Origin of the sequence: Burkholderia sp. AU45388, assembly GCF_030481585.1 — a bacterium.
Classification (GTDB): domain Bacteria; phylum Pseudomonadota; class Gammaproteobacteria; order Burkholderiales; family Burkholderiaceae; genus Burkholderia; species Burkholderia sola.
Genome location: NZ_JAUJPV010000001.1, coordinates 345,046 through 458,113, shown reverse-complemented (window position 1 = coordinate 458,113; position 113,068 = coordinate 345,046). Strand labels below are relative to the sequence as shown.

Here is a 113,068-nt window from a genome sequence, read left to right as displayed (position 1 = left end):
GAACCTGTTGCCCGCCGCCCAGGCGCTGGACGCCGTCGCGAAAGGCGGCGACGTGTACCTGTTCCTGACGGGCATGATGCTGCTGTCCGAGGCGGCCCGTCGCGAGGGGCTGTTCGACTGGGTCGCGACGCACGTCGTCAATCTCGCGCAGGGCTCGCCGCGGCGGTTGTTCGCGCTGATCTACGGGGTCGGCGTCGTCACCACGGTGTTCCTGTCGAACGATGCGACCGCCGTCGTGCTGACGCCCGCGGTCCTTGCCGCCGCGCGCCGCGCGAAGGCCGACCCGATGCCGCTGCTGTACAGCTGCGCGCTCGTCGCCAATGCCGCGAGTTTCGTGCTGCCGATTTCGAATCCGGCGAACCTGGTGCTGTACGGTGCGCACATGCCGGCGCTCGGCGTCTGGCTTGCGCATTTCGCGGCGCCGTCCGTCGCGTCGATCGCGTGCACGTTCGTCGTGCTGAGGATCGTGCAGCGACGTGCGCTGTCCGGCCATTGCGAATCCGGGCTGCCGGTGCAGCCGCTGACGGGCGGCGGACGCATCGCGTTGGCAGGCATCGCCGCAACGGCCGTCGCGCTGATGGCGGTGTCGGTCGCCGATCGTCCGCTCGGATTGCCGACCGCGCTGGCGGGCATCGTCACGGTCGCGTGCGTGGTGATGCGGGATCGCGCGGCGGGCGTGCCGATCGTTCGCGCGATTTCATGGAGCGTGCTGCCGCTCGTCGCGGGGCTGTTCGTCGTCGTCGAGACGCTCGACCGGACCGGCGCGGTGCGCGCGCTGGCCGGCCTGCTGCGCATGCTGATGCAAAGCGGCGAGCACGTCGCCGCGGGCGTGGCCGGCGTCGCGGTCGCGCTGGTGTCGAACGGGGTCAACAACCTGCCCGCCGGGCTGATCGCGAGTTCGACGATCCACGCCGCGCATAGCCCGCAAACGGTAGTCGATGCGATCCTGATCGGCGTCGATCTCGGTCCGAACCTGTCGATCACCGGATCGCTCGCGACGATTCTGTGGCTGACGGCGATCCGGCGCGAAGGGTTGCAGGTCGGTTTCCGCGAATTTCTCGCGGTCGGCGCGTGCGTGATGCCGCCTGCGTTGCTGCTCGCGCTGGGCGCGCGGTTCGTGGTGGGCGGCTGATGCGCGATGCGCGTCGCGTCAGCCGTCCCGGCCGGCCTAGAACGAGTACGCGAGCGATGCGAACAGGCTGCGCGGCGCGCCCGGCGCGACCCACAGGCTGTTGTACGAACTCACGTAGGTGGTGCGGTTGAACAGGTTGTTCAGCACGACCGATGCACGCAGGTGCTTGTTGACCTGAACGTAGCCGTTGAGCTGGACGGTCGCGTAAGCCGGCAGCTCGAAGCCGTCCTGCGTGTTGGCCGTGTTGCCGGCGCGACGCCCGACGTAGATGACGCCGGCGCCGGCACCGGCCTTGTCCGCGAACGGCAGTGTGGTCTCGTACATCAGCAGCGCGCTGCCGCTCAGCCGCGGGACGTCGACGAGGCGTGAGCCGGGCGCCAGCACGGTATCGCGCGTGACCTCGGCGTCGACGTACGCGAAGTTGGCGATGCCGCGCAGGCCGTGGCCGAGATCGCCGCTCCATTCGAATTCGACGCCGCGGCTGCGCACTTCGCCGGCCGCGCGCGAGAAGCCGGCATTCGCCGGATCGGCGGTCAGCACGTTGCGCTTGGTCACGTAGAACGCCGAGACGGTCGCGAGCGAGCGCGCGCCCGCCCATTTCGCGCCGGCTTCGTAGCCGTGGCCCTTTTCGGGATCGAACGCGTTGCCGCCGACGTCCGCGCCGTTGTTCGGCCGGAACGAATACGCGGTGTTCGCATAGAACGACCACGCGGGGCTCATTTCATACACGATGCCGATACGCGGGCTCACCGCGGTCTGCAACTGGCTCGTCGTCACGCCCTTCAGGCGGTTGTCGATCGACTGGTGGAAGCGATCCCAGCGCAGCCCGGCCAGGATCTTCCAGTGCGGCCCGAACGCGAGCGTGTCCTGCGCGTAGACGCCTTGTCCGTTATCGCGTTCGAGCAGGTTGGTCGCGGTGCGCGGCGTCGGCGCGGGCTGGCCGTAGACCGGATCGAAGATGTCGATCGCATACGGCGCCGCGGCGCTCGGCGTGGAGCGCGTGACGAACTGGTCGTAGTTGAAGCGATACGCGTCGACGCCCATCACGAGCGTATGGCCGATGCCGCCCGTGCGGAACGAGCCGGTGGTTTCGACGCGACCTTGCAGGTCGTTCGAGTGAAACGCGACTTGCCGGTAGCGGCGCCACAGCGTGCGGCCGTCCGGCTGCAATGCGAATGCCTCGGACGAGCGCCCCGACAGGTCGGTGTTGCGCTGCGCGACGCCGGCATTGATCGACCAGCTGGAATCGATGCGATGCTCGAGCGTGAACTGGTGGCCCGTGTTGCGCACGTCGTAGTCGCCGTCGCGCGGCTCGCCGAGAAAGCGCGACGCGGGGATCACGCCGAGCTGGCCGTTGACCGCCAGCACGCCGCGGTCGAGCGGCGCGCGCTGACGCGCGCTCTCGAATTCGTAGTGGAGCGTCGTGTCCGCGCCGATGTCCCACGTGAACGACGGCGAGAACAGGTAGCGTTTGCTCGACACCGTATCGCGGAAGCTGCCGTTGTTCTCGTTCATCGCGACGAAGCGGTACGCGAGCGATTTCGTGACGGGGCCGGTCGAATCGAGGGTCTGGCGCAGCGCACCGTAGCTGCCGGCCGACACGCCGACGGTGTTCGCGCGTGCGAACTGCGGCTGCTTCGTCGTATAGCTGATGATCCCGCCCGGATCGCCGCGGCCATACAGCGCGGACGCCGGCCCCTTGAGCACTTCCATGCGCTCGAGATTGACGGTGTCGCGCGGCACGCTCATCCCGCGATTCCACGAAAAGCCGTTGACCAGATAGTCGGTGCCCGACGTGTTGCCGTCGCCGGCGAAGCCGCGCACCGCGTAGTTGTCCCACAGGCCGCCGAAGTTGTTCTGGCGCGAGACGCCCGCGACCCAGTCGTAAAGATCGTCGCCGCGCGTGGCGGCCACGGTCTGGATCAGCTTCGTGTCGACGCTGCTGACCGCGAACGGAATCTCCATCACGTCGGCCTCGCTGCGCGTCGCGCTCGTCGATTCGCGCGTGCGAAACGGCGCCGTCGCGCGTTGCGCGGAGATTTCGATGGTCGGCAGCGACGTTTCCTGCGCGTCGGCGGCGCCCATGCCGGCCGTGCCGACGACGATGGCCATCGGTGCGGCCGCCCAGTTCCTCCTGCTCATACATCTCCTTTTCGTGTCGTTCGCGTTCGGGCACGGCGGGCGGCCTTGCGCCGACATCTGTGTTCCAAACAGTACATTTGCGCGGCAATTTAATGCAAATGAGAGGCATTTGCAATCGTAATTTTGAGATCGGATGGGGGAGGGGAAACGGTGCACGGCACGAAGGCGGTCGATCGGGCGTGAGGGTTTCGAAAAATTCCGAATTATGGGAAATGAATCGTTTCGCGGGGGCGATCGGATAGCGCCTTGATCTCGTTCGAACGGTGTAGATATAAGAAATGTCGGGTAAACGTGCCCCTTCGTGGCTCGAAAAAGTGAAATGGGTTGTTTGACAAATCCCGCAATTCGGGATTAAAGTAAAAACACTTCAGCCAAACCCGTCGAGCAGCCGCATGAACATCCCACAGTTGGACAGCGATACCGCAGCAAGAAGCGGGGCGAGCGTCGTGCTCACCACCGCGCGAGACGCCGGCGTCGACGTCTGTTTCGCCAATCCCGGCACGACCGAAATGCCGTTCGTCGGTGCGCTCGATACCGTGGCCGGCGTACGGTCGATCCTCGGGCTGTTCGAGGGCGTGTGCACGGGCGCGGCCGACGGCTATGGCCGCATGACCGGCAAGCCCGCGATGACGCTGCTGCACCTCGGGCCCGGCCATGCGAACGGCATTGCGAACCTGCACAATGCGCGCCGCGCCCGCACGCCGATCCTGAACATCGTCGGCGATCACACGCGCGAGCATCTGAAGTACGACGCGCCACTCACGTCGGACATCGAATCGCTCGCCCGTCCGGTGTCGGTGTGGTATCGCAGCGTGGCGCGCGACACCGATCTCGCGACGGATACGGCCGACGCGATTTCGGCCGCGATGGGCGCGCGGCGCGGCGTCGCGACCCTCGTGCTGCCCGTCGATCTTCAGTCGGCCAGCGTGCGCGGTGCGGCGTGGCCCGCCGTCGTGCGCCCGGCCGCGGTGTCGTTCGATGCCGCTCGGGTCGAACAGGTGGCCGATCTGCTGCTCAGCGGCCATCGCGCCGTCCTGCTGATGGGCGCCCGCGCGCTGTCGGCGCGCGGGCAGCGCGCGGCGGCGCGCATCGCGGCGGCCACCGGCGCGACCTGCTTCAGCGAGACTTTTCCTGCGCGGGCGGAGCGCGGCGGCGGCCTGCCGGACATCGACCGCCTGCCTTATTTCCCCGAGCCGGCGCTCGCGGCGCTGGCCGGCCGGCGCGTGGTGCTGGCCGGCGCGCTCGCGCCCGTCACCTACTTCGGCTACGAAGGTATTCCGGGCGAACTCGCGCGGCCCGAGGACATCGTGACGCTGGCAACACCGGGCGACGCGGCGGACGACGCGCTGGAGGCGCTGGCCGATCGCATCGGTGCGTCGACGAACGACGAGGGTGTGCATGTCGAGCGCTGGCGCGTGGAGGACGGCCCGCTCACGCCGCAGGCCGTCGGCCGCGTGCTCGCGAATGCGTTGCCCGACGACGCGATCGTGTCGATCGAGGGCGGCACGTGCGGCTATCCGTTCGTGACTGCATCGGCGCGTGCGCGGCGTCACACCATTTTGACGAACACGGGCGGCGCGATCGGCCAGGGCCTGCCGGTGGCGCTCGGCGCCGCCGTCGCGTGCCCGGACCGCCGCGTGTTCGCGCTGCAGTCCGACGGCAGCGCGCAGTACACGATCCAGTCGCTGTGGACGATGGCGCGCGAGCGTTTGCCGATCGTGATGCTGATCGCATCGAACCGGCGCTACGGGATCCTGCAGACCGAACTCGCGCGCAGCGGCTTGCCGGCCGACACGCCGCACGCGAGCCGCCTGACGCAACTGGACGATCCGCCGATCGACTGGCTCGCGCTGTCGCGCGGCTACGGCGTGCCGGCCCAACGCGTGAGCGACGCGCATGCGCTGGTGCAAGCGCTCGACGACGCGCTCGCGCACACCGACGGGCCGACGCTCATCGAAATGCAGTTGTCCTGATCGCGCAACCGGCTCCTTTCTTCAATCCGGACTCTCACCTTTCATCGACATGGATCTGCAACTGCACGGAAAAGCCGCATTCATCACCGGCGGCAGCATGGGCATCGGCAAGGCGGTCGCCCTCGAACTGGCGCGCGAAGGCGTCAACGTCGCGATCGCCGCGCGTCGCCTGGAACACCTGGAAACAGCGGCCGCCGAAATTCGCGCGGCGCTCGCGCCGTTCGGCGACGCGGCCGGCGCGATCCTGCCCGTCACGGTGGACACGACCGACATGGCGTCGATCGACGCGGCGATGGCCGCGAGCGTCGAGCGCTTCGGCCGGCTCGACATCCTGCTGAACGGCGCCGCGCATCCGGGCGGGCTCGTGCGCGCGGAGCTGGAGCACGCCGATCCGCAGGGGCTGCTGCAGGACATCGACATCAAGGTGGTCGGCTATCTGCGCTGCGCGAAGGCGGCCGCACCGTATATGCGGGCCAACGGCTTCGGCCGGATCGTCAACATCGGCGGCCTGACGGGGCGCGGCAGCAAGCAGCTGTCCGGCATGCGCAACGTGGCGATCGTGCACCTGACCAAGACGCTGTCCGACCAGCTCGGCCCGTTCGGCATCACGGTCAACACGATTCATCCGGGCGTCGTCGAGACGCCGCACATCCACGAGCTCTACGAGAAGGAAGCGCAGAAGCAGGGGCTCACCGCCGCGGAAGTCGAGGCCAACTACGTGAAGGTCACGCCGATCCGCCGCGTGCTGCAGCCGGAAGAGATGGGATGGATCGTCGCGTTTCTCGCGTCGCCGAAGTCCGGCTCGATCACCGGCGAATCGATCGGCTGCGACGGCGGGCTCACGCGCGGCATTTTTCTCTGACACAAGGAGCACTTCATGACCGCAACCGTACTGGTCGCCACCGCCGGGCAAGGCATCCTGCGCTCGAACGACGACGGCAAGACCTGGCATCGCCTCGGGCTCGCCGAACCGATCGAGTTCGACGGCATCGTGCGCGCGCTCGCGGTGTGCCCCGCGACGCCGTCGCGCGTCTATGCAGGCGCCGATTCGGGGCTGTGCATCAGCGACGATGGCGGCGCGCACTGGTTCCGGCCCGACAACCTGTTGAACGGGCAGACGGTCTGGTCGATCGCGATCGATCCGGCGAACCCGGCGGTGCTCTATGCGGGCACCGGCGCGCCGTCGCGGGCCGCGCTTTACAAGTCGAGCGACGCGGGCGTGACCTGGGCGAGAACGGCGCCCGAGTTTCCGGAGTTTTGCTCGGGCGTCAATCGTCCGCGGCTGCTGACGATCTGCGTGGACCCGGACGACAGCCGCAACGTCTGGTACGGCGTGGAGGAGGGCGGCGCGTGGCGCAGCCGCGATGCCGGTGCGAGCTGGACGCGCGTGGACGGCCCCGGCACCGCGATCCGCAACAGCGACATTCATGCGATTGCGATCCTGCCCGCCGCGCAAGGCCGGCCGAAGACCACGGTGCTGCTGACGGTCAACGCGGTGTACGTGAGCGAGGACGACGGCCTGACGTGGGACGGCAAGCTGTCGCGCGACCGCTTCGACGGGCTGTACTACACGCGCACCGTCGTGCAACTGCCGGCGCCGGAAGGCGACCTGCTGATGGCGATCGGCGACGGCACGCCGGGCAGCCGCAGCCGCATCTACCGCTCGACCGATCGCGGCCATGCGTGGCACGAGACGGATCTGCACACGCCGCCGAACTCCACGTTCTGGGCGTTCGGCGTGCATGCGGCCCAACCGGCGCTCGTGTATGCGGGCACCAAGTACGGGCACCTGTTCCGCTCGCGCGACGGCGGCCGGAACTGGACCAAGGAGTGGCGCGATTTCAGCGAGATCACGGCGGTGGCATGGACCCCGTTCGAGGCGCCGCTGGCCGCCCACGCGCAGTCGACCCACTGAGCGGAGCGAACGATGACACCGTCCGATATTCGGCAACACGCCGAGCGTGCGAACGCGAGCGGCCTGCCGCTGCCGACGCCGCGCGTGCAGCGCACCCACCTGTCGCTGTTCGTACGCGACCCCGTTCGCTCGAGCCTCTGGTACGCCGACGTGCTCGGCATGACGGAAACCGCGCGCGACGAGCAGTGGGTGTTCATGTCGTTCGGCCAGAAGCACCACGACATCGCGCTGATTCGCGCGGCGTCCGATGCGGAACTCGGCACGATCGGCCTGCAGCATTACGGCCTCGAAATCGCCGGCGGGCTGACCGAATTGCGCCGCCTGTACGGGATGCTGATTCGCCGCGACGTGCCGATCGTCAAGATCACCGATCACAAGGTCGGGATCGGCGTGTATTTCACGGACCCCGACGGCAACCGGCTCGAATTCTTCTGCGAAATGGTCACGGACGACGAAGAAGGCAAGCGCGTGCTGCATCGATACAACGCGCCGAGCGACCCCGTCCAGCTCGAACCGCTGTTCGACTGAGCGACTGAGTCGCCGCCTTTCCCTCCGCATCATCGACGTTTTATACAGGAATGCAAATGAGCAAGACCGCCAATTTCGAAGGCTTTCACATCCGCAAGTGGTACACGCAGATCGAGGATTCGCTCGCGAACGAAACCGGGCAGCTCGCGGACGGCGAGCCGTTGCGCAAGATCGTGATCGCCGCGGCCGTTCACAACCCGTACGCGGGGCGATTCAGCGAAAACCTCGACGATCTCGTGCGTCCGTCACCCGCGCTCGGCAAGGAGTTTGCGCGACGCATCGCGTCGCTCGCCGACGGCCGCGCGATCGAGAGCTACGGCAAGGCGTGCCTGGTCGGTTCGGCCGGCGAATACGAACACGGCAACGCGTTCCTCACGTCGATCTTCGCGGAGCCGATCCGCGCGGCGCTGGGCGGCGGCAAATCGTGGGTACCGTCGAGCGGCAAGCGCGGCCCGATCAATACGGTCATCGACGTGCCGCTCGCGCACAAGGACGCGCTCTACGTGCGTTCGCACTACGACACGGTGACGTGCCTGTTTCCCGATGCACCGAACGACGACGAAGTGCTGGTGATCTTCGCGTTCGCGACGCGCGGGCGGCTGCATGCACGGCTCGGCGGCCTCAAGGCGAGCGAGATCGTCGGTCGCGACGGTCTGGTCTGAGCGCATGCCGGCCGGGGAGCACATGATGAACACGGCGTCCGTCAACGATGGATGGATCGACAACGAGGGATTGCGGCTGCACTACCTGAGCTGGGGGCGCGACGATGCGCCGACCGTGGTGATGCTGCACGGCTTGCGCAGTTACGCGCATACCTGGGCGCCCGTCGCCGCTGCGCTGGCCGACCGCTACCGGGTCGTCGCGCTCGATCAGCGCGGACGCGGGCTGAGCGATTGGGATCCGCAACGCAATTACTACGCGGCGGCCTACGTGCGCGATCTCGACGCATTGGTGCGTGCGCTCGACCTGCGACGATTCGTGCTGGTCGGGCACTCGATGGGCGGCGCCAATGCGTTCGTCTACGCGGCGGCGCAGCCGGAACGGCATGCCGAACGGCTCGCGGGCCTCGTGATCGAGGACATGGGCCCCGGCGCGTCGGCCGGCTCGGCGGGTTCCGAGCGCATCAAGCGCGAGCTGCGGGAAACGCCGGACGCGTTCTCGTCGTGGGACGACGCACGCGCGTTCTGGCGACGCCAGCGGCCGAACATCGCGGAATCCGCGCTCGATTCGCGCCTCGCGCACTCGCTGAAAGAAGGCGAGCAGGGGCGGATCGTCTGGCGGCACGACGCGCAAGGGATTGCGGCCGCACGGCTGGCCGCGACGCCGGAGCAGCTCGTCCATCTGTGGCCGCTGATCCTCAACCTGCACGTACCCACGTTGCTGTTGCGCGGCGGCGACTCGGATTTCCTGTCCGCGGACGTGGCGGCCGAGATGGCGGCCGCCAATGCGGAAATCGAGCGGATCGACATTCCCGGCGCGACGCATTACGTGCACGACGATCAACCCGATGCGTTCAATCGCGCATTGCGATCTTGGCTCGATCGTCTCGACGATCCTGCATGGCGCAGCGGAGGCGCGGGCGAATGAAAGCGAACAACCGGAACCGGACGTCGGTCGCGATCGTCGGCGCGGGCCCGAACGGCGTCGCGATGGCGAATCTGCTCGGCCTTTATGGGGTCGCGACGGTGATCATCGAGAAGGCGGCGGACGTCGTCGATTTTCCGCGCGCGGTCGGCATCGACGACGAAGCATTGCGGATGTTCCAGACCGCGGGGCTCGCCGACGAATTGAGCCGCGACATCATTCAGAACGTGCCGTTGCGCATGTTCAAGGCGAACGGCGAATGCTTTGCCGACATCCGCCCGTCGATGCGCGAATTCGGCTGGTGGCGGCGCAACATCTTCATGCAGCAACTGGCGGAACACACGCTGCGCGCCGGGCTGGCGCGCTATCCGCACGTATCGTTGCGGACTGGCGAGGAAGTGGTCGGCGTCGAACAGGACGACCGCTGCGTCACGTTGCAGGTGCGCGACGCCGACGGCCGGCAGTATGCGCTCGACGCCGATTACGTGGTGGCGGCCGACGGCGGGCGCAGCCCGATGCGCGACTGGCTCGGCATCAAGCTGGCCGGCACGACGCACCCGATCAAATGGGTCGTGGTCGACGTGAAGAACGCCGGGCTCGAGCAGCCGTGCACGGCGCTGAATTGCGACCCGCGCCGCCCGAACGTGTGCATCTATCTGCCGTTCAATTTCCGGCGCTGGGAGTTTCTCGTATTCCCGCACGAGGACGCGGAGGCGATCGCCCGGCCGGAATCGATCCGCGCGCTGATCGCGCCGTACGTCGACGACGTCGATCGTATCGAGATCGTGCGCGCACGGACCTATACGCACCATTCTCGCGTGGCCGAGCGCTTCGTGGCGGGCCGCGTGGCGCTCGTCGGCGACGCCGCCCACCTGAGCCCGCCGTGGATCGGCCAGGGCCTGAACGCGGGCTTGCGCGACGTCGGCAATCTCGCGTGGAAACTGGCGGGCGTCGTGAACGGCACGCTGGATCCCGGCGTGATCCCGACCTACGAATCGGAGCGACGCGACCACGCGAAGGCGATGATCGATCTCGCGGACACGTTCGGCGCGATGCTGATGCCGACCAACCGGATCGTCGCGTTTCTGCGCGACCGGTTCCTCGGGCTCGCGCGGTATGCGCCGGGCCTGAAGGACTACGTGCTGCAGATGCGCTTCAAGCCGATGCCGAGCTATACGCGCGGCGTCGTGCTGCCGGGCGCGCCGGGCGACGCGGCGGGCAGGATGATCGCGCAGCCCGACGTCGAAACGGCCGACGGCGTGCGGCGCAAGCTCGACGACGTGCTCGGCCCATGGTTTTCGATCGTCGGCTGGCAATGCGATCCGCAGGCGTGCCTGAGCGACGACGATCGCGCGTACTGGACGGCGCTGGGCGCGACCTTCGTTCAGGTCAATCGCTCGCGTAGCGGGACGGGCCGCGCACGGCGCGTGACGAGCGCCCACGACAGCGTGTGCGTCGAGGATGTCGACAACGCGCTGGCGACGTGGTTCGATCGGCATCGCGGCCCGCTCGTGGTCGTGCGCCCCGATCGCTACGTGGCGGCGCAGACGGACGCCGCCGGCATCGCAGGCGTGACCGCGGCGTTCCAGGCGTTCGCACCGCGACGACGGGAGACCGCGGATGTTGGTTGAGCAACGCACCTATACGCTGGTGCCGGGCGGCGTCGCGGAGTACCTGCGGCTCTATGCGGAGTGCGGCCGCGCTGCGCAAGAGCACGCGCTCGGCACGATGGTCGGCTGTTTCGCGACGGAAATCGGACCGTTGAACCAGCTCGTCTATCTGTGGGCGTTCGATTCGCTGGACGATCGGGCGCGACGTCGTGCCGTGCTGATGGCCGATCCCGAGTTCAGGACGTTTCGCGGCAAGGTCCGGCATCTGCTCGTCCGGCAGGAAAACCAGATCCTCCGACAGGAAATCGGCGGCCTGCTGCGTGCACCGCCGCCGGCCGCGTGACGCGTTCGCCGTGCCGGCCCATCGTGCAATCTCTACCGAGGTATCCGTCTTGATCCCGTTTACGCCGCTGACTTCCCGCATGACGCCTGATGCGCAACGCGATTACGCGTCGCTCCATCTGTATATCGACGGCCGGTTCCTTCAGGCCGACGGCCGGCGCACGCAGCCCGTTCTCGATCCGGGAACCGGCAGCGTGCTCGGCGACTTGCCGCATGCGACGCCGGACGATATCGACGCCGCGGTGCGCGCCGCGCATCGTGCGTTCGCGACGTGGCGCCGCGAGTCGCCGCTCGCGCGCTCGGATATCCTGCGCCGCGCGGCTGCGCTGGTGCGCGAGCGTGCGCCGGCGATCGGCCGCCACATCACGATGGATCAGGGCAAGCCGCTTCGCGAGGCGATCGCCGAGGTCGTGTCGTCGGCCGAGCAGCTCGAATGGCATGCGGAGGAGGGGCGCCGCACGTATGGCCGTGTCGTGCCGTCGCGCTCGCCGGACGTCGCGCAGATGGTGTTGCGCGAGCCGATCGGCGTGTGCGCGGCGTTCTCGCCGTGGAATTTTCCGTTCAGCCAGGCGATGCACAAGATCGCGGCCGCGCTTGCGTCGGGCTGCACGCTGGTGCTGAAAGGGCCGGAGGAATCGCCGAGCGCGATCGTCGCGCTCGCGCGCATCTTTCACGATGCCGGCTTGCCCGCGGGTTGCCTGAACATCGTCTGGGGCGTGCCGGCCGACGTGTCCAGGCAACTGATCGAGTCGCCGCTCGTGCGCAAGATCTCGTTCACGGGCTCGGTGCCCGTCGGCAAGCAACTGGCGGCGCTCGCCGCGTCGCACATGAAGCGTATGACCATGGAGCTGGGCGGGCATGCGCCCGTGCTGGTCTGCGCGGACGCGGAAATCGAACGCGCGGCGGCGATGCTGGCCGCGTACAAGTTTCGCAATGCCGGACAGGTTTGCGTGTCGCCGACGCGTTTCTTCGTGCAGCGCCCGGTGTTCGACCGGTTCGTCGGCGCGTATCTCGAGGCGGTCGACAAGATTCGCGTCGGCTACGGGCTGGAAGAGGGGACCACGATGGGGCCGCTTGCGCACGCACGGCGCGTGTCCGAGATCGACGCGTTCGTCGCCGACGCGAAGGCGAAAGGGGCGGAAATTGCCGCGGGTGGGACGCGCTTGCCGGGGGCGGGGCCAGGGCACTACTTCGCGCCGACGGTCGTGCTGGGCCCGGCGCGCGACACGCGGCTGATGAACGAGGAGCCGTTCGGCCCGATCGTCGGGATCGTGCCGTTCGACGCGCTTGACGATGCGCTCGATGAAGCGAACCGCTTGCCGTTCGGCCTTGCATCGTACGCGTTCACGACGTCGGCGCGCGATGCGCACCGGATCGGCCGGGCGCTCGAGGCCGGCATGGTCAACATCAATCACTTCGGGATGGGGCCGGCGGAGATCCCGTTCGGCGGCGTGAAGGACAGCGGCTTTGGCAGCGAGGGCGGCACGGAGACGTTCGACGGTTACCTGGTCACCAAGTTCATCACGCAGATGAACTGACCGTGCGCACGTGGGCGACCGGGCACGGCATCGTGCGCGATGCCGCGCGCATGCTCAGGTCGCGTCGCCGATCTCGGCGGTGGCGTCGATCAGGAGCTTGCCGAGCACGTGTTCGTCGAACAACGCGAAGTGTTCGGCGCGAAAGACCAGCGACAGGCTGCTGTTAACCTCGCCGCTGCTGGCGGTGCGAATCGGCGCGGCGATGCCGACGAACCCGGCGTCGAGCTCGCCGCGCGAGATCCAGTATCCGGCCTCGACGATCTGCTGGCAGGCGCGCCAGAACTGCGTCCAGTCGGCCGCGAACTCGCCCAGCTCGGCGTTGTGCCGTTCGTGCAGGCGCTTCAGCCGCGCGCGCGACATCGCGGCGACGATCACTTTCGACGAAGCACCCTGGAACAACGGCATGATGCGGCCGCGGCCGAAGCCCAGTTGCAGATTCTCGGCGCCGGTTTCGTGCATCACGTTGATGATCTGCTCGTCGAACAGTGTCGACACGAGCGCATCGCCGCCGGTGACGTGAACCAGCTTCTGGATCACGGGCTTCGCCGCGGTGAGCGTCGGGTCCGACTGCCGCATGTTGTAGTCGAGATGAATGATGCGCGGGCCCAGCGTATAGCGGCCGTTGGTCCCGACGAGCAGGCCGACCGATGCCAGTTCCTTCACGTAGCGATAGCACGTGGTGCGCGAAAAGCCCATATGTTCGGCGATTTCCTCGGCGGTCATCGACGTCGCGGACGAAGAAAAGACGTCGAGGATGGACAGCATTTTGGTGAGGCTCGACATGACGTAATCCGGGCTCAGACGGCTTGCGGCTATGGAACGTAAACGACGAAGGCGGTTTCGGGGTTGCCGCGCTGCGGCACGGCATGCAGCGCCGCGGGCGACAGGCCGTAGTCTAACTTAAGTCGTGCGGGCGGCAACGGGAACCGCAACCGCATCGATGCATATGCGGTCAGCATGCCGGCCGTGGCCAGATGGTTCGTTTCGACGCCGATTGATAGGGATTCCTACTTTTAACGAGGAAATCGCACTGGATCGATGTTGCTGGCGCGCCGGTCGGTTCACGCGCGCATCGGCCGGGAAAATTCGATGAGGAGAAGCAGATGAAAGGGTGGCTCAGGATGGTGGCATGGTGCGGCTGCGGTGCCGTCGTACCGGCGTTCGCGCAATCGAGCGTGACGCTCTACGGTTCGCTGGACACGGGCGTGACCTATACGAGCGACGTGGCGTCCGCGCCGCGTGGCGGGCGTCAGCTCGCGTTGCAGGCCGGCGTGTCGCGCAACGACGTGTGGGGCCTGACGGGCAGGGAGGATCTTGGCGGCGCGAACTATGCGGTCTTTCGGCTCGAAAGCCAGTTTCAGACCTCCGACGGCGCGCTGACCGTGCCGGGCGCCGCGTTCGGTTCGCAAGCGTACGTCGGGCTCGGCGGCGACTGGGGGACCGTGACGCTCGGGCGCCAGTTCGATTTCGTCGGCGATCTCCTGCCGGCGTTCGCGATCGGCGCGAACACGCCGGCCGGTTTGCTCGCGTGGGGCTTGCCGGCGAACGCGTCGGCGGGCGGCGCGCTCGACAACCGCGTGTGGGGCATTCAGGTGAACAATGCGGTGAAGTACGTGAGCCCGACGTTCGGCGGTGTGGCGTTCGGCGGCCTGTGGGGATTCGGCAACGTGCCCGGCACGGTCGCGCGCAGCAGCGTGCAAAGCGCGATGCTGTCCTATACGCAAGGCGCGTTCAGCGCCGCGCTGGCTTATTTCGGCCAGCATGACGTAACTGCCGGCGGCAATCTGCGCAATTTCTCGGGCGGTGCCGGCTACAACGTCGGGCCGTTTCGCGTCTTCGGCATGGTGTCGGACGTGCGGATCAGCGCGGCCGCGCCGCTGCGGGCCACCACCTATGACGCCGGGCTGACCTATGCCGTCACGTCGTCGTTGCAGCTGGGCGGCGGCTTCCAGTACCAGCAGCGCGGCGGCGATGTCGGCTCGGCCAACCAGGTCACGTTGAGCGCCGACTATTCGCTGTCGAAACGCACCGGCCTTTACGCGGTATTCGCACGCGGGCACGACAGTGCGTATGGCGCGCAGGTCGAGGCGGCGCTCGGCGGGGCGGCGTCCGGCTCGACGCAGACCGCCGTTCGGCTCGGGCTGCGGCATCAGTTCTGACGGCACGGGAAAGGACGGGCTGCCGCATCCATCGCGCGCGAGCCCGTGTTTTTCCGCCGGATTCAGAAGCGATGCATCATCCCGACGCGCAGCGCCAGCTGGTTGCGCCCCGACGACTGCCCGGCCGTGCCGAGCACGTGCGCGTAGTCGAAGTCGGTGCCGGTATGGCCGGTCGCGTGCTGGTACGCGCCCTGGATGTACGTCGAGGTCCGCTTGCTCAGATCGTAGTCGAGCATCATCGACACCTGGTGCCAGTTCGGCGACGCATCGCCCGCCGCCGTCGCGACATGGGCATGCGTGTAGGTATAGGCGGCGCCGAGCCAGACGTCCGGCCGGAAGAAATACTGGCCGTTGACCTCGAAGTTGTCGAATTTCCACGCGTTCTGCGAGCCTGCGGCCGGCTGGTTCGCGAAGTAGAGATTCGATTCGGGGTCGGTCACGTCGACGTGCGAATACGCGGCGGACAGCGTCAGCTTGTCGCTGAACTTGTACGAGGCACCCGCATCGACGTTCTGCTGCGAGCGGCCGCTGAAGACGGTGTCGTCGCTCGACAATGCCCCGCCCGCGGTCGCGCCGCCATGGTTGGCGTTCAGGTACGCGACGGCGGCGGAGAACGCGCCCGCCTGGTACTGCACGGCGGCGCTATAGACGCGGTTCCGCGCGAAGCCGCCCGCCTGGTTCGCGAGCCCGTAGAGCACTTCGCCCTTGAAGCCGGCGTAGGAAGGCGACACGTACTTGACGCTGTTCTGGATGCGGTAGTCCCAATCGGCGTTGTCGTTGTCGTACGGGTGCGCGCCGAAATCGCCGAGCCAGTTGCCGGTGGCCGTGAACGGGCTCCACATGTCGAGCGTGGGATCGTACTGGCGGCCGAACGTGAGCGTGCCGAACCGGTCGGAATCGAGGCCGACGTAGGCCTGCCTGCCGAACATCCGCGACGTCACGCCGAGCGCACCGTTGCTCGCGTTGAAGCCGTTCTCGAGCTGGAACAGTGCTCTCAGCCCGCCGCCGAGATCCTCGGTGCCTTTCAGCCCCCAGTTGCTGCCGACGGTATCGCCGCTGACCATCTGGTAAGCCTTGCTGCCGCCCGCGTTGCTCGTGAAATTGACGCCTTCGTCGATCAGGCCGTACAGCGTCACGGTGCTTTGCGCGTGGGCCGTCAGGCCGCATCCCATCGCGCTCGCGGCCGATATGGCCGCCATCATCTTCTTCATCGTCGATCTCCAGGTGTGGCGGCCCACGCGGCGTGGTGCGATTTCAGACGGCATACGCCAGCACCGGACGCATGCAGTGGGTCCGCTTCTTGTTAGTAAAACGAAATATAAAATTTGAAGAAAAGAGGTCCGCGCGACTGGGCGGACCGAATGACGAACCGCGCAGGGTGCGCGGTTCCGCGTGGCGTCGGCGCTACAGCATCCGCCGCAGCACGTCGTTTTCCGGGTTGCGGTCGAAGAACCGGTGTTTCAGCGCGCCAAGGACATGCAGCACGATGAGCGCGAGCAACGTATAGGCGAGCGTCTTGTGCAACCACTGAAACGCCTCGAACCAATGGTCGTTCTTCGGCAGCAGCTCGGGTACGCGGAAAAAGAAGAACGGCACGCCGTCGCTCTGCGTATACGTGCTGGACATCGAATAGCCCATCAGCGGCACGATGATCGCGAGCGCATACAGCAGGTAGTGGCCGATCTTGGCGAGCTTGCGGTCGAGCGTCGGCAGCGTGGAAGGCAGCGGCGGCAACGGCTTCATCGAACGAATCGCCAGTTGCGTGACGACCACCAGCAGCGTGAGCACGCCGAACTCCTTGTGCGTCGGGTAGTACCAGTCGAACTTGGCCGGCAGGTTGTCGTCGAGCCGGACCATCGTCCAGCCGGTCCACAGTTGCGCGCCGATCAGGATCGCCCTGACCCAGTGCAGCAGCCGAAGCGCGAGCGGGTATTTCTCCGCGGGGAATGCAATGGCCTGGTTGTCCATTTGACTTGTCTTCCTTTGAAACGACACTGCGACGGGCGGGATGCCGATCGTCGATTTCGACGTCCCGCGGCGATCTTCGTCGAACCGAGGCCGGATGGCGATACGCACGGACCTTCGACGAAAGGCCCGTGCGCCAGGCTGTTTCGCGAGGTCAGGCGATCGCGTGCGAATCCGCGCAGCACTCCTGCAATGCCTCGCGCAGCGTCACGGCCATGAAGTCGGCTTCGCCTTGCTGCAGCGTCAGCGGCGGCGACATCACCACCTTGTTCGCGATCGCGCGCACCAGCACGCCGCGCCGGCGCGCGGCATCGGCCACGCGGGCGGCGAACCCCTTGCCCGGATCGAGCGGCGTGCGGCTGGCCTTGTCGGTCACCAGGTCGAGCGCCAGCATCAGTCCCTTGCCGCGGACGTCGCCGACGGTCTCGAAGTCGGCCTTCAGCGGCAGCAATTGCTCGAGCAGGCGCTGCCCGACCCGTGCCGCATTGCCCGGCAGATCCTCGGCCTCGACGATGTCGAGCACCGCGAGCGACGCGGCGCACGCGAGCGGATGCCCGCTGTACGTATAGCCGTGCATGACCACGTGCGAGAAGCCCGCGCCGTGTTCGATCGCGTCGGCGATGCGCCCGTTGTACAGCGTCGCGCCGAGCGGCACGTAGCCGGCGGAAATGCCCTTGGCGACGCACAGGATGTCGGCGGCGACGCCCCAGCCGCGGCTGCCGAGCAGGCTGCCGGTGCGGCCGAAGCCGGTGACCACCTCGTCGGCGATCAGCAGGATGCCGTTGCGGTCGCACACGGCCCGCACGCGCGCCCAGTAATCGGCCGGCGGGACGATCAGGCCGCCCGCCCCTTGCACCGGCTCGGCGACGAACGCGGCAATGGTCTGCGGGCCGTGGAACGCGATCGTTTCCTCGAGCTGCCGGATGCAGTGCTCGACGAGCTGGTGCGGATCGTCGCAATTCCACGGATTGCGATAGAGCCACGGCGTGTCGAGCAGCACGCAGCCGGGCAGCAGCGGGCCATGATTGTAATGGTAGACGCCGTTGCCGCCGATCGACGTGCCGCCCATGTGCACGCCGTGATAGCCGTTGCGCAGCGACAGGAATTTCGTGCGCGACGGCTCGCCCGCGGCGACCCAGTACTGGCGCGCCATCTTGAGCGCGGTCTCGATCGCATCGGAGCCGCCGCTGCCGAACATCACCCGCTGCATGTCTTCCTGCGCGAACATCGCGCACAGGCGGTCGGCCAGATCGTAGACGCGCGGATGGGCGACGCCGTCGAAGGTCTGGTAGTACGAGAGTTCATCCATCTGCCGCGCGATCGCGCTTTTCACTTCCGGCCGGTTGTGGCCGACGTTGACGTTCCACAGTCCGCCGACGCCGTCGAGCATGCGGTGGCCGTCGACGTCGTACACGTAGTTGCCGTCGCCGCGCTCGATGATCACGGTGGGCGTCGTATGCCCGGCGGCCGCCGAGCTCATCGGGTGCCAGAATCGTTTTTGACGCTTTTGATAGTCCATGGTGTCTCTCGTCTCTCTTACGAAGTGCTTGAACAGGGGGCGGCGCGGTGTGCGCCGCCGGATCACAGGGCTGCGGTGACGATCTTTTCCTCGAGGTACGAATCGAGCGCGGCCTTCGACAGGTCGCGCCCGATCCCGCTTTGCTTGGTGCCGCCCCACGGCAGGCGCGCGTCGATCGGGCTCCACGCATTGATCGCGACCGCGCCGACGTCGAGCCGCTCGGCTACACGGTGCGCGGTGCCGACGTCCTGCGTCCACACCGACGCGGACAGGCCGAACGGCGTGTCGTTGGCGATGCGAACGGCGTCGTCCTCGGTCTCGAACGGCATCACCATGCCGACCGGGCCGAACACCTCGTCGCGGGCGATTCGCATGCCCGGATGGACACCGCCCAGAATCGTCGGGCGCATGAAGCAGCCGCGCGGCGGCACCTGTTCGTCGCCGGCGAGCATCACCGCCCCTTCGGCGAGCGCGCCGTCGACGAGCGCCCGGACGCGCGCGAGGTGGCGCGGGTTGATCAGTGCGCCCATCTGCACGCCCGGCTCCGAGGGCGGACCGACGCGCATCGCGCGGGCCGCGTCGGCAAGCCGTTCTTCGAGTGCCTGCGCGATCGAGCGGTGCGCGAGCACGCGCGAGCCGGCCGCGCACGTCTGCCCCTGGTTCGCGAACATGCCGGCCATTAGCGACGGAATCGCACGGTCGAGATCGGCATCCGCGAACACGATTTGCGCGGCCTTGCCGCCGAGTTCGAGCGTGACGCGCTTGAAGGTCTTCGCCGCTACGCCCGCGATCGCGCGGCCGACTTCGGTGCTGCCGGTGAAGCTGATCTTGTTGACGAGCGGGTGCGCGACCAGCGCGGCGCCGACTTCCGCGCCCACGCCGTGGACGATGTTGACGACCCCGGCGGGAAGGCCGGCTTCGCAGACGAGTTCGCCGAGCCGGGCGACGGCCAGCGGCGCGTCCTCCGACGGCTTGACGACCACCGGGCAGCCGGCCGCGAGCGCCGGCGCGAGCTTCCACACCGCGATCATCAACGGCGCGTTCCACGGGATGATCTGACCGGCGACGCCCACCGGTGCACGCCGCGTGTAGCTGAGCGTCGGGCGGCCCATGAAGCCGTCGGTCGGAATCGTGCGGCCCTCGAGCTTGTCGGCCCAGCCGGCGAAATAGCGCAGCGTGTCGATGCACATCGGGAGGTCCATCATCCGCATCTCGGCAAGCGGGCGCCCTTGTTCGACGGCCAGGCATTCCGCCAGCGCGTCACGGTCGCGCTCGACCAGATCGGCCAGCCGAAGCAGCCAGCGGGCCCGGGCCGGGCCGCCCGCGCGTGCCCACGCGTCGCCGTGCAGCGCGGTGTGCGCGGCACGCACCGCGCGATCGACGTCTTCGGCGGTCGATGCGGGCACGGCGGCGACGTAGTCGCCGGTCGCAGGCGCCAGCTTTTCGAAGGTACGGCCGGCCGCTGCGTCGCAATGCCTGCCGTCGATCAGATTCTGAATTTTCATCATGGTGTTCCGTGTTTCCCAGGGGCGAATCGTCGGGCCGAACGGGTGAGGGCGATGGCAACTGCCCGCGGCGCGGCTTCGACGTCGCATTCACTGTATGTCGATGAAAACGCCCGCCTTGTCCGCTATCGGCAATCGTTGCGGCGCGAGCGGGATAGGGAATACCCGCGCCGGCGCGACGCATGGCGGGTCGCGTCGGCAGCGGGAAATGCTCGGGGAGGGCGCAACGAGACGACGGTGCGGCGCGGCACCGTCCGGACGGCGGTTACTGGGCGGCGCGCCCGAGTTCGCGATACAGGTCGGGGTCGCTGCGCTTCAACCGCAGCGCGGCGCGGATGCCGAGCGCGCCGACGGCGACGAGGAAATACGGAAACATCGCGACGAAGGTCGAATCCGATCCGCTCAGCACGGACAGGTTGCGCACGACCAGCACGAGGCACGCGCCCAGTGCGATCACGCTGACGAGCGGCGCGATCAGCCGATGCACGACGCCGGCGTCGCGGTGATCGCGCGCGAAGAACGCGATCACCGACGCCGCCACCAGGATCTGCACCGCGATGATGCCGATCGTGGCCAGCGCGCTCATCCACGAGAACACGACCGCGAACGGATCGAGGCGGAACGCGGCCGCCCCGACGATGGCCGCGAGCGCGATCGACGTCTGCACCTTGCCGGCGACGTCCGGGCAACGATGCACGGGGCACGTATGGCCGAGCTTGCGCCACAGCACGCGTTCGCGGCCCATCGCGTAGAAATAGCGCGTGATCGTGTTGTGGAACGACAGGATGGCCGCGAACAGGCTCGTGACGAGCAGCACGTTCATCGCGTCCGTCGCGATGCCGCCGAGCAGTCGGCCGCTGACGGCAAACCAGAGATTGGCCGGATCGCGCGCGGCCTGCGCGGCGATCGCGCGCTCGCCCCACGCCTCGACGATCGCCCACGACGACAGCGCGTAGAACGCCATGATGAGGATCACGGCGAGGTACGTGGCGCGCGGAATCGTGCGCTTTGGGTCGCGCGCCTCCTCGGAGAAGATCGCCGTCGCCTCGAAGCCCATGTACGAGCCGAGCACGAACACGAGCGCGGTGCCGAGCCCGGGCGCGAACACCATCGCGGGGCTGAACGGTTTCGCGCTGAAGCCGCCGGCGCTCGCGCCGTGCACGACGATCGCGAGATCGAGCAGCATCACGATCGCGATTTCGCCGATCATCAGCATGCCGAGCAGCCGGCCGCTGAACTCGATGCGACGCGCGCCGCAGAAGTGGACCGCGACGACGCACGCGAGCGCGAACGCCCACCACGGCACGTCGACGCCGTAGTGCCGCTGGATGCTGTCGTTCAGGAAGAAGCCGAACATGCAGTAGATCGCGATCTGCACCGCGTTGTACGCGACGATCGCGACGAACGCGCCGCCCACGCCGGCGGGGCGTCCGAGTCCGTTGGCGATGTACGCATAGAAGGCGCCTGAATTGGAGATGTGCCGGCTCATCGCGGCATAGCCGATGCTGAAGATGAGGTACATGATGCCCGCCAGCACGAATACGCCGGGCACGCCGGGGCCGTTGCCGAGCGAGAATGCCGCGGGCGTCGCGCCGACCATCGCGGTGAGCGGCGCGGCCGCGGCGACGACGAAGAAGACGATGTGGGAGAGTCCGACGGCGTTCCTGCTGAGCCCCGCTTCGGACCGGGGTGACGATTCGTTCATGAGTAGTCCCGCTGGCCGGATCGTCCGTCAGGAGTCGACACCGGCATGCCTGATCGATAGCCCCGTGCCGCGCGTCGATCCTGACGCGCCGGCAAGCGATGCCGACGTTCGCCGACGACACGGGTGTGCGCTTGGACGGCCGCTCGATGCTGTGCAGCGTGCATGCGAGCAGGGCCGACGACAAAAATTTACGGTGCCGAAAAAACGGGCGTTGTCCGTAATCGGCAATCCGCATGCGCGGCGGCGGCAGGGGATTACCCGCATGCGGCGCCGCCATGCGCCCGTTGCGGGCTCAGCTCAGGCGCGGCGTATGCGACGGCAGCTCGTGGAAATGCTGCTGGTAGTAGGCGGAGAAGCGTCCGAAGTGGCAAAAGCCGAATTGCGCTGCCGCGTCGCCTATCCGTATCGTGTCGGGCGTCGTCATCAGGAAGCGGCGCACGGCGTTCAGCCGGATCGAGCGGAGGTAGGCGGTCGGCGTGGTGCCGACCACGTTCTGGAAGCTGTATTGCAGCGTGCGGCGGCTGATCCGCAGATGGTGACAGAGATCGATCACCGTCGGCACGTCGTCGGATTCCAGCGCGATTTCCTGGCTGCGGCGCACGATGTAGCTTTGCGTCGAGGCCGACGGCAGCGCACCGGCATCCGGGTCGTCGGGTTGCACGAGGTCGAGCAGGATGCCGACCAGACTGTGCGCGAGCACGCGTTCGTCGAACGCATCGCGGGCGGTGAGCGAACCGCTGTCGAGCGCCTGGCCCAGCACGCGTTCGAGGCCGTCCAGTGCGTTGCGGTAGCGCGCGGGCGAGATCGGCAGCACCGGCTGCTTCAGGAAACGCGCGGGCAGGTTCGCGAGTTCATCCACCTCGCGATCGGCCGCGAGCGTGCGGTCGATCGTGAAGGCGAGCACCTCGGTGTCGCACGGCAGATGGGCGACGAACTCCTCGCCGCCGCGCAGCGTCAGCAGGCTCGGGCGCTCGACGGTGCGCCCCTGGACCACGGGCGCGACCGCACTGGCGATCGGCAGCGCGAAGCAGAGCCGGTCGCGCGGCGCGAGGCCGTGCTGCATCACGCGCTGGTTGATGTGTTCGCGAAAGACGTGAAAACGCTGGCCGGCGACCTGGCGCAGCGTGGTCGTCGCGGTGCCCGGACTGATCTGGTCGTAGTGCTGCGACCAGTTCACGATCGCCTGGGAATGGAGGAACACATCCGAGAAGCACAGTGTTTCAGCGCGCAGGTTCATGGCGTGGCGAATGCATCCCGTTTCAAATTCGATGCCGGCCGAAGCCGGCTCATGCTGCCGGCGCGGGCAGCGCGATCGTGCCATGCGCGCGCGGCCCGGATGGCTTCCGAACGCGCGGTGCAATGCGGTCAGTCCTGCCGACGATCATATCCAGAAAAAAACACCGCGTGACGCGATCGAAAAGCCTGCGGGCGCTGGTCGAGCGAGCACGCCCGCGGAAGGTGATGGAGCGTAACTAAATCGAAAGAAATGCGGGGGTGCCGGGCGATATCGGCCAGCGAATGTCGCTGACAACCATATTTTTTACTAATCTCATTATAAGGGATTGAGTTTATTTATGAGGTGGGGTTTACATAGGGTGTCCCGCGCGACCTGGTAACGCAGGCTTCACGGTCAAGGCGACCGAGAAGGGTCAAGAATTTATTACAAAACTGACGAATGAAGGCCGACAACCTGGCACAGGCGGCATGCAACGGCTCGCCTCGTGTTAACTACCAATAAATCCCGGAATACGGGATTTGTATAATTGTCCCGCCACGCCTCGCCTGTTCGTGACGCATGTCCACATACCGGGAGCGGTCCATGTCCGAGTCACCCCCTGCCATGCTGTATCGTCGGATCGCGCTGCGCGTGATTCCGTTTCTGTTCGTCTGCTACGTGATCAACTTCGTCGATCGCGTCAACATCGGTTTCGCCAAGCTGCAGTTCCTGCAGGACCTCGGCTTGAGCGAAGCCGTATTCGGCTCCGCGACGGCCATCTTCTTCATCAGTTACGCCGCCTTCGAGGTGCCGAGCAACCTGGTGCTGGCGCGCATCGGCGCGAGCCGCACGCTGATGCGAATCATGGTGCTGTGGGGCCTGTGTACCGTGGCGCAGATGTTCGTGACCGGCAGCGTGTCGCTGTACGTGGTGCGCTTTCTGCTCGGCGCCGCCGAGGCCGGCTTCTTTCCGGGCCTGATCCTGTACCTGTCGTACTGGTTTCCCGATGCGGTGCGCGCCCGTGTCAACAGCGTGCTGCTGCTTGCCGTGCCGGTCGCGGGGATGATCGGCGGACCGCTGTCCGGCTGGATCATGGCGCACCTGCAGGACACGATGGGGTTGCGCGGATGGCAGTGGCTGTTCCTGATCGAGGGATTGCCGGCCATCGCGCTCGGGCTGGTCGCGCCGCTGATGCTGAGCGACCGGCCGGAGCGGGCGGCATGGCTGTCGCCTGCGGATCGGCAGGCGCTCTTGCGCGATCTGGACGCGGAGCGCGCGTCGGCCGTGGTCGGCCATGACCGGGCGGGCGTGCTCGACATCGTTCGCAACGCGCGCGTGCTGGGGCTTGCGGCGATCTATTTCTGCGTCTACGTCGGGATGGGGACGGTGACGTTCTGGTCGCCGACGGTGCTGAAGGCGGCCGGGGTGGCGAGCGTCACCGGAATCGGTTGGTTGTCCGGACTGATTTCCGTGTTCACGATGATCGGCAACGTGGCGATCGCATGGAGTTCCGACCGATACGGCGAGCGCCGCTGGCATACGGTGGCCTGCATGCTCGTCACCGCGTGCAGCCTGCTGCTGCTGCGCTTCTCGGTCGGCCATGTAGGGATCACCGTGGCCTTGCTCGCGATCGCGCAGCTGTGCGCGTTCACCGTGCCGATCGTGTTCTGGACGATTCCGGCTGCCCAGCTGACCGGTCGGGCGGCGGCAGCCGGCATCGCGGTGATCAGCATGCTGGGTTCGCTCGGCGGCGCGTTCAGTTCGTGGCTGGTCGGTGTCCTGTTTGCACGTACGGGCGCGCCGTATGCAGGGTTCGCGGTGGTCGCGGGGCTGCTGGTGGTCGGCTCGGTGCTGGTGACGAGCCTGGTGCCGCGCACGCTGCCGTCGCGCCGCACGGCGAGCGAACGGGCCGCGTGGCAGGGCGTTGAATAGCGCGTAGCCGAGGCTGCGTGATCGCCGACGCGTGTCCGCGCCAGCGCACGCTCAATCCGGATCGGCTTTCAGCCCACCCTCGATCCACCGCGCTTCGGATGCGCGAAGGTGCGCGCGAATGGCCGTCTGGGCCGCGATCGGATCGCCGGCCTGCAACGCAAGCAGAACGTCCTCGTGCTCGCGCACGGCGGCGGTCCACGTTTGCGGATTTTCCGCGTGGCCGCGCATCGCGGTCGCGATCGGGTCGTGACGGCTGTCGAACAGCTCGCCGACGAAGCGGGTGAGCACCGAATTGCCGGCGGCTTCCGCGATCAGCATGTGGAACTGCCGGTCGGCTTCGACCGGCGATTTGCCGGCTTCCGCGAGCCGCTTCATGCGCTGCACCGTGCGGCGCAGGCGCTCGAGCATCGCCGCCGTCATCCGCGCGGCGGCCAGCGCGGCGACGCTGCCCTCGACGGCCGCGCGCGCCTGCATCAATTCCGACGGACTGTCGCCGAGCGTGACCATCGTGCCGACAGCGTCGGCCGCCGTGTCGCGCACATAGACGCCGGAGCCCATCCGGATTTCGATCTGGCCGCCGATTTCCAGCGCGATCAGCGCCTCGCGAAGCGACGGGCGCGATACGCCGAGCGTCAGCGCCAGCTCGCGCTCCGGCGGCAGCCGCTCGCCGATTGCGAATTCGCCCTGACGAATCAACGCGACGATCTGGGCCGCGACCGATTGGTAAAGCCGCTTGGGTTCTGTCGATTTCATCCGATTGATAGGGATCGATGCGCTTTGGGCGAAAGCGCGTGTCGCGGAGTCTATCACGCTTGCCGCATCGCCCCGTGTGGCGGCGCGTTCCTCCGGATGTCCGGGTTTTCACTATTGGTAAGATCGGATGTGAATAGTTAAATTGGCTTGACCAAAAGTGGTTTGATTGCTGTAATTCATCCAAATTGGACTGACCGGATAGTGCCGAGGTCGATCCACCCCAAGGAGACGCAATGGCAATGCCTCGCAATCTGCCCGGTCAGGCCGCGCACGACGAAGCGGACCGGGAGATCCTGCGCCTGGACGGGATTCGCAAGCGCTTCCCCGGCGTGCTCGCGCTCGACGGGATTCGCCTTGACCTGCGCCGCGGCGAGGTGCATGCGGTGTGCGGCGAGAACGGCGCGGGCAAATCGACGCTGATGAAGATCATCAGCGGCCAGTACCTGCCCGACGACGGCGTCGTTCACTATCGCGGCGCGCCGGTGCGGTTTCGTTCGGCTTCCGAAGCACAGGCGGCCGGCATCTCGATCATTCACCAGGAACTCAATCTCGTTCCGCACCTGAGCGTGGCGGAGAACCTGTTCCTCGCGCGCGAGCCGCGGCGCGGGCCGTTCGTCGATACGAAACGCATGAACGCGGATGCGGCGCGCTGCATCGCGCGCATCGGCCTGAACGTGGCCCCGACGACGAAGGTCGGGGTGCTGTCGATCGCGCAGCAGCAGATGGTCGAGATCGCGAAGGCGCTGTCGCACGACGCGCGCGTGCTGATCATGGACGAGCCCACGTCGTCGCTGACGGAAGCGGAGACGGTGCAGCTCTTTCGCATCATCGAGGAACTGCGTGCGGACGGCGTCGCGATTCTGTATATCTCGCACCGGCTCGACGAAATGGCGCAGATCGTCGATCGCGTGACGGTGCTGCGCGACGGGCGCCACATCTCGACGGACGATTTCGCCGACGTGAGCATCGACGACATCGTCGCGCGCATGGTCGGACGCACGCTCGACGACGCCTATCCGTCGCGGCAATCGGTGCCGACCGACGAGGTGCTGCTCGACGTGCGGGACCTGCGCCGCGACGGCGTGTTCGGGCCGGTGTCGTTCGCGCTGCGCCGCGGCGAGATCCTCGGTTTCGCGGGATTGATGGGCGCGGGGCGCACCGAGATCGCCCGTGCGATCTTCGGCGCGGATCGCATCGACGGCGGCACGATCGCGCTGCACGGCCGGCCCGTGACGATCCGTTCGCCGCGCGAGGCGATCCGGCACGGCATCGCGTATCTGTCGGAGGACCGCAAGAAGGAGGGGCTCGCGCTGCCGATGCCCGTCGCGGCGAACCTCACGCTCGCGAACGTGCGCGGCATCACGTCACGTTTCGGGTTCCTGCGCTTCGACGACGAACTCGACGTCGCGCGCCGCTACGTGCAGGACCTCGCGATTCGCACGCCGTCCGTGCACCAGCGCGTGCGCAACCTGTCCGGCGGCAACCAGCAGAAAGTCGTCATCGGCAAATGGCTCTACCGCGGCTCGAAGATCCTGTTCTTCGACGAGCCGACACGCGGCATCGACGTCGGCGCGAAATTCGCAATCTACGGGCTGATGGACCGGCTCGCGGCCGACGGCGTCGGCGTGGTGCTGATCAGTTCGGAACTGCCCGAACTGCTCGGCATGACCGACCGGATCGCCGTTTTTCACGAAGGTCGATTGACCGCATTTCTCGATACGAAACACACCAGTCAGGAGGAGATCATGCACTACGCGTCGGGGCGTTCCCATGCTTGAAATGACATCCGATCGAAGCCAGGCCGACGAGCGGGCGGCGCGACAGCGGCGGCGCGACCTGATCCAGAAGTTCGCGGCGCTGGGCAGCCTCGTCGTGCTCGTGTTCGCGTTCTCGATATCGAGCGCGGCGTTCTTCTCCGTCGACAACCTGATGACCGTCGGCCTGCAGGTCACCTCCATCGCCTATCTGGGCGTGGCCGCCACCTGCGTGATCATCACCGGCGGCATCGACCTGTCGGTCGGCTCGGTGCTCGCGCTGGCCGGCGTCTGTGCCGCGCTGCTGGTCAAGCTCGGCGTGCCGGTGCCCGCGGCGATGGCGGCCGGCATCCTGGTCGGCGCGCTGTGCGGGCTCGTCAACGGCATCTGCGTGACGCAGATGGGCCTGCCGCCGTTCATCGCGACGCTCGGCATGATGCTCGTCGCGCGCGGCATCGCGCTGCAGATCACGGGCGCGCGGCCGGTATCGGATCTCGGCGACGCGTTCGGCGCGCTCGGCAACGGCGCGCTGCTGCGGATCTCGCACATCGGCGCGGATGGGTTCCCCGACACGACCTTTCCCGGCATTCCGTATCCGGTCGTGATCATGATCGTGCTGTTCGTCGTGGTGTCCGTGCTGCTGTCGAGAACGTCGCTCGGCCGTCACATCTACGCGGTCGGGTCGAACGCGGAAGCCGCGCGGCTGTCGGGCGTGAACGTGCAGGGCGTGAAGCTGTTCACCTACGTGCTGTCCGGCGCGCTCGCGGGCGTGACCGGCTGCGTGCTGATGTCGCGGCTCGTTACCGGGCAGCCGAACGAAGGCGTGATGTACGAGCTCGACGCGATCGCCAGTTCGGTCATCGGGGGCACGTCGCTGATGGGCGGCGTCGGCACGATCTCCGGCACGGCGATCGGCGCGTTCGTGATCGGCGTGCTGCGCAACGGCCTGAACATGAACGGCGTATCGAGCTTCATCCAGCAGATCATCATCGGCGTCGTGATCCTCGGCACGGTGTGGATCGACCAGTTGCGCAACCGCCGGCCCTGACCGGCAGCAAGCAGTCCCTACCAACGAGAAGCGGAGCGAGACATGAACAAATCCATCCTGCTGGCGGCATCGGCGTGCGTGTTCGCGGTGTGCAGCAGCGGCGTGTATGCGGCGGGCGGCGAGATCGCGGTGATCGTCAAGACGGTCAATTCGAACTACTGGCAGAACGTGCAGAAAGGCGCGAAGGCGGCGCTCGACGGCGCCAAGGGCTACACGATGACGTTCCAGGGCCCGGCGGCCGAATCCGACATCAGCGGGCAGGTCAACATGGTCGACAACGCGGTCACGCGGCATGTGGCGGCCATCGTGCTCGCGCCGTCCGATCCCGATGCGCTCGTGCCCGCGATCAAGAAGGCGTGGGAAGCGCACATCCCGGTCGTGCTGATCGACTCGGCGATCGCGGACGCCGGCAAGCCGTACTACCAGGCGTTCCTGTCGACCGACAACGAGAAGGCGGGCGCGCTGTGCGCGAAGGCGCTGATCGACCGCGTCGGGCAGTCGGGCAAGATCGCGATCATGTCGTACGTGCCGGGCGCGGGCTCCGAGGTCAGCCGCGTCGGCGGGTTCCGCAAATACATCGAGAGTCATTCGAAGCTGCAGATCGTCGGCCCGTACTACTCGCAATCGCAGATGGCGACCGCGCTGAACCAGACGACCGACGTGCTGTCGGCGAACCCGGACCTGAAGGGCATCTTCGGCGCGAACGAGCCGACCGCGGTCGGGATGGGCCGTGCGCTGAAGCAGTCGGGCAAGGCGGGCAAGGTGGTGGCGATCGGATTCGACGGCAACGAGGATCTGCAGGGCTTCGTGCGCGATGGCACCGTGCAGGCGATCGCCGTGCAGGGCTCGTGGCAGATGGGGAACCAGGGCGTGCGCACCGCGCTCGACGTGATCGAGCACAAGCCCACGCCGAAGCTGATCGATACCGGCGTCGTGATGGTCGACAAGCAGAACCTCGATTCGCAGGCGGCGAAGAACGTCCTGTACTGATCCCTTTTCCCCGTATCCAGTCACGCCTCATGAACGCACACGATACGCGCACCTTGCCGCGCAGCGGGCTGACGGTGTCGGCGCTCGGCCTCGGCTGCTCGCAGCTCGGCGGCCTTTATCGGCCGATGGCGGCCGCCGACGCCTCCGCGCTCGTCGACGCCGCGTGGGCGGCCGGCCTGCGCTATTTCGACACCGCGCCGTACTACGGCTACACGCTGTCCGAGCGGCGCGTGGGGGCGGGGCTCGCCGCGCGCGAGCGCCGCACGTTCACGCTCAGCACGAAGGTCGGGCGGCTGATGCGCGCCGACGCGAGCGTGCGCCCCGGCGACGACGGCTGGGCCGAGCCGCTGCCGTTCCGGCCGGTCTACGACTACAGCTACGACGGGATCATGCGCTCGCACGACGACAGCCGGCAACGGCTCGGGCTCGCACGCGTCGACATGCTGTACGTGCACGACATCGGCGCGATGACGCACGGCGATCGTCACGCGCACTACTGGGAGCAGTTGACGCGCGGCGGCGGGTTTCGCGCGCTCGACGCGCTGCGCTCGGGCGGCGAGATCGGCGCATTCGGCCTCGGCGTGAACGAATGGGAAGTGGCGGCCGACGCGCTGAACGAAGCGGCGCTCGATGCGGTGCTGCTGGCCGGCCGCTACACGCTGCTCGAACAGACGGCGCTCGAACCGCTGCTCGACGCGTGCGCCCGTGACGGGACGGCAATCGTGATCGGCGGCGTGTTCAATTCCGGCCTGCTCGCCGGCAACGGCAAGTTCAACTATGCGGACGCGAGCGCCGACGTGATCGACAAGGCGACGCGGCTCGGCGCGCTGTGCGAGCGCTTCGACGTGCCGCTTCCCGCCGCCGCGCTGCAGTTTCCGTTCGGCCATCCGGCCGTCGTGTCGTGCGTGGTCGGCGCGCGCAGCGTGGCGCAGTTGCAGCAGAACATCGACTGGTTCGAGCGCCCCGCGCCGGCCGAACTGTGGGACGCGCTGCGCGACGAAGGGCTGATCGACGCGCACGCGCCGGTGCCGGGAGCACGCGCATGACCGCACGGATCGACGCCCATCAGCACTACTGGCGCATCGGCGCGCGGGCCGGCTGCTGGCCGCCGGCCGAACTCGATGCGATTCACCGGGATTTCGGCCCCGCCGATCTGGCGCCGCTGCTCGACGCCGCGCGCATCGATACCACCGTCCTCGTGCAATCGTTGCCGAGCGAAGCCGACACGCGCTTTCTGCTCGATCTCGCGGCTGACACGCCGACCGTCGGCGCGGTGGTCGGCTGGGTCGACCTGAAGGCCGACGACGCACCGGCGCGGATCGCGGCGTTTGCATCCGCACCGAAGGCGCGCGGCCTGCGACCGATGCTGCAGGATCTGCCCGACGACGCGTGGATCGACGATCCGCGGCTGGATCGCGCGGTCGCCGCGATGCTCGAGCATGCGCTGAGTTTCGATGCGCTGGTGATGCCGCGCCATCTCGATGCGCTGCATGCGTTCGCGCGACGCCATCCGGAGCTGCCGATCGTGATCGATCACGGCGCGAAGCCGTTCATCGAGCGCGGCGAATTGCAGCCGTGGCTGTTCGCGATGAGCCGGCTCGCGCGCCTGCCGAATCTTCATTGCAAGCTGTCCGGCCTGTGGACCGAAGCGGGGCCGTCGGCCGGCGCCGATGCCGTCCGCACGCGCACGCGGCCGTACGTCCACGCGCTGGCCGAGCTGTTCGGGCCGACGCGCTTGATGTGGGGCAGCGACTGGCCGGTGCTGCGGCTGGCGTCGGCGTGCGGCGGCTACGGCGAATGGCTGGCCGCGTGCGAGGACGATTGCGCGCGGTTGCTCGGCGCCGCGGCGCTGGATGGCCTCTTCGGCGGCAACGCGCGCCGCTTCTACCGGATCGACACCGCACGCCACGACGAATGAAACAGAACGAAAGGAACCCGACATGCTCAGCGTGATTTGCGAATCCCCCGGCGTGCTGCGCGTGCAGCATCGCGAACCGCCCGTGCGCGGCAGCGGCGAAGTATTGTTGCGCGTGCAACGGGTCGGCATCTGCGGCACCGACCTGCACATCTTCACCGGCAACCAGCCGTACCTCGACTATCCGCGCGTGATGGGCCATGAGCTGTCGGCGGTGGTCGTCGAGGCGGAAGCCGAGTCGGGGCTCGCCGCCGGCGACGCGGTGTACGTGATGCCGTATCTGTCGTGCGGGCATTGCGTCGCCTGCCGTCACGGCAACACGAACTGCTGCGTGAACATCAAGGTGCTCGGCGTGCATCGCGACGGCGCGTTGACCGAATACCTGAGCGTGCCCGCGCAGTTCGTTCACAAGGCCGACGGCATTTCGCTCGACCAGGCGGCGATGCTGGAATTTCTCGCGATCGGCGCGCATGCGGTGCGGCGCGCGGACGTCCGCGCCGGGCAGCGCACGCTGGTCGTTGGCGCCGGGCCGATCGGCATGGCCGCGATGATCTTCGCGAAGCTGCGCGGCGCCGACGTCACGTGCCTCGACACGCGGGCCGACCGTCTCGCGTTTTGCCGGCAGCATCTGGCGGTCGATGCGGCGGTGGAGGTGGGGGAAGGCGATACGGAGCGTCTCGCGTCGTTGACGAACGGCGAGTATTTCGATGCGGTGTTCGACGCGACGGGCAACCTCGATGCAATGAATCGCGGTTTCGAATTCGTCGCGCACGGCGGCAAATATACGTTGATCTCGATCGTGCGCGGGCACGTCGCGTTTTCGGATCCCGAATTCCACAAGCGGGAGACCACGCTGCTCGCGAGCCGCAATGCGACGGCCGAGGATTTCGCGACGGTGCTCGACGCGATGCGCGCGGGGCGCATTCCGGACCGCGCGCTGAACACGCACCGGATGCGGCTCGACGAGGTGCCGGACGCGCTGCCGCGTTTGCTGGATGCGGGGCAGACCGTCGTGAAGGCGCTCGTCGAATGCTGAGCGATCGAATCCGTCGTGCGGAGCGCATGCGATGACGCCGCCGATCCTGCAGTTCGGCACGAGCCGCTTCCTGCTCGCGCACGTCGACCTGTTCGTCTCGCAGGCGCTGGACGACGGCAACGCGATGGGCGGCATCGGCATCGTGCAGACGACCGGCAATCCGGCCAGCCGCGCCCGCATCGACGCGCTGCGCGCCACCGGTCGCTATCCGGTGCGGATTCGCGGGCGCGAGCGCGGCGGCGTGGTCGACGAAGTCGTCGAGTGCCATGCCGTACATCGTGCATGGGACGCCGAGCGCGACTGGGCGGAGATACGCGACGCCGCGATCGAGACGGTGCGCGTGATCGTGTCGAACACCGGCGACGCAGGCTATCGCGCCGATCCGCGCGACACCGCGGACCTGCTGGCCCGGCCCGAGCACCCACCGCACGGTTTTCCGGCGAAGCTGCTCGCGCTGCTGCATGCGCGCTGGCAGGCCCGGCCCGATGACGACGTTTCCATCCTGCCGTGCGAACTGGTGACGAACAATGGCGACACGCTGCGCGACATCGTGCTGGGCCTCGCGCGCCAGTGTCGGCTGCCCGACGCGTTCGCCGACTATCTGTGCAACCGGTGCGTATGGATCAACTCGCTCGTCGACCGCATCGTGTCCGAGCCGCTTCATCCGGTCGGCGCGATCGCGGAGCCTTATGCGCTATGGGCGATCGAACGGCGTGCGGGCATGGCGCTACCGTGCACGCATGCTCGGATCGTCGTCACCGACGATTTGCGCAGCCACGAGCGGCTGAAGCTGTTCTTCCTCAATCTCGGGCACAGCTGGCTCGCGGAGCAATGGCTCTCGGCAGGGCGCGATGCATCGGAAACGGTGCTGGACGCGATGAACGATGCGCGGCTGCGCGATGGTCTCGAAGCCGTGTGGCGCGATGAAGTCGCGCCGGTGTTCGTCGCGCTGGGGTTGCGGGAAGCCGCGGAACGCTACGTCGACAGCGTGCGCGAGCGTTTTCTCAATCCGTTTCTCGCGCATCGCATCGCCGATATCGCGGTCAACCATCGCGAGAAGGTGGCACGGCGGATCGAGCCGCTGCTCGCACTCGCGGATTCGCTGGCGCTGCCGGCCGAACAATCGCGGTTGCGGCAACTCGTCGCCCGCCATGAGCTGGCGGCCGGCGCTGCGGCGGCCGGCATCGCAACGACAGGAAGAGGTACATCGTGACACAACCGGCAATCGTGATCCTTCACGGCAACGACAACGTCGCCGTCGCACTCGACGCGCTGGCGCCCGACGTGCCGATCGACGTGCGCGGCGCACCGCTGCGGCCGGCGGCCGCGGTGCCGGCCGGCCACAAGGTCGCCACCGCGCCGATCGCGCGCGGCGCCGCGATCGTCAAATGCGGGCAGCCGATCGGCGTCGCGCTGCGCGACATCGCCGCGGGCGAGCACGTGCACGTGCACAACGTCGGGATGCCTGATCGGCATGCGCGCGAGGATGGGCCTGCGGGCGACACGCACGACGTTGCGGCGGATCGCCGCGACACCTTCGACGGATTCGTGCGGCCCGACGGCAGCGTGGGGACCCGCAACTACGTCGGCGTGATCGCGAGCGTCAACTGTTCGGCGAGCGTCTGTCATGCGATCGCCGATGCATACCGGCACGGCGCGCTCGATGCGTTCGGTCACGTCGACGGCGTCGTCGCGATCACGCATCAGAGCGGCTGCGGGATGTCCGCGAGCGGGGACGGCATCGAACTGCTGCGGCGCACGCTCGTCGGCTATGCACGGAACCCGAATTTCGCCGGCGTGCTGCTCGTCGGCCTCGGCTGCGAGGTGAACCAGGTCGGCGCGCTCGCGGAACGGCTCGACGCGGCGGCGCCCGGCACCGTGCGCACGCTGGTGATCCAGGACGAGGGCGGCGTGCGCGACACCGTGGCCAAAGGCGTGTCGATCGTGCGCGAGTTGGTGGAGGCGGCCGACGGCGCGCGTCGCAGCGCCGTGCCGGCCTCGCGGCTGACGGTCGGCCTGCAGTGCGGCGGGTCCGACGGCTACTCGGGCATTACCGCGAATCCGGCGCTCGGCGCGGCCGTCGACCTGCTGGTCCGCAACGGCGGCACCGCGATTCTGTCCGAGACACCCGAGATCTACGGCGCCGAGCATCTGCTGATCGCGCGGGCGGCCTCGCGCGACGTGGCCGAGCGCCTGCTCGGCCGGTTGCAGTGGTGGGAGCGCTACGTCGCCGACAACGGCGGCGAAATGAACAACAACCCGTCGCCCGGCAACCTCGCCGGCGGCATCACGACGATTCTCGAGAAATCGCTCGGCGCGGTGTCCAAGGGCGGCCGCTCGCCGCTGCGCGCGGTCTACGACTATGCGGAGCCGGTGCGGCAAGCCGGGCTCGTGTTCATGGACACGCCCGGCTACGACCCGGTGTCGGCCACCGGGCAGATCGCCGGCGGCGCGAATCTCGTGTGCTTCACGACGGGCCGCGGTTCGGTATTCGGCTCGAAGCCGGTGCCGACGATCAAGATCGCGACGACGAGCGGCCTGTTCGAGCGGATGCAATCGGACATGGATTTCGACAGCGGCGGGATCGTCGCCGGTTCACTCTCGGTCGACGAAGCGGGCGAGCGGCTGTTCCGGCTGATGCTCGACGTCGCCTCCGGGCGGCGATCGCGCAGCGAGGACAACGGCATCGGCGAACGCGAATTCGTGCCGTGGCTGCGCGGCGCGGTCATGTGACGCGCGAGGCGACGTGCTGCCGCGCGCGCAATCGGACAGCGAAGGAGAAGCCGCGATGGAAACCAGCATGAGCGAGCCGGCGATCGGCGAAGCCGGTCACGACGGCTCGCTGTCGGAACTGGAGAAGGGGTTGCTCGGCGAAGCGCTGCGCTTGCTCGCCGAGACGCGGGCCCGTGCGCTGGAGCTCTGCGTGGAGGTCAGCCGGCGGCAGGGCGCCGCCGCGCCGGACGTTCACGATTTCAACCTGCCGACGATCATCGAACTGCAACGGCGCTTCGGTACGCGATCCGGCCCGGACGGCGCCGGCATGGCAGCCTCCGGCCGCCTCGCGTAACCGAAGCCGGAGCCGCCCGTGGGCAGCGCCGTTGCAGGAACGATCTTCGCTGCCGGTTACGCCGCCGATAGCTTGATCGACACGCCCGTCGCCGTGTAGACCGGCGTGGCCTTGAACCCGTCGACCGTCACCGTCGCGAACTTCGCGGCACCCGCCGCACCGTCGATCAGCGCGATGGTGTCGCCTGCCTTCGGTGCGTAGCCGTTCACGAATTTCACGTGCAGCGTGCCGCCCGTGACGGTGAGCGGGCCGCCCACGCGCAGACGCCCACCGCCGTTGCCGTCGATGTCGAGTTCGAGCGTCGTGTTGTCGAGCTGCGTGTAGCGGGTGGCGACCGTCACCGGCGCGGCGGCCGCGATCCGCACGCTGCCGCCCGAGCCGACGTACACGTCGCCCGTGCCGAACGCCGTCGGCGACGCGGCCGCCAGCGTGCCGCCGCTCACCTGCGTGCCGCCGGTGTACGCGTTGTTGCCCGCCAGCGTCAGCGTGCCGCTGCCTTGCAGCGTCAGCTTGCCGGCGCCCGCGACGTCGTTGCGCCACAGGTCGGCGGCATTGAGCCCGCCCTGTGACGCATCCATCGACACGATCACGTTGCCGTTGAACGCGCCGTAGCCGTCGGCGGCCGCGAACAGGTTCAGGCGGCCCCAGCCTTCCGCATCGTCCATCACCGGATAGCCGGACGACAGTTCGGTCGTCTTCAGCACGACGCGTCGCTGATCGGCGCTCAGATACGGGAAGCGCGTCTGCAGCAGGATCTCCGCGCCCTTCGGCACGACCGGCGGTGCGTTCGTCGATTCGATCGCGCCGAAGCCGAACGTCATGCGGCGCAGGAACGCGGCTTTGTTCGCCGTGTAGTCGGCGAACCGGTCGGTGGCCGTCGTGCCGGAGCGCGCGAATGCGGAGAACGTCGTGGCGCTCGTCCCCGTCAGTTGTTGCAGCGTCTGATGGGCTTGCGTGTAGGCGGCTTGCGCGTCGCTCGCATACGCGGTCAGGTTCGCCGCGCTGACGGCCATCGCGAGCATGCGCCCGCCGATCACGTCGAGCGGCGAATGCATGCCGGCGAGAATCCGGTTCTCGCCGAGTTCGAGGCCGCGGCTGACCATTTCCTGGAAGCGTTCCGGCACGAGCCACGCCATCGTCGTCGCATCGCGCATCGCTTCGGCCGTGTGGCCGCTGATGAAACCGCCGTCGGTCGCGGGCGTCGTGCTTTCGGCCGGCACGAGCGTCGGCGCGACGACCACGCTGGAGCTCCAGCGGTACGGGCGCGCATATTTGAAGAAGCGCTTCGACGGTTCGGTCGATGCGTTGTTGCCCATTTCGTTGAGCAGGTCGACGACCTTCCCGAAGCTGGCGTTGCCGCTGCTGCTGCCGACGCCGACGTTGTTGCCGGAGTCGTTGTACAGCACGGTCGTCGCATCGGCGGGCACGCTGGTGATGCTGGTCGTCTGCTGGGCCGCGGTGCGCCATGCGGCGGTGAGCGGGCCCATGCCGTCGGTCACGCTGTAGCCCTTGCCGCGCCGGTCGTCGTAGTACGCGGCATCGGCCTGCTGCGGCGTGCGGGCGGTCGTCGCGTTGACCACGTACTGCACGTTGGCCGACAGCACCGCATTGTTCAGGATCGTGCCGCACGGCACGCCGCTGTTCGGCAGCCCGGAGCAGGTCGACGGCGAGATGGCCGGGAACGCGCCGTTCGCCGGCGCGCTCACGCCCGCGTCGACCAGCATCGTCGCCGGCTGCCAGAGATCGAGGAAACGGCTCAACACGCGCACCGCGGCGTTGGTCGAGAGCGTCGCATAGCGCGCATCGCCGCGCTGGTTGGTCGCGATGTTGTCGACGAAAGCGGGCGCGCTCGGGATCGGCGCGCTGTCGACGAAGCCGGGGTCGGCGGGCGGCGCCGGAACGGCCGCGGCGATCGTGGCGGTCGGCGCGACGTCGTCGCCGCCGCCGCAGGCAGCCAATACGAGCGCACTCGACAATGCCGCGACGTGCAGCGGGAAACGGCTTGGTGACGCAAACATGCAAAACTCCATCCTGAGGGTAGAAGACGGAGGATTGTGGTGAGCGATCGTTACACGGTCGTTACGGAATTGTTTCGCGTCGTACGCAGCGGGCGAAAATTCCCACTATCTGGTTAATTTCCGGTACTGAACATGACGGACGCCGGAATCGATGCGTCGTCCGTCACCGATACAGGGTGGCGGGAGCTGGCTTACGCGCTTGCCGTGCGCGTGTCCAGCCGGAACAGCGAGACGGCCTCGGCAAGCCGGTTTCCCTGTTCCTCGAGCGATTTCGAGGCGGCCGCTGCCTGCTCGACGAGCGCCGCATTCTGCTGGGTGACCTCGTCCATTTGCGTAATGGCGAGATTGACCTGCTCGATGCCGCGGCTCTGTTCGCTCGACGCCGCGGCGATCTCGCCCATGATGTCGGTCACGCGCGAGATCGCGTGCGTGACCTCGCTCATCGTGTCCCCCGCGGTGTTCGCGATATGCGAGCCGTCCTGGATTTTCCGCACCGATTGCGAGATCAGCTCGCGAATTTCCTTCGCGGCGCTCGACGAACGCTGCGCGAGACTTCTGACTTCGCTCGCCACCACCGCGAAGCCGCGGCCCTGTTCGCCGGCGCGGGCGGCCTCCACGGCCGCGTTGAGCGCGAGGATGTTGGTCTGGAACGCGATCCCTTCGATGATCCCGGTGATCTCGGCGATCTTGGCGGAACTCGAGCTGATGTCGGTCATCGTGTCGACCATCAGGCCGACCGCCGAGCTGCCGCGCTGCGCGACCTCCGATGCGTTGTTGGCCAGGCCGCTTGCCTGTTGCGCATTGTCGGCGTTCAGGCGCACGGTGGACGTCAGTTGCTCCATGCTCGACGCGGTTTCCTGCAACGACGCGGCCTGCTGTTCGGTGCGGGAGGACAGGTCCTGGTTGCCGGACGCGATTTCGCCGGCGCCGGTCGCGACGTTGCCCGATGCGGTACGGACTTCCGAGATCAGGCGGATCAGGTTCGCCTGCATGTCGCGCATCGATGCCAGCACGCTGCCGGCCGGCGCGGCGCCGGTCGCGGATTCGGCGCCGAGATCGCCGGCGGCGATATGGCCGGCGATATCGCTGAGCACGGCGGGCTCGGTGCCCAGCGCGCGCAGCAGGCCGCGGGTGATGAAGAGGCCCGAGAGCGCGGCCGCGGCGGCGGCGGCGATGCAGATGGCGATCAGCATCAGTCGGCGCGAGGTATAACGGTCGTCCGATTCCTTCACCAGTTGGTCGGCCCGCGAGCGCGAGTACTTCGCATACGTGTCGGTGGCCGCCACAAGCTGCGCCAGCAGCGGTCGACACTGTTCGTTGATCATCGTGATCGCCTGGTCGCGCCGGTTGTTCGCCGCCGCGTCGACGATGGCGCGCGCCACGGGGCCGTACTGCGTCTCGATCGCCCCGATTTGCCGAACCAGTTCGCGAGATTTGTCGGACGCGCCGCTTCCGTCGCGGACCGCATTCGTCAGTTCGCTCATCAGCATGCCGACTTCGCGGTCGGCCTGCAGCGCCGCTTCCTTCTCGAGGTCCGCATCGCGCGGGCTGGCCGCGAGGACCTGGTTGCGGGCGGCGATCGCGCGCCGGTCGACGGCGAAGCGAATCTTGTCCGCCAGGTTCGCGCGGGCGTTGGTGCCGTTGACGTAATTCTCGAAGGCATCGTTTGCGTTGCCGAGCGAGATGATGCCGAGGAGCGAGACGAGCACGACCAGGCATGTAAGAAGTCCGAAAGCCATGGTCAGCTTCATGCGAACCGTCAATCGTCGATCATTCATAGGAGGAATCCAGTTGGGAGTATCAAATAGATTTCCTGATTAACGGAATGGAGAACGAACAGTTTAGGACGGGCTCTCCGGGCAATCGTTTGCGTGTTGCCTGACGTCAAAAAAAATTCGACCGCGGTCCGCGTTCGTCACGCCGAGCGCGCGAACGGCTCCGGATCCGCACGCTACAACCGGTATCCATGTTCGCGCTTCGCGCGATAGCGCGTCTTGCGGCCTCCTGCGTGCCGCCGTCCTGCCGGCATCGCTCAACTTCCCGCCTCCGGTGCCGTTAAACGGATCAGGGTCGCCCTGTTCAGCGATCCAGTTCAATCACGCGGTAACGGAGACCGAAGTCATCATGCTGTCATCAATTCGCGCACGGATACTGGCGACGTGTGTCGCCATCGTAGTGACGGCGCTGGCCGTCACCGGTGGGCTCGTCTATTACGTCGTCAAGACCCACAACGACGAGGCCATCGACCAGAATCACAAGTCGATCCTCGCCGGCCACGCGCTGGCGATCGACGAATGGGTGGCCAGCCGGTCGCGCGAAACCCAGGCGCTCGCGGATACGATCACGATCGGCGAGGGCGACCCGGTGCCGGCGTTGAAGCTGCTCGGCAAGTCGGGCGGCTTCGAGGTGCTGACGCTCGGCCTGCCGGACAAGACGGCGTTCTCGAACGTGCCGCTCGCGCCCGGCTACGATCCGACCGGGCGGCCCTGGTACAAGCAGGCCGTCGGCGCGGGCCACCTAGTCGTGACGGCGCTCTACCGCGATGCGACGAGCGGCAAGCCGGCCGTCGCGTTCGCGGTGCCGGTGGTGCGCGACGGCGCGGTGAAGGGCGTGCTGGCAGCCAGCCTGTTCATGGAGAGCGTGAGCTCGATCGTGACTTCCGTTCACCCGACGCCGGCGAGCTTCGCGTTCCTGGTGGACAAGGGCGGCCGCGTGATCGCGTCGGCCAAGACCGACCTGATCATGAAGCCGGCCACCGGTCTGTCGCCGGAACTCGATGCCGATCGCCTCGGCGCGCTGCAGACGGCGTCCGCGCCCGTCGCGGTCGATATCGACGGCGCCGCCAAGCTGATGCGCGCACAACCGATCGCCGGCACCGACTGGTCGCTGGTGCTCGCGCTCGACAAGGGCGACGTGACGGCCGGCATGCGCGCGGTCGCGACGACGACGCTGTTGGCGATCGTGATCGTGGCCGGCATCGCCGCCGCGCTCGTCGGCGCGATGACGAACGCGGCCTTCAAACGCATCCTGATGGTGCGCGACGCGCTCACGGACGTTTCGAGCGGCAGCGGCGACCTGACGAAGCGCTTGCCCGCCGACGGCGCGGACGAAGCCGCGCAGATCGCGCGAGCGTTCAACGCGTTCGCCGAGAAGATCAGTGCGATCCTGTTGCAGATCCGCGAGTTCAGCACGTCCGTCAACCTCGCGAGCGCCGAGATCGCCCAAGGCAACCAGGATCTGTCGGCCCGCACCGAACACGCGGCGTCGAGCCTGCAGGAAACGGCCGCGGCGCTCGAGGAGATCGCGGGCACGGCCCGCAATTCGGCCGATGCGGCGAGCCAGGTGAACCGTCTGGCGGAATCGGCGTCGGATGTCGCGCTGCGGGGCGGCACGGTCGTGCGCGACGTCGTCTCGACGATGAACGACATCACGCAGGCGTCGGCAGAGATCGCCAACATCGTCGGCGTGATCGACGGCATCGCGTTCCAGACCAACATTCTCGCGTTGAACGCCGCCGTCGAGGCGGCCCGCGCGAACGAGCACGGCCGCGGCTTCGCGGTCGTCGCCGGCGAGGTGCGTGCGCTCGCGCAGCGCAGCGCGCAGGCCGCGCGCGAAATCAAGCAGCTGATCCACTCGTCGGTCGAGAAGATCGAGGGTGGCTCCGGGCTCGTGCAGACGGCCGGTGCGACGATGGACGAAATCGTCGATGGCGTGCGCAACATCACGAGCGTGATCGCCGAAATCAGCGTGGCCGCGAAGGAGCAGAGCACGGGGCTCGAGCAGGTGAATCAGGCGGTGTCGCAGCTCGACGATACGACGCAGCAGAACGCGGCGCTGGTCGAGCAATCGGCGGCTGCCGCGACGTCGCTGCGCGAGCAGGCGGCCCGGCTCGCGCAGACGGTCGGCGAGTTCAAGCTGGCGGAGCGCGCGGTGCCGGCGTGATGGCCGGATGAACCGGGCCGGCGAGCGCCGGCTTCGTCCGCCGCACCGTGGGAGCAGGGTCGCGCCGCGCGGCCGGTCCGGCCGGCATGCCCGCCGGCAACGGGCAGGATCGCGCTCGTTGCCGGCGCCGATCCGCGGAGGCGTCGCTCACGCCGTGGCTGACCGCGATCGATCGCGGGCGGGCAGGCCGGTATCGCTGTCGTGTCGTTCAGACAAGCAGCCCGCGTGCCGCCAGATTCGCGTACAGCGCGCGCACGCCGAAGGTCCACGGCGCGATCTCCGTGCAAAGACGCACGGTGTTGACGAGTGCGCCGAGCGCGGGCGTGGAGATCGTGACGCGGTCGCCGAGGTGATGCGTGAATCCGCCGCCGGGCGCGTCGCGATCCTGGATCGGCGAGAACATCGTGCCGAGGAACAGCATGAAGCCGTCCGGATACTGATGATGCGCGCCGCAGGTCTGCGCGACGAGGTCGGCCGGGTCGCGGCTGATCTCGCGCATGTGGCTGATGCCGTCGAGCACGAAGCCGTCGTCCGCGCCGTCGACGCGCAGTGACACGCTGCATTGCCGCACGCTGTCGAGCGTGAAGCCGTCGTCGAACAGCCGCACGAACGGGCCGATCGCGCACGAGCCGTTGTTGTCCTTGCATTTTCCGAGCAGCAGCGCCGAGCGGCCTTCGACGTCGCGTAGGTTCACGTCGTTGCCGAGCGTCGCGCCCACCGGCCGGCCGTCGCTGGCGACCGCCAGCACGATCTCGGGCTCCGGGTTGTTCCACACCGATATGGGCAGCAGCCCCACGTCCGCGCCGAAGCCGACCGCCGACATCGGCTGCGCCTTGGAGAACACCTCGGCATCCGGGCCGATGCCGACTTCCATGTATTGCGACCACGCGCCGCGGCGCTCGAGTTCCGCCTTCAGGCGCAGCGCGGCCTCCGAGCCCGGCACGATCTTCGACAGGTCGGTGCCGATGGTCGTGGCGATGGTGTCGCGCACCTCCCGTGCTTTGGCCGGATCGCCGCCGGCCTGTTCCTCGATCACACGCTCGATCAGGCTTACGGCAAAGGTGACACCGCATGCCTTGATCGCCTGCACGTCGCACGGCGCAAGCAGGTGCGTCACGCCCGGCGTGCCGTCCAGCGCCGCCTGCACCAGCGGCTCGACGCGGCCGAGCGATTCGCCGGCAGCGGTGCGCGCGATGGCGAGCGCATCGGCGCGGTCGAACAGGTCGGCGGTGGTCGGCACGGTGCGCGTGATGTCGAACACTTCGCCGCCGCGCACGGCGACGACGCTCGGGCCCGCGTGGGCGCCGTCGTGCCGCCAGACGCGGCCGATCAGCAGCGCGTGGTCGAGGTCGTGCGGCAGGCAGTCGGAAACGGAAGGAGTACGCATGGTCAGCTCGGCAAGAGTCGGGGGCGGTGGGGTCAGTGCGAATGGCGCGGGTTGCCGCGCTGCTCGATCACCTTCAGGTACAGCGTGGCCGGTTCGAGGCAGCCGCCGGTGGACAGCTGGCCGACGAACCGGCGATAGAGTTCCTGCCACGGCGTTTGCGCCTGCGGCACGGTGAAGCTGGCGGTTTCGCGGCGGCGCGCGAGTTCGTCCTCGTCGACGAGCACGTCGACGCTGCGGCGATTCAGGTCGACGCGCACGCGATCGTTCGTGCGCAGCAGCGCGAGGCCGCCGCCGACCGCGGCTTCCGGCGACACGTTGAGGATCGACGGGCTGGCCGACGTACCGCTCTGGCGTCCGTCGCCCAGGCACGGCAGCGACGTCACGCCGCGCTTCACCAGTTCGGCCGGCGGCGCCATGTTCACGACTTCCGAACTGCCCGGATAGCCGACCGTGCCGCAGCCGCGGATCACGAGGATGCAGCGCTCGTCGATGTTCAGCGCGGGATCGTTGATGCGCGCGTGATAGTCCTCGGGGCCGTCGAACACGATCGCGCGCGCTTCGAACGTATTCTCCGCGCCCGGCTCGGAAAGATAGGTCCGGCGGAACGCGTCGCCCACCACCGACATCTTCATGATCGCGCTGTCGAAGAAGTTGCCCGACAGCACCATGAAGCCGGCGCCATGCTTGAGCGGCGCGTCGGGCGTGCGGATCACGTCGCGGTCGGCGTCCTGCGCGGTGTCGGCGATCTCGCCGATCGCGCGGCCCGATACGGTCAGGCAGTCGCGCCGCAGCAGGCCGGCCGCGTCGAGCTGGCGCAGCACGGCCGGCACGCCGCCGGCGCGGTGGAAGCTCTCGCCGAGGTATTCGCCGGCCGGCATGCAGTTCACGAGCAGCGGCACCGATTCACCCAGGCGCTGCCAGTCGTCCAGGCTCAGTTCGACGCCCATGTGGCGCGCAATCGCGATCAGGTGCGGCGGGCAGTTGGTCGATGCGCCCAGCGCGGAGGCCACGACGATCGCATTTTCGAATGCCGCGCGCGTCATGATCGTCGACGGGCGAAGGTCTTCGCGGACGAGTTCGACCGCGCGCTTGCCGGTCGCGTAAGCCATCTGGCCGCGCTCGCGATAGGCGGCGGGAATGCTCGCGCAGCCGGGCAGCGACATGCCCAGCGCCTCGGCGAGGCTGTTCATCGACAGCGCGGTGCCCATCGTGTTGCAATGGCCGATCGACGGCGACGAAGCCGTGGTCAGCTGCATGAAGCCTTCGTAGTCGATCTCGCCTGCCGCGAGCAGGTTGCGCGCATGCCAGATCACCGTGCCCGAGCCGACCCGCTTGCCCTCGTGCCAGCCGTCGAGCATCGGGCCCCCCGACAGCACGATCGCGGGCATGTCGACGGTGGCCGCGGCCATCAGGCACGCGGGCGTGGTCTTGTCGCAGCCGGTCGTCAGCACCACGCCGTCCAGCGGAAAGCCGTGCAACACCTCGACCAGCCCCAGGTAGGCGAGGTTGCGGTCGAGCGCGGCGGTGGGCCGGCGGCTCTGCTCGGCCAGCGGATGCACGGGGAACTCCATCGGAATGCCGCCCGCGTCGCGGATGCCGGCCTTGGTGCGCTCGGCGAGCTCGATGTGGTGGCGGTTGCACGGCGCGAGGTCGCTGCCCGTCTGCGCGATGCCGATGATCGGGCGGCCCGACTGCAGTTCCTCGCGCGTCAACCCGTAGTTCATGAAGCGCTCGACATAGAGCGCGGTCATGTCTGCGTGCGCGGGGTCGTCGAACCATTCCTGGCTGCGCAGGCGGCGAGCGGTGTGTGACATGGCAGGCTGTCTCCTGAGGACCTTTTTCATTTTGCGTGCCGGATGATACCGGTAACATCGCTTGGATGTTAGCACGGGTTTTTTGCGTCACGGAAGGGATTTCGTGCGCGCGTGGCGAAGGCGTGGGGTAGAGGCGGTACGAGGCCGCACGCGTCGCGTCCTGGAATGCGCGCGGCCGTCGGCCCGTCAGGCGCTTTCCCGCGCGATGATCGTGTAGTCGATGCGAATGCTTTTCGATTCGGTGCGCTCGCCGCCGTCGCGCGCTTGCAGCGCCGCCAGCAATGCTTCGCCGGTGCGCAGCCCGATGCCGTACGCGTCGACCGACACGGTCGTGATGGTCGGGTGGCAGCACGTCGCGACTTCGAAGTTCCCGAAGCCGGCCACGGCGATGTCGGCAGGCACGGCGAGCCCGCGCCGGTGGCACTCCATGATCGCGCCGAATGCGGACATGTCGCTCACGCACATCACCGCGTCGGTATCCGGCCATTGCTCCAGCAGCGCGGCCATCGCGGGCCCGCCGTGGCTCATCGTGATCGGCGATTCGCCCAGCCGCACGACGCGCGGTTCGCCCAGGCCCAGCGCCTTGATCTCCGCCTGGTAGCCCTTGAGCCGGTCCAGGCCGCGGCGATCCAGCTCGCTCGCGCCGACCAGAAAGCCGATGCGCCGATAACCGCGCTCGGCCAGGTGGCGCACCATCGCACGGGCGGCGCGCACGTTCGAAAAGCCGACGGCGGTGTCGATCGGGCGCGTGGGCAGGTCCCACATCTCGACCACGGGAATCGCCGAGCGCTCCAGTACCTTGCGCGTCGCGTCGGTGTGCTGCGACCCCGTCAGCGCGATGCAGCGCGGCTGGTGTCGCAGCATCGATCGCACGAGCCGTTCTTCCCGTTCCAGGTCGTAGTCGGTATCGCCGAGCAGCAGTTGCAGACCGTGCGGCTCGAGCGCGTCGGTGAGGCCGCGCACGGTGTCCGAGAAGTTGGAGCTCGACAGCGACGGCACCAGCACCGCGACGAATTCCGAGCGCCCCGACGACAGCGCGCCGGCGGCGGCATCCGCCACGTAGCCGAGCTGGTCGATGGCCTCGCAGACCCGTGCGCGCGTCTCGGCGGCCACGCTGTGGCCGGCGAGCACGCGCGACACCGTCATCTTCGATACGCCGGCGAGGCGCGCTACGTCGGACATGCGGGGCGGCCCGGCGGGCCGGACGGCGGTGGGACTGGGCATCGGAATCGCGATCGGGGGAAGGCCGGAAAGGCTACATCATACCGGTGCGGCATACCGCGCAGGCACGGTCGCGGCGTGCCCGTCGCGATGAGGGCCGTACTAGGGAAACCACGCGTTCGGCGGCACTTGTACGCGCGTATCGCAGCATGCTACCTTCAGTTTTGTTACCGGTATCAGCATGCAGATCGCTCCCGTCGCATCGTCGGCTTTTTTTTGCCACCGGATGTTATCGGTAACATCGATGCGCGAAGCGCACGCGACGGTACGAAGAAGATCGACACAATCAGGAGACAGACCGATGCCATCCCTTACGCAGGCCGCTGCCGCACCGGCCGCGGCCGACTCGTCCGAAGACGCCCTTTACCGCAAGGTCATGCGGCGCATCCTGCCGTTGCTGCTGCTCTGTTACGTCGTGGCTTACCTGGACCGCGTCAACGTGGGCTTCGCGAAGCTGCAGATGCTCGACGACCTGAACCTGAGCGACGGCGTTTATGCGCTCGGCGCCAGCATCTTCTTCTGGGGCTATTTCCTGTTCGAGATGCCCAGCAACCTGTTGCTGCACCGCTATGGCGCGCGCTTCTGGATCGCGCGGATCATGATCACGTGGGGCATCGTGTCGTCGTCGATGGCGTTCATCGTGCCGCTCGCGCAGTTTTTCCACGTGCAGACGACCACGATGTTCTACACGTTGCGCTTCCTGCTGGGGCTGTGCGAAGCGGGGTTTTTCCCGGGCGTCATCCTGTACATGAACTACTGGTTTCCGGCGCGGCGCCAGAGTGTGGCGATGTCGGGCTTTTTGGTCGCGATCCCGCTGAGCCTGACGCTCGGCAGCGTGCTGTCCGGCTGGCTGATGGAGCAGACGCACGGCCTGTCGGGCATGAGCGGCTGGCAATGGATGCTGCTGCTCGAAGGGCTGCCGTCGATCGTGGTCGCGTTCATCGTGCTGGCCTGCCTCGGCGACGGGCCGCAGACGGCGAAGTGGCTGTCCGCCGACGAAAAAGCGGTGCTGTCGCGCAACCTCGAATCCGAGGCCGCGCACAAGTCGCACAGCATCGGCGCCGCGCTGCGCAGCCCGCGCGTCTGGCTGCTCACCTTCATCCTGCTGACGTTCAATACCGGCTTCTACGGGCTGGCTTTCTGGCTGCCGTCGATCATCCGCGCGTCGGGCGTGCAGAGCCCGCTGCACATCGGTGTGCTGACGGCCATTCCGTACCTGACGGCGATCTTCGCGATGGTGTGGAACGCGTCGCACTCGCGCAAGACCGGCGAACGCCGTCTGCATGCGGCCATTCCCGCGCTGATCGGCGGCGTGTTCCTGATCCTGAGCGCGGCGTTCGCGCAGAACGTGGCGCTGTCGATCGTATTCCTGACCATCGCCACGTGCGGCATCCTCGCGCTGATGCCGATCTACTGGACCTTCCCGGGGCAGATCCTGTCCGGCACGGCCGCGGCCGCCGGCATCGCGCTGATCAACTCGGTGGGGAACCTGTCCGGCTTCACGGGCTCGATGATCACCGGCGTCGCCAAGCAGATGACCGGCAACATCAACAACGGGACTTATGCGCTGGGCGCCTGCCTGCTGATCAGCTGCGTGCTGATCGCGTCGATTCCGCGCGACATTCTGCGGCCGCCGGCGGGGCGGTAGGGCGTTCGCGCGACGTGACGTCCGGCCGGGGCTGGGGCATCGCGTCGCCCCGGCACCGGATGCATCGCGTCACGCGGATTGATCTCGTGTGAGTTCGCTCGACCATCACACACGGAATTCCGGATACCTCCAGCCGGCGATGCCCTGCGCGCGACGCCGCTTTCTCGTGAGCGGCCGTCATGCGTCTTCCAGTGCGAAGCGCACTTTGCCCCAGAGCGTACGCAACCGTTCGACCGGTTCGTTCGAGAACACGAAACGGACGTACTGCTCGCCGTGTGCGGCACCCCATCCGGTCATGGCCGTCGCACACACGCCGCGGCGGAGCAGCCGCTCCGACATCTGCGATCCGGTCAGGCCGAAATCGGACACGCGCAGCAGCATCGACCAGCCGCCCGCCGGCATGCCGAACGGGAGCCCCGACAGTTCGGCGGCGACCGCATCCCGCCGTCTCTCGAGTTCGCTCACATAGCCAGGCAGATCGGATGCGGAGTGTTCGAGCGCCACCGCCGCGGCCTCCTGGGCAATGCCGACCGGCACCACGACATTGGCGAGCGACACGGCCACCAGATCCGGAATCAGCCATTCCGGCGCGACGATCCAGCCGACCCGCCAGCCAATCATGCGCAACTCTTTCGACGCGGCGCCGACCGTGACCGTACGCTCGGCCATGCCGGGCAGGCCGGCGGGATGGATGACCTCGCGTCCATCGAACAGCAGTCGTTCCATCGCGCTGTCGAGGATCAGCAGCAGATCATTCCGCACACACAGGCTCGCGATCAGTTGCCAGTCGGACGCATCGAAGAACCCGCCCGAAGGCATCGACGGAGACATCAGCAGCATGGCCCGCGTTTTCGGGCCGATTGCTGCGCGCAGCGCGGCCTGGTCCAGCTTCCATTCGCCGCCCGGCGTGAAGGCGAACGGCACTTGGCGCGGCACGCCGCCCGCCAGGCGGACGCGGTTCAGCAGACCTGCGTACGTCGGGTCGGTGACGATGACTTCATCGCCCGTCTCGACGGTGGCGAGCAGCGTGTTCAGAATGCCGGAGAGCCCGCCCGCCGACACCACCACCTGGTCGGCCGTGAAGCGCTGCCCCGACAGCGCCGACACGTGGGCGGCAGCGCTCGCGCGCAGCCGGTCCTGACCGACGAACGGCAAATAGGAGTTGGCCGAGTCTCGCTGGATGGCCTCTCGGGTGAACGCGAGCGCCTCGGAAGTGGGTGGGATGTCGGTGTCGAGATTTTCGAGTCGCAAAAGGTCGACGTCGGCATGATCGGCGATCGAACCCATGCGATCGACGCCGATGCCGGCAATGTGCTGCAGGCGCACAGGACGGTGGTGGCGCATCGAGCCTCCGGTTTTGTTACAATTTAATAGATAATATATGCATGGTGGTAGGAATGAACTTTGAAGTCAAGGAGGATCGCTCGCTGGCCGATCGGATCGCTGCCGCCTTGGCGGACCGCATCATCTCGGGCGTCATCGCGCCGGGGGAGTGGCTGCGTCAGGACCACATCGCGGCGGAGTTCGGCGCGAGCCATGTGCCGGTACGCGAGGCGTTCAGACGGCTGGAAGCGCAGGGGTTGGCCGTGGTGGAGCCGCGGCGGGGCGTGCGGGCGGCGCCGCTCGAGTCGGCGGACGTGCTTGAAATGGCGAAGATGCGCGCTGCTTTCGAGGCGCTGGCGCTGCGGGAGGCAATTCCCGCTCTTGATGCACGTGCGCTGGACGAACTCGATGCGATCCTCGATCAGGAGTCGGCGGCGCACGGCATAGCTGTGCTCGGCACGCTGAACCTGAGGTTTCATCGCGCATTGACCGCGCGGTGCGGGATGCCGCGGCTCCTCGCCTCGATTGGCGACATGCATCGGGCCAGTTCACGGCATCTGTATGCGACGTGGCAGCAACTGGACTGGCAGGACCGCTCGAACGACGAGCATCGGGACATCGTGCAGGCGATACGCGATGGCGATGTGGACGCGGCGTGTGCGGCGCTGTCCGCGCATATTCTGGCGGCGGGCGATGCGCTGGCTCAGGCGTTGGGTAGGCGGTAGGGATGCAGGTCGCGCCGGGTGCACCGACCGGTGCGAAAGGCTGGTTTGCGCAGGGGCTGGCGGTTTCTCCGGGGAGGTGACGGCCAAACGCGTCGGGCGGCTGTCGGCCAATACCGGTCGTTCGTCATTCGGACTTTGGTTGTCGACAATCGGCCAACAAACACCGTGTGGCCTATCGCGTCAATCGAGATGCCGAAGATGGCGATACCAGAGAGCCTTGTTTGATTTGGGGTCAACAAGGGAGAGAATTAGGTCGCCTTGCACGAAGTCGATATCGCCTTTCTGGAAGCTGTTCTGAACGATGTCGGCTTGCCATATCTCGTGATAACCCTTCTTATCTGAGCGACTTATGACGATATAGCCTTCTCCACTCGCCTCGACTGTTTCGTACTTCCATGAAATTTCTGGCAGATTCGGTGGTGAGGCAAACGGCGGGGCGTCCATGTCGGTAGCCGTTAGTGGAGGACAAGGCGCAGCTGGTCGGCTCAAGCTCTTGAATACACCATCTTTCCGGTAAGCGAACCACTGACACTCTGATGGCCATGGGTTCGCCCGAAGAATTTTCGCCTGGAGTGCATCGGGGAAACGCGCCAGTTGCCAGTCACCCTCTATTTCACGTTGGCTGGCAGGGCGTACCAATCGCGACGAATCAGTCTGGGAAAACGACGTGCACGGCAACGTGCACACGATAAAAAATGCGATGCTTTTCGCGAGCATGGATGATTTCCTGACGACACGGGAAAAATATATAAACGGCTGCTTTCGACAAATCTGAGGTCTGCTCAGGTCGGATTATGCGTATCGGACACGCGATGTTCACCAAACCTGAGAGGTCAAAAGCCCACGGATGGCCTCCATTGGACATTTTCCGGGAACGGCGTGCCTTTGAGAAAGGCTAGGAAGACTTCCAGAACCTGATCAGATATGAACCATTCATCTGCACGCATCAGGATGCTTCCCGCTCGGAAGACAAGGAGCGTGCCATCTGGGCGCACTGGGGAAGGTCTATCGTGGAATGCTCTCCATCGTTGCGACGCGTTGACTTCGAAACGCTCGATCAGGCAACTAACGCCACCGCCGGCCACCTGAACATAGTTGCCTTCTGGATCGGTCAACGACGCATAAGATGACTTCCCGTAGCTTCTCAAAGTCCGGATCCCCTTTGTGATTTGGGCTGGACTAGGAGTGGTGATCCCCGCCTTACCCTCAGCTTCGAATTTCATCGGTTCATTGCGAGGCATCTCGATCAAATTTCGCATCCTACCAGCGCCCTGACTCCGCGGCGAATGTCTGCTACCGGCGAATCCGACCGACCGCTTCGGGTCGTTCAGAGCCGTTCGCGACCGCAAAACAAACCCTGTTTTCACGACTACGATCGTCTGCAAGAGCGCATGCTTTGCACGACGCTTTACGTTGACCGCAAGCACGGCGATGACAATCCGTGCAGTGGCATCTTCATTGTCGATCAAGCGCTCACGACACCCTGCGCCGCATCCCCCGCACCTGCAGCCAAATGGCGGATATCAGGAAATAAAGCGCACCCACTCCCGCGTAACCCGCGATCTTGACGATCGCCGGCGGCATCGGCGCGTGGCTTTGCAAAATGAAGAACAACCCGGCCAGCGCCGATTGCGCGCCGCTCAGCACCATCACCCACTGCGCACCGGCATGCTTCCACCGCCGCACGGCGGTGCCGAGCTGCAGCGCGCCAGACAGAATCGCCCACACGCCGAACACCGCGAGTACCGCCGGCAGGCCCGCACTCAACGCCGGAAATACCGCCAGTGTCGTGACGACGCTGATCGCGACGTTCACCGCCTGGGTGCGGTTTGCCGCCATCCCGCCGCTGCGGGACAGGTCGACGAAATTGGCGAGCGCGTCCCAGGCCGGATAAACGACCAGCAGAACCGCCGCGCCGGCCGCGCTCTGCCGGCCGACGGAAAATGCCAGCGCGACCCAGATCAGCGAGAATATCGCCCGGGAAAAGTAGTACCGTTTCAGCCAGTGTTCGTCGGCAGGCGCGTGGAATTCGGGGTAGCGATCAGTCATTTGTATTCCTTTTGCATTGAACTCGTTCCGGCCGGCATGCAGCATGTCCGCAGTGCGGATTCGGGGGCGGCGCCGGCCGGATCTCCAGTGCACCGAGTATCGCAATCGTCCGCGCCTGCCGCCATCGGTCAGATGTCCGATGGCGAAGGCCACAGGCGGCTTGCACCGACGAGGGCCAACATCGCACCGGCTTGGCCACGGCGCGCCGCCGGCGCGCATGCTCATGCACGCCGCGACGCCGTCGCGTATGATCGTTTTCCCGCCCTCGCGAATGTCTGCGCCCACCCGATGCCCGACGCCGAAGCCCGCCACGCCCCGCTGCGCATAGTCGACGCCGTACGCGCGCTGGCCTTCATCGGCGACCTCAGCATGGGCCAGCCGACCGACCATTCGCCGCGCACCGCCTGGCTGGCGGCGCAGCTCGCGCACGCGGCACGATTCGATGCCTCGGTGTGCGACACGGCTCGCGAGGTGGCGCTGTTGCGCTGGTCGGGCTGCACGGCGAACGCCGCGGGCTTCGCGCAGGTATTCGGCGACGACATCGCGATCCGCGCCTCGATGCTCGAGAGCCGGCCCGGCGTGGCTGAAGCGGTCGGCGGCGCGGGTGCCGCGCTGATCCCGCTCGCGCAGATTCATTGCGAAGTCTCGGGCGAGGTGGCGCGAATACTCGGTCTGTCCAGCGCGACGGAAACCGCGCTGCGGCACATTTTCGAAACCTGGGACGGCAACGGGCTGCCTGCTCGGCTCGTGCGCGAACAGGTGCCGCCCGCCGTGTCGATCGTCGCGCTGGCGGGGGACCTCGACGTGCTCAGCCGCACGTACGGCATCGAGCAGGCCCTCGAATTGATCGGCCAACGCGCGGAGTCACGCTATCCGGCCGTGCTCGTCGAGACGGCCGCACGCGACGCATCGCGCTGGCTGGCGGCGCTCGAGCACATGGCGCCCGCCGACCTGGATGCCGAACTGGCCACGCCGGACATGCACGGCGCGACGTCCGCCGAATTGATTGCGGACGTCATCGATCTGAAATTGCCGTGGATGACGGGTTTTTCGCGTTCGGTCGCCGCGACGGCGGCCGCGTGCTACGGCCGTCTGTCGCCGGACGAAGCCGCGCGCGAACGCGTGTACCGTGCCGGACTGATTCATGGCATCGGCCGGGCCGCGGTGCCGAACGACGTGTGGAATTTGCCGACGCGGCTGCCTGCGAGTGCATGGGAAAAGGTGCGACTCGTACCGTACTGGACCGAGCGCGCCGGCAGGCAGACGGGGGCGCTCGGCGAAGCCGCGATGCTTGCGTCGTATGCGTACGAGCGGCAGGACGGTTCGGGCTATTTCCGCGGCGCGCGCGATGCGGCGCTGACGCTGGAAGCACGCGTGCTGGCGGCGTCGCTGGCGTGGGTCGCGTTGCGCTCGGCGCGTCCGTGGCGCGCGGCGTTGAGCGATGCAGCCGCCTCCGGCCAGTTGCAGGAAGAAGTTGTGTGCGGCCGGCTATGCGGCGAAGTGGTGGCTGCGCTCGTGACGGGCGAGGCGCCCGTGCTCCGGCGCATCGCCACGGGCGCGTCGGCCGCTGGCCCGCGCCTGTCCGCACGGGAAATCGACGTCCTGCGGGCGATCTCCCGTGGCGCGAGCAACAAGCAGGTCGCACAGGCGCTCGCGATGAGTCCGAGCACGGTGCGCACCCATGTCGAGAAGGCGTTCCGCAAGCTCGAATGTTCGACACGTGCCGCGGCGACCCTCAAGGCGTCTACGCTGGGGCTGCTCTGATGCGCATTCGCTTTCGTATGTACGCGGACCGCCGGTCAGGCCGGCGCGAGCTTTGACGCTCCGCCTGTCCGGTGGTTTATCCCGCGTATCCCAGATGGCGGTTGCCCCATTCAAGTCGGCCAGTCGTTCATCCGTTGCCTGCAATCGGGGGCTGTAGCCTCGGCGTCGGCCCAACCGTACCCCAACGCCGCGATTGCGAAGTAGACGGCACCGACTGCCTCGCAGGAAAGCAGCGCGCCCGCCAGCGCCGTTCGCGCTCCACCCGAGATCGCTTGCGCCGGCGTGCCGGCGTGCTTCCCGCGATGCATTGCTGCGCCAATCCGAAACAGCCCCGACACGATAGCGAGCACGCCGAACGCACGCGGCAGGCCGTTCGCCAATGCAACGATGAAGATCTGACGTACGGACATTGCGGTGATCCTCCCGGTCCGGTATTCGCGTGACGATTGCCTATCCTGACACCCGACCTTTCGCGGCGCTATCGGACAAGTGACCGATGGCGCCGGCCGAAACCGCTGCATGGCGGCGCGCGATCGTCGCTACGACACGCGCGATAACGCATCCGTGACTTGCCGATCAGGCTCGATATCGGTGAACGCATCGATATCGGCCATGACGTCTGCCGTCTCCGCGGCAGCGAATGCGGCGTCCAGCGCCGCGCTGTCCTTGAAGCGGCACATCGCCACGACGATCAGTTCGCTATCCTCACGTGCCGGAAAGAAAGCGTCGATATAGTCGAGCCCGTACGGCTTCCAGGACTTTTCCACCAGCGGAATGTGTTGTTCGACGTAGTAACGGGCATCGAATCGCGTGCCCGCGGCTCGGCGATAGGAAACGACGAGATACATGAAGAACCTCCAGGTCGGACTGATACGCCGATGAGTGTCGATACGGACGGATAGGGGCAAATACGGGCGATCAAGGCCGTTTGCGTTCAGGGCCGAAGCCCGAACGGGCGGCGGCGCGCATCGACGTATGCGCGGCGGGCGCGCGTGCAAGCGAGATGCCTAGCGCGGCGCCCACCGCGAGGAACACCGAGATCGACAGCAGTGCGACGATGAACGCGTGCGCGATGGCCGCCGGATCCTGGCGCGTGCCGAGCGTCGTATAAAAAATGCCCCCGATGATCGCCACGCTCAGCGACGTGCTGACCTGCAGCGTCGAGCTGGCGATGCCGGCGATCATGCCGGACAGCGCCGGTGCGACGCGTCCCGTCACCATGCGCATCAGCGTCGGCAGCGCGAGACCTTGTCCGAAACCGATGACGAAGAGCACGACGGCGAGCGGCGCGGCAGCAAGCGGCATCCCGATCGGCGTGGCATGGATCAACCACGCGAGGCCGACGAGCCCGACGATCTCCAGGCTCATGCCGAACGGATTGACGTAAGCGCCGATGACACGCGAGCAGAAGGGCGTCGACAACGGGCCGAGCAGGAACCCGACGCCGAACGGCAAGAACGCGAGGCCTGCGCTCAGCGCGTCGACGTGCAACGCATTCTGCAGATACACCGAGAACAGCAGGAAGAACGCGCCGATCGAGTACAGCAACAGCGCGATCAGCAACGCGCGCCCCAGCCCCGGCGCGCGCAGCGCGGCCGGATCGAGCAGCGGCGCGCCGCCGCGGCGGCCGAGCCGGCGCTCGTAGTGCCAGAAGAACCCGGCGAGGGCCGGGACCGCGAGCAGCGACACCCATGCCCAGACGGGCCAGCCTGCTTCGCGCCCCTCGATCAGCGGCACGATCAGCGCGCCCAGCGTCAGCATCGACAGCGCGGTGCCGCCGAGGTCGAGCTTGCGCGCATGCTGCGCACGCGTTTCCTTCAACAGTCGAATGCCGAACAGGACGACCAGAATCGCCAGCGGCAGGTTGACGAGGAAGATCGTGCGCCAGCCCAGATTCAACAGGTTCAGCGAGATCAGGATCCCGCCCAGCGCCTGCCCGACCACGGCGGCGAGGCCGAACACCGCGCCGTACAAGCTGAGCGCGAGCGGCTTTTCCGATTCGGGGAAGATCGCCTGGATCGAAGCGAGCGCCTGCGGCGCCATGATCGCGGCCGTCACGCCCTGCAACGCGCGGCCGACGATGAGCGTCCACGGCGAACTCGCGAGACCGCACAGCGTCGAGGCGATCGCAAAGCCGATCAATCCGAGGAAAAACACGCGGCCGCGGCCGAACAGGTCGCCCAGTCGGCCGCCGGTGATCAGCGTCACCGCGTACAGGCCCGCATACGATGAAATGACGAGTTGCTCGGCCGACGACGAGGCGCCGAGTTCCGCGCGGATCGACGGCAGTGCGACGTTGACGATGAAGAAATCCAGCGGCGGCAGGAACGCACCGACGAGCAGGACCGCAAACATGGCCCAGCGACGCGGGTCGGGTGATACGGGGTCATTCCGTGACATGGACGGCTCTCCATACGGAACCGGTCGGTTCCAAAATGGGTAAAAAAATATCAGTCGAGGATGCGCATCGTGCGGTCGACAAGCGCGAGCATGTCGGGCTCGGACATACCGGTTTTTCCCAGCACGCGCATGCCTTCGATCTGGCAGACGAGCAAACGCGCCAGCACCTGTTCGTCCTGCTCGGCGATTTCGCCGCTCGCCTGGCCGCGGACGATCGCACCGGCATAGAGCTGTTGCAGCCGCCGGAACATGCGCCCGGTGCGTTCCGCGACATCCGCGTCGCGCGCGGCCAGTTCCGTGGTCATCGCGACTGCGAGACAGCCGCGCCGGCCCGCCTCGCCGACGGACAGGCGCGCATAACGCAGCAGCGAATCGCGAATCGCATCCTTCACGGCACCGGGTTGCGACAGGATGTCGGCGGTCGCCTTGAGCCCGTCGGCCATGTACAGGTCGAGCGCCGCCAGCAGCAGCGCCTTCTTGTCGCCGAACGCCTTGTACAGGCTGCCGCGCGACAGGCCGGTGCCGGCGATGAGATCGGGCAGGGACGCGCCTTCATAGCCGCGGTCCCAGAAAACGTCCATCGCGTCGCGCGCGGCATCGCCAAGTTCGAATTCGCGGGGACGGCCCACGCCAGCCGGATTTGCCATTGATCGGTTTCGCAAACGATGCGGTGCCTGAAGTTGGATGGATTATATGGACCGATCGGTTCCGATGTCAACGTGCGTATGTCGACTAGGCGCGGCAATGGCCGTCCTTGCGGACGGCCCGGATTCATCCGATCAGTCGGGCCCGCCCTGGCACGGATTCCGGCACGGCCGCGGCCGCCGTGTGGGGCGGTAGCGCGTTCGCGCGACGTTACGCCCGGCCGCGGCTGGCACACCGGCTGCTCTGGCCACCGATGATGGTGGTACGCGACGCACGCGAGGCTCAAACCCGGCTGCCGCGCACCTGTCGCTCGCCACCGAACCGGTCACGTGCCCGACAGCCCGACGCACACCGGCGGGGCTCGATCGGCCCACGGCACGGCGCGTTCGAGCTGGGCAGCAAGCGAGAACAGCAAGGACTCCGCGCCGAATGCCGCCGCGAACTGGCTGCCGATCGGCAAACCGTGTTCGTCCTGGTAAAGCGGCACCGACATCGCGGGCTGGCCGGTCGCGTTGAACCACGCGGTGAACGGCGAAAACCGATGCGACCGATCGATGACGTCGCTCAACGATTGCGCGTCGTCCACCGTCGCGAGTGCGGCCGGCGCGAGCGGCGGCATCGCGAGCGTCGGCGTCAGCAACGCGTCGTAGCGTTCCATCAGCCGGCCGAACGTCCTGCCCAATGCATGGATCCAGTCGACCGCACTCGCGTATTCGGCGCCGCTCACGTTGCCCTTTTCGCGCAGGATGATGCGGGTGCGGGGCTCGATTTCGTCGTCGCGCACTGGCGTGCCGCGCTGGTCGCCGACCGTATCGAGCAGCGCGCGCGTTTGCGCGCCGATGATCGTAAACACGCGGTCATAGAAAACGGCCGAATCGACGGGACTGTCGAGCGGCTCGACGTGATGGCCGAGCGCGCGCAGCAACCCGACGGTATGGCCCAGCGCGGCCCGGCATGCCGGATCAAGCGGCCAGGGCGGCGCCTGCTCGATCACGGCGATTCTCAGCGGCCGGGGATCGCGCTGCGTGGCCGAGAGAAACGTGTCGGCCTGATGCGGCGACGCATAAGGCGCGCCGATATCGGCGCCGGCGGTGAGGTCGAGCAGCGCGGCGCTGTCGCGAACCGAGCGCGTGATCGCGTGGTTGATGCCCATGCCGGCCCATCCCTCGCCGATCATCGGGCCATTCGGCGTTCGGCCGCGCGTCGGTTTCAGCCCGAATACGCCGCAACAGGAGGCGGGCACCCGCAGCGAGCCGCCCCCGTCGTTGCCGTGCGCGAACGGCAGCACGCGGGCGGCCACGAGCGCCGCCGCGGCGCCGCTCGAACCGCCGGCGCTCACGTGCGGATGCCACGGATTGCGCGTGACGCCGAAACGCGCCGATGACGTGCAATAAGACGTGCCCAGTTCCGGCGACAACGACGTTCCCGCGATCGGTATGCCGGCCCGCCGCAGTCGCGCCACGAGTTCGCCGTCGAAGTCCGGCCGGTGGTCGCCGAACAAAAACGATCCGTTCGACATCCGCGCGCCGCGTACCGGCATGAATAGGTCCTTGATCAGCGTCGGGACGCCGGCGAGGATGCTTTCGCGTCCGGTGACGGACGCGGCGGCCTGTCGCGCCGAGTCGTCGAGTCGTTCCGCCACGGCATTCAGCACGGGGTTGAGCGTATCGAGACTGGCGAGCACGGCGTCCAGCAATTCCGTGGGTTGCACTTCTTTCGCACGTACGAGCGCGGCGAGCGCGATACCGTCGTGCGTGGCGATGAGCGTCTGGAAATCTGTCATGGATGGGATCGTTCAAGAACAGGAAAACGTGAATGGATCATTCGTCGTCGCGACGGCGAAGCGCCGGCAACAACCACAGCAACGCCGTGAAGGCCGTGCCCGCCGCAACCGCGAACACAGCCGTGCGCAATCCGCCGAATGCGTGCGCACAGCCCAGCACGACGAGCGGGCTGACGAACTGGCCCAGATAGAGCGCGGCCGTGAAACCGCCCAGGCCGCGACCGCGCATCGCGAGCGACAGCGTGCGCATCAGCGGCAGGATCGCATTCGGCACCAGCATGCCGCCGCCGAAGCCGTGTATCACGACCGCCACGACGATGGCCGGCACCGTTTGCGCACGGGCCAGCAGCGTCAGGCCCGCCGCGAGCAGCGCCAGGAGCACGACGTTGACGAAGCGGCGGCCGAGCGCATCGCGCAACCAGGGCCACGCGATCGAACCGGCCAACGTCGACAGCAGGCCGACGCCCGCGACCGCGCCGATCATCGTCGACGAGCGCTGGCCGATGTCGACCATCAACTGCGGCATCTGCACCGGCACCACGAAGGAACTGATCATGCCGATGCAGATCAGTCCGTAGCCGGTCGCGAGCGTCGGCACGAGCCGGTTGCCGGCCGGCGGCGTGCCGCCGTCGGCCGGCTCGGCGGGTTGACCGTCGCGCAGCGGTTCCCACAGCACGGCCGCAATCGCCGGCACGAGCAGGATCGGCAACAGGTACAGATAGAACGGATAGCGCCACGCGTGCTCGCCGGCCGCGCCGCCGAGCACGAAAAACACCGTGCCGACGATACCGATCGTGACGACCTGCCGGTTCACGTAGCGCACCCGTTGTTCGCCATGCCAGTAATCGCCGATCAGTGTCGTGCAGCAGGTCATCACGCACGCCTCGGCCGCACCGAGCGCGAGCCGGCACGCGAGGATCGCGGCGAGGCTGTCGAGCCACGCCGGCGCTGCGCCGACGACTCCGTACACGAGCGTCGCGAGCAACAGCAACATCTTGCGTCCGACCCGATCGGCCAGCCAGCCGGCGAGCGGCGCGCACAGCGCGATCGCGAGCGCGGGGCCCGTCGCGACGAGCGGGACGAGCGCCGCCAACTGCGGGTCGGCCGGCACGAATTCGGCCGCGAGTTTCGGCAGGATGGGCGCGATCATGACCGCGCCCATCACGGTGAGACTGCTGCCGAGCAACAGCACGGCGCCCTGGCTTGCGCCGGCCTGTCTGGCCGCATGCGTATAGGGTGCGGATTGCGCGGAAGAAAGCGGATTCATCGATAGCTCCCGAATCGGAACATCAGAACGACAGCGCGGCACGCAGCGCGACCTGGTAGCCCTGCGCGCGGTTCTGCGCGCCGAATTCCTTGTACGCATGCAGCCAGAACGCGGGCTTGCCCGGCTCGACGTAGCTGATCGCCGGGCCCAGCGCATTCACGCTGGAGCGGTTGCCGTCGACGTTCGGGCCGTGGTCGTTGGTCAACTGCCGCTCGATGTAGCCGCCGAGGCCCGCCGTGAACGGGCCGATGTGCTGGCCGAGCGCGAATTCCTGGCGAAACCCGGTGCCGCTGCGATAGTTCGTCGCGCGGTTGGTCGTGTTCTGATCGAGCTCGATGCTGGTCGAGATTTCGAATCCGCTATCGGTGATGTAGGTCGCACCGATGATCGGCGAGAAGGTCCAATGGTTGACGCCCGGATTGAAGAGGCGGGTGACGCGATACGAGCCGGTCGGCGCCTGTACCTGCAGGGCGACGTTGACGAACAGGTTCGGCGAGGCCCATGCGAGGATCAGCGGCTGGAAGTCCGCGTCGCCGATATTGGTCGGAGCGGCCGACATCGCGAGCGTGCCCACCGGCGTCGGCACGTTCACGTGCCCGTTCATGCTCAGGAACGGCACGATCGCGCCAAAGCCGACGTTCGCGCCGAACAGCTTCGCGTTCGTCATCCGGATGTACGCGAGGCTCCACGACGCGACCGTCAGCGAGAAGTCCGCGTTGCCGCTGTTGCGGATCGTACGGGTCGAGTAGTACGCGAAGCGGGTGGCGAGCGTGCCGTTCGGCGTGGGCGGCGGCGTGATGCCCGCGCCGAAATCGAATACGCCGAACGGCGTGATCGGGCCGTCGTTTTCGAGCGCATGGGCGTGTTGGCAGGCGAGCGTGGCCGCCAACGTGCCGATCGCGACGGCGGTGGTGCGTGTGCGGCAGCGCCGCACGCCGTGCGGACGTCTGAGGATTTCCATCGTGCCGTTCCCCGTACAGTTGAAATGTGTACGGAGTCTAGGAACGTCAAAATCCGGGGCGTTATCCGCTTTTGGTAATTATCGCGGCGCGCGTTTGAGCGTGTCGGACGGCAGCTCGCCGAACAGTTCCCGGTAGTGCGACGCGAACCGGCTCAGGTGCCAGAAGCCCCAGCGGCACGCGACGTCGCTGACCGACGCGCTGGCCGGGGAATGTTCGCGCAGTTCGCGGCGCACCGCGTTCAGCCGCAGCACGCGCAGATACCACGCGGGGTGAGTGCCGAGGATTTCCTCGAAGCAATACTGCAATTTGCGCCGGCTCGCACCGACTTCGCGACACACGTCGAGCACCGTCAACGGCACATCGGGCCGCGCCGCGACGAGTTCGCGCACGCGATCGACGACGCGGTGCCGCGCGGACGGATCGAGCCGGACGGGGCGGCCGGCCGCCTCGGTCGCGTGCATGAGTTCGACCAGAATGGCGTCGCGCAGCGACTTGCGCGTGTGCGGCCGGGCGAGCGGGCGCTCCGGCGTATCGGCCGCCTCGAAGCCGGCCACGAGCAACGCGGTCAGCGCGTCGTGGCGGGCAGAGGGCACCCGCAGGATGCGGGTTTCGCTCGACGATACGCCGTCGCCGTTTTCGTCCCGGTCGCCGAGCCACGCCAGTTGGCGCAGCGTGGCGTTGGGCACCGTCAACAGCACGACGTCCTGATGGTCGGGCGTGCGCAATTCCGGCAGCGAGGTGCCGCCGGAGACGAGCAGGGCCTTGTCGCGCAGCGGCGCGCCGCCGCAGAAGCCGTCGCCGGCGGTTTCCAGCGGGATGCTGAACGACGTCCTGCCGGCGCATTGGTCGCCGCGCTTGAGCAGCGCGCGGTTCACGCGTTCGCGCAGTAACTGCATGCCGTCGAAGCGGATTTCGTGCAGTGTTCCGCGGAACGGCCCGGGCGACAACTGATCGAGCCGGATCGACCAGCCGTGCGTGCGTTCCGCGTGGGTATCGACATCCTTGCTGGCGAAGCGCCGGATCAACGGCGGCGCGTCAGGCGCGGTGTCGGCAAGGCCTGCGGTGGACGGCAGCGGAGCGGAATGCATGGTCGAGTGGGGCGATGGACGAGGCGTCCGCCGACAATGCGCACACAAATTCCGGTTGGCAATGCGTTTTTACCCGTGGCTGCGGGCGCGGTTCCACCTGGGACGACGGGGCGACGCGTCGGGCACGCATGATTCGGCTTCGCGCCCGCGCCTACCGTTTCGCGGCGCCCGAACCCGCCAGGACTGACCAGCGGGCGCGGGACGCGCAACGGAAAACCGAACGCGCGGCGACGCCGGTTCAGTCGAGCCCGCCCTGGCACAGATACTTGATCGACAGATAATCGTCGAGCCCATAGCGCGAGCCTTCGCGACCATAGCCCGATTCCTTCACGCCGCCGAACGGCGCGGCCTCGCTCGCGAGCGCGCCTTCGTTGATCCCGACGATGCCCGTTTCGAGCCGCGCCGACACGCGCGCGATGCGCCGCACGTCCTGCGTATAGAAATACGCGGCGAGCCCGAACGGCGTGTCGTTCGCGGCATCGACCGCTTCGTCTTCCGTATCGAAGCGAAACAGCGCGGCGACCGGGCCGAAGGTTTCCTCGCAGGTGAGCTGCATGTCGGCGGTGGCGTCGGCGAGCACCGTCGGCGCGTAATAGTTCGCGCCGAGTTCGGTCAGCCGCTTGCCGCCCGTCAGCACGCGCGCGCCGCGTTCGACGGCATCGCCGACGTGCCGCGCGATCTTGTCGACCGCGCGCGCGTTGATCATCGGGCCGATCTGCGCGGCCGGGTCGGTCGCCGGCGCGACCTTCAGCGCGGCGACGCGCGCGGCGAGCTTCGCGGCGAACGCGTCGTAGACGCCGGCCTGCACGTACACGCGATTCGGCGACACGCAGGTCTGCCCGCCGTTGCGGAACTTGGCGGCCATCAGCCCGTCGACCGCGGCGTCGAGTTCCGCATCGTCGAACACGATGAACGGCGCATTGCCGCCCAACTCCAGCGACAGCTTCTTCAACGTCGCCGCCGATTCGCGCGCGAGCAGCTTGCCGACCGGCGTCGAGCCGGTGAACGTGATCTTGCGCACACGGCCGTCGGCAAGCCAGTCGGCCGCGGCTTCGACGCCGCGCTCGCGCGACGCGGTGATCAGGTTCAGCACGCCGGCCGGCACGCCGGCTTCCTGCGCGAGAAACGCCAGCGCGAGCGCGGTCAGCGGCGTGTCCTCCGCCGGCTTCGCGACGACCGTGCAGCCGGCCGCGAGCGCGGGCGCGATCTTGCGCGCGATCATCGCGAGCGGGAAATTCCACGGCGTGATCGCGGCGACGATGCCGATCGGCTCCTTCACCGCGCTGAGCCGCTTGCCGCGCTGCTGCTGCGGGATCAGGTCGCCGTACGTGCGCGTCGCTTCCTCGGCGAACCACAGTACGTACGACGCGCCGTACGCGACTTCGCCGCGCGCTTCGGCCAGCGGCTTGCCTTGTTCGCGCGACATCAGCTTCGCGAGATCGTCGGTGTGCGCGACGATCGCCGCATGCCATGCGCGCAGGATCGCGGCGCGCTCGCGCGCGGGCGTCGCGCGCCACGCGGGCAACGCGCGGGCCGCGGCGTCGGTCGCCGCGCGCGCGTCGGCGGCGGCGCTGTCGGGTGCGTGGGCAACGGTCTCGAGCGTGGCCGGATCGGTGACGGCGAAGCGGCGGCCGTCGAGCGCATCGCGCCAGGCGCCGTCGATCAGGTTGGCGGTGCGAACGAGTTCGGTTCGGGACAGCGTAAGCGGCATGACGGTTCCTTGAATGAGGCGGTTCGACGACGCTGGCGGCCCGGCGCGGGCGCGACTCCCCCTGCGCGGACAGCGGTCTGCCGCGTGACGGGGCGACGCACGCCGGTGCGTCAGTGACGTTCGCCGAACAGCGATTCGAGCGGGTAGTGCCGTTTGACGAACGGCGATTTGATGATCACGTAACTGAAATACTTCTCGATGCCGATGTTCTGCTCGAGCAGCCCTTCGACGATCGTCTGGTAATGGCTCACGCTGCGCGTGATGAACTTCAGCAGATAGTCGTAGCCGCCGCTCGCGAGGTGGCATTCGACGATCTCGTCGACGTTGCGGATCGCCGCGACGAAGCGGTCGAAATCCTCGCGCCGGTGGTCGGCCAGCGTGACCTCGGTGAACACGACCTGCACGTCGCCGAGTTTCTCGAGCTGGATGTGCGCGCCGTAGCCGCCGATGTAGCCGGCCTTCTCGAGCCGCTTCACGCGGATCAGGCATGGACTGGGCGACAGCCCGACCGCATCGGCAAGCTCGACGTTGGTCATGCGGCCGCGCTTCTGCAACTGGGAGAGGATGCGCAGGTCGATGCGATCCAGCTTGCTGTCCGTCATGTTCACGTGAGAAGGCAAAAATGGAATGTCCGGTTACTTTAGAGTCGAACGATGGCGGCCACAAGCCCGGCTTTCCCTTGGCCGCTCAGGCCGGCTGCGCGTGCGCGGCGTCGAGCGCGCGCTGCACGCCCGCGTCGGCCAGCACGTCGTCGAGCGTCTTGCGCACGCGTTCGAACAGCAGGTCGAACTCGCCCGCGGTGAAGCTCAGCGCCGGCGCGAAGCCGAGCACGCCGTCGCCGAACGCGCGGAACACCACGCCGTTCGCGTACGCGGCGGCCGCGATCTTGTCGGGCACGTTCAGCGCCGGGTCGAAGCGCGTCTTGTGCGCCTTGTCGGCCACCAGTTCGAGCGCGCCGAGCAGGCCGACCGAGCGTGCGTCGCCGACGAGCGGATGCGCGCGCAGCGCATCGAGCCCCGCGGCGAAGCGCGGCGCCAGCGCCTGGCCGTTCGCGAGCAGCCCGCCTTCGTGATAGAGCTTCAGCACCTCGAGGCCGATCGCCGCGCTCACCGGGTGCGCGGAATACGTATGGCCGTGGCCGACCACCGGCGAATCGGCGCGCTCGCCCGCGATCCCTTCGTAGATTTCGTCGGACATCAGCACCGCGCCCATCGGCGCATAGCCGGCCGTCAGGCCCTTCGCGACGGTCATCAGGTCCGGGTCGACCTGTTCGGCCTCGCAGGCGAACAGCGGGCCCGTGCGGCCGAAGCCGGTGATCACCTCGTCGGCGACGAACAGGATGCCGAGGCGCTTGCACGCGTCGCGCATCGCCTTCAGCCAGCCGGCCGGCGGCACGATCACGCCGCCGGAGCCCTGCACCGGCTCGCAGAAGAACGCGGCGACGTTGTCCGCGCCGAGTTCGGCGACCTTCGCTTCGAGTGCTGCGACCGACGCGGCGATCAGCGCCTGCGGATCGTCGCCGAGCGGATGGCGGTACGGGTAGGGCGACGGAATATGGTGCTGGTCCGCGCGCGGCAGGTCGAAGTGGCGGTGGAACGCGGGCAGCGCGGTGAGGCCGGCGCCGACCGACGACGAACCGTGATAGCCGCGTTCCAGCGCGATCATCTGCTTCTTCGACGGGCGGCCGGTGGCGTTGAAATAGTGCGTGATGAAACGGATCGCCGAATCGACCGCGTCCGAGCCGCCGAGCGTGAAGTACACGCGGTTCAGCGACGGCGGCGCGAGCGCGGCGAGCCGCTCGGCGAGTTCGATCGCCGGCTGAGAGCCGAAATGGAAATAACCGGTCGCGTAGGGCAGCTTCGCCATCTGGTCGGCGGCGGCCTTCACGATGCTGTCGCGGCCGTAGCCGACGTTTACGCACCACAGGCCCGAGAACGCGTCGAGCAGCGTGTGGCCCGCGGCGTCGCGCAGGAACACGCCGTCGGCGGATTCCAGCACGGTGACGCCGCGCGCCTCGTGCGCACGGTAATTGACGACGGGATGGATTAGGTGTTGACGATCGGCTTCGATCAGCGCGGCTTGGTTCATGGGAAGGCGGGACTCTCGTCAGGTGTCAGCGGTGAGTTCATGCTAACGGGCGAGAAATCCGCATGCGTCTTCAATTTGAGGCCCGAAACGTATGCGCGCGGCGTTTGTGCGGGGCGCTTCGGCATTTTCTGCTGCGCGCCCGGCGGGCCGGGCGCGCGCGTCAGGTCAGTAGCCGCGCGCGCGATCGACGACGCCGATCATCGGCTGCCCCGCGCGATGGCGGGCGAGGTTCGCGAGCACCGCGTCCACCGCGGTGTCGGGCCGCGTCGCGCTGGCGATGTGCGGCGTGATGCGAATGCGCGGATGCGTCCAGAACGGATGGCCGGCGGGCAGCGGTTCGGGATCCGTCACGTCGAGGATCGCGCTGTCGAGGCGGCCGCTCGCGAGCGCCGCGAGCAGCGCGGCTTCATCGAGCTGCGGGCCGCGCCCGACCTGCACGAGCGACGCGCCGGCCGGCAGCGCGTCGAACACGCGCGCGCCGAGCAGCCCGCGCGTGCTGTCGGTGAGCGGCAGCAGGCAGATCAGGATGTCGGTGCGCGCGAGGAACGCGTCGAGCGCCGCGTCGCCTGCATAACAGTCGACGCCGTCGAGCGTGCGCGGCGTGCGGCTCCAGCCGGCGCACGGAAAACCGAAGCGCCGCAGCGTGTCGAGCACGGCCTGGCCGAGCGTGCCGAGCCCGAGCACGCCGACGCGCCGCGACCCGGCCGCGCGCACGGGATGCTCGCGCCACACCTGGTCGCGCTGCTGCGCCGCATAGTCGAACAGGTCGCGATGGATCGTCAGCACGGCCTGCGTCACGTATTCGACCATCCCTTCGACGATGCCCGGCTCGATCATCCGCACGACGGGGATGTGCGAAGGCACGCGCGACAGGTCGAACTGATCGATGCCGGCGCCGACCGAGAATACGACCTCGAGATTCGGCAGCAGCGCGACCGGGTCGTCCGGCGGCTGCCAGGCGGCGAGATAGCGGACGGCTTCGGCGTCGCCGAGGTCCGGCCAGATCCGGAACGGCAGATCGGGTGCCTGTTGCGCGAAGCGCGCCGCCCACTGCGCGCCGCGCACCGGGTCGGCCTTGTAGAGAAAGCTCATCGTGCGCTCCGCTCAACCGAGCGCCTGGTTCACGATCGCGAACGCGCGCAGCGCCGGATCGCGTTCGGGCGTCGCGCCGCGCGCCATCGCGACGACGGTGTCGACGCGCGGCAGCCCGAGCCCCTGCAGCCAGTCGGACAGCCCGCTGTCGCCCGGCACGTCGAGCCGCACGAACATGCCCTCGTGCAGCGCGAGCCAGTGGCTGATCAGCGCCTGCGCGCGCAGCGCATCCGGCGCGATCACCGGGCCGATCACGTGGCCGCGGCCGAACCGGCGGAACAGCGCGAAGCCGAGCAGCTCGCCGTCGCGGTCGAGCGCGATCCCGTTCGCGACGTCGAGCAGCGCTTCGATCACCGCGCCACGTTCATAGCCGGCCGCGCGCGACGCGAGCGCGGCGAGGCGCGGCCCGTCGTTGGTGCCGAGCGGGCGCAGGCGCTCGCCCGGCGGCAGCGAGATCAGCGGAGGCTGGAACGCGGCGCCCTGGTGCTGATCGATCGTATCGATCACGTCGAAGCCGAATTTCGCGTACAGCGGCTCGCCTGCCGGCGTCGCATGCAGAAAAATGGTCCGCGCGCCGAGGCTGTCGACCACGCGGGTCATCAGCTCGCGCCCGATGCCGCGGCCCTGGCGCTCGGGCGACACGATGACCATGCCGAGCGACGCGTGCGATTCGTCGAAGCGCCAGCCGAACGCGGTGCCGACGACGCCGGTCTCGTCTTCGGCGACGAAGCCGCCGCCGAGCTGGAACGCGAAGCGCCAGTCGTCGAGCCGGTGCGGCCACTTGACCGCCTCCGACAGTCGATGGGCGGCGGGCAGGTCGGTTTCGGCAAACGGGCGATAGATGAGCGTGCGGGAAGGATTGAGGTCGGACACGCCGGACTCCGGATGGGTGGGAATGGTCCGGTCACTCTGCCAGCGCGGTGGCGGCACGGATAGGACGATTCGCCTGTTTTCCGGCGGCGGCGGGCGCGCCCGCGAGATCGATGCAAACCGGCTCGGTCGGCGCGAACGAACGCGCGGATCGTGCTGGCGAGGCCGGTCAATCCGGCCACGCATGCTGTGGAATGCCACTACGATCGATGCACGGCGGCACTGCCGTTTGCCGAACGGCCGCACCGGCCGACGGGCGCCGCCGCGCTCGCACGGCGCCCGTCGGCCGGCCCCGCCGCCGCGCGCCCGATCGCGCCGCAGATCGTGCTGCATGGGGCGGGCAACACGCGGCGATTCTGCGTTTTGAGCGGCGCCGAACGATGCGCGAACGACTTTTTGCCCTGATTCAATTTCGTTAAACCCAGCCCATCCCCGGCCCTGCCGGGGCTTCACACCGACAGGACCTGACCATGATCCAGTTTGAACCGAAGTACATCACCTTCGACTGCTACGGCACGCTGACCCATTTCCGGATGGCCGAGACGGCGCGCGAAATCTATGCGGACCGGCTGTCGCCGGCCACGATGGAGGCCTTCGTGCGCGCGTTCGCCGCCTATCGGCTCGACGAAGTGCTCGGCGCGTGGAAGCCGTACCGTGACGTCGTGGTCAACGCGATCCGCCGTACCTGTGCGCGGCTCGGCGTGAAGTTCGACGAAGCCGAGGCCGAGCTTTTCTATCATGCGGTGCCGACGTGGGGCCCGCACCCGGACGTGCCGGCCGGGCTGTCGCGGCTGGCGTCGAAGTACAAGCTGGTGATCCTGTCGAACGCGATGGACGAGCAGATCATGAGCAACGTCGACAAGCTCGGCGCGCCGTTCCACGCCGTGTTCACCGCGCAGCAGGCGCAGTCGTACAAGCCGCGGATGCAGGGCTTCGAATACATGTTCGACAAGCTCGGCTGCAAGCCCGAGGACGTGCTGCACGTGTCGTCGAGCCTGCGCTACGACCTGATGACGGCCGAGGATCTCGGGATCAAGCACAAGGCGTTCGTGAACCGCGGCCACGAGCCGGGCACGCCGTTCTACAACTATTACGAAGTGTCGGACATCGGTCAGCTCGCGACGCAGCTCGGGCTGTAAGCCGCCTGCGTCGGCCAGGCTATCGAGCGCCGGGGCGCGGCCGCGATGCCGTCGCGTCCCGCTGCGTACGATCAGCGTACTGAACGAGGGTAATTACCGATACGGAGTCGTTCAAGGCGGGGGCCGCCCAGGCCGATATATGTACCGAACGGTTAATATTTCGAGGCCCCTCGCATGAAGTTGTCCACCAAACTGCTGATGCTCGTCGGCGCGGCGCTGCTCGGCGTCGTCCTGCTCGCCGCGTTGTCGCTGCACACGTTGCGCGACGCGCTGATCGACAGCCGCCGCGAAGAGATCGTGATTCTGCTGACCAAGGCCGAGCATCTGGTCGATTCGTATCGCGCGATGCAGACGAGCGGCGCGCTCACGCAGGAGCAGGCGCAGCAGCAGGCCAAGGCCGCGCTGTCGGCGCTCAACGCGAATTCGAAGAGCTACTTCTGGGTCACGACGTCCGATGGCGTCAACCTCGTGCACCCGAACGCGAAATTCATCGGCACGCGCGCGAAGGGCAACCGCACGACCAGCGGCATGACCGACAGCGAGGCGTATCGCGCGGGGATGGCGCAGGCGCATTTCGCGCTCGTCGACGTGCTGGTCAAGCGCAGCCCCGACGCGGACCTGGAGCCGAAGCTGCAGGGCGTGGTCGCGATTCCCGACTGGAACTGGTGGATCGGCACGGGATTCTTCTACGACGACATCAATGCGGCGTTCACCCGGCTCGCGATGGTGCTGGGCGCCGTCGCGCTCGGCATCGCCGCAGCGCTCGCGGCCATCGCATGGGGCGTGCTGCGCAGCGTCAAGCGGACGCTCGGCGGGGAGCCCGCGCATGCGACGCAGATCGCCGCCCGCATCGCGGCCGGCGATCTGGACGTGCAGTTCGATACGGCGCATGCCGCGCCCGGCAGCCTGCTCGTCGCGCTGGGCGACATGAAGGCGCGGCTGACCGACACCATCGCCGAAATCCAGACCACGACCCACTCGATCGCCACCGGCACCGGCGAGATCGCGCAAGGCAACCTGGACCTGTCGCAGCGCACGGAGCAGCAGGCCGCGTCGCTGCAGGAAACGGCCGCGAGCATGGAGCAGATCACGTCCACGGTCAAACAGAACGCCGACAACGCGCGCCAGGCGAATGCGCTCGTGGCCCACGCGAAGGATGCGACCGAACTCGGCGGCGCCGCCGTGCAGGCGGTCGTCGAAACGATGCGGCAGATTTCGGATGGATCGGTGCGGATTGCCGACATTACCGTCGTGATCGAAAGCATCGCATTCCAGACCAACATTCTCGCGCTCAACGCGGCGGTGGAAGCCGCGCGGGCCGGCGAGGAGGGGCGCGGGTTCGCCGTCGTCGCGTCGGAAGTCCGCTCGCTCGCGCAACGCAGCGCCGCGGCCGCGAAGGACATCAAGGGCTTGATCGACGCGTCGGTCGAGCGGGCCGGCAACGGCAGCCGGCTGGTCGAGACGGCCGGCGAGCGCATGACGGAGATCGTCCGGTCGATCGACCGGGTGGCCGACATCATGGGCGAGATTTCGGCGGCATCGGCCGAGCAAAGCACCGGCATCGAACAGATCGGGCTGGCGGTCGCGCAAATGGACGAAGTCACCCAGCAGAACGCCGCGCTCGTCGAGCAGGCGGCCGCGGCTGCCTCGTCGCTGGACGAGCAGGCGGCGCGCCTGCGAGCCGCCGTGTCGGTATTCCGGCTCGCCGCGTGACAGTTTCGCGCCGGCCGCTCGCGGCCGGCGCGTCATCCTGCCGCCTGGGCGCCGCGCGGGCGCCCGGCCGGCGCGCGCGCCGAGAGGCCGGTGACGCACGCGTCGCCGCTCGCGCACGCGGCGCCTGACGGCCGCACGAACCCGGTTTCCGCAGTCCCGTCATCTTCCCGTCTTCCCGCCAGGCCGTTCCGATCGAGCGGCTTTCTTCTGAACTTTCCTGCGCGACATCCCGTCGCGATCCCCACCGTCGACGCCTGTGCACGCGGCGATCTGCCGCGTCGTACCGCTCGCTTCAGCCGTCGTCGGCATGCGGACACGCATTCGACACAAACGTGCGGTTTGCGTGAGCCAAACGCGCGCCGGATGCCGAACGGGCAATTTTGTCGGCGCAATCTGCGGCGGCTGCGGCTTTACGATTTCCTTCATCGACACGGGTGCGGCAGCCGCCGCGACACGCCGCCGGGCACACGGTGACACGGGCGCGCACGCAGCAATTCATGCTGCACGGGCGGCACAAAACGGTCGATTCGTATCGTGCGGGCCGCCCGAATCGCGACAAACCGCATTTTGGCGATGCTTAAATGAATTGCATGTGTACGACGTTGCGCCCGCCACCAGCAAGCGGACGCGGCGGGATTGAACAACCACGCTGGACCCTTGGACCCACTTTCCACAGTCAGGAGCAGTTCGGATGAGCGACGATATCGACAATGGCGGCAAGGGCGGCTTGACGCGCCGCGACATGATGAAGGTCATGGCGGCGGGCGGCATGATGGCCGCCGGCGCCGGCGGACTGCTGATGACCCCCGGCTCGGCATTCGCCGCACCCGCGCCGAAGCGCGGCGGCAAGATCCGGGTCGCGAACGAAGCCGGCTCGACGGCCGATACGCTCGACCCGGCCAAGGGCTCGACGGGCGCGGACTACACGCGCTTCTTCATGTTCTACAGCGGCCTCACGCAGCTCGATGCGAGCCTGACGCCGCAGATGAACCTCGCCGAGTCGCTGCAGACGACCGATGCGAAGACGTGGATCATCAAGCTGCGCAAGGGCGTCACGTTCCACGACGGCAAGCCCGTCGGCCCGGCAGACGTGGTGTTTTCGCTGATGCGCCACAAGAACCCGGCCACCGCGTCGAAGGTCAAGACGCTCGCCGAACAGTTCTCGGATGCGAAGGCGACCGGCCCCGACGAAGTCACGCTGACGCTCGCGAGCGCGAACGCCGATCTGCCGGTGATCCTCGCGACGCCGCAGCTCGTGATCGTCAAGGACGGCACGACCGACTTCTCGACCGGTATCGGCTGCGGCCCGTACAAGCTGAAGTCGTTCAAGCCGGGTGTATCGACCGTCGGTGTGCGCAACGACAGCTACTTCAAGCCGGGCAAGCCGTATCTCGACGAGATCGAGCTGATCGGCATCGGCGACAGCGCCGCGCGCCTGAATGCGCTGCTGTCCGGCGACGTGCACCTGATCAACGCGATCGATCCGCGCTCGACGCAGCGGGTCTCGTCGACGCCGGGCTACGCGCTGAAGGAAACCAAGTCGGGCCTCTATACCGACCTGATCATGCGCAGCGACAACCCGATCGTCGCGAACCCCGATTTCGTCGAAGGGATGAAGTACCTGTTCGATCGCGAGCAGCTCCGCACGGCGGTGTTCCGCGGCTACTCGGTGATCGGCAACGACCAGCCGATTCCGCCGGGGCATCGCTACTTCAACGCGTCGCTGCCGCAGCGCCCGCACGATCCGGACAAGGCGAAGTTCCTGTTCCAGAAGGCGGGGGCGCTCGGCGCCACGCTGCCGCCGATCTACGCGACGTCCGACGCGAACGGGTCGATCGAAATGGCCGTGCTGCTGCAGCAGGCCGGCCAGAAGATCGGGCTGAACCTGCAGGTCAACCGCGCGTCGCCCGACGGCTACTGGTCGAACCACTGGATGAAGCATCCGCTCACCTTCGGCAACATCAATCCGCGCTCGAGCGCCGACGTGCTGTTCACGCAGTTCTTCAAGTCGGATGCGCCGTGGAACGAATCGGGCTGGAAGAACGCGAAGTTCGACCAGTTGCTGCTTGCCGCGCGCTCGGAAACCGACGACGCGAAGCGCAAGCAGATGTACGGCGACATGCAGGTGATCGTGTCGCAGCAGGGCCGGGTCGGCATTCCGGCGTTCATCAGCTTCCTCGACGGATACGACAAGCGTCTCGCGGGCCTCGGTTCGATCCCGACCGGCCCGATGATGGGCTTCACGTTCGCGGAGAACGTGTGGTGGAACGCATGACGTTGTCGCTGGCCGCCGTCGCGCGGCCGGTGCGGACCCCCGCGCCGGCCACGCGCGGTTTTTTCCGGAGTCTCGCTCCATGAACCGAATCCTCATCGGGCTGATTGGCCGGCGCATCGCGGTCACCGCGCTGACGCTGCTGATCGTGTCCGCGATCATCTTCACGATCACGAACCTGCTGCCGGGCGACGCCGCGCAGGCCGCGCTCGGCCAGTCGGCGACGCCGGAGACGGTCGCCGCGCTGCGCCAGCAGTTCGGTCTCGACATGCCGGCGCACGTGCGCTACCTGCACTGGCTCGGCGGGCTGCTGCACGGCGATTTCGGCCGGTCGCTTTCCGGCGACATGCCGGTGTCGGAGCTGATCGGCGGGCGCCTGCCGAAGTCGCTCACGCTGGCGGCGATCACGACCGCCGTGTCGGTGCCGATCGCGCTGCTGCTCGGCATCCTCGCGGCGGTCAAGCGCGAGTCGGTGGTCGACCGCGTGATCAGCCTCGGCACGCTGTCGCTCGTCGCGACGCCGGAGTTCCTGATCGCGACCGTCGCCGTGCTCGTGTTCGCGGTGAAGCTGCACTGGCTGTCCGCGCTGTCGTACAGCGGCCCGATCGAAAGCCTGCACGATTTCCTGCGTGCGTATGCGATGCCGGTGCTGACGCTGTGCGCGGTCGTGATCGCGCAGATGGCACGCATGACGCGCGCCGCGGTGATCGAGCAGTTGAGCGCGTCGTACGTCGAGATGGCCGTGCTCAAGGGCGCGAGCCCGGCTCGCGTCGTGCTGCGCCATGCGTTGCCGAACGCGATCGGCCCGATCGCCAACGCGATCGCGTTGAGCCTGTCGTATCTGCTCGGCGGCGTGATCGTCGTCGAGACGATCTTCAACTATCCGGGCCTCGCGAGCCTGATGGTCGACGCCGTCAGCAACCGCGATTTCCCGCTGGTCCAGGCGTGCACGCTGATCTTCTGCGTCGCTTACCTGACGCTCGTGCTGCTCGCCGACCTGTGCTCGATCGTGTCGAACCCGCGACTGCGCACCTGAGTGTTTCGTCTTTCTTCCGAGATGCCGCCCATGCAACCGATCGAACCCGTACAACGCAGCAGCGCGCTGCCGCCCTCCGGCGACCCGCCCCTGGGGCGGGGCAGCATGCCGCCTGCCGCGCCTGCCCCCGAACAGCCGCGCAAGCGCCGCGCCGCGCGCATCGCCTTGACCTCCGGCGGCCGCGTCGGCCTCGCGATGGCCGGCCTGATGCTGTTCGTCGCGGTGTTCGCGCCGCTGATCGCGCCGCATGACGTCGGCACGATCGTCACGCCGGACGTATTTGCGCCGTTCAGCGCGAAGCTGCCGTTCGGCTCCGACTTCCTCGGCCGCGACATGCTGAGCCGGATCCTGTACGGCACGCGGCTGACCGTGCTGCTCGCGCTGGCCGCGGTGCTGCTCGCCGCGGTGACCGGCACGACGCTCGGGCTGCTCGCGACGGTGTCGGGCCGCGCGGTCGACGAGACGATGAGCCGGCTGCTCGATGCGCTCACGTCGATTCCGTCGAAGATGTTCGCGCTGATGTTCGTCGCCGCGTTCGGCTCGTCGCTGCCGCTGCTGGTCCTCACCGCCGCGGTCAGCTACATGCCCGGCTCGTACCGGATCGCGCGCGCGCTGGCCGTCAACATCAGCACGCTCGAATTCGTGCAGGTGGCCAAGGCGCGCGGCGAAAGCGCGCTGTACATCGCGTGCGTCGAGATGCTGCCGAACATGATCCACCCGATGCTGGCGGACACCGGGCTGCGCTTCACGTTCGTCGTGCTGCTGCTGAGCGGCCTGAGCTTTCTCGGGCTCGGCGTGCAGCCGCCTTACGCGGACCTCGGCTCGCTCGTGCGCGAGAACATCGCGAGCCTCGGCGACGGCTCGGCCGTCGCGATCATTCCCGCGGTCGCGATCGCGATCCTGACGGTGGGCGTCAACCTGATGATCGACGGCCTGCCGCATCGCGGCCGCCGCAAGGGCGCGGCCGGCGCCGCCGGAGGACACTGATGCGACACGAATCGAATCCGCTCGTCGAGGTGCGCGGGCTGCGCGTGGTCGGCGGCCGGCCCGGTGGCGAGGAAACGACGATCGTCCACGGCGTCGACTTCGAGATCGGGCGCGGTGAGGTACTCGCGCTGATCGGCGAATCGGGCTCCGGCAAGACGACGATCGCGTTGTCGCTGATGGGCCATGCGCGCACCGGATGCCGGATCGCCGGCGGCTCGGTGAAGCTCGACGGCACCGACGTGTGCACGCTGTCCGCGGCGGCGCTGACCGCGCTGCGCGGCCGCAAGGTCGCGTATATCGCGCAGAGCGCGGCTGCCTCGTTCAACCCGTCGCGCACGATTCTCGACCAGGTGATCGAGAGCGCGCTGATCCATAAGACGATGACGAAGCGCGACGCGCAGGCGAAGGCGATCGAGCTGTTTCGCGCGCTCGCGCTGCCGGAGCCGGAGACGATCGGCAAGCGCTATCCGCACCAGGTGTCGGGCGGGCAGCTGCAGCGGCTGATGGCCGCGATGGCGCTGATCACCGATCCGGAGCTGGTGATTCTCGACGAGCCGACCACCGCGCTCGACGTGACCACGCAGATCGACGTGCTGCAGGCGTTCAAGAACGTGATCAAGCGCTACGGGATGAGTGCGGTGTACGTGTCGCACGACCTGGCCGTGGTCGCGCAGATGGCCGACCGGATCGTCGTGCTGAGCGACGGCGTAATCCGCGAGGCGGGCGACACCGAACAGATCCTGCATGCGCCGACGCACCCGTACACGCAGAGCCTGATCGCGGCGGTCACGCCGAACGACGCCGAACGCACCGCGCAAGCACAGGCAGCGGAGCCGGCCGCGCCGGCGCCGCTGCTCGACGTGCGCGGCGCGATCGCCGGCTACGGCGGCCGCGCCGCGAACGGCTGGCCCGCGAAGGTGATCCTGCACGAAGTCGACCTGCGCATCGGGCGCGGGCAGACGGTCGGCGTGATCGGCGAATCGGGTTCCGGCAAGACGACGCTCGCGAAGGTGATCGCGGGCCTCGTGCCGGCGACCGGCGGCACGATCCTGCTCGACGGCGAGCCGCTCGCGCGCGACATCGCCAAGCGCACCAAGGAGCAGCACCGCCGCGTGCAGATCGTGTTCCAGAACGCCGATACCGCGCTCAACCCGGTGCACACCGTCGAGCGCACGCTCGCACGGCCGCTCGCGTTCTACCACGGGATCAAGGGCGCGCGCGCACGCCAGCGCGTCGCGGAACTGCTCGAACTCGTGCGGCTGCCGCCGGCGGTGGCGTCGCGGCGGACCGGCGAGCTGTCGGGCGGGCAGAAGCAGCGCGTGAACCTCGCGCGCGCGCTCGCGGCCGAGCCCGACCTGATCCTGTGCGACGAGGTCACGTCGGCGCTCGACACCGTGGTCGGCGCCGCGATCATCGAACTGCTGCGCGACCTGCAGGCGAAGCTCGGCGTGTCGTACGTGTTCATCACGCACGACATCGCGAAGGTGCGCGCGATCAGCGACGACATCGTCGTGCTGTATGCGGGCCGCCGCGTGGAGACGGGCAGCCGCGACGCGCTGTGCGCGCCGCCTTATCACCCGTATTCGCATTTGCTGGTGTCGTCCGCGCCGGAGTTGCGGGCGGGCTGGCTCGACGCTGCGGCCGAGCGTTGCCACCGGCCGCTGGTGCCGATCGGCGAGCGCGAGAACGACGCCGAGCTGTGTCCGTTCCTGTCGCGCTGCGCGATGCGCGTGGACGGCGTGTGCAACCGGACGGCCCCGTCGCTGCGCACGCTCGGCAACGGCGCGCAGGTGCTGTGCCATCGCAGCGAGGAAGATCTCGCGAGTTTCCAGGCGGAGCCGGTTCCCGCGGATGTCGCGCCGGTGCGGCTGTAGCGCGTGGCGCGCGAATCGTTCATCGCGCGGTGCGGTGGACGGCCCGCCGCATAGTCTGCCGCGGCGATCGCGCAAAACGGCAATTTGCACGCGTGCCGCGCGCGAATACGCGGCAACTGCGGTTTTTGACGGTGATTAAATGATTCTCATTGAACGATCGCCGATCGTCGTTGCGGAAATGCTCGAGAAGGATCCGATGAAACTGGAATCGTACTGGCTGGATACCCGCCCCGCGTTTCGCGACGGCAGCGTTGGGCCCGTCGAAGGGCGCGCCGACGTGGTCGTGATCGGCGGCGGTTTCACCGGCTTGTCGGCGGCGCTCGCGCTCGCGCAGCGCGGCGTCTCGGTGGTCGTGCTGGAGGCCGCGCAGGTCGCGGGCGAAGCGTCCGGCCGCAACGGCGGCCAGTGCAATACGGGTGTCGCGCAGGACTACGCGTCGCTGGCGGCTCGCATCGGCGCCGCGCAGGCGAAGCAGTTTTATCTCGCGTACGAAAGCGCGGTGAAGAGCGTCGAGACGATCGTGACCGAACACGCGATCGACTGCGATTTCCGGCGCGCGGGCAAGCTCAAGCTCGCCGCGAAGCCGCAGCATTTCGCGGGGCTCGCGAAGACGTTCGATACGTTGCGGCGCGACGTCGATCCGGACATCGAACTGATCGAACCGTCGCGGATCCGCGATGAAATCGCGTCGGACGGTTTCCACGGCGGGCTCCTGCAGCGCAACGGCGCGCAGATGCACATGGGCAAGTTCGGCGTCGGCCTCGCGCAAGCGGCCGTGCGTGCCGGCGCACGCGTGTACGAGCACGCGGCCGTCACGCAGCTCGACCGGCTCGACGGCGAGCGCCACCGCGTCACCTGCGCCCGCGGCACGATCGTCGCCGATCGCGTGCTGGTCGCGACCGGCGCATCGCAGCACGGGCCGTTCGCATGGTTCCGGCGGCGCATCGCGCCGGTCGGCAGCTTCATCGTCGTGACCGAGCCGCTGCCGGATGCGCAGCTGAACCGGCTGTTTCCGCACCGCCGCGCATACGTGACGTCGCGCCAGATCGGCAACTACTTCCGCGTGACGCCCGACAACCGGCTGCTGTTCGGCGGCCGCGCACGTTTCGCGATGTCGAGCCCGCGCTCCGACGCGAAGAGCGGCGACGTCCTGCGCGCCGGCATGGCCGGCTACTTCCCGGAACTGGCCGGCGTGCGCCTCGACTACTGCTGGGGCGGCCTCGTCGACATCACCGCCGACCGGTTGCCGCGCGCGGGCCAGCACGACGGGCTCTATTACTCGATGGGCTACAGCGGCCACGGCGTGCAGATGTCGGTGCACATGGGCCGCGTGATGGCCGACGTGCTGTATGGCGCGGCCGCGTCGAATCCGTGGCGCGAGCTCGAATGGCCGGCGATACCCGGCCATTTCGGGCACGCGTGGTTCCTGCCGCTCGTCGGCGCGTATTACCGGATGCAGGATTTCCTGCATTGAAGCAAGCGCCGGGAGAACTCGACATGACAGTGCAATTCGTGGGCTCGCCGCGTGTCGCGCGGCCCGTGTCGCCGGCGATCGGCGACGTGCTGCGCACGATCGATGCATCGTTCGCGCAGCCGCTGAACCTCGACACGCTCGCGGCGGTGGCCGGGTTGAGCGTCTCGCGTTTCACCGCGCGCTTTCGCAGCGAAACCGGGCTGTCGCCGCACCGGTATCTGTGTCTCGTGCGGATACGGCGGGCGCAGGACCTGTTGCGCGCCGGTCTCGCGCCGTCGGTCGTCGCGACCGACGTCGGCTTCTTCGATCAGAGCCATCTGTGCCGGCATTTCCGGCGCGTGCTCGGGATCACGCCGCGCGATTACGTGGTCGCCAGAACGGGCGGCGCGCCGGTGCGAACGCCATCGACGCGCTTGCGCGGCGAACGCCGCGATGCGTCGTGTCACGCGGCGTAAGCACGTGCATGGACGACATGCCCCGCTGAGGATGTCCGGCAGGCGAGCCGGCGAACGACGATTTCCGATATCGCGTGACCGCTTTCGAACGAATCCGTCACGCACTGCACAGGAGCAGAAATGACCGCAGTTTTCGTGTTGCACCGGGCCGACGGCGCACCGTCTTCCACCGCGTTCCGCAAGCAGGCGTTCGGCGCGAGCGATCCGTTCGCGTCGCATCGCGAGATCGCGTGGGAAGGCCCCGACGCGATGGCCGCGGGGCGCATCGGCTTCGTCGGCGAACTGGACGTGCCGAGTTTTCCGCACATCGAAACCCTCGTCGTCGTCGAAGGCGAACTGACGCTCGAAGCGGCCGGGGCCGCGCCGCTGGTGCTCGGCCCGCGGCAAGGCGTCGTGATCGGCCGCGGCACCGCGCTGCGCATCGCCGCGCAATCGCCCGTGCGGCTGACGTTCTGCTCGGCAGCGTGCGAGACACCGACGAAACAAGGCCTCTTCGCGCTGCACGCCGACGCGAACTTCAAACCGTCCGCCACGCTGCCGGCCGACGTGTTGCTCGGCCCCGCGCCGCAATGCCGCAGCGACAACGTATTCACCGACGACGGCGCCGGGTACTGCGCGGGCACGTGGGATTCGACGCCGTATCACCGGATCGTCCGGCCGCATCGCGCGAACGAGTTCATGTTCCTGCTGGACGGCGGCGTCCGGTTCGCGGCGCCCGACGGCAGCGTGCAGGCGCTCGGTAACGGCGACGCGCTGTTCGTGCCGCGCGGCGCGTCGATCGGGTGGGAAAGCAGCGAACGCGTGGCGAAGTTCTACGTGATGCAGAACGTCAAACCCTCCACCGAACGAGACTGAGCATGTCCCCTCCGCTGCGCCATATCGAAACCTTGTCCACGCCGCCGGCCGCGGCCGACGTCGTCGTGATCGGCGGCGGCATCGTCGGCGTCTTCACGGCCTACTACCTGGCCCGCCGCGGCATATCGGTCGCGCTCGTCGAGAAGGGGCGCATCGGCGCCGAACAGTCGAGCCGCAACTGGGGCTGGTGCCGCCAGCAGAACCGCGACGCACGCGAGTTGCCGATGGCGAGCAAGAGCATCGATCTGTGGGAACGGTTCGCCGCCGAATCCGGAGAAGACACCGGCTTTCATCGCTGCGGGCTGCTGTATCTCAGCAACGACGAGGCCGAGCTGTCCCGCTGGGCCAGCTGGGGCGAATTCGCGAAGACCGCGGGCGTGACCACCTACATGCTCGACAGCAAGCAGGCCGCCGAGCGCGGACGGGCAACCGGGCGGCAATGGAAGGGCGGCGTGTTCTCGCCGACCGACGGCACGGCCGATCCAGGCAAGGCCGCGCCGGCCGTGGCCGCCGCGCTGATCAAGCTGGGCGGCAGTGTCCACCAGCACTGCGCGGCGCGCGGCATCGAGCTCGAAGGCGGCCGTGTCGCCGGCGTCGTCACCGAGGCCGGCGTCATCAAGACCCGAACGGTCGTGATGGCCGGCGGCGCATGGGCGTCGTCGTTCTGCCGCCAGCTCGGCATCCGGTTTCCGCAAGCGTCGATCCGTCAGTCGATCCTGAGCGTGTCGCCCGTCGATACGCCGCTGCCGGGTGCGATGTACACGTCCGGCGTGTCCATCACGCGCCGCTGCGACGGACGCTACGCGTTGGCGATCAGCGGCCGCGCGCGCGTGGACCTGACGCCGCAGTTCCTGCGCTTCGCGCCGCAATTCGTGCCGATGTTCGCGAAACGCTGGCGCAATCTGCTGCCGGGCGGCCTCGAAGGCGTGCGCGGCGGCCATGAAACGTTGAAGCGCTGGCGCCTGGACGCGCCGACGCCGATGGAAGCCGTGCGCATTCTCGATCCGAAGCCCGACATGCCGACGGTCGCCGAAACGTACCGCCGCGCATCCGAACTGTTGCCCGAATTGCGCGAGGCGAAGATCACGCACGCGTGGGCCGGATTCGTCGACAGCACGCCGGACGGCGTGCCGGGCATCGGCGAAGTGCCGGGCGTGCCGGGGCTGATCCTCGCCGCGGGGTTTTCGGGGCACGGCTTCGGGATCGGCCCGGGCGCCGGGCACCTGATCGCCGATCTTGCGTCCGGTGCGGAGCCGTTCGTGGACCCGACGCCGTACCGGCCCGGCCGGTTCAGCGAGTCCGCCTGGGGCAAGGTCGCGGATTTCTGATGCAGGGCGCGTCGCGCCGATGCGGGGGGCCTGCGGACGACGTGCTTCGATCCGGATCGCGGGCAAGCGTCCGGTCGGCGCGGCGGACGTTCGGCAGCCTGGCAGCGCAGTGCGGTGCGGTGCGATGGACAGCTTAGGAGTGCCTGATGCGTTTCAGTTCCTACTGGCTCGATACGTCGGAGCCATTCGTGAGCAGCTCGCCGGCGTTGCATGACGGAAATTGCGACGTGGTGGTGGTCGGCGGCGGGATCACCGGTTCGGCCGCCGCGCTGGCGTTGGCCAAGAAAGGCGCGCGCGTGATCGTCTGCGAGGCGGGCACCGTCGGGCAGGCGGCATCGGGACGCAACGGCGGCATGTGCAACAACGGCTTCGCGCAGGATTACGCGTCGCTGTCGCAGCGCCTCGGCACGGAACTGGCCAACCGGCTCTATCTCGCGTTCGACGCGGGCGTCGACACGGTCGAGCGACTGGTCAGGGAGGAGTCGATCGATTGCGATTTCGTCCGCCGCGGCAAGCTGAAGCTCGCGGCGAAGCCCGAGCATTACGACAAGCTCGTGCGCAGTCAGGCGCTGCTCGCGGCGAGCGTGGACCCCGACACGCGCGTGGTCACGAAGGCGGAGCTGCGCGACGAGATCGGCTCGGATCGTTATCACGGCGGGCTGCTGTTCGGCAAGAGCGCCGGGATGCACGTCGGCCGTTACGTGCGCGGCCTCGCGCGCGCCGCGCAAGCCCGCGGCGCGCATATTCTCGAGCATGCGCCGGTGCTCGGCCTGCATAGGCAAGCGGGCGGCGCGTACGCGGTGCGTACGCCGCTCGGCGAGATCCGCGCGCGCCAGGTGCTGCTCGCGAGCGGCATTTCGCAGGTGGGGCCGTTCGGCTGGGTTCGCCGCCGGATCGTGCCGGTCGGCGCGTTCATCATCGTCACGGAGCCATTGCCGAACGACCTGCTCGACCGCTTGCTGCCGACGCGCCGAATGGCCACCGACACGAAGAACTTCGTGAATTTCTTTCGCGTCACGCCCGACAACCGGATGCTGTTCGGCGGGCGCGCGCGTTTTGCCGCGTCGAATCCGCGCTCCGACGAAAAGAGCGGGGCGATCCTGCGGCAGCAGATGGCCGCCGTGTTTCCCGAGCTGGCCGACGTACGCATCGACTACTGCTGGGGCGGGATGGTCGACATGACGGCCAACCGGCTGCCGCGCGCGGGCGAGCGCGACGGCGTTTACTACTCGATGGGCTATAGCGGCCACGGCACGCACATGGCCACGCTGATGGGCACGTTGATGGCCGAGATCATGGACGGACGCGCCGATCTGAACCCGTGGAAAGGTTTCGACTGGCCCGCGATTCCGGGCCACTTCGGCAAACCGTGGTTTCTGCCGTTCGTCGGCGCCTGGTATCGACTCAAGGACACTCTTCAATGAATTCCCCTGTTGTTCACCTGATGCAAGCCGGAAGGCTCGATCGCTTCTTCATCGACGGCGACTGGGTCATGCCCGAAGGCGGCGATCGGTTTGCCGTCATCAGCCCGTCCACGGAGGGCACGCTGGGCGAGATCCCGCTCGGCAGCGCACGCGACGCCGATCGCGCGGTGCAGGCCGCGCGCCGTGCGTTCGAACGCTGGTCCGCGACTTCACCGCAGGAACGCGCGGCGTTGCTCGACCGCATCCATGCGCTGATGCTGGCGCGCGCCGAGTTGTTCGCCACCGCGCTCGCGCTGGAGATGGGCGCGCCGATCGGCTATGCGCGCGGCGCGCACGTGCCGCTCGCGGCTGAACATATCCGCGTCGCACGCGACAACCTCGCGCGCTACCCGTTCGTCGAACGGCGCGGCACGACTGCGGTCGCGCGCGAGCCGATCGGCGTATGTGCGCTGATCACCCCGTGGAACTGGCCGATCTACCAGATCACCGCGAAGGTCGGGCCGGCGCTCGCGGCCGGCTGCACGGTGGTGCTGAAGCCGAGCGAGCTGTCGCCGCTCAGCGCGTTGCTGTTCGCGGAAGTGGTTGCCGATGCGGGCGTGCCCGCCGGCGTATTCAACCTCGTGAGCGGTAGCGGCGAAACGGTGGGCGCCGCGCTGTCGTCGCATCCGGAGGTCGACATGGTGTCGATCACCGGCTCGACGCGCGCCGGCGTGCTCGTCGCGCAGGCGGCGGCGGCGACCGTCAAGCGCGTCGCGCAGGAACTGGGCGGCAAGTCGCCGAATATCGTGTTGCCGGATGCGGACCTGTCGCGTGCGATCCCGCCCGGCGTGGCCGCCGCGTTCCGCAACATGGGGCAGTCGTGCAGCGCGCCGACCCGCATGATCGTGCCGCGCGCCGTGCTCGGTGACGTCGAGGCGCTGGCCGTCGCGACCGCGCAAACGCTCGTGGTCGGCGATCCGTTCGACGAAGCCACGACGCACGGGCCGCTCGCCAATCGCGCGCAGTTCGGGCGCGTTGCGCAGATGATCGACGTGGGCATCGACGAACGCGCGAAGCTGATCGCCGGCGGCCCAGGCCGGCCCAAGGGGCTCGACCGCGGCTTTTATGCGCGGCCGACGATTTTCTCCGAGGTGCGCACCGACATGGCGATCGCGCAGCAGGAGATCTTCGGCCCGGTGCTCGCGATCCTGCCTTACGACACCGTGGACGAAGCGGTCGCGATCGCGAACGACACGGTCTACGGGTTGGGCGCGCACGTGCAGGGCACCGACAAGGAGCGTGCACGCGCGGTGGCCGCGCGTATCCGCGCCGGCCAAGTGCACTTGAACTACCCGGCATGGGACCCTCAGGCGCCGTTCGGCGGATACAAGCAGTCGGGCAACGGCCGCGAGTACGGGATCGAAGGGATGGAGGAATACATGGAAACCAAGTCGATCGTCGGCTATTACGACTGACGCAGCCGCGGCGCGCGATTCGCGCCGGCAGTACAGTTGGAAGCCCGCTACATTCCGAAGGTGCCGAAATTGGACAATCCCGTCATCCCCGACTCGTCGCTGCATGCGCATCACGCGCACTGGGCGAAGCTGCGCCGCGACCTGCATGCGCATCCCGAGTTGCGATTCGAAGAACACCGGACGGCCGACGTCGTCGCCCGCGAGCTCGAGGCGCTCGGCTATGCGGTGTCGCGCGGGCTCGGCGGCACGGGCGTCGTCGCGAGCCTGCCCGGTGCGGATCCGCGCCGCGGCATCGTGTTGCGCGCCGATCTGGATGCGCTGCCGATCCACGAAGCCAACGACTTCGCTCACGCGTCGTGCACGCACGGGATCATGCACGCGTGCGGCCATGACGGCCATACCGTGATGTTGCTCGGCGCCGCACGCGTGCTGAAGGAACTGCCGCAGTTGCCCGGCACCGTTCATTTCGTGTTTCAGCCGGGCGAAGAGGGCGGCGCGGGCGCGCGCCGGATGATCGACGACGGGCTGTTCGAGCAATACCCGACGGAAGCGGTGTTCGGCATGCACAACTGGCCTGGTCTGCCGGCCGGGCATTTCGGGTTGCGCACCGGCGCGATCATGGCCGCCGGCTCGCGCTTCAGGATCACGGTGACGGGCAAGGGCGCGCACGCGGCGCAGCCGCATCTGGGCATCGATCCGGTGCCGCTCGCATGCTCGATGGTGCTGCAGTGCCAGACCATCGCCGCGCGGCACAAGGATCCCGTCGACCCGGCGGTCATTTCCGTCTGCATGTTCCATGCGGGCACGACGGACAACGTGATTCCCGACACCGCCGAGCTGCGCGGCACGATCCGCACGCTGTCGTCGGCCTTGCAGCAGAAGCTGCAGCGCGACGTGCGGCTCGCGTGCGAAGGGCTCGCGGGAGCCTATGGCGCGCAGGTCGACGTGGAGTTTTTCCAGTACTACCCGGCGACGGTCAACACGCCGGCCGAGACGGCGCTGTGCGAAGCGGTGATTCGCGACACGTTCGGCGACGCGCGCGTCGATCGCGACGTGCCGCCGAACATGACCTCCGAAGATTTCGGCTTCATGCTGGAGGAACGGCCGGGCGCGTACGTGTTGATCGGCAATGCGCAGGACGGCGCGAGCGCACCGGCGCTGCATCACCCGAAATACGACTTCAACGACGAGATCATTCCGGCCGGCGTCCGCTATTGGGTCGCGCTGGCGCAGCATTACTTCGCGCGATCGCCGTGATGCGTCGGGCGGCGTGGAAACCGGTCGACGTCCGGTCGTCGGGCGCACGCGCCAATCGGCGAGATCCGGGCATCTCGAACATCGGGACGCAAACGTCGATTTGCCGTCCCTTCGATATGAGCACGCCGCATTTTTCTTGCGTGCCGCATTGCAAAACAACACCGTTTGGAAGGACTGCTTGATGCAACAGGAACACGAAATGAACGAGGCCGGCGCGACGTCGGCGCTTCACTACCGCGGATTCACCGCGGCGGACGTCCCCGCCGCCCATGCGCTTTCCACGGCGCTTCGCTGGCCGTTCCGGGCGGAAGACTGGCAGTTTTCCGCGGAAACGTCGACCGCATTCGCGGCCGAGGAAAACGGCGTCGTCATCGGCACGGCGATGTGCTGGAAGTACGGTGCGGATCGCGCGGCGATCGGGCATGTGATCGTCTCCGACGCGCATCAGGGCCGCGGAATCGGCCGCAAGCTGATGGAGACGCTCCTCGACGAACTGGGGCCGCGCATCACGTTCCTGCACGCGACGCCGGCCGGTCGGCCGCTCTACGAGAAACTGGGGTTCACCGTGTGCGGCTCGCTGGGCCAATATCAGGGGAACGTGGATCGGCCCGCCGCCGTCGCGGTGCCCGACGGCGAGCGTCTGCGTGCGGGTTCGCCGACCGACTGGCCACGTCTGGTCGAACTCGACGCGCGTGCGTCCGGCCTCGAGCGCGAAGCGCTGTTGTCCGCGTTGCAGGCGCGGGGAGAAAGCGTCGTGCTCGAACGCGACGGCGAGATCGTCGGGTTTTCGGTGCTGCGGCGCTTCGGTCGCGGTTACGTGGTCGGTCCGGTGGTCGCGCCGCGTTCGAGCGACGATGCGCGCGCGAAGGCGCTGATCGGCTATTGGCTGACGAAACGCGACGGCGAATTCGTGCGTATCGATGTGCCCGACGGGAGCAGTTTGCCGGACTGGTTGAGCGAACAGGGACTGAAGCAGGTGGATACCTGTTCGAAGATGGTTCGCAACGCGCCGGCCGCGGCACACGAGGGCGCGGCCGACCCGATAGTCGGACTGTACGGGCTGGTCAGTCAGGCGATGTTGTAGCCGTCGGCCGCCGCCGCGCCCGGCGAATTCAGCGCGCCCGGCCCAGTTGCTCGTCGATCGTGCGCGTCAGCGGCGACTGGACGTCGCCGGTATGCCGGGTCTGCACGGGCTCGATCAGCACGATCCAGCATTCGTCGTCGGCGACCGGATTGTGCGGCGTGCCGCGCGGCACGAACAGGCGATTATATTGACGCCGCCGCTTCGCTGCCAGATGTCGGGATGCCGCGAAATCCGCCGCGCACGCGGCGATGCCACCCCGTGGCCGCGTCGCCGGCGACGGCCGGGTGACCGGATGGACGAACCGGCCGCGCGTGCGGCCGGTGCAACCGCTTGGCGACTGCCTGCTCTGCCGCCCGATGCACGAACGCTCGGCATCGCCCTCAACGCACGAGCGCGGCCACGAAGTCGCGATACGTCCGCAGCGGGCGGCCGAGGATCGCGGTCAGCCGTTCGACGTCGCCGGCCTCCGGCACCATCCCGTCGCTGACGTAGCGCTCGGCCATCAGCCGCATTTCGTATGCCATCCATTTCGGCATGAATTTCGCGAAATTGTCTTCGAACGGCGTGGGATCGTCGCCGCCATAGGCAACCGGGCGCCCGAGCGTGTCCGACCAGATCGACGCCAGTTGCGGGCCGGTCAGCGTGTCGGGCCCCACCAGGTTGAGGGTGTCGACCGGCAGCTTGCCCGGCGCATCGTGGCGGCGGATCAACTCGATCGCCGCGACTTCCGCGATGTCGCGCACGTCGACCATCGCGACGCCCTTGCCGCCGATCGGCATCGGGTACACGCCGTGCCCGACGATCACGTCCTTGACCATCGCATCGTTGTCCATGAAATACGAGGCCCGCAGGATCGTCGCGCTGAAACCCGTCTGCTCGATCATCCGCTCCGCGCCGGATTTCACCGCGAAGTGCGGCACGTTCACGAAGCGGTCGGCGTGCAGGACCGACAGATAGACGACGCGCTCGATGCCCGATTCGCGGGCGAGGTTCAGCGCGATCAGCGCCTGCGTGAATTCGTCGCCCGCCACGCCGTTGAGCAGGAATAGCGCGCGTACACCGGAGAAGGCCGCCCGCAACGCGTCGACGTCGAGCATGTCGCCCTGCGCGACGGTCACGGCCGCGGGAAAGTCGGCCTTGGCCGGATCGCGCACCAGCACGCGCACGTCGGCGCCACGATCGACAAGTTGGCGGACGAGCTGGCGGCCGATACGGCCGGTGGCGCCGGTAACGAGAATGGTCATGATGTTCACTCCTGAGATAACGATGGGATTGACTGCACACGTAAGTTAGGTGATCCACATACGATCCGGAAGGTGTGATAAATAGACGTGTCGTCTCACTGGTGGAACACATGGACCTGCTCGCTCTCGCCGATTTCAATCTCGTCGCCCGCCATGGCAGCTTCGGGGAGGCCGCACGGGTCGCCGATCGCCCGAAGGCGACGCTGTCGCGCCGTGTCGCGGAACTGGAGAACAGCCTGTCGCTGCGTTTGTTCGAGCGCGGCTCGCGCGGCGTGAAGCTCACGCAGGAAGGGCGCGCGCTCTACGAGCGGACGGGCGCGTTGCTCGCGGAGCTGGCCGACAGCGCGTCGGCGATCGCAGCGGGGAGCGAGCGGCCGCGCGGCCGGTTGCGCATCAGCGCGCCGATGCTGTTTTCCCAGTTCGCGATGGGGAAGCTGGTGGCGACGTTCGCGCTGAAATACCCGGACGTTCGGCTGGAGGTAACGACCGAAGACCGGCCCGTCGACATGATCGAGGAAGGGTACGACCTCGTGATCCGCGTGAACCCGGACCCCGACGAAAGCCTGATCGGGCGCGTGATCCTGCGCGACCGGCTGGTCGTCGTCGCGAAGCCCGCGCTGGCGCGGCCCGGCGGCGACGCGCCCACGCCGGCACCGGCCGTGGTGCGCGGCGCGAACGACACGCGCACTGCATGGGAGGTCGCCGGGCCGGCCGGGGCCGCGCGCATCCCGGTCGAACCGGTGGCGCGGCTGTCGTCGCTGAGCATGGTGCGCGATACGGTCCGTCTCGGCCTGGGCGCCGCGTGCCTGCCGATATCGCTCGTGGGCCGCGACCTGGACGCCGGCACGCTCGTCAGTTGGGGCGACGTGCCGGGTTCCGATATCGCGCTGTGGGCGCTGTATCCGTCCAGGCGATTATTGAGCGCGCGCGTGTCCGCGTTTCTCGATCACCTGAAGGACGCGTTTCCGTCGGGCGAGCCGGAAGAACTGGCGGCGTATATCGAACCCGGGCAGTGAAACGGCCGCGGTCGCGGCAGCGCACGCGCGTGGCCGCGACGTTCCGAGCGGGATGCCGTCGGAACCGGCGCCGCGCGTGCTGCCGTCGGTCCCGGTCGAACCGGCGCTTTCACACCGGGTCCGTCTGCGCGCAACACACGCGGTTCCTGCCTTCGCGCTTTGCGCGGTAGAGCGCCATGTCCGCCTGGTGCGACAGCGCGAGCATGGACGCATGCCGCGTGCGCCGGCCGGTCGCGCAGCCGATGCTGACCGTGAAAGCCGGCACGGTTTCCGCAAACCCGTCGAGCCGGTTGCGTTCGACTTCGCGGCGAATCGCTTCGGCAACCTGTGCGGCGCCGTTTTCATCCGTATCGGGCAAGAGCGCGACGAATTCCTCGCCGCCGTAGCGCGCGGCGAGGTCGCCGCGCCGCCGCGTATGCGCGCGGATGCATTCGGCGAGAAAGCGCAGCGCGATGTCGCCTTGCGCGTGCCCGTGCCGGTCGTTGTACTGCTTGAAGTGATCGGCGTCGATGAACAGCACCGACAGGGTGCCGCCGCTGCCGCGCTGCAGCCGCTCCCATTCGTCGGCCAGCGCGGTATCGAGCGCGCGACGGTTGCGCAAGCCGGTCAACGGATCGGTACGCGTGAGATCGGTCAGCAGCGTCTGCTTGTGGAAGTTGTCGCGCAACGCGAAGGCCAGCAGCCAGACCACCGCGCAGAACAATGCGCAGATCACGGATGCCGACACGCCGACCGCCCACGACAGGCGCCGGATGCCGGCCAGCACGTCGTCTTCGGCCGGCGCGACGACCGCGATCAGCGGGGTGCCCGGTATCCGCTGGTAGGTATAGAGCCGCACGGTGCCGTCGATGCTCGAACGCGCGGGATAGAAGCCCGATTCGCTGTTCACCATCCGCTTGAAGGATGTCGAGCGGCGCAGGCGTTTCATCTGGCCGTCGTTCAACGACGGGTTTCTCGCGAGGATCGTGCCGTCCGCGCGTACGATCGCGCTGACCCCGTTCGGCCCGACGTCCAGGCGGGACAGCAACTGCTCGAAGTAAGCGAGATCGACGGCGACGACCGCGATTCCGTCGAACGTATGATCCGGCCGCTCGACGCGCCGCGACAGCGCGATGGACTCCTTGCCGCCGCGCGAGCGGGCGCGATAGGGCTGAGACACGTAGAGCCCGACGTCGTCCGCATCGCGATGGACCTTGAAGTAGTCGCGATCGCTGAAGTCCCAGCGGTGGACCGTGCCGCAACACCCGTCGATCAGCCGGCCTTGCCTGTCGGTCACGCCCATGCCGGTCATGTATTGCGCCGCGGTGCGCTCGAACAGCAGATCGTGCCGCAGCCCGGCGTCCATGCGCTGCACGGCCGGCTTGCCGAGATCGGCCGCCAGCGCGAGCAGCGCGGTGTTCGACGTGTCGACCGTCCTCGATATCTGGCTCGCGAGCACGGCGACGACGTTGCGCGACGTCTCGTGCGCATGCTCGATGATTCCGCTGCGCGCGACCCACAGCGTCACCGCGCTGATCGCGAGCGCCGCAAGCGACATCAGCGTGCCCAACGCGCCGACGACGAACGGGTGGCGTCCGGCCCAGTCGGCGATTTTCTCGATCGAAGTGAATGCGGGCATGCTCGCGCTCGTTTTGAGACGCCGGCTGCACGTGCGCCGGCGCGGGTCCAATTCTGGTTAACGGCACGGTTAATGAAAAATCGAGGCCGCCCGTCGACAGCCCATCGACGACCGCGGCCCGACGCGACGACGCAAACGTGTGCGGCCATGCGGCGGGACGGCCCGAGCGCGGCCCGGCCCCACGCAGATCACGTCGATTGATAACCGGACTGCATCAATCCTTCCAAAAATCGCACTTATCGTTTGATCGATCCCGCGCCAACATGCCGGAAAACGACAATCGACCAGCCCCTCCCGCGTATTCTAGGATTTTCAGGAGACACCCAGATGCACCCCTCGTCCAGCCTTCCGGCCGAACGCTCGAAGGCCGCCGCGATCTTTCGCGTCACGGCCGGCAATTTTCTCGAGCAGTTCGACTTCTTCCTGTTCGGCTTCTACGCCACGCAGATCGCCAACGTCTTCTTCCCCGCGCAAAGCGAATTCGCATCGTTGATGATGACCTTCGCCGTGTTCGGCGCCGGCTTCCTGATGCGCCCGCTGGGCGCGATCGTGCTGGGCGCGTACATCGACGAGGTCGGCCGCCGCAAGGGCCTGATCGTCACGCTGTCGATCATGGCGAGCGGCACCATCCTGATCGCGTTCGTCCCCGGCTACGCGACGATCGGGCTGCTCGCGCCCGTGCTCGTGCTGATCGGCCGGCTGCTGCAGGGTTTTTCCGCGGGCGCCGAACTGGGCGGCGTGTCGGTCTATCTCGCCGAGCTGGCGACGCCCGGCCGCAAGGGCTTCTTCACGAGCTGGCAATCGGCCAGCCAGCAGGTGGCGATCGTCATCGCGGCGGCCCTCGGCTTTGCGCTCAATCAGTGGCTGAGCACGTCGCAGATCGCCGCCTGGGGATGGCGCGTGCCGTTCTTCGTCGGCTGCATGATCGTGCCGTTCATCTTCCTGCTGCGCCGCAACCTGCAGGAAACCCAGGAGTTCAAGGCCCGCCAGCATCGTCCGGGCATGAAGGAAGTGTTCGCTACGCTGGTGCAGAACTGGGGCGTCGTGATCGCCGGCATGATGCTGGTCGCGATGACCACTACGAGCTTCTACCTGATCACCGTCTACGCGCCGACCTTCGGCAAGACCGTGCTGCACCTGAGCACCGCCGACAGCCTGCTCGTGACGCTCTGCGTCGGCGTGTCGAACTTCGTGTGGCTGCCGATCGGCGGGGCGCTGTCCGACCGGATCGGCCGTCGGCCGCTGCTGGTCGGCATGACGATGCTCACCGTGGCGACCGCCTATCCGGCGCTGTCGTTCCTCGCTCACGCGCCGTCGTTCGCCAACATGCTGCTCGTCCTGCTCTGGCTGTCGTTCATGTACGGGATCTACAACGGTGCGATGGTCGTCGCGCTCACCGAAGTGATGCCGGTGCAGGTGCGCGTCGCGGGCTTCTCGCTCGCGTACAGCCTCGCGACGGCCGTGTTCGGCGGTTTCACGCCGGCCATCTCGACCGCGCTCATTCACGCGACGGGCGACAAGGCCGCACCGGGTTACTGGATGAGCTTCGCCGCCGTGTGCGCGCTGCTCGCGACGTTCGCGCTCTATCGTCACCGCACGGCGACGTTGACGCCCGCGCATTGATGTCCGGCCCATCCGCAACGTTCATCCCCACCCACGCATCCGCACGACCCCGACCATGAGAAACCTGTTCCTGAAATGCTGCGCGACCGCGCTCGTCGCCACCGCGGCGGTCGCGGCCAACGTCCAGGCCGCCGAATTGCACGTGATGAGTTCGGGCGGCTTCACCGCCGCCTACAAGGTGCTCGGCCCGCGATTCGCGTCCACGACGGGCAATACGCTCGCGACCGCGCTCGGCCCGTCAATGGGCAAGTCGCCCGAAGCGATTCCGAACCGGCTCGCGCGCGGCGAGCCCGCCGACGCCGTGATCATGGTCGGCTACGCGCTGGACGATCTGATCAAGCAGGGCAAGGTCATCCCCGACTCCCGCGTCGATCTGGCCGACTCGCGCATCGGCATGGTCGTGCGCGACGGCGCGGCCAAGCCCGACATCAGCACCCCCGAAGGGCTCAAGCAGGTGCTGCTGCACGCGAAGTCGATCGCCTATTCGGACAGCGCGAGCGGCGTGTATATCGAGCGCGAGCTGTTCAAGAAGCTCGGCATCGAGGAGCAGGTGAAGTCGAAGGCGAAGATGATTCCGCGGATTCCAGTGGCGTCGGTCGTCGCGAACGGCGACTACGAAATCGGCTTCCAGCAGGTCAGTGAGCTGCTGCCCGTCAAGGGCGCGGCCTTCGTCGGCAAGATTCCCGAATCGCTGCAGTCCGTCACGCGCTTCGCCGCCGGCATCCCGGTCGGCGCGCAGCATCCGAAGGAAGCGAAGGCGTTGCTCGACTATCTCGCGTCGCCCGGCGTGCAGGCCGACGTGAAAGCGACCGGCCTGGATTCCGTTTCCGCGCACTGAGCCCGATCGACGGGAGGGCGCGCATCAGATCGTCTTCCCGTCGCGAGCGCCGCCGCCGTCCGCCGCGGCGCTGTCTTCATCGGCCGCGTCCGGCAACGCCGGCCCGGCCGCCGCGAGCCGCTGCACCAGACGCGTCCGGTCGCACGCACCTTCCCACATCGACACGAAAATCACCGCGCACGCGTTGCTGATCACGCTGGTCAGCGCGCGCGCTTCGGACATGAAGCGATCGATGCCGACCAGCAGCGCAACCCCGGCGATGGGCAGGTCGGGCATCACCGCGAGCGTCGCGACCAGCGCGACGAGCCCGCTGCCGGACACGCCGGCCGCGCCCTTGGACGTGACCAGCATGATCGCGAGCATCGTCGCGACCTGCGGCGCGGAAAGCGGGACGTCGCAGGCCTGCGCGATGAACAACGCCGCGAGCGTCAGATAGATCGCGGTGCCGTCCAGATTGAACGAATAACCGGCCGGCAGTACCAGCCCCACGACGCCCTTGTCGCAGCCGAGCGCTTCCAGCTTGACGATCAGGCGCGGCAGGACCGGCTCGGTGGACGAGGTCGCGAGCACGATCAGCAACTCTTCGCGCAGATAGCGCAGGAGCCGCCACAGCGCGAAGCCGTGCAGTCGCGCGAGCGGGGCGAGCACCAGCGCGACGAACAGCGCGCAGGCCACGTAGAAGCACACCATCAGCTTCGCGAGCGAGCCGACCGAGCCGATGCCGAAGCGGCCTACCGTGAACGCCATCGCGCCGAATGCGCCGAGCGGCGCGAGCCGCATGATCATCGCGAGCACGCGAAAGACGACCTGCGCGATGCCGTCGATCAGCGCAAGCACGGGCCGGGCGGCGCGCGGATGCGCATTCAGCGAGAAGCCGAACAACAGCGAGAGCAGCAGCACCGGCAACACTTCGCCGGTCGCGAACGCGCCGAGCATCGTGTCCGGAATCACGCCGAGCGCGAACGCCACCAGGCTGCGCGGCTCCGCATGCTTCGCATACGGCGCGAGGATGCTCGCATCCAGATGACGGACGTCGACGTGCATGCCGGCGCCCGGTTGCAGCACGTAGGCGGCGGCGAGCCCGAACGCGAGCGCGGCGGCCGTCAACAGATAGAAGAGCGCGAGCGCCCGCGCGATCGTGCGGCCGATGGCCCGCCCGTTCGACAGCGACGTGATGCCCGACACGATCGTGCAAAAGACGATCGGCGCGATGGTCATTTTCACGAGCGCGACGAATGCGTCGCTGAGCGGCTTGAGCATCGCGCCCGCCGCCGGCCACACGTGACCGATGCCGATGCCGAGCATCATCGCGAGCAGGACCTGCACGTAAAGCGATTTGAACAGCCGGGTCCACCTCACGATGCCGCCTTCCTTCGTTTCCGTTCCGTCGTCGTCATGCCGATGTACCGTCGCCGTCGGCGCCGCCGCGCTTCGCGTCGACGATCATCCGGTGAAACGCCTCGGCAGCCGGCGTCAGCGAGCGCCCGCGCCGCTTGACGATGCCCACGCGCCGTTTCACGGCCGGCTCGACGAGCGGCACGCTCGTGAGGACAGGGTGGTCATACCCCGGCATCGCCATCGACGGCACCGCGGCGACGCCGAGCCCGGCCTCGATCAGCCCGAGCAGGGTCGTGACGTGGCGCGCCTCGCAGACGCTCGGCTTGCGCGGCGCGACGGCCGCCAGGGCCTGGTCGAGCAGCAGGCGGTTGCCGGACGTCTTGTCCACCGACACGTAATCGTGCTCGTAGAGTTCGTTCCAGGTCACGCGCTTCTTGCGCGCGAGCGGGTGGTCGCGGCGACAGGCGGCGACGAACCGTTCCTGGAGCAGCACCTTGAACTCGACCTCCGCCTCCTGGCTGCCGATGAAGCTCACGCCGAAATCCGCTTCGCCGCTGATGACCGCGCCCAGCACTTCGTTGGCGCCGGCGTCGAGCAGCTTCACCCGGATGCGCGGAAAGCGCTGATGATAGCGGGCGATGATGGGCGGCAGGAAGTAGTAGGCGACCGACGGCACGCACGCGATCGTCACATGGCCCAGGCGGCTCGACGACACGTCGCGGATGCCGAGCAGCGCGGCGTCGAGATCGTCGAGCAGTTGTTCGGCGCTCTGCGCGAACACGCGGCCGACGGTGGTGAGCGCGACGCGGCGCGTGGTGCGTTCGAACAGCCGCACGCCGAGCGCGTCCTCGAGCTTGTCGATCCGGCGGCTCAATGCGGGCTGGGAGAGGCTGACCGCTTCGGCGGCCTTGCGGAAACTGCCCGTTTCCACGACCGCGCGAAACGCCTGCAAGTCCGTCAAATCGAAATTGATGCCCACCGGCCACTCTCCGCCACTCAGATGCGCAGCATTTTGCATGATTCCGGCGGGGTCAGGCGTGTCGCGGCGTCCATGCGACGGCGTTGGCGTGGCGCGACACGACCGGGCGTTTCACCGGCCAGACGCTGAGCGCGCTCACGCTGGCGGTGCCGCCGGGTTCGGCCACGCTGGTCACGCTCGGCGCCGCCGATTTCGCGTCGATCCTGCCGACGGGGTCGGGCATTCCGAACAGCGGCAACCTGTCCGTGCTGGTCGGGCGGCTGCTCGCGGTGGTGCGCATGGCGACGTCGTTCGGCGTGGCCGGGCGGCCGTGGGTGCGGCAGAACTGGAGCGCGACCGGCAAGGACGAGGACGGCGGCCTGATGCGGGTGTCGTTGCCGGTGCGCGTCGGCGATCACGGGCTCGACAACAACGGCACGACCGGCTACTACCTCGGCGACGACTACGGCACGTTCTACGCGGCCCACGGCTATGCGCCGAGCCTCGGCACGCTGCGCCGGCTGCTGTCGTCCCGGGCGGACGGCATGGCCGCGCGGCTCGCGCAGGCCGTGCGCGAGCTGCCGCGGCGGCGCCTCCGGCGCCGAACCCCTACGTGGTCACGGATGCCACCTACACGCTGCCCGCCGAGGTTCCTGCAGCTGTGTCGCGTGGCGATCCGTCAGTCGGCGACGATCGAAATCGTCGCCGACTGACGGGGGCCGATACATTCACCCCGCCGTCACCTGGATCCGTCGCGGCTTCGCTTCTTCGCGCCGCGGGATGCGCAGTTTCAGCACGCCGTCGCGCAGTTGCGCGTCGATTCGCGACACGTCGACATCCGGGCTCAGCGTGAATGCGCGCGAGAAGTGCGGATGCTGCACTTCACCGTGTTGCAGACGCAATCCCGGTGGCGTCGGAACGACGGCCTCCGCGTCGATGGCGAGGCGGCCGTCGTGCACGCGAACGTCGAGCTTGTCGCGCGGCACGCCCGGCAGGTCCGCGTACAACGTGATGCCGTGCGCATCCTCGACGATATCGACGGCTGGCGCAATCCGCGTGCGCGGCGTGTCGCGCCGAGCCGGCTCGCGGTTCGTCACGGCCGTTCGCGTATCGGCCGGACGGGTGGTCAGTTCAGTGGTGTTCGTGTCACTCATGATGTCCTCCGTCATGCGTTCGTGACGCCGTGCTGTTTACTGGACGGTAATCGCCCGCGGCTTCGATGCTTCCGACTTGCCGACGCTGATCGTCAGGCAGCCGTTCGCATAGCGCGCGTCGATCTTGTCGGGGTCCGCGTGCTGCGGCAGTTCGACCACGCGGCGGAACGCGCCCATGAAGCGCTCGCTCGCGTAGATGCGCCGCTCGTCGTCGGTCGCGCCATCGTCCGGCGGCGTGCGCTCGCCGCTGATCGTCAGCAGCCGGCGATCGACGGAGATGTCGAGCTTCGCGGGGTCGAGACCCGGCGCGAACGCGACGATCTCGACCGTGTCGTCGGTGCTGCCGATATTGACCGGTGGAAATGCACCGGGACGCGGGGCGCGCAGACTGGTCGGAAAACCCGTGAACGCGCTGGCCATCTGCCGTTGCAGGCGGTCGAATTCCGCCAGCAGATCGGTGGGGAAGAAGATATCGCTCATGACTGGCTCCTGGGGGTGCTCCCTGCGAGGGAACGAACCGGACCACGCGCTCCAGTTCGTCCATCCGCGACAGGGTCGCTGACTAACAAATCGAAACACGCAGCGCGTCAACCGCGACTGCCTTGAGCGATACCTAAAATAGGATACGGCGCGTGAATTTCAAGGGGAGGGGCGGCGGCATTCCGTCGATACGTGCGTGTGCCCTGTGGGAAATCGTCGTCGGAGCGGCCGGCATGGTCGGCGTCGAGATGGCCGGGTCCGACATGCCGACGTTGCGCGGATCGGAGCACGGCGATAGAAGGCGGAATTTGCAATGGCACGCTGGAAAAGACGCGGCGGCGTCCCTGCGCCGTCGCGTCCATCCGTTCAGCGCGACGGCCCGGACGGCGGCTTCACTTCGGACAGGTCGTCCTCGCGAACCTCGGCCTGACGCACCGTGGTGCCGTCGTCGCCCGTTTCGGAAATATCGGTTTCGAAGGTCTGCTGCCCATCGTCGCGCTTCTCCGCGGGCTGCTCCTTACCTGTCTGCTTGTCTGCTTGTGGCTGTTGATGTGTCATCTTGCTCTCCTGGTCGCAACCTGGGATGTTGCGCACCGTGTACGCGAGCAAGGCGCGGGCCACGCGGACGCGGCGCCCCGGCCGGCTCGTGACGAAAGCACGATCACGTCGACGCAACGCTTTACGCGTCTGTCAGGTTTTACGCGTCTTTCAGCCAGGGCATTTCCACGGGCGACACGACCAGTTGCCGGAATTCGCGTTTCAGATCGAAGATGAACCCGACCAGGATCATGGAGTCGGCGTAAGGAATCGGAAAGACCTGCGGATTTTCCGGCGTACGCAGCGGACGCTCCGGCGTGTCGGCTGTCGCCGCGGCGTTTTCGCGAACGCTTTCCAGGTCGTCTGCCATGGCCGGGCCACCGGCTTTCAGCACACGGCTACGCAGCTCGCTGAAGGGTTCGATGCGCGCGGCGTCTTCGTGATATTCGGGCACTTCATAAACGAACCAGGACATTGTCGTCTCCCATGTGAAGGGGCGCTATTCTAACTCCGACAAAAGCGGCCCGATCGGAGTCGAAACATCGATTCGACCCCTTCAAGTTGATAATACGCATTATGTCAACTATCATTCGATAGCTTCTGTGCCTGCGGTCGCCGAGGCTCGAACAACGCCTCCCATACAACCGCAAGATACTTTACGAAATCACCTTTGCAGTCGTGTCATGCGATCTCCTTCGCCCGACGTCCATTGGACATTTAATGACGCCACGTTAGGAATGGAAGATATCAAAAGCGTGGGAAATTAATTTTATGGCCTGCGAATCGACAACAATCGATATCAATATTCAATAACGAGAAGTTTCAACGATCCACTTAATTCGACCTCTGATTGCTCGCTCTCCTTACACAACGTGCCACGACGAGAAAACCACAAAGTGTCGTTGCGACACGCCGGCCATGCGTCGTCCGCGTCACCCACGTCGCCACGATCATTTCAAATTCCTCACCAAATCCCGATTTGGTTAGCATCGACGAAATGAAAAATTAATAATCAAGAAAATATCTTGTAATTATAAAAACGACCTCCTAGCATCCCCCTGCTGTTCGCGACATGTCTTGTTTAAAAGTCATTACTTGATGCATTCCTCGAACAAACCCACTCATAACCTGGGGAATTACATGAAGAAACTGTCTCGACTGCTGCCCATCACCGCGATTACCGTCGCGAGTCTCAGCGCTTTTGCCCAGGCCGGCGACCAGCCGGCCGCGGTCGACAAGGCGCTGCAACTGATCCAGCAGAACCCGGCCGCCTTCAGTGTGGCTACCGGCGGCACGGCCCGCACGTTGAAGTTCGCCGGACCGCAAGCAGGCGCCCCAACCGACGGCGACCAGTTCCGGGTGCGCGACGTGATCGTCGATCCCGACGGCACCGAGCACGTGCGCTTCGATCGCTTCCATGCGGGCCTGCCCGTGATCGGCGGCGACGTGGTCGTTCATTCGAGCAACGGGCAGTTGAAGCAGGCCAGCGTGACCCAGCTCGCCCCGATCAACCTCGCCGGCACGATCGGCAAGGTCGGGAACCGCGCCGTGGTCCGCAACGCACCCGATGTCGGTGCGACGCGAGCCAGACACATCGCGGCCGCGCGCTTCAACTCGGACGTGCGCCGCGTCGACGATGCGGAACTCGTCGTGTTCGCACGCGACGTCACGCCGACGCTGGCCTACGCGGTGCGCGTCTACGGCAAGTCGACCGACACGCACGGCGACGCCGTGCTGTACTACGTCGACGCACGCACCGGCGCCGTGCTCGACGCGCAGGACCTGATCAAGACCGCCGCCGCGACCGGCACCGGCCGCTCGCTGTACTACGGCAACCTGACGCTCACGACGGACCAGACCGGCACGAACGCGTACCGGATGCTCGATCCCGGCCGCGGCGGCGGCTCGGTCTACGACGGTCGCGGCCTGACCTCGGACGAAGTCGAGCAAGCGACCGACCTGCCGATCTTCACGAGCAGCACCAACGTGTGGGGCAACAACACGACCACCGACCGGCAGACCGTCGCGGCGGACATCGACTACGGGCTCGCGTTGACTTGGGACTACTACAAGACCACGCACAATCGCAACGGCATCTTCAACGACGGTCGCGGCGTGAGGAGCTACGCTCACGTGGTGTTCAATACCGGCAGCGGCACGACCGGCGCGAACGCGGCGTGGCTGTCGTCGCGCGTGATGGCGTACGGCGACGGCGAGCCGGGCACGCGCCTGCCGAAGCCGGTGGTGTCGGTCGACGTCGCCGGGCACGAGATGAGTCACGGCGTGACCGAGGCCACCGCCAACCTGAACTATTCGGGTGACGCGGGCGGCCTGAACGAGGCGACGTCCGACATTTTCGGCACGCTCGTGAAGTTCTACGCGAACAACCCGAACGATCCCGGCAACTACGTGATCGGCGCGCGTGTGGTGAGCGGCGGGCTGCGCAAGATGTACAAGCAGGATCTCGACGGCCGGTCGTTCAGCTGCTACCCGTCCGGCGGCTTCTCATGGTCGAATCCGCGCCACGATCCGCACTTCACGTCGGGGGTCGGCAACCGCTTCTTCTACCTGCTGTCGGAAGGGCCGTCGGTGCCGTCGACCGACACCGGCCTGTCGAGAGCGCAACTGGTCTGCAACGGCGACACGACGTTCAGCGGGCTCGGTCGCGACAAGGCCGGCAAGATCTGGTACCGGACGCTGACCGTATACCTGAACGCCAACTCGAGCTACCCGAACGCGCGGCGTGCGTCGATCCAGGCGGCGAACGACCTGTACGGCGCGAACTCGGCCGAAAGCGCGACGGTCGCGCGCGCGTGGAGTGCTGTCGGGGTGAATTGACGGCGCTTGCGTGAACGTTGAACGCCGGAGGTCGCGTGACGGTACTTCGCTTCGGAGGAAAGCGATTCGGTCGTGGTCACGCGGCGCTCGGTGAATGACGGGAAAGTGCCGGCCGACCGCCTGCACGTGCAGACGGTCGGTCGGGGGGACGGTGCGTTCTTGCGGTCGGACACCCGCTCCGGGGGCCGCTCATGTTCCAGACGCCGGGAGATTCCTTCGTCAACGGTCCGCTGCCGCGCCTACGTCTTCCGGCGCAACCCGCGTCGCCCCGCACCGCGACCCGACTATGGCTGCCCGCCCCCGCCCGACGCGCCATAGATCTGCCCGGTGACGTAGCTCGCGCGCGACGAAAGCAGCTCGACATAGATCGACGCGATCTCGGCCGGTTGTCCCGGTCGCCCCATCGGCACCTGCTCGCCGAATGTCTCGACGTTGTGCGTCGTCTGTCCGCCGCTGACCTGCAACGGCGTCCAGAACGGCCCCGGCGCGACGCCGTTGACGCGGATGCCGCGCTGGATCATCTGCTTCGCGAGCCCCTTCGTGAAATTCGCGATCGCCGCTTTCGTCATCGCGTAGTCCAGCAGGTTCGCGGACGGGTCGTACGCATTCACCGACGTCGTATTGACGATCGCCGAACCGGCCGGCATGTGCGGAATGGCGGCCCGCGTGATCCAGAACATCGCGTAAAGGTTGGTGCGCAGCGTCCAGTCGAACTGCTCGGTGCTGATGTCGAGAATCGATTCGTGGCTCTGCTGGCGGGCCGCGTTGTTCACGAGGATGTCGAGCCCGCCGAGCGCGGCGACCGCCCGCTCGACGAGCCCGTTGCACGCCCCTTCGCTGCGGATGTCGACCGGCAGCGGCACCGCCTTGCGTCCCGCGCTGCGGATCAGCTCCACGACTTCGCGCGCATCGGGCTCTTCGTCGGGCAGATAGACGATCGCGACGTCCGCGCCCTCGCGTGCACAGGCGATCGCCACCGCGCGGCCGATGCCGGAATCCCCGCCGGTGATCAGCGCCTTGCGGCCGTCGAGGCGGCCGCTGCCGCGATAGCTGCGTTCGCCGTGATCGGGGCGCGGCGTCATGCGGCCCGCGAGGCCCGGCCACGGCTGATGCTGCTGCGGAAACGGCGCATGCGGATAGAGCGTACGCGGATCGCGCGGCGCGGTATCGCCGGCGTCGGGCGGGACGCCGCCCGTTTGCGCGATCGTCGGCAGGGCGACGCTGGCGACCAATCCGGCCGTCGTGCCCTGCACCCATTTGCGACGCGATTCGGAAACTTCGTCTGATGACATGGTGGACTCCGGTGCGTGGATGTCGAAACGGAACGAGACGCGGCGATTCGGCCGGCACGCGCGCTACAGCGGCCGTGGCCGATTTCCGGAATCGTCGGGCGCGTCGTGCTCTTCGGGCCACGGCTTGCCGGCCGGATCGCGCGCCTCGGTCTGGCGCGGGTCGTCCGGCACGACCTTGCGCGCCTGATCGTCCGGAATCGTGTCGAGTTCGCCGCCGCCGGGCGCATGGCCGGGGCGCGTGGTCGATTCGCCGCCGGGCGTCGAGTGGCGCCGGTCCGGCGTGTCGGCTGCCTCGCGTGCCGCGTCGGGCGACGCGGGGTCCTGCCGTTGACTGTCGCGGGTCATGAATTTCTCCCTCTCCGGATGCTGATTGCGTTGCACCGCATCGCGCCGCAATGGGCGGTGCGGCGGCCCACCACGCTTCCAGCAAGGGACATGCCGTCGTCGGGCTGTCCCGCCCCACTGCCGCCGGAGGCCGCCGCTAAAGAAATTACAAGCGACGCGTGATCCGGCGCAGTGTCGGCAACACACGTGGCCACCCCGCTGCGAAAGCGACATGCGGCACGCGCGATGCTCCGAAGCGATATGCCGGCTGCGCGCCGGCGCCCTTTCGACGCCAAGGAGGACGATCATGAGCGCGACGCACGTGACAAACGCGACACCGAATGACGACGATATGACCGACACGCCGGATATTCCGCCGCCGGCGCCCGACGACGGGCGCCACGACGACCTGCCCGACTTGCCGGACCCGACCGAAGTGGGCGAAGACGGCTAGCCGTTCGCGCAAACCGCGCGGCAGGTTACGGTTTTTCGACTCCGCCGGCCGACGCTCCGCGCTTCACCGCGTGCGTCGCCTTTCGTGCGCGACCTCGCCGGGCGGCACCGCGTCGACGTCCTGCAGCGGCTCGCCCGGAATGCGACGCTTCGTGGACTGATCGACCGGTAAATCCGGTGCCTGCTCGCCGCCGCCGCCCTCGGCATCGAGTTGCTGCTCGGCCCGCTGCCAGTATTCGTCGGCTCGGCCGTCGGGCGCGCCGTCCACCTGCCACAGCCGATATGCACGCTCGCGAATCTGCGTTTCTCTCTCTTCGTTCATGTCGTTCTCCCTGTTTGCCATGGCAATCACCGATCCGGCCGCGACGGCGCCGATACCGCACCGAGCGTCGACGACATCGCACCGTCGGCGGCGGTCGCCAGATCGCCCAGAGCAACGATGCCGACCAGCCGCTTCTGCCGGTCGACCACCGGTACGCGACGAATCTGTGCGTCTTCCATCTTCTTTTGCACTGCAGAAATGTCCTCGTCCTCATAACACCAGTTCGCGGGTCCGCTGACGACGCCCTCGACCGCCTCGTCGGGCGGCACGCCCATCGACACCGCGCGCACGACGATGTCCCGGTCCGTCAGCATCCCAATCAGCCGCGTGCCGTCGCATACGGGCAGCGCGCCGACGTTCAGATCGCTCATCAGCCGGGCCGCCTCGCGCAGGCTCTGCGTCGGGCCGATGGTCGCGGCGTCGCGTGTCATCACTTCCGATACACATGTCATGTTTCGCTCCTTGGTCAACCGCCCATGGCGGCCTGCTGCACGAGCATCGCGCGTTCCGGCGGCCGCGCGCGTCAGTTCGCCGTCGAGCAGCGGACCGACGTCAGGCCGGCCGACTCGACGATCCGCATCAGTTGCTTCAGCATCACGTCGGCGCCGGTCGCTTCGCGCCACTGCACGAACAGTTCTTCCTCGCGCACCGCGCGCGCGGCCGCTTCGCAAAAGCCTTTCGTCCGGTATGTGAAACCCGCGTCGCGCAGCTTCGCGGCCAGTTGTTCGCGCACCGCCGAGCCCGGCGGGTACTCGATCGTGACCAGCGCGGTCCTGACACGCAGCAAACGCCGCTCGACGAACCGCAGCGGCCACACGACCAGCAGCGCGAGCACCAGCCCGAGCGCGCCGAGCGCCAACTGGCCACCGCCGATGCACAGCCCGATGACCGTCACGAACCACAGCGTCGCCGCCGTGGTAACGCCGGACACCAGGCCGTCGCGATGAAGAATCGCGCCGCCGCCGATGAAGCCCATCCCGGTCAGGATGCCGAGCGGCAGCCGCATCAGGTCGAGCACCGAGAACGCGCCCTCTGGTTTGCCCGCCTGCAGCAGCAGCGCATTGACCTGCAACATCGACAGGCACGCGGCGAGACACACGAGGATCGTCGTGCGCAGTCCGGCCGTCTTGCCGGATTCGCTGCGGTCAAGGCCGATCAGCCCGCCCGCGACCAGCGCCAGTGCGATCCTGAAGAGAACGTCGTGCCACTGCAGTGCGACCGGCATCGGTTCCATGCGCCCTCCCGTGCAAATCATCATGTGCCTGGGCGCGAACGCCCCCGACGACGCTCGGCGGTCGCAAGGATCGGGCCTGCTTCCGGAGGATGGCGGCACGTGTAGCGAGTCGAAGGGAATTGTAGAAAGGCGTGTTGCGTCAGCACCCTGCCTCGGTGGCGGAGGTGCAGGCTGTGTGCGCGGAATGATCGCGTGTCGCCGCTCGGGACGACGGTGACTGACTGCCGCCAGGAAGATCGCCGGAGCCATCACCGGCGTGCACGGTCGCACGCGCGTGCAAAGGCACCCCGTGTCTTCTTTCTCCGTATCCGATCAGATACGAACATCGTCTCCACCACCCTTCCTTGACGATCCGTTCCCGATCGGGTACGAAATGACGTTACCGTTATGGAAATCATCCCTTCGTTCCCGAACGAATACGAACTACTACCCAATCCGGCGAGTTATGCAATACTGTTCCCGATCAGATACGAAGCACGGAGAACGTCATGTCGGAATCCCAATCCGTCGACACGATCGGCGCGCTCGCCCACTTCATTCGCGCGGCGCGAATCCAGCAGGGGTTCACCCGGGACGAACTCGCGAACGCGACCGGGTTGTCGCCGAAATTCATCAGCCAGGTGGAAGCCGGCAAGCCGACCGCGCAAATCGGCAAGGTCATGCTGCTGCTGAGCGAGCTCGGCGTGCGGCTGTACGCCGAGTCGTCGATCGAGATCTCCGAGGCCACCGCGCTGAAGGCCGCGCAACGCCGCAGGAGCAGCTATGGCGGCTAGAACGCTGATCGCGTCCGCGAACGGCGTGCGCATGGGCACGCTGACCGACGACAAGGGGATCTGGTCGTTCGCGTACGACCCGCAATGGCTTGCGTCGCCGGCCGCGTATCCGCTGTCGCCGGCGTTCGCGCTGCGCACGGACGTGTTCACCGACACGTCGACCGATCGTCCGGTCCAGTGGTTCTTCGACAACTTGCTGCCCGAGGAAGGCATGCGCACGTCGCTCGCGCGCGAGGCGAAGGTCGATGCGGCCGACGCGTGGGGCCTGCTCGCGTACTTCGGCCGAGAATCGGCCGGCGCGCTGACGCTGCTGGCCGACGGCGAGCACGAAACGCCTGGCGGCCTGCAGCCGCTGCCGCTCGACGAGCTCGAGCGCCGGATCCAGGCGATGCCCGAGCGGGCGCTGACGGCCACCGCGCCCAAGCGCATGTCGGCGGCCGGCGCGCAGCAGAAGCTGCTGCTGGTGCTGCGCGGCGACGCGCCCGACTATGCGCTGTTCGAGCCCGTCGGCAGCGAACCGTCGATGCACCTGCTCAAACCCGACATGCGCGCGGCCGGCTATCCGCATTCGGCGATCAACGAGTTCTTTTGCATGCGGCTCGCGAAGAAGATGGGGCTCGACGTGCCCGACGTGCATTTCCTGCGCACGCCGTCCGCCTGCTACGTGATCGACCGGTTCGACCGCGACGTCGCATCCGAACCGGCCGGGCGCGTGCATACGATCGACGCGATGCAACTGCTCAACTACGACCGCGGTTTCAAGTACCAGCGCGCCAATGCGCAGGAACTCGCCCGCGCGATCGACCGCACCAGCACGCGCGCGCTGACACGCCTGTCGGTGTTCCGCTGGACCGTGTTCAACGTGGTGGTCGGCAATGCCGACGCGCACCTGAAGAACCTGTCGTTCTTCGTCGACGCGCGCGGCTACCGGCTCGCGCCGTTCTACGACATCGTCAGCACGGTCGTGTATCACACCCCCACGCACCGGCCCGACCATCGCGGCGATCACTGGCCGCACTGCGAGTTGACGATGCCGCTCGGGAATGCGACGCGATTTGCCGATATCGACGCAAATGCACTCGTCGCATTCGGCCAGGCGCTCGGGCTCAGGGAGAAAGCGGCCGCCAGCGAACTGCAGCGCTTTCTCGAACCGCTCGATCGTCACGTCGATCAGACGCTCGATGAAGTGCGAAACATCGCGCATCCGGACGCCGGGGAAATGCGGTTGCTGAATTCGATCGTCGCGATGCCGCTCGCGGAAATGGGGCGCGCGCTGCGGCCGACGCGCGGATAGCCTGCCGCACGCGAGTATCGAACCGCCGCCGCTATCCGCTCGGCGGCCGGCCCGGCGAACGCCTGGGCGTCAGCGGCGCACGGCAAAGGCATCGACGCCCGTCGCCGCCGCGGACCACGCCCACAGCCGCGCCGCGTCCTCCGGATCGATCGCATGCGGCCGTACGCCCGATTCCTCGTTGCCGCGCGTCACCGTCGCGACGTCGCAATCCTCGCAATAGACCCCGCCGAGATCGGCAATGCGCGGCGACGTCGCCGCCCAAACCTGGGTGGCTGCCCCCTGCGCAGGCGTCTTGAACGTCGGATCGATCGGCACGCCGTGTTCGTCGATCCAGCCCTGCGCCATCATTTCCTCGCGCGTCAGATGACGCTGCAGCGGCGTCGCGATCTTGCCGGGATGCAGCGAATACGCGCGGACGCCGAACGGCGCGCCGAGCACGTCGAGCTGCACCGCGAACAACGCGTTGGCGGTTTTCGACTGCCCGTACGCGAGCCATTTGTCGTAACCGCGCGCGAAATCGATATCGTCCCAGCGGATCGGCGACAGCCGGTGCCCGAGCGACGACACCGCGACGACGCGCGCGCCGTCGCCGTGCGCGAGCGACGGCCACAGCCGGTTGACGAGCGCGTAGTGACCGAGGTGATTGACGGCCATCTGCGCTTCGCGACCGTCGCCGACGCGGGTTTCGGGGCACGCCATGATGCCCGCGCTGTTGATGACGACATGCACGTTGCGCCGTGCGTCGACGAACCGCGCGGCGAATGCGGCCACGCTCGCGACGTCCGCGAGATCGAGCGTCGCGATCTCCACGCCGGCGATGCCGCGCGTCGCTTCGTGCGCGGCCTCGGCGCTCCGTGCACCGACGACGACGTGCGCACCGGCCTGCGCCAGCGCACGCGTGGTTTCGAGCCCGAGACCCGAATGGCCGCCCGTGACGATGGCGGTCTTGCCGTGCAGGTCGAGACCGGCCAGTACGTCGGTCGCCGTCGATCCAGCGTCGAATCCGGAATGAAGGGGGTGCTGCCTGCTCGTCATTGAAGGCTCCTGAAATGATGCACGAAGCGCGCGGCCGCCTGTCGGCCGCGTCACTGCACGAGATCATTCTCGGGCCGCGCATCCGGACTGTGAATGCAATAGAATCCGGTTTTTCGTCGAGATCGTCCGGGGATTGCGCGTGGATCCGCTATCGGAAGTGCTGTCGCTGCTGGAAACGCGCGACTCGTTTTTCACCGGCCTGCGGGCCGGCGGCCCGTGGGCGATCGACCTTCCGCCGCCCGACGGGATCAAGTTCAACGCGGTGGTCGAAGGCACTTGCTGGCTGACCGTCGACGGTGCGGGGCCGCCCGTCCGGCTGCGCACGGGGGACTGCTTCCTGCTCGCCGCGCCGCGGGCATTTTCGCTGGCGAGCGATCCATCGGTCACGCCGGTGCCGGCCGCCGACGTGTACCGGCATCTCGAACGCGGGATCGCGCACTACGGCGAACCGGCCGACTGCTTTCTGATCGGCGGCCGCTTCGCGTATGAGGAAGGCATGCCGCTGCTGCTCGGCAGCCTGCCGCCCGTGGTCGTCGTGAGCGGCGACTCCGAACCGGCGGCGGTGCTGCGCTGGTCGCTGCAGCAGCTCGCACGGGAATTCGGCGCGGCGTCGCCGGGCGGATCGCTGATGGTCCGGCATCTCGGCCACATGATGCTGGTGCAGATCCTGCGGCGCTATGTGGACGCCGGCGCGAACGGCGATGTCGGGTGGCTGGCCGGGTTCGCGGATGCGCGGGTCAGCGCGGCGCTGGCCGCGATTCACGCCGCGCCCGAGCGACGGTGGACCGTCGACGCGCTGGCGGCCTGCTGCCACGTGTCGCGCTCGACGTTCGCGCTGCATTTCAAGCGGCGGCTCGGGTTCGGGCCGCTCGAATACGTGCTGCGCTGGCGGATACAGTTGGCGATGCGCGAACTGCGTCGCTCGAACGCGTCGATCTCGGCGATCGCGCAGCGGCTCGGCTACGACTCGGATAGCGCGTTCGGCCATGCGTTCAAACGCATCGTGGGTTGCTCGCCGCGCGCCTATCGTCATGACGTGACGAAAGAACCGGGCAACTAGCGTCGTGACCGCCCTCGTCAGGCACGTGGTGGTGCGAATCCGTCAACGTCACGCATTCGCATGACGATCATCAGGATAAGAAAAGTATTCTTATCACAATACGTCGATTTCATTTCAAAACTCGGCCCTGCGGCAATGCGTTCGCGCATCACGCGCAGGCATGCCGCAATTCGCCGTCGATGTGCTGCGGCAGCCTCGGCAGGTCGAAGATCGGGCACACCGCTTCGACCGCCTGATGCAATGCACGGATGGCCTCTGGTGACACGATGTCCAGCGCATGGCGGAGGTTGTGCGGGCGCGCCCTCGTCGAACCGCTGCGTTGGGCTGATCGACCGTCGGTTCTCGCCGTCAGGTCCGCCGCGGTGCGATCACGCGAGGCGGTATCGCGCGGAATCGAACCGCCCTGCGCCCGTGCGGGAACCGCGCGTCATCGCCCGATCGGCAAACCGGTCGGTTCGATCCAGCCGAGTTTGTACGCGATCAGCAGCGACAGAAACAGCGTGACCGACAACCCGACGCGCGCGGCGAGCGACCACGCCATCCGCTTCGATTTGCCGCGATCGTGATTCATGAAGTACAGCGCGAAGATCAGGCTCGCGATGATCATCGCGAATGCCACAGAAACCAGCAGGGTTTTCATTGCCGTTGCCTTTGAAGATCCGAATCGGCCTGAATCAGTTCGGCCAGTTTTTGCCGCTCGTCGGCGACGCCGCCGACGCCCGATGCCGGCCAGTCCAGCGCGACGCCGTTGCCGAGCGAATCACGCACGAGTGCCTGGTAGCGCCGGTCGTTGATCGTGCCGTCCTCCATCGTGTCCGAGATCTCGCGCCGGAACGGCAGCGGGAAACTCGTGTACGCGCGCGACAGCGCCGCATATTGTCTCGCATCGATCTCTTTCGACGAGGGTATGACGGTCCAGATCACCACGGCGACGATGGCCGTGAACGGGATCGCCGTGTAGCGAAGGATGAACTTGATCGGGGTCATGAAGCGGTGAGCAGAAGGGAATCGCGAGCGAGCGCCGCGGCGAAACAGCCAGCCGGCGGCACGTCGCATTATTGTACTGAAAGCACCATCCCGCCAACAGAGTATGATAATGATATTATCATGTCCATCACATGATTCGACAGCTCCGGAATCCGGCGCAAGCAGCGTGCCCGTCACGCCGTTCGCACCGGTTTTCGGCCTGTACCCGCGAATCCGCGACGATCGAGCGAAGCCCTTATGCCAGCGCAGTACTTTCGAAACCTGACGGGAAAACACCGCAGCGCGACCGCGAACCGCCAGCTCGGGTTTTCGCTCGCGTTCGTGGCCGGCGCAACCAATGCCGGCGGCTTTTTGGCGGTCAAGCAATACACGTCGCACATGAGCGGCATCGTGTCGGCGATCGCCGACCAGACGGCGCTCGGCGACGTGCAGCTCGCGCTCGCCGGCATCAGTTCGCTGGGGTCGTTCCTGATCGGCGCCGGTTGCTCGGCGATCCTCGTCAACTGGGGGCGCCGCCGCGGGCTGCACAGCCAGTTCATGCTGCCGCTGCTGGTCGAGGCCGCGTTGCTGTTGCTGTTCGGGCTGCTCGGCAGCCACCTCGCGCTGTGGGAAACGTTCTTCGTGCCGGTGACCGTGACACTGCTGTGCTTCATCATGGGGCTGCAGAACGCGACGATCACGAAGTTGTCCGGCGCGGAAATCCGCACGACGCACGTCACGGGCATCGTGACCGATCTCGGCATCGAACTCGGCAAGCTGTTCTACTGGAACCGGTCGGCCATCGACGTCGACGCGCACGCGGTAATCGCCAACCGTTCGAAACTGAGGATCCACGCGACGATGCTCGCGTCGTTCTTCGTCGGCGGCCTGGCCGGCGCCATCGGGTTCAAGCACGTGGGCTACGTGTCGACCGTGCCGCTCGCCGCGGTGCTCGTCACGCTCGCCATCGTGCCGGTGCTCGACGACCTGTTCGCGCTACTGCGCAGCAAGCGCTGATCATGCGCCACGGGCGGCGCTTGCGGCGCTTGCGGCGCTTCCGGTGATCGGGCCGAAAGCGCATCGATTATAATTTGATTAACATACCGACCACTCTCGCCCCGTCATGGAAACGAAAACCGCCCGCCTGACCGTCCTGATCGATCCCGCGAAGAAGGAAGCCTTCGAACTGCTCTGCGCGGAGCAGGATCTTACGCCGTCGCAAGTCGTGCGGCAGTTGATCCGCGAATATCTCGACCGGCACGGCGTCACCTACAAGACCCGCAGCGCGATCGGCAAGCGCGCGAAGTAAGCGCGACCGCCAAGGCGCGCGGCGTCTCCCGGCCACAGTTACGCGCCGATCTCCCAGCGTTCGTGCGACTGCGCACGCCACACCAGCCGCCGCGGATCGATACCCTCGCCGTGCTTCATGCGCCTCGCGGTGGCGGCCAGATTCAGTTCGCCGGCCTGCGGGCACGCAAGCGCCCGCTCCAGCAGGATACGCAACGACGGCAGCCGGCTGCCGTCCTTCCATGCGAATGCAATGAAGTTGTTGTCGTCGCCGCACGGCACCAGCGCATACGACGAGCCGAATATCGATCGCAACTGTTCAAGATGCCGCGGCAATGCCGGATCGTCGTCCATGAAGTTGATCGCGAGCACGCCGGCTTCGCTCAGGCGCGCGTGGCACGCATCGAGAAATGGGCCGCCCGTGCAGCGGCCGCGCATACCGTCGGCGACGAATGCATCGTGCAGGATCACGTCCGTGCGCACGTCCGCTCGCTCCAGATGATCGGCGCCATCGGCGCATACCACCCGAAAGCGCGCGTCGTCGGCAGGAATCCTGAACACGTCGCGCAGCGCGATCACGTCCGGATTGATCTCGATCGCGTCGATCGACGTGCCGGGCAGGTGGCGGTAGCAGTACTTCGCGAGCGACCCGCCGCCCAGCCCGAGCATGCAGATGTGTGCTGGCTCGGGCTGCAACAGCAGAAAGCCCATCATCACGCGCGTATAGCCGAGCGCGAGCCGCACCGGATCGCGCAGCGACATGAAGCTCTGGGTGCCGAGATGATCGAAGTGCAGCGAGACCGCGTGCTGCGTCTCCAGCACGAACGGCCGGCCGTCGTTCAGCGGCGTCGCCAGGAACCTGACGAACGCGTCGTAGGAAGTTCGATCCTCGGCCATGTGCGGATAGTCGGCTGAAACGGCAGCGGATGAAAACGCGGATGCAACGGTCGCCTGAACCGTGCGCTCAAACCTTCTTCAGGTAGCACGCCTTCAGCATGAAGCCACCCATGTCGGTCTTGCAGTCGACTTCGTGATCGCCGCCGACGAGCCGGATGCTCTTCACCTTGGTGCCCATCTTCAGCGTGATCGACGAACCCTTCACCCGCAAGTCCTTGATCAGCACGACCGAATCGCCGTCCGACAGCACGTTGCCGTTCGCGTCCTTGACGACGTCGCCTGCCGGTTCGTCGCCAGCCTCGGCGCCCGCGTCGGCCGACCATTCATGGCCGCAGTCCGCGCACACGGTCAGCGCGCCATCGGGGTAAGTGTTTTCCATCGCGCATTGCGGGCAGGCAGGGGCGTTCATTGCAGCTTCCATTCGGGGAGGGGTTCGGGTCGATCGACGATGCCGGGCGAGCACATTGTGCGCCCGGAGGCGCGGCGGCTCGCCCCGCCGGCAGTGCCGCGGGCCGGCGTCGGCGCACACGGCATTATAATGCAATTCACATCTTCTGACCGATGCATTATAATCGTCCACTTCCGACAATCCGTGAATTTGCATGCGCCTTCGCAGCGGATGTCGGCACGTTCGCGCCGAATGGCGCGCGCGATCCGCCCGGCCGGCGCCCCGCGATCCCGCGGGAAATCGCGATAGGCCGGCCGCCCGATGTCCGCAACGCGTGCGCAACCGCGCACGTGCATGTCGCGCACCGCCCCGCCCACTTGTCCGGAGGCTTTCCAGCATCGTGGCAACCGTTGTGTACGTTGAAATCGGCCCCGCATGGAACCGCAATCGCGGCCGCGCCGCGCGCGACGCGGCGGTCGACGCGGCACGCCGTTTCGACAGCGACATCCAGCTGATCGCGAACGGGCACCGCAGCAACGCAAAAGACAGCGGCGCGATCGCGTCGCTGCAGGTTCACGGCGGCACGTCGGCGCAGGTGCTCGCCACCGGCCCCGACGAGGAAGCGGCGCTGCACGCGCTGCTGCCGTTGCTGCAAGCAAGCTGACGCTTGCGCCGCCGATCCCGCGGCCACGCGCCGTCCATCCCGAAACGCCATTTCCCGAGGAAGCGATGAACGACACTCTCATGCCCAACACCCCCAACCTGTCGGCTTCCGCGATCTGGGCGCTCGAACGCCTCGCCGATGTTCGCTACGGCCGCGACGCGCCGGCGCTCGGCTGGTTGGTCGAGCAGGAACTCGTCGGCGCGGGCTTCGTCAGCCAGGCGGCGAACGGACGCTCCGGTGCGTCGATCACCGCGCACGGTCGCAATTTCCTGAAGAGCCGCAAGTAACCTCTGCCGGCACGGGCCGATCCCGCGTGATACGTCACGCGCGGGTGCGCCGATGGCCGCCGTCGGAGAGAGGGCCGACTGCTCGCCGCAGCCGGTGTTCGCGAAGGCGTTCACTACAGGCGTTCGCCACACGGCGCCGAACGGCCCGCATTCGTCGAGCGCCTCGCGTGACGCGGCCGACCGCGACGTCGTCACGCGAGCCGGTCCGTGAGGGCACCGCCGGCCGCCGGGCCAACCGTGCGACGCGGTCGCGGGCCCATGCGGACGCCTATCCCGATGCGAAAGGGGAATTGCGTCCGCATCGCCGTTTACGCGGTATCGTACGGAACCCCAAGCGCGGCGCCCTGCGTCGCGATCCCTTCCTCATGGAACGCCCGATGACAGTCAGCGCCGTGCCACCCGTCTCGTCCCCGCCCGTTCTCGACACGCCACGCCTGATCCTCGAAGGCCATCCGCTCGGCGACTTCGACGCACTCGCCGCGATGTGGGCGGAACCCGGCGTCGTCGCGCACATCTTCAACGGCACGCCCTCCACGCCGCGCGACTCGTGGATGCGCATGCTCGCGTATCGCGGGCTGTGGCCGCTGCTCGGCTATGGGTACTGGGCGATTCGGGAAAAGGCGTCGGGCCGGTATGTCGGCGATCTCGGCTTCGCGGATTTCCACCGGAACATCGAGCCGCCGATTCGCGGCGTGCCGGAAGCCGGCTGGGCGCTGGCGACGTGGGCGCAAGGCAACGGCTATGCGACCGAGGCGCTCGCGGCCGCGCTCGCATGGCTCGACGCGCAACAGCGGTTCGAGCGCAGCGTGTGCCTGATCGCGCCGACCAACGTCGCGTCGATCCGGGTCGCGGAGAAAGCCGGTTACGGCGAGCCGCGGCGCATCCGCTTCAACGACGCGGAGTCGCTGATGTTTTCGCGCAAGCGCCGATAGGCGTGGCGAACCGTCCGGCGAGTCAGTCGGCGACCGGTTCGTAGCAATGCATGAAGAGGCCGTCGTCCATCGGCCAGCAGTTGCCGCATTCGTCGCGCAGAATCCAGTCGCCCGGTTTCACCGGACGCCAGCCTTCCGGCGTCGCGACCGCCCACCCGCCGTGACGGTGCTCTACCCGTTCATGGTCGCCGTCGGCGAACCACCGTGTTGCATCGACGAGACCGGCGCGTTTCTTGAATTTCATGCCATCACCGAAGGAAACGAATCTTAGTGTCGCGTGGCCGCGGCGCCCGCATCGGGCAACCGCTGCTGCGCCCTCAGGGCGTTCGTTGCCATGCGGGTTTCGTGCAATGCTTGCCAGCCCTGCGCGACGAGCGCCTCCAGCGTGTCGCGCGCGACCGTGGAGATCCTCACGTCGAACTCCTGCACTTTCATCAGCGCCGCCGCGACCGCGGCCGGTTGATCGGGTGCAAGCGCAACGATGAACGCCGAACGCGTCTCGGCGGCCCGGACAGCTTCGTTCCAGTCGGCACGCGCCACCGCGGCTTCGATGGCGTGCGTGAGTGCTTCGAGACGCTGGACGACTTGCAACGGCGTCATGTCGCTTCTCCGTGAATGATTCGTACTGTCCGCTTGCAGGCCCGTCGGGAGCCGGCGCGGTGTCGATTGGACCCACGCACATCCGGTTTCGCACGCGAGCAGCATGACGCGACGTGCCGTCGAAACCGGCCGTCGACGC

At 67.6% G+C, this 113,068-nt stretch carries 104 protein-coding genes and 2 pseudogenes (1 of these 106 cut by a window edge); 53 read left to right on the top strand and 53 right to left on the bottom strand.

The genetic code is table 11. The annotated features are described in order from the left end of the window. Nucleotides 1-1,132 carry the 3' portion of an arsenic transporter gene (locus QZM72_RS02040; RefSeq protein WP_301736997.1) on the top strand. Its footprint begins 122 nt before the window's first position, so the window shows 1,132 of its 1,254 coding nt (coding positions 123-1,254); its start codon lies beyond the left edge, outside the window; it ends in the stop codon at nucleotides 1,130-1,132. A gap of 36 nt (nucleotides 1,133-1,168) precedes the next feature. Here the strand turns inward: QZM72_RS02040 and QZM72_RS02035 are convergent, their stop codons facing one another. After that, a complete protein-coding gene (locus tag QZM72_RS02035) occupies nucleotides 1,169-3,274 on the bottom strand; it encodes a TonB-dependent siderophore receptor (RefSeq protein ID WP_301736996.1) in 2,106 nt (701 codons plus the stop codon). A gap of 392 nt (nucleotides 3,275-3,666) precedes the next feature. Between QZM72_RS02035 and QZM72_RS02030 the strand changes: the two genes are divergently transcribed. The 9 genes from QZM72_RS02030 (at nucleotide 3,667) to QZM72_RS01990 (ending at nucleotide 12,764) form a co-directional block, all read left to right on the top strand. Continuing rightward, nucleotides 3,667-5,247, top strand: a complete 1,581-nt coding sequence (locus QZM72_RS02030; RefSeq protein WP_301736995.1) for an acetolactate synthase large subunit — start codon at nucleotides 3,667-3,669, stop codon at nucleotides 5,245-5,247. Between the two features lie 49 nt (nucleotides 5,248-5,296). Then, complete coding sequence (locus tag QZM72_RS02025) at nucleotides 5,297-6,109, top strand: SDR family NAD(P)-dependent oxidoreductase (protein ID WP_089471370.1); 813 nt, start codon at nucleotides 5,297-5,299, stop codon at nucleotides 6,107-6,109. A gap of 15 nt (nucleotides 6,110-6,124) precedes the next feature. After that, entirely contained in the window at nucleotides 6,125-7,162 is a 1,038-nt protein-coding gene (locus QZM72_RS02020) for a sialidase family protein (protein ID WP_301736994.1), read from the top strand. A gap of 12 nt (nucleotides 7,163-7,174) precedes the next feature. Next, nucleotides 7,175-7,690: a VOC family protein gene (locus tag QZM72_RS02015; protein WP_089471368.1), complete on the top strand. Its 516-nt coding sequence runs from the start codon at nucleotides 7,175-7,177 to the stop codon at nucleotides 7,688-7,690. A 56-nt stretch (nucleotides 7,691-7,746) separates the two neighbouring features. Continuing rightward, on the top strand, nucleotides 7,747-8,352 hold the full coding sequence (locus QZM72_RS02010; RefSeq protein WP_039356026.1) for an amino acid synthesis family protein: 606 nt from the start codon (nucleotides 7,747-7,749) through the stop codon (nucleotides 8,350-8,352). A gap of 25 nt (nucleotides 8,353-8,377) precedes the next feature. Then, nucleotides 8,378-9,277, top strand: a complete 900-nt coding sequence (locus QZM72_RS02005) for an alpha/beta fold hydrolase (RefSeq protein ID WP_301736993.1) — start codon at nucleotides 8,378-8,380, stop codon at nucleotides 9,275-9,277. Next, nucleotides 9,274-10,905: a bifunctional 3-(3-hydroxy-phenyl)propionate/3-hydroxycinnamic acid hydroxylase gene (locus QZM72_RS02000; protein ID WP_301736992.1), complete on the top strand. Its 1,632-nt coding sequence runs from the start codon at nucleotides 9,274-9,276 to the stop codon at nucleotides 10,903-10,905. Before QZM72_RS02005 ends, QZM72_RS02000 begins: the two co-directional genes overlap by 4 nt. Next, entirely contained in the window at nucleotides 10,895-11,227 is a 333-nt protein-coding gene (locus QZM72_RS01995; RefSeq protein WP_089471365.1) for an NIPSNAP family protein, read from the top strand. Before QZM72_RS02000 ends, QZM72_RS01995 begins: the two co-directional genes overlap by 11 nt. A gap of 79 nt (nucleotides 11,228-11,306) precedes the next feature. Next, nucleotides 11,307-12,764, top strand: a complete 1,458-nt coding sequence (locus QZM72_RS01990) for an NAD-dependent succinate-semialdehyde dehydrogenase (protein WP_301736991.1) — start codon at nucleotides 11,307-11,309, stop codon at nucleotides 12,762-12,764. 54 nt (nucleotides 12,765-12,818) lie between these two features. Here the strand turns inward: QZM72_RS01990 and QZM72_RS01985 are convergent, their stop codons facing one another. Further along, nucleotides 12,819-13,547 carry an IclR family transcriptional regulator gene (locus QZM72_RS01985; RefSeq protein WP_089471363.1) on the bottom strand — a complete coding sequence of 243 codons (729 nt, stop codon included), beginning with the start codon at nucleotides 13,545-13,547 and terminating at the stop codon, nucleotides 12,819-12,821. Between the two features lie 320 nt (nucleotides 13,548-13,867). Here QZM72_RS01985 and QZM72_RS01980 point away from each other — a divergent pair, with 320 nt between their 5' ends. After that, entirely contained in the window at nucleotides 13,868-14,923 is a 1,056-nt protein-coding gene (locus tag QZM72_RS01980) for a porin (protein ID WP_301736990.1), read from the top strand. 62 nt (nucleotides 14,924-14,985) lie between these two features. Here the strand turns inward: QZM72_RS01980 and QZM72_RS01975 are convergent, their stop codons facing one another. From QZM72_RS01975 to QZM72_RS01950, 6 genes are all read right to left on the bottom strand, one after another. Then, on the bottom strand, nucleotides 14,986-16,134 hold the full coding sequence (locus QZM72_RS01975; RefSeq protein ID WP_301736989.1) for a porin: 1,149 nt from the start codon (nucleotides 16,132-16,134) through the stop codon (nucleotides 14,986-14,988). Nucleotides 16,135-16,327: 193 nt separating this feature from the next. Further along, nucleotides 16,328-16,891 carry a cytochrome b gene (locus QZM72_RS01970; RefSeq protein WP_226120798.1) on the bottom strand — a complete coding sequence of 188 codons (564 nt, stop codon included), beginning with the start codon at nucleotides 16,889-16,891 and terminating at the stop codon, nucleotides 16,328-16,330. Nucleotides 16,892-17,042: 151 nt separating this feature from the next. Then, on the bottom strand, nucleotides 17,043-18,407 hold the full coding sequence (locus QZM72_RS01965; RefSeq protein ID WP_301736988.1) for an aspartate aminotransferase family protein: 1,365 nt from the start codon (nucleotides 18,405-18,407) through the stop codon (nucleotides 17,043-17,045). A 62-nt stretch (nucleotides 18,408-18,469) separates the two neighbouring features. Then, entirely contained in the window at nucleotides 18,470-19,915 is a 1,446-nt protein-coding gene (locus QZM72_RS01960) for an aldehyde dehydrogenase (RefSeq protein WP_301736987.1), read from the bottom strand. Nucleotides 19,916-20,177: 262 nt separating this feature from the next. Next, on the bottom strand, nucleotides 20,178-21,617 hold the full coding sequence (locus tag QZM72_RS01955) for an APC family permease (protein WP_301736986.1): 1,440 nt from the start codon (nucleotides 21,615-21,617) through the stop codon (nucleotides 20,178-20,180). 292 nt (nucleotides 21,618-21,909) lie between these two features. Continuing rightward, nucleotides 21,910-22,854, bottom strand: a complete 945-nt coding sequence (locus tag QZM72_RS01950) for a helix-turn-helix domain-containing protein (protein ID WP_301736985.1) — start codon at nucleotides 22,852-22,854, stop codon at nucleotides 21,910-21,912. A 582-nt stretch (nucleotides 22,855-23,436) separates the two neighbouring features. Here QZM72_RS01950 and QZM72_RS01945 point away from each other — a divergent pair. Further along, the gene (locus tag QZM72_RS01945; protein WP_089471356.1) at nucleotides 23,437-24,765 is read left to right on the top strand and encodes an MFS transporter; all 1,329 of its coding nucleotides are present in this window, start codon (nucleotides 23,437-23,439) and stop codon (nucleotides 24,763-24,765) included. Nucleotides 24,766-24,816: 51 nt separating this feature from the next. Here the strand turns inward: QZM72_RS01945 and QZM72_RS01940 are convergent, their stop codons facing one another. After that, nucleotides 24,817-25,518, bottom strand: coding sequence for a FadR/GntR family transcriptional regulator (locus tag QZM72_RS01940; protein WP_089471355.1), 702 nt, complete (start codon nucleotides 25,516-25,518; stop codon nucleotides 24,817-24,819). A gap of 233 nt (nucleotides 25,519-25,751) precedes the next feature. Between QZM72_RS01940 and QZM72_RS01935 the strand changes: the two genes are divergently transcribed. The 9 genes from QZM72_RS01935 to QZM72_RS01895 are packed head-to-tail and all read left to right on the top strand — an operon-like array spanning nucleotide 25,752 to nucleotide 35,328. Continuing rightward, entirely contained in the window at nucleotides 25,752-27,296 is a 1,545-nt protein-coding gene (locus QZM72_RS01935; RefSeq protein ID WP_089471354.1) for a sugar ABC transporter ATP-binding protein, read from the top strand. Next, nucleotides 27,289-28,320, top strand: coding sequence for an ABC transporter permease (locus QZM72_RS01930; RefSeq protein WP_301736984.1), 1,032 nt, complete (start codon nucleotides 27,289-27,291; stop codon nucleotides 28,318-28,320). The genes QZM72_RS01935 and QZM72_RS01930 overlap by 8 nt, the downstream gene beginning before the upstream one ends. Nucleotides 28,321-28,362: 42 nt before the next feature. Further along, a complete protein-coding gene (locus tag QZM72_RS01925; RefSeq protein WP_301736983.1) occupies nucleotides 28,363-29,310 on the top strand; it encodes an ABC transporter substrate-binding protein in 948 nt (315 codons plus the stop codon). A 29-nt stretch (nucleotides 29,311-29,339) separates the two neighbouring features. After that, complete coding sequence (locus QZM72_RS01920; RefSeq protein ID WP_301736982.1) at nucleotides 29,340-30,356, top strand: aldo/keto reductase; 1,017 nt, start codon at nucleotides 29,340-29,342, stop codon at nucleotides 30,354-30,356. Then, nucleotides 30,353-31,228 (top strand): amidohydrolase, encoded by an 876-nt coding sequence (locus QZM72_RS01915; RefSeq protein WP_301736981.1) that lies wholly within the window; start codon nucleotides 30,353-30,355, stop codon nucleotides 31,226-31,228. Before QZM72_RS01920 ends, QZM72_RS01915 begins: the two co-directional genes overlap by 4 nt. 22 nt (nucleotides 31,229-31,250) lie before the next feature. Beyond that, complete coding sequence (locus QZM72_RS01910; protein ID WP_301736980.1) at nucleotides 31,251-32,261, top strand: zinc-binding alcohol dehydrogenase family protein; 1,011 nt, start codon at nucleotides 31,251-31,253, stop codon at nucleotides 32,259-32,261. 31 nt (nucleotides 32,262-32,292) lie between these two features. Further along, nucleotides 32,293-33,474 carry a mannitol dehydrogenase family protein gene (locus QZM72_RS01905; protein WP_301736979.1) on the top strand — a complete coding sequence of 394 codons (1,182 nt, stop codon included), beginning with the start codon at nucleotides 32,293-32,295 and terminating at the stop codon, nucleotides 33,472-33,474. Continuing rightward, the gene (locus tag QZM72_RS01900; RefSeq protein ID WP_301736978.1) at nucleotides 33,471-34,994 is read left to right on the top strand and encodes a UxaA family hydrolase; all 1,524 of its coding nucleotides are present in this window, start codon (nucleotides 33,471-33,473) and stop codon (nucleotides 34,992-34,994) included. Before QZM72_RS01905 ends, QZM72_RS01900 begins: the two co-directional genes overlap by 4 nt. 13 nt (nucleotides 34,995-35,007) lie before the next feature. After that, complete coding sequence (locus tag QZM72_RS01895) at nucleotides 35,008-35,328, top strand: hypothetical protein (protein WP_301736977.1); 321 nt, start codon at nucleotides 35,008-35,010, stop codon at nucleotides 35,326-35,328. 56 nt (nucleotides 35,329-35,384) lie between these two features. Here the strand turns inward: QZM72_RS01895 and QZM72_RS01890 are convergent, their stop codons facing one another. Together QZM72_RS01890 and QZM72_RS01885 are read right to left on the bottom strand one after the other, a co-directional pair. Continuing rightward, nucleotides 35,385-37,346 carry a phosphatase PAP2 family protein gene (locus QZM72_RS01890; protein WP_301736976.1) on the bottom strand — a complete coding sequence of 654 codons (1,962 nt, stop codon included), beginning with the start codon at nucleotides 37,344-37,346 and terminating at the stop codon, nucleotides 35,385-35,387. A gap of 191 nt (nucleotides 37,347-37,537) precedes the next feature. Beyond that, a complete protein-coding gene (locus tag QZM72_RS01885; protein WP_089471345.1) occupies nucleotides 37,538-39,124 on the bottom strand; it encodes a methyl-accepting chemotaxis protein in 1,587 nt (528 codons plus the stop codon). Nucleotides 39,125-39,470: 346 nt separating this feature from the next. On the opposite strand from QZM72_RS01885, the gene QZM72_RS01880 reads away from it, so the two are divergent. Further along, a complete protein-coding gene (locus tag QZM72_RS01880; protein ID WP_089471344.1) occupies nucleotides 39,471-41,288 on the top strand; it encodes a methyl-accepting chemotaxis protein in 1,818 nt (605 codons plus the stop codon). Nucleotides 41,289-41,496: 208 nt separating this feature from the next. Here QZM72_RS01880 and QZM72_RS01875 read toward each other — a convergent pair whose 3' ends face one another. The 3 genes from QZM72_RS01875 to QZM72_RS01865 form a co-directional block, all read right to left on the bottom strand. After that, entirely contained in the window at nucleotides 41,497-42,675 is a 1,179-nt protein-coding gene (locus tag QZM72_RS01875) for a fumarylacetoacetate hydrolase family protein (protein WP_301736975.1), read from the bottom strand. Nucleotides 42,676-42,707: 32 nt separating this feature from the next. Beyond that, entirely contained in the window at nucleotides 42,708-44,489 is a 1,782-nt protein-coding gene (locus QZM72_RS01870; RefSeq protein WP_301736974.1) for an IlvD/Edd family dehydratase, read from the bottom strand. A gap of 186 nt (nucleotides 44,490-44,675) precedes the next feature. Continuing rightward, entirely contained in the window at nucleotides 44,676-45,713 is a 1,038-nt protein-coding gene (locus QZM72_RS01865; RefSeq protein ID WP_089471341.1) for a LacI family DNA-binding transcriptional regulator, read from the bottom strand. Between the two features lie 298 nt (nucleotides 45,714-46,011). On the opposite strand from QZM72_RS01865, the gene QZM72_RS01860 reads away from it, so the two are divergent. Further along, on the top strand, nucleotides 46,012-47,358 hold the full coding sequence (locus QZM72_RS01860; protein WP_301736973.1) for an MFS transporter: 1,347 nt from the start codon (nucleotides 46,012-46,014) through the stop codon (nucleotides 47,356-47,358). Between the two features lie 177 nt (nucleotides 47,359-47,535). Here QZM72_RS01860 and QZM72_RS01855 read toward each other — a convergent pair whose 3' ends face one another. Beyond that, on the bottom strand, nucleotides 47,536-48,702 hold the full coding sequence (locus tag QZM72_RS01855; protein ID WP_301736972.1) for a pyridoxal phosphate-dependent aminotransferase: 1,167 nt from the start codon (nucleotides 48,700-48,702) through the stop codon (nucleotides 47,536-47,538). Between the two features lie 53 nt (nucleotides 48,703-48,755). On the opposite strand from QZM72_RS01855, the gene QZM72_RS01850 reads away from it, so the two are divergent. Next, nucleotides 48,756-49,406, top strand: coding sequence for a GntR family transcriptional regulator (locus QZM72_RS01850; RefSeq protein ID WP_301736971.1), 651 nt, complete (start codon nucleotides 48,756-48,758; stop codon nucleotides 49,404-49,406). 180 nt (nucleotides 49,407-49,586) lie between these two features. Here the strand turns inward: QZM72_RS01850 and QZM72_RS01845 are convergent, their stop codons facing one another. The 3 genes from QZM72_RS01845 to QZM72_RS01835 all read right to left on the bottom strand — a co-directional run bounded on the left by QZM72_RS01845 (nucleotide 49,587) and on the right by QZM72_RS01835 (nucleotide 51,455). Next, nucleotides 49,587-50,123: a hypothetical protein gene (locus QZM72_RS01845; RefSeq protein WP_144030184.1), complete on the bottom strand. Its 537-nt coding sequence runs from the start codon at nucleotides 50,121-50,123 to the stop codon at nucleotides 49,587-49,589. A gap of 116 nt (nucleotides 50,124-50,239) precedes the next feature. Then, complete coding sequence (locus tag QZM72_RS01840) at nucleotides 50,240-50,875, bottom strand: hypothetical protein (RefSeq protein ID WP_301736970.1); 636 nt, start codon at nucleotides 50,873-50,875, stop codon at nucleotides 50,240-50,242. A gap of 4 nt (nucleotides 50,876-50,879) precedes the next feature. Further along, nucleotides 50,880-51,455, bottom strand: a complete 576-nt coding sequence (locus tag QZM72_RS01835; RefSeq protein ID WP_301737226.1) for a DUF308 domain-containing protein — start codon at nucleotides 51,453-51,455, stop codon at nucleotides 50,880-50,882. Between the two features lie 288 nt (nucleotides 51,456-51,743). On the opposite strand from QZM72_RS01835, the gene QZM72_RS01830 reads away from it, so the two are divergent. Then, entirely contained in the window at nucleotides 51,744-53,219 is a 1,476-nt protein-coding gene (locus QZM72_RS01830) for an HD domain-containing phosphohydrolase (RefSeq protein WP_301736969.1), read from the top strand. A 110-nt stretch (nucleotides 53,220-53,329) separates the two neighbouring features. Here QZM72_RS01830 and QZM72_RS01825 read toward each other — a convergent pair whose 3' ends face one another. From QZM72_RS01825 to QZM72_RS01765, 13 genes are all read right to left on the bottom strand, one after another. Further along, nucleotides 53,330-53,629 carry a hypothetical protein gene (locus tag QZM72_RS01825; protein WP_301736968.1) on the bottom strand — a complete coding sequence of 100 codons (300 nt, stop codon included), beginning with the start codon at nucleotides 53,627-53,629 and terminating at the stop codon, nucleotides 53,330-53,332. Between the two features lie 129 nt (nucleotides 53,630-53,758). Further along, nucleotides 53,759-54,067: an EthD family reductase gene (locus QZM72_RS01820; protein ID WP_301736967.1), complete on the bottom strand. Its 309-nt coding sequence runs from the start codon at nucleotides 54,065-54,067 to the stop codon at nucleotides 53,759-53,761. Nucleotides 54,068-54,137: 70 nt separating this feature from the next. Then, nucleotides 54,138-55,619 carry an MFS transporter gene (locus QZM72_RS01815; protein ID WP_301736966.1) on the bottom strand — a complete coding sequence of 494 codons (1,482 nt, stop codon included), beginning with the start codon at nucleotides 55,617-55,619 and terminating at the stop codon, nucleotides 54,138-54,140. 50 nt (nucleotides 55,620-55,669) lie between these two features. After that, complete coding sequence (locus QZM72_RS01810; RefSeq protein ID WP_089471332.1) at nucleotides 55,670-56,266, bottom strand: TetR/AcrR family transcriptional regulator; 597 nt, start codon at nucleotides 56,264-56,266, stop codon at nucleotides 55,670-55,672. Nucleotides 56,267-56,589: 323 nt separating this feature from the next. Next, nucleotides 56,590-58,047, bottom strand: a complete 1,458-nt coding sequence (locus tag QZM72_RS01805; RefSeq protein WP_301736965.1) for an amidase — start codon at nucleotides 58,045-58,047, stop codon at nucleotides 56,590-56,592. Between the two features lie 37 nt (nucleotides 58,048-58,084). Then, nucleotides 58,085-59,314, bottom strand: coding sequence for an MFS transporter (locus QZM72_RS01800; protein ID WP_301736964.1), 1,230 nt, complete (start codon nucleotides 59,312-59,314; stop codon nucleotides 58,085-58,087). A 22-nt stretch (nucleotides 59,315-59,336) separates the two neighbouring features. Continuing rightward, nucleotides 59,337-60,275 carry a transporter gene (locus QZM72_RS01795; RefSeq protein ID WP_301736963.1) on the bottom strand — a complete coding sequence of 313 codons (939 nt, stop codon included), beginning with the start codon at nucleotides 60,273-60,275 and terminating at the stop codon, nucleotides 59,337-59,339. Between the two features lie 78 nt (nucleotides 60,276-60,353). Continuing rightward, the gene (locus QZM72_RS01790; protein WP_301736962.1) at nucleotides 60,354-61,364 is read right to left on the bottom strand and encodes a helix-turn-helix domain-containing protein; all 1,011 of its coding nucleotides are present in this window, start codon (nucleotides 61,362-61,364) and stop codon (nucleotides 60,354-60,356) included. A gap of 238 nt (nucleotides 61,365-61,602) precedes the next feature. Further along, entirely contained in the window at nucleotides 61,603-63,075 is a 1,473-nt protein-coding gene (locus QZM72_RS01785; RefSeq protein WP_301736961.1) for an NAD-dependent succinate-semialdehyde dehydrogenase, read from the bottom strand. Between the two features lie 110 nt (nucleotides 63,076-63,185). Beyond that, a complete protein-coding gene (locus QZM72_RS01780) occupies nucleotides 63,186-63,677 on the bottom strand; it encodes an Lrp/AsnC family transcriptional regulator (protein WP_006749694.1) in 492 nt (163 codons plus the stop codon). A gap of 85 nt (nucleotides 63,678-63,762) precedes the next feature. After that, entirely contained in the window at nucleotides 63,763-65,163 is a 1,401-nt protein-coding gene (locus tag QZM72_RS01775) for an aspartate aminotransferase family protein (protein WP_301736960.1), read from the bottom strand. Nucleotides 65,164-65,328: 165 nt separating this feature from the next. Then, a complete protein-coding gene (locus QZM72_RS01770) occupies nucleotides 65,329-66,255 on the bottom strand; it encodes a glyoxylate/hydroxypyruvate reductase A (RefSeq protein WP_301736959.1) in 927 nt (308 codons plus the stop codon). Between the two features lie 12 nt (nucleotides 66,256-66,267). Further along, on the bottom strand, nucleotides 66,268-67,128 hold the full coding sequence (locus tag QZM72_RS01765) for a GNAT family N-acetyltransferase (RefSeq protein ID WP_089471324.1): 861 nt from the start codon (nucleotides 67,126-67,128) through the stop codon (nucleotides 66,268-66,270). A 467-nt stretch (nucleotides 67,129-67,595) separates the two neighbouring features. Between QZM72_RS01765 and QZM72_RS01760 the strand changes: the two genes are divergently transcribed. From QZM72_RS01760 to QZM72_RS01695, 14 genes are all read left to right on the top strand, one after another. Then, the gene (locus QZM72_RS01760; RefSeq protein ID WP_089471322.1) at nucleotides 67,596-68,264 is read left to right on the top strand and encodes a haloacid dehalogenase type II; all 669 of its coding nucleotides are present in this window, start codon (nucleotides 67,596-67,598) and stop codon (nucleotides 68,262-68,264) included. Between the two features lie 174 nt (nucleotides 68,265-68,438). Further along, the gene (locus QZM72_RS01755; protein ID WP_089471321.1) at nucleotides 68,439-69,977 is read left to right on the top strand and encodes a methyl-accepting chemotaxis protein; all 1,539 of its coding nucleotides are present in this window, start codon (nucleotides 68,439-68,441) and stop codon (nucleotides 69,975-69,977) included. Between the two features lie 691 nt (nucleotides 69,978-70,668). Then, nucleotides 70,669-72,252 (top strand): ABC transporter substrate-binding protein, encoded by a 1,584-nt coding sequence (locus QZM72_RS01750; protein ID WP_301736958.1) that lies wholly within the window; start codon nucleotides 70,669-70,671, stop codon nucleotides 72,250-72,252. Between the two features lie 79 nt (nucleotides 72,253-72,331). Beyond that, entirely contained in the window at nucleotides 72,332-73,285 is a 954-nt protein-coding gene (locus QZM72_RS01745) for an ABC transporter permease (protein WP_089471319.1), read from the top strand. Nucleotides 73,286-73,315: 30 nt separating this feature from the next. Beyond that, nucleotides 73,316-74,272: an ABC transporter permease gene (locus tag QZM72_RS01740; RefSeq protein ID WP_301736957.1), complete on the top strand. Its 957-nt coding sequence runs from the start codon at nucleotides 73,316-73,318 to the stop codon at nucleotides 74,270-74,272. Next, nucleotides 74,272-76,146: an ABC transporter ATP-binding protein gene (locus QZM72_RS01735; protein WP_089471317.1), complete on the top strand. Its 1,875-nt coding sequence runs from the start codon at nucleotides 74,272-74,274 to the stop codon at nucleotides 76,144-76,146. The genes QZM72_RS01740 and QZM72_RS01735 overlap by 1 nt, the downstream gene beginning before the upstream one ends. Before the next feature lie 139 nt (nucleotides 76,147-76,285). After that, nucleotides 76,286-77,620 (top strand): FAD-binding oxidoreductase, encoded by a 1,335-nt coding sequence (locus QZM72_RS01730; protein WP_301736956.1) that lies wholly within the window; start codon nucleotides 76,286-76,288, stop codon nucleotides 77,618-77,620. Nucleotides 77,621-77,643: 23 nt separating this feature from the next. Then, the gene (locus QZM72_RS01725) at nucleotides 77,644-78,075 is read left to right on the top strand and encodes a helix-turn-helix domain-containing protein (RefSeq protein ID WP_089471315.1); all 432 of its coding nucleotides are present in this window, start codon (nucleotides 77,644-77,646) and stop codon (nucleotides 78,073-78,075) included. Between the two features lie 120 nt (nucleotides 78,076-78,195). Next, entirely contained in the window at nucleotides 78,196-78,930 is a 735-nt protein-coding gene (locus QZM72_RS01720) for a cupin domain-containing protein (protein ID WP_301736955.1), read from the top strand. A 2-nt stretch (nucleotides 78,931-78,932) separates the two neighbouring features. Further along, nucleotides 78,933-80,258: an FAD-binding oxidoreductase gene (locus QZM72_RS01715; protein ID WP_301736954.1), complete on the top strand. Its 1,326-nt coding sequence runs from the start codon at nucleotides 78,933-78,935 to the stop codon at nucleotides 80,256-80,258. 146 nt (nucleotides 80,259-80,404) lie between these two features. Further along, on the top strand, nucleotides 80,405-81,682 hold the full coding sequence (locus tag QZM72_RS01710; protein ID WP_301736953.1) for an FAD-binding oxidoreductase: 1,278 nt from the start codon (nucleotides 80,405-80,407) through the stop codon (nucleotides 81,680-81,682). Beyond that, nucleotides 81,679-83,136: an aldehyde dehydrogenase family protein gene (locus QZM72_RS01705; RefSeq protein ID WP_301736952.1), complete on the top strand. Its 1,458-nt coding sequence runs from the start codon at nucleotides 81,679-81,681 to the stop codon at nucleotides 83,134-83,136. The genes QZM72_RS01710 and QZM72_RS01705 overlap by 4 nt, the downstream gene beginning before the upstream one ends. A 69-nt stretch (nucleotides 83,137-83,205) precedes the next feature. Next, nucleotides 83,206-84,393 (top strand): M20 aminoacylase family protein, encoded by a 1,188-nt coding sequence (locus tag QZM72_RS01700; RefSeq protein ID WP_089471710.1) that lies wholly within the window; start codon nucleotides 83,206-83,208, stop codon nucleotides 84,391-84,393. Between the two features lie 181 nt (nucleotides 84,394-84,574). Then, on the top strand, nucleotides 84,575-85,477 hold the full coding sequence (locus QZM72_RS01695; RefSeq protein ID WP_301737225.1) for a GNAT family N-acetyltransferase: 903 nt from the start codon (nucleotides 84,575-84,577) through the stop codon (nucleotides 85,475-85,477). Between the two features lie 28 nt (nucleotides 85,478-85,505). Here QZM72_RS01695 and QZM72_RS01690 read toward each other — a convergent pair. Together QZM72_RS01690 and QZM72_RS01685 are read right to left on the bottom strand one after the other, a co-directional pair. Then, a pseudogene (locus tag QZM72_RS01690) lies at nucleotides 85,506-85,649 on the bottom strand (cupin domain-containing protein); the annotation flags it as partial. Between the two features lie 208 nt (nucleotides 85,650-85,857). After that, nucleotides 85,858-86,721: an SDR family oxidoreductase gene (locus QZM72_RS01685; RefSeq protein WP_089471708.1), complete on the bottom strand. Its 864-nt coding sequence runs from the start codon at nucleotides 86,719-86,721 to the stop codon at nucleotides 85,858-85,860. 110 nt (nucleotides 86,722-86,831) lie between these two features. Between QZM72_RS01685 and QZM72_RS01680 the strand changes: the two genes are divergently transcribed. Then, on the top strand, nucleotides 86,832-87,737 hold the full coding sequence (locus tag QZM72_RS01680; RefSeq protein ID WP_089471310.1) for a LysR family transcriptional regulator: 906 nt from the start codon (nucleotides 86,832-86,834) through the stop codon (nucleotides 87,735-87,737). Between the two features lie 109 nt (nucleotides 87,738-87,846). Here QZM72_RS01680 and QZM72_RS01675 read toward each other — a convergent pair whose 3' ends face one another. Continuing rightward, a complete protein-coding gene (locus QZM72_RS01675) occupies nucleotides 87,847-89,355 on the bottom strand; it encodes a diguanylate cyclase (protein ID WP_301736951.1) in 1,509 nt (502 codons plus the stop codon). 327 nt (nucleotides 89,356-89,682) lie between these two features. Between QZM72_RS01675 and QZM72_RS01670 the strand changes: the two genes are divergently transcribed. Continuing rightward, nucleotides 89,683-90,978: an MFS transporter gene (locus QZM72_RS01670; RefSeq protein ID WP_301736950.1), complete on the top strand. Its 1,296-nt coding sequence runs from the start codon at nucleotides 89,683-89,685 to the stop codon at nucleotides 90,976-90,978. 55 nt (nucleotides 90,979-91,033) lie between these two features. Next, on the top strand, nucleotides 91,034-91,816 hold the full coding sequence (locus QZM72_RS01665) for a substrate-binding domain-containing protein (protein WP_089471308.1): 783 nt from the start codon (nucleotides 91,034-91,036) through the stop codon (nucleotides 91,814-91,816). 24 nt (nucleotides 91,817-91,840) lie between these two features. Here QZM72_RS01665 and dctA read toward each other — a convergent pair whose 3' ends face one another. Continuing rightward, complete coding sequence (gene dctA, locus QZM72_RS01660) at nucleotides 91,841-93,175, bottom strand: C4-dicarboxylate transporter DctA (RefSeq protein WP_301736949.1); 1,335 nt, start codon at nucleotides 93,173-93,175, stop codon at nucleotides 91,841-91,843. A 34-nt stretch (nucleotides 93,176-93,209) separates the two neighbouring features. Next, the gene (locus QZM72_RS01655; protein ID WP_301736948.1) at nucleotides 93,210-94,133 is read right to left on the bottom strand and encodes a LysR family transcriptional regulator; all 924 of its coding nucleotides are present in this window, start codon (nucleotides 94,131-94,133) and stop codon (nucleotides 93,210-93,212) included. Between the two features lie 83 nt (nucleotides 94,134-94,216). On the opposite strand from QZM72_RS01655, the gene QZM72_RS01650 reads away from it, so the two are divergent. Further along, the gene (locus QZM72_RS01650; protein WP_089471305.1) at nucleotides 94,217-94,825 is read left to right on the top strand and encodes a hypothetical protein; all 609 of its coding nucleotides are present in this window, start codon (nucleotides 94,217-94,219) and stop codon (nucleotides 94,823-94,825) included. 15 nt (nucleotides 94,826-94,840) lie between these two features. Here the strand turns inward: QZM72_RS01650 and QZM72_RS01645 are convergent, their stop codons facing one another. The 4 genes from QZM72_RS01645 to QZM72_RS01630 form a co-directional block, all read right to left on the bottom strand. Then, complete coding sequence (locus tag QZM72_RS01645) at nucleotides 94,841-95,266, bottom strand: Hsp20/alpha crystallin family protein (protein ID WP_179233566.1); 426 nt, start codon at nucleotides 95,264-95,266, stop codon at nucleotides 94,841-94,843. Nucleotides 95,267-95,302: 36 nt separating this feature from the next. Beyond that, nucleotides 95,303-95,746, bottom strand: a complete 444-nt coding sequence (locus tag QZM72_RS01640) for an Hsp20/alpha crystallin family protein (RefSeq protein WP_089471303.1) — start codon at nucleotides 95,744-95,746, stop codon at nucleotides 95,303-95,305. 366 nt (nucleotides 95,747-96,112) lie between these two features. Continuing rightward, nucleotides 96,113-96,304 carry a hypothetical protein gene (locus QZM72_RS01635; protein ID WP_089471706.1) on the bottom strand — a complete coding sequence of 64 codons (192 nt, stop codon included), beginning with the start codon at nucleotides 96,302-96,304 and terminating at the stop codon, nucleotides 96,113-96,115. A gap of 139 nt (nucleotides 96,305-96,443) precedes the next feature. Next, entirely contained in the window at nucleotides 96,444-96,758 is a 315-nt protein-coding gene (locus QZM72_RS01630) for a hypothetical protein (protein WP_027806289.1), read from the bottom strand. 665 nt (nucleotides 96,759-97,423) lie between these two features. On the opposite strand from QZM72_RS01630, the gene QZM72_RS01625 reads away from it, so the two are divergent. After that, nucleotides 97,424-99,121 (top strand): M4 family metallopeptidase, encoded by a 1,698-nt coding sequence (locus QZM72_RS01625; protein WP_089471302.1) that lies wholly within the window; start codon nucleotides 97,424-97,426, stop codon nucleotides 99,119-99,121. Between the two features lie 284 nt (nucleotides 99,122-99,405). Here QZM72_RS01625 and QZM72_RS01620 read toward each other — a convergent pair whose 3' ends face one another. Continuing rightward, entirely contained in the window at nucleotides 99,406-100,413 is a 1,008-nt protein-coding gene (locus QZM72_RS01620) for an SDR family oxidoreductase (RefSeq protein WP_089471301.1), read from the bottom strand. Between the two features lie 63 nt (nucleotides 100,414-100,476). Next, on the bottom strand, nucleotides 100,477-100,758 hold the full coding sequence (locus QZM72_RS01615) for a hypothetical protein (RefSeq protein WP_089471300.1): 282 nt from the start codon (nucleotides 100,756-100,758) through the stop codon (nucleotides 100,477-100,479). A 286-nt stretch (nucleotides 100,759-101,044) separates the two neighbouring features. Here QZM72_RS01615 and QZM72_RS01610 point away from each other — a divergent pair, with 286 nt between their 5' ends. After that, a complete protein-coding gene (locus tag QZM72_RS01610) occupies nucleotides 101,045-101,191 on the top strand; it encodes a hypothetical protein (RefSeq protein ID WP_179233556.1) in 147 nt (48 codons plus the stop codon). Between the two features lie 63 nt (nucleotides 101,192-101,254). Here the strand turns inward: QZM72_RS01610 and QZM72_RS01605 are convergent, their stop codons facing one another. From QZM72_RS01605 to QZM72_RS01595, 3 genes are all read right to left on the bottom strand, one after another. Continuing rightward, complete coding sequence (locus QZM72_RS01605) at nucleotides 101,255-101,512, bottom strand: DUF2934 domain-containing protein (RefSeq protein WP_089471299.1); 258 nt, start codon at nucleotides 101,510-101,512, stop codon at nucleotides 101,255-101,257. Between the two features lie 26 nt (nucleotides 101,513-101,538). Beyond that, complete coding sequence (locus tag QZM72_RS01600) at nucleotides 101,539-101,964, bottom strand: CBS domain-containing protein (protein ID WP_089471298.1); 426 nt, start codon at nucleotides 101,962-101,964, stop codon at nucleotides 101,539-101,541. A 71-nt stretch (nucleotides 101,965-102,035) separates the two neighbouring features. Further along, nucleotides 102,036-102,746 (bottom strand): MgtC/SapB family protein, encoded by a 711-nt coding sequence (locus QZM72_RS01595; RefSeq protein WP_089471297.1) that lies wholly within the window; start codon nucleotides 102,744-102,746, stop codon nucleotides 102,036-102,038. Between the two features lie 488 nt (nucleotides 102,747-103,234). Between QZM72_RS01595 and QZM72_RS01590 the strand changes: the two genes are divergently transcribed. Further along, the gene (locus tag QZM72_RS01590) at nucleotides 103,235-103,519 is read left to right on the top strand and encodes a helix-turn-helix transcriptional regulator (protein ID WP_050017827.1); all 285 of its coding nucleotides are present in this window, start codon (nucleotides 103,235-103,237) and stop codon (nucleotides 103,517-103,519) included. Next, the gene (locus QZM72_RS01585; RefSeq protein WP_301736947.1) at nucleotides 103,509-104,813 is read left to right on the top strand and encodes a HipA domain-containing protein; all 1,305 of its coding nucleotides are present in this window, start codon (nucleotides 103,509-103,511) and stop codon (nucleotides 104,811-104,813) included. The genes QZM72_RS01590 and QZM72_RS01585 overlap by 11 nt, the downstream gene beginning before the upstream one ends. A gap of 69 nt (nucleotides 104,814-104,882) precedes the next feature. Here QZM72_RS01585 and QZM72_RS01580 read toward each other — a convergent pair whose 3' ends face one another. Then, nucleotides 104,883-105,848: an SDR family NAD(P)-dependent oxidoreductase gene (locus QZM72_RS01580; RefSeq protein WP_089471295.1), complete on the bottom strand. Its 966-nt coding sequence runs from the start codon at nucleotides 105,846-105,848 to the stop codon at nucleotides 104,883-104,885. 139 nt (nucleotides 105,849-105,987) lie between these two features. Between QZM72_RS01580 and QZM72_RS01575 the strand changes: the two genes are divergently transcribed. Further along, nucleotides 105,988-106,908, top strand: coding sequence for an AraC family transcriptional regulator (locus QZM72_RS01575; protein WP_089471705.1), 921 nt, complete (start codon nucleotides 105,988-105,990; stop codon nucleotides 106,906-106,908). Between the two features lie 148 nt (nucleotides 106,909-107,056). Here the strand turns inward: QZM72_RS01575 and QZM72_RS35560 are convergent. The 3 genes and pseudogenes from QZM72_RS35560 to QZM72_RS01565 all read right to left on the bottom strand — a co-directional run. Beyond that, nucleotides 107,057-107,203: pseudogene (locus QZM72_RS35560) on the bottom strand (OsmC family peroxiredoxin); the annotation flags it as partial. Nucleotides 107,204-107,335: 132 nt separating this feature from the next. Then, nucleotides 107,336-107,548: a twin transmembrane helix small protein gene (locus tag QZM72_RS01570; protein WP_006489184.1), complete on the bottom strand. Its 213-nt coding sequence runs from the start codon at nucleotides 107,546-107,548 to the stop codon at nucleotides 107,336-107,338. Beyond that, a complete protein-coding gene (locus QZM72_RS01565) occupies nucleotides 107,545-107,895 on the bottom strand; it encodes a hypothetical protein (protein WP_089471294.1) in 351 nt (116 codons plus the stop codon). The genes QZM72_RS01570 and QZM72_RS01565 overlap by 4 nt, the downstream gene beginning before the upstream one ends. A 237-nt stretch (nucleotides 107,896-108,132) precedes the next feature. Here QZM72_RS01565 and QZM72_RS01560 point away from each other — a divergent pair, with 237 nt between their 5' ends. Beyond that, nucleotides 108,133-108,891, top strand: coding sequence for a YoaK family protein (locus tag QZM72_RS01560; protein WP_089471293.1), 759 nt, complete (start codon nucleotides 108,133-108,135; stop codon nucleotides 108,889-108,891). A 106-nt stretch (nucleotides 108,892-108,997) separates the two neighbouring features. Beyond that, the gene (locus tag QZM72_RS01555; RefSeq protein WP_089471292.1) at nucleotides 108,998-109,183 is read left to right on the top strand and encodes a ribbon-helix-helix protein, CopG family; all 186 of its coding nucleotides are present in this window, start codon (nucleotides 108,998-109,000) and stop codon (nucleotides 109,181-109,183) included. A gap of 38 nt (nucleotides 109,184-109,221) precedes the next feature. Here QZM72_RS01555 and QZM72_RS01550 read toward each other — a convergent pair whose 3' ends face one another. Beyond that, complete coding sequence (locus QZM72_RS01550) at nucleotides 109,222-110,058, bottom strand: spermidine synthase (protein ID WP_301736946.1); 837 nt, start codon at nucleotides 110,056-110,058, stop codon at nucleotides 109,222-109,224. A 67-nt stretch (nucleotides 110,059-110,125) separates the two neighbouring features. Beyond that, complete coding sequence (locus QZM72_RS01545; RefSeq protein WP_006489167.1) at nucleotides 110,126-110,467, bottom strand: zinc ribbon domain-containing protein YjdM; 342 nt, start codon at nucleotides 110,465-110,467, stop codon at nucleotides 110,126-110,128. A gap of 379 nt (nucleotides 110,468-110,846) precedes the next feature. On the opposite strand from QZM72_RS01545, the gene QZM72_RS01540 reads away from it, so the two are divergent. The 3 genes from QZM72_RS01540 (at nucleotide 110,847) to QZM72_RS01530 (ending at nucleotide 112,329) form a co-directional block, all read left to right on the top strand. Next, a complete protein-coding gene (locus tag QZM72_RS01540; RefSeq protein ID WP_069616931.1) occupies nucleotides 110,847-111,110 on the top strand; it encodes an HPr family phosphocarrier protein in 264 nt (87 codons plus the stop codon). A gap of 65 nt (nucleotides 111,111-111,175) precedes the next feature. Continuing rightward, entirely contained in the window at nucleotides 111,176-111,397 is a 222-nt protein-coding gene (locus QZM72_RS01535) for a hypothetical protein (protein ID WP_301736945.1), read from the top strand. A 365-nt stretch (nucleotides 111,398-111,762) separates the two neighbouring features. Further along, nucleotides 111,763-112,329 (top strand): GNAT family N-acetyltransferase, encoded by a 567-nt coding sequence (locus QZM72_RS01530; RefSeq protein WP_089471289.1) that lies wholly within the window; start codon nucleotides 111,763-111,765, stop codon nucleotides 112,327-112,329. Nucleotides 112,330-112,351: 22 nt separating this feature from the next. Here the strand turns inward: QZM72_RS01530 and QZM72_RS01525 are convergent, their stop codons facing one another. Next, nucleotides 112,352-112,573, bottom strand: coding sequence for a hypothetical protein (locus tag QZM72_RS01525; RefSeq protein ID WP_089471288.1), 222 nt, complete (start codon nucleotides 112,571-112,573; stop codon nucleotides 112,352-112,354). 23 nt (nucleotides 112,574-112,596) lie between these two features. Next, on the bottom strand, nucleotides 112,597-112,929 hold the full coding sequence (locus QZM72_RS01520) for a hypothetical protein (protein ID WP_089471287.1): 333 nt from the start codon (nucleotides 112,927-112,929) through the stop codon (nucleotides 112,597-112,599). Between the last annotated feature and the right edge of the window lie 139 nt (nucleotides 112,930-113,068).

Coding starts and splice junctions, on each gene's coding strand:
- QZM72_RS02035 (WP_301736996.1), bottom strand. CDS start 3,274: ATGAGCAGGAGGAACTGGGCGGCCGCACCGATGGCCATCGTCGTCGGC.
- QZM72_RS02030 (WP_301736995.1), top strand. CDS start 3,667: ATGAACATCCCACAGTTGGACAGCGATACCGCAGCAAGAAGCGGGGCG.
- QZM72_RS02025 (WP_089471370.1), top strand. CDS start 5,297: ATGGATCTGCAACTGCACGGAAAAGCCGCATTCATCACCGGCGGCAGC.
- QZM72_RS02020 (WP_301736994.1), top strand. CDS start 6,125: ATGACCGCAACCGTACTGGTCGCCACCGCCGGGCAAGGCATCCTGCGC.
- QZM72_RS02015 (WP_089471368.1), top strand. CDS start 7,175: ATGACACCGTCCGATATTCGGCAACACGCCGAGCGTGCGAACGCGAGC.
- QZM72_RS02010 (WP_039356026.1), top strand. CDS start 7,747: ATGAGCAAGACCGCCAATTTCGAAGGCTTTCACATCCGCAAGTGGTAC.
- QZM72_RS02005 (WP_301736993.1), top strand. CDS start 8,378: ATGAACACGGCGTCCGTCAACGATGGATGGATCGACAACGAGGGATTG.
- QZM72_RS02000 (WP_301736992.1), top strand. CDS start 9,274: ATGAAAGCGAACAACCGGAACCGGACGTCGGTCGCGATCGTCGGCGCG.
- QZM72_RS01995 (WP_089471365.1), top strand. CDS start 10,895: ATGTTGGTTGAGCAACGCACCTATACGCTGGTGCCGGGCGGCGTCGCG.
- QZM72_RS01990 (WP_301736991.1), top strand. CDS start 11,307: ATGACGCCTGATGCGCAACGCGATTACGCGTCGCTCCATCTGTATATC.
- QZM72_RS01985 (WP_089471363.1), bottom strand. CDS start 13,547: ATGTCGAGCCTCACCAAAATGCTGTCCATCCTCGACGTCTTTTCTTCG.
- QZM72_RS01980 (WP_301736990.1), top strand. CDS start 13,868: ATGAAAGGGTGGCTCAGGATGGTGGCATGGTGCGGCTGCGGTGCCGTC.
- QZM72_RS01975 (WP_301736989.1), bottom strand. CDS start 16,134: ATGAAGAAGATGATGGCGGCCATATCGGCCGCGAGCGCGATGGGATGC.
- QZM72_RS01970 (WP_226120798.1), bottom strand. CDS start 16,891: ATGGACAACCAGGCCATTGCATTCCCCGCGGAGAAATACCCGCTCGCG.
- QZM72_RS01965 (WP_301736988.1), bottom strand. CDS start 18,407: ATGGACTATCAAAAGCGTCAAAAACGATTCTGGCACCCGATGAGCTCG.
- QZM72_RS01960 (WP_301736987.1), bottom strand. CDS start 19,915: ATGATGAAAATTCAGAATCTGATCGACGGCAGGCATTGCGACGCAGCG.
- QZM72_RS01955 (WP_301736986.1), bottom strand. CDS start 21,617: ATGAACGAATCGTCACCCCGGTCCGAAGCGGGGCTCAGCAGGAACGCC.
- QZM72_RS01950 (WP_301736985.1), bottom strand. CDS start 22,854: ATGAACCTGCGCGCTGAAACACTGTGCTTCTCGGATGTGTTCCTCCAT.
- QZM72_RS01945 (WP_089471356.1), top strand. CDS start 23,437: ATGTCCGAGTCACCCCCTGCCATGCTGTATCGTCGGATCGCGCTGCGC.
- QZM72_RS01940 (WP_089471355.1), bottom strand. CDS start 25,518: ATGAAATCGACAGAACCCAAGCGGCTTTACCAATCGGTCGCGGCCCAG.
- QZM72_RS01935 (WP_089471354.1), top strand. CDS start 25,752: ATGGCAATGCCTCGCAATCTGCCCGGTCAGGCCGCGCACGACGAAGCG.
- QZM72_RS01930 (WP_301736984.1), top strand. CDS start 27,289: ATGCTTGAAATGACATCCGATCGAAGCCAGGCCGACGAGCGGGCGGCG.
- QZM72_RS01925 (WP_301736983.1), top strand. CDS start 28,363: ATGAACAAATCCATCCTGCTGGCGGCATCGGCGTGCGTGTTCGCGGTG.
- QZM72_RS01920 (WP_301736982.1), top strand. CDS start 29,340: ATGAACGCACACGATACGCGCACCTTGCCGCGCAGCGGGCTGACGGTG.
- QZM72_RS01915 (WP_301736981.1), top strand. CDS start 30,353: ATGACCGCACGGATCGACGCCCATCAGCACTACTGGCGCATCGGCGCG.
- QZM72_RS01910 (WP_301736980.1), top strand. CDS start 31,251: ATGCTCAGCGTGATTTGCGAATCCCCCGGCGTGCTGCGCGTGCAGCAT.
- QZM72_RS01905 (WP_301736979.1), top strand. CDS start 32,293: ATGACGCCGCCGATCCTGCAGTTCGGCACGAGCCGCTTCCTGCTCGCG.
- QZM72_RS01890 (WP_301736976.1), bottom strand. CDS start 37,346: ATGTTTGCGTCACCAAGCCGTTTCCCGCTGCACGTCGCGGCATTGTCG.
- QZM72_RS01885 (WP_089471345.1), bottom strand. CDS start 39,124: ATGAATGATCGACGATTGACGGTTCGCATGAAGCTGACCATGGCTTTC.
- QZM72_RS01880 (WP_089471344.1), top strand. CDS start 39,471: ATGCTGTCATCAATTCGCGCACGGATACTGGCGACGTGTGTCGCCATC.
- QZM72_RS01875 (WP_301736975.1), bottom strand. CDS start 42,675: ATGCGTACTCCTTCCGTTTCCGACTGCCTGCCGCACGACCTCGACCAC.
- QZM72_RS01870 (WP_301736974.1), bottom strand. CDS start 44,489: ATGTCACACACCGCTCGCCGCCTGCGCAGCCAGGAATGGTTCGACGAC.
- QZM72_RS01865 (WP_089471341.1), bottom strand. CDS start 45,713: ATGCCCAGTCCCACCGCCGTCCGGCCCGCCGGGCCGCCCCGCATGTCC.
- QZM72_RS01860 (WP_301736973.1), top strand. CDS start 46,012: ATGCCATCCCTTACGCAGGCCGCTGCCGCACCGGCCGCGGCCGACTCG.
- QZM72_RS01855 (WP_301736972.1), bottom strand. CDS start 48,702: ATGCGCCACCACCGTCCTGTGCGCCTGCAGCACATTGCCGGCATCGGC.
- QZM72_RS01850 (WP_301736971.1), top strand. CDS start 48,756: ATGAACTTTGAAGTCAAGGAGGATCGCTCGCTGGCCGATCGGATCGCT.
- QZM72_RS01845 (WP_144030184.1), bottom strand. CDS start 50,123: ATGCTCGCGAAAAGCATCGCATTTTTTATCGTGTGCACGTTGCCGTGC.
- QZM72_RS01835 (WP_301737226.1), bottom strand. CDS start 51,455: ATGACTGATCGCTACCCCGAATTCCACGCGCCTGCCGACGAACACTGG.
- QZM72_RS01830 (WP_301736969.1), top strand. CDS start 51,744: ATGCCCGACGCCGAAGCCCGCCACGCCCCGCTGCGCATAGTCGACGCC.
- QZM72_RS01825 (WP_301736968.1), bottom strand. CDS start 53,629: ATGTCCGTACGTCAGATCTTCATCGTTGCATTGGCGAACGGCCTGCCG.
- QZM72_RS01820 (WP_301736967.1), bottom strand. CDS start 54,067: ATGTATCTCGTCGTTTCCTATCGCCGAGCCGCGGGCACGCGATTCGAT.
- QZM72_RS01815 (WP_301736966.1), bottom strand. CDS start 55,619: ATGTCACGGAATGACCCCGTATCACCCGACCCGCGTCGCTGGGCCATG.
- QZM72_RS01810 (WP_089471332.1), bottom strand. CDS start 56,266: ATGGCAAATCCGGCTGGCGTGGGCCGTCCCCGCGAATTCGAACTTGGC.
- QZM72_RS01805 (WP_301736965.1), bottom strand. CDS start 58,047: ATGACAGATTTCCAGACGCTCATCGCCACGCACGACGGTATCGCGCTC.
- QZM72_RS01800 (WP_301736964.1), bottom strand. CDS start 59,314: ATGAATCCGCTTTCTTCCGCGCAATCCGCACCCTATACGCATGCGGCC.
- QZM72_RS01795 (WP_301736963.1), bottom strand. CDS start 60,275: ATGGAAATCCTCAGACGTCCGCACGGCGTGCGGCGCTGCCGCACACGC.
- QZM72_RS01790 (WP_301736962.1), bottom strand. CDS start 61,364: ATGCATTCCGCTCCGCTGCCGTCCACCGCAGGCCTTGCCGACACCGCG.
- QZM72_RS01785 (WP_301736961.1), bottom strand. CDS start 63,075: ATGCCGCTTACGCTGTCCCGAACCGAACTCGTTCGCACCGCCAACCTG.
- QZM72_RS01780 (WP_006749694.1), bottom strand. CDS start 63,677: ATGACGGACAGCAAGCTGGATCGCATCGACCTGCGCATCCTCTCCCAG.
- QZM72_RS01775 (WP_301736960.1), bottom strand. CDS start 65,163: ATGAACCAAGCCGCGCTGATCGAAGCCGATCGTCAACACCTAATCCAT.
- QZM72_RS01770 (WP_301736959.1), bottom strand. CDS start 66,255: ATGAGCTTTCTCTACAAGGCCGACCCGGTGCGCGGCGCGCAGTGGGCG.
- QZM72_RS01760 (WP_089471322.1), top strand. CDS start 67,596: ATGATCCAGTTTGAACCGAAGTACATCACCTTCGACTGCTACGGCACG.
- QZM72_RS01755 (WP_089471321.1), top strand. CDS start 68,439: ATGAAGTTGTCCACCAAACTGCTGATGCTCGTCGGCGCGGCGCTGCTC.
- QZM72_RS01750 (WP_301736958.1), top strand. CDS start 70,669: ATGAGCGACGATATCGACAATGGCGGCAAGGGCGGCTTGACGCGCCGC.
- QZM72_RS01745 (WP_089471319.1), top strand. CDS start 72,332: ATGAACCGAATCCTCATCGGGCTGATTGGCCGGCGCATCGCGGTCACC.
- QZM72_RS01740 (WP_301736957.1), top strand. CDS start 73,316: ATGCAACCGATCGAACCCGTACAACGCAGCAGCGCGCTGCCGCCCTCC.
- QZM72_RS01735 (WP_089471317.1), top strand. CDS start 74,272: ATGCGACACGAATCGAATCCGCTCGTCGAGGTGCGCGGGCTGCGCGTG.
- QZM72_RS01730 (WP_301736956.1), top strand. CDS start 76,286: ATGATTCTCATTGAACGATCGCCGATCGTCGTTGCGGAAATGCTCGAG.
- QZM72_RS01725 (WP_089471315.1), top strand. CDS start 77,644: ATGACAGTGCAATTCGTGGGCTCGCCGCGTGTCGCGCGGCCCGTGTCG.
- QZM72_RS01720 (WP_301736955.1), top strand. CDS start 78,196: ATGACCGCAGTTTTCGTGTTGCACCGGGCCGACGGCGCACCGTCTTCC.
- QZM72_RS01715 (WP_301736954.1), top strand. CDS start 78,933: ATGTCCCCTCCGCTGCGCCATATCGAAACCTTGTCCACGCCGCCGGCC.
- QZM72_RS01710 (WP_301736953.1), top strand. CDS start 80,405: ATGCGTTTCAGTTCCTACTGGCTCGATACGTCGGAGCCATTCGTGAGC.
- QZM72_RS01705 (WP_301736952.1), top strand. CDS start 81,679: ATGAATTCCCCTGTTGTTCACCTGATGCAAGCCGGAAGGCTCGATCGC.
- QZM72_RS01695 (WP_301737225.1), top strand. CDS start 84,575: ATGCAACAGGAACACGAAATGAACGAGGCCGGCGCGACGTCGGCGCTT.
- QZM72_RS01685 (WP_089471708.1), bottom strand. CDS start 86,721: ATGACCATTCTCGTTACCGGCGCCACCGGCCGTATCGGCCGCCAGCTC.
- QZM72_RS01680 (WP_089471310.1), top strand. CDS start 86,832: ATGGACCTGCTCGCTCTCGCCGATTTCAATCTCGTCGCCCGCCATGGC.
- QZM72_RS01675 (WP_301736951.1), bottom strand. CDS start 89,355: ATGCCCGCATTCACTTCGATCGAGAAAATCGCCGACTGGGCCGGACGC.
- QZM72_RS01670 (WP_301736950.1), top strand. CDS start 89,683: ATGCACCCCTCGTCCAGCCTTCCGGCCGAACGCTCGAAGGCCGCCGCG.
- QZM72_RS01665 (WP_089471308.1), top strand. CDS start 91,034: ATGAGAAACCTGTTCCTGAAATGCTGCGCGACCGCGCTCGTCGCCACC.
- QZM72_RS01645 (WP_179233566.1), bottom strand. CDS start 95,266: ATGAGTGACACGAACACCACTGAACTGACCACCCGTCCGGCCGATACG.
- QZM72_RS01640 (WP_089471303.1), bottom strand. CDS start 95,746: ATGAGCGATATCTTCTTCCCCACCGATCTGCTGGCGGAATTCGACCGC.
- QZM72_RS01635 (WP_089471706.1), bottom strand. CDS start 96,304: ATGACACATCAACAGCCACAAGCAGACAAGCAGACAGGTAAGGAGCAG.
- QZM72_RS01630 (WP_027806289.1), bottom strand. CDS start 96,758: ATGTCCTGGTTCGTTTATGAAGTGCCCGAATATCACGAAGACGCCGCG.
- QZM72_RS01625 (WP_089471302.1), top strand. CDS start 97,424: ATGAAGAAACTGTCTCGACTGCTGCCCATCACCGCGATTACCGTCGCG.
- QZM72_RS01620 (WP_089471301.1), bottom strand. CDS start 100,413: ATGTCATCAGACGAAGTTTCCGAATCGCGTCGCAAATGGGTGCAGGGC.
- QZM72_RS01615 (WP_089471300.1), bottom strand. CDS start 100,758: ATGACCCGCGACAGTCAACGGCAGGACCCCGCGTCGCCCGACGCGGCA.
- QZM72_RS01610 (WP_179233556.1), top strand. CDS start 101,045: ATGAGCGCGACGCACGTGACAAACGCGACACCGAATGACGACGATATG.
- QZM72_RS01605 (WP_089471299.1), bottom strand. CDS start 101,512: ATGAACGAAGAGAGAGAAACGCAGATTCGCGAGCGTGCATATCGGCTG.
- QZM72_RS01600 (WP_089471298.1), bottom strand. CDS start 101,964: ATGACATGTGTATCGGAAGTGATGACACGCGACGCCGCGACCATCGGC.
- QZM72_RS01595 (WP_089471297.1), bottom strand. CDS start 102,746: ATGGAACCGATGCCGGTCGCACTGCAGTGGCACGACGTTCTCTTCAGG.
- QZM72_RS01590 (WP_050017827.1), top strand. CDS start 103,235: ATGTCGGAATCCCAATCCGTCGACACGATCGGCGCGCTCGCCCACTTC.
- QZM72_RS01585 (WP_301736947.1), top strand. CDS start 103,509: ATGGCGGCTAGAACGCTGATCGCGTCCGCGAACGGCGTGCGCATGGGC.
- QZM72_RS01580 (WP_089471295.1), bottom strand. CDS start 105,848: ATGACGAGCAGGCAGCACCCCCTTCATTCCGGATTCGACGCTGGATCG.
- QZM72_RS01570 (WP_006489184.1), bottom strand. CDS start 107,548: ATGAAAACCCTGCTGGTTTCTGTGGCATTCGCGATGATCATCGCGAGC.
- QZM72_RS01565 (WP_089471294.1), bottom strand. CDS start 107,895: ATGACCCCGATCAAGTTCATCCTTCGCTACACGGCGATCCCGTTCACG.
- QZM72_RS01560 (WP_089471293.1), top strand. CDS start 108,133: ATGCCAGCGCAGTACTTTCGAAACCTGACGGGAAAACACCGCAGCGCG.
- QZM72_RS01555 (WP_089471292.1), top strand. CDS start 108,998: ATGGAAACGAAAACCGCCCGCCTGACCGTCCTGATCGATCCCGCGAAG.
- QZM72_RS01550 (WP_301736946.1), bottom strand. CDS start 110,058: ATGGCCGAGGATCGAACTTCCTACGACGCGTTCGTCAGGTTCCTGGCG.
- QZM72_RS01545 (WP_006489167.1), bottom strand. CDS start 110,467: ATGAACGCCCCTGCCTGCCCGCAATGCGCGATGGAAAACACTTACCCC.
- QZM72_RS01535 (WP_301736945.1), top strand. CDS start 111,176: ATGAACGACACTCTCATGCCCAACACCCCCAACCTGTCGGCTTCCGCG.
- QZM72_RS01530 (WP_089471289.1), top strand. CDS start 111,763: ATGGAACGCCCGATGACAGTCAGCGCCGTGCCACCCGTCTCGTCCCCG.
- QZM72_RS01525 (WP_089471288.1), bottom strand. CDS start 112,573: ATGAAATTCAAGAAACGCGCCGGTCTCGTCGATGCAACACGGTGGTTC.
- QZM72_RS01520 (WP_089471287.1), bottom strand. CDS start 112,929: ATGACGCCGTTGCAAGTCGTCCAGCGTCTCGAAGCACTCACGCACGCC.